This is a genomic window from Serratia sp. EC4 (genome assembly GCF_059652115.1).
This window is the reverse complement of sequence record NZ_JBNIDE010000001.1, coordinates 1,199,270-1,311,884: the sequence shown is the minus strand read 5'-3', so window position 1 is coordinate 1,311,884 and position 112,615 is coordinate 1,199,270. Positions and strand designations below refer to the sequence as shown.

Below are 112,615 nucleotides of genomic sequence, written 5' to 3'. Positions count from 1 at the left end.
TGGAAAGCGCCGTCGATCATGCAGGTGCCGGGGGCGAAAGACATTGCGGTGGAATTCTTCACCCTGTCGAAAAGCTACAACATGGCCGGCTGGCGCATTGGTTTCATGGTCGGCAACCCTGAGCTGGTCAGTGCGCTGGCGCGCATCAAGAGTTATCACGACTACGGCACCTTTACGCCGCTGCAGGTGGCGGCCATCGCCGCGCTGGAGGGCGATCAGCAGTGCGTGCGCGATATCGCCGAGCAGTATCGGCAGCGCCGCAACGTGTTGGTGAAGGGGCTGCACGAGGCGGGCTGGATGGTGGAAAACCCGAAGGCGTCGATGTACGTGTGGGCGAAAATTCCCGAGCCTTATGCCCACCTCGGCTCGCTGGAGTTTGCCAAACGCTTGCTGGCGGAAGCCAAGGTCTGCGTCTCGCCGGGCATCGGCTTCGGCGACTACGGCGATACCCACGTGCGTTTCGCGCTGATCGAGAATCAGGACCGTATCCGCCAGGCGGTGCGCGGCATCAAGGCGATGTTCCGCGCGGACGGGCTGCTGAAGCCGGGCAAAGCCGGCGGCGCCAAATAATCCTGTCAGGCCGGGCGTTCGCCCGGCCTTATTTTTTACCGTCCCAAGGTTTTCTTCATTATTTCCCCATTATGCTCGACTACGCTGAATTTTATTTTTTGGATAGAGTGTATGAGCAACCGCTACGCGCGATCGCAAATCGTTTTACATTGGCTGACGTTGCTGATGGTGATCCTCACCTATTCGGCGATGTTGCTGAAGGATTCGGTGCCGGAGGCGTGGGCGCCGCTGGTCAAAAATCTGCACTTTAACTTTGGGGTATCGGTTTTTGCCCTGATGCTGATTCGGTTGGCCATGCGCGCTTTCCACGCTGCGCCGCCGACCACGCCGCCGCTGGAGGAATGGCAGGAAGTGGGTGCCAAGATCTTCCATTGGCTGCTGTACGTGGTCTTCCTGATGTTGCCGCTGCTGGGCGTGTTAACCCTGGCCTACGGCGGGAAATCGTGGACTTTACTGGGGTGGCCGGTCCCGCAATGGGTGACGCCGGATCCGGTGATGCGCAGGCTGGTCAAAACGGTGCATGAGACGCTGGCAAACGTTGGCTACTTTATCATTGGCGCGCATGCGCTGGCGGCGCTGTATCACCACTACCTGCGCAAGGACGACACCCTGCGCCGCATGATGCCGGGCAAATGATCGCTCGCCGAAACGACAAAGGGACGCTTGCGCGTCCCTTTGGCTGTGTTCCTGGTCTGGCTGCTGTCAGGCAACCATCAACATGAAGGTGCCAACCCAGGCAACCAGCATGAATGACACGCCCATCAAAAAATATTTCACTGAACAACTCCTGTCTGGAGTCCTCGCCAGCAATGATCCCGATTGTTGTGCTGAGTATTTTATGGGCAACCTGCTTGTCGGGCGGATTCTTCCAAGCGAAAGAACAACGTCCTCGAGCGCGGGCTGTCCGGTTGTCGCGCCTCATGCTCCGTGAGGTAAAATCCGAACCGCGACAGGATCGGCGCTAATGTACTCTCAATACTGGTCTGATTTCAATACTGTGTTTTTGATCACAATTTTCGGCTGTTTTTTGAACAGGGCGCGCTGTTTTATAACGCTTTTTATGGGCGGGCGACAGTAACTAGCCCGCCGTGGCGGGCTGTAAAATAGGGGATGAAGCAATGCAGCGGCGGGCGCTCAGGCGACGGCGTTGATGCCGGTCGCCAAAATGACCCAAAAAACGAGACAAGACAGCAGAATAACGGCCCAAATATGACGGCGACTCCACTCCATTTTTAGCCTTCGTTGTTGCGACAAGTGATTAGGTAGCCATCATATCGGCGCAAAACGGGGAAAATTTAGCCCCCTTGGATAATATTTCGCTTACATATCGCTAACTTATTGACAAACTTCGCTTATTGTCACGCGCACTTCGTAGCCCAGCAGATACAACGCCTGCTCCAACGCTTCAATCTTCGAGGCGTAGCCGATATCCAGCAACCGCTCCATTTGCCCGCCGTTGAATCCCAGCTTGCGCGCCAGCGCCGCTTTGCCGGTGTTTTTGCGCAGCATCGCGTTGTGCAGTTCGATCTTCAGCGTCACCAGCGCCGGCAGATGTACCCTCAAGTCATCGGTTTGCAGAGGAGAAGGGGCGGGCAGGGGCAGCCCTTCATCCATCGCGGCGGCGATGGCGGCCAGCAGGCTTTCCTGCGCTTCCAGCTCAATGTCTTCGCGTTTATAGCAGGCAGATTGCCACTCGGGGAAGTCGTGGAAACCGATCTGCCAGGCATCGCTGTCGCTATCGAAGGTGTAATGGGCGGGGTAGTGGCTGTACATGGCAATCCCTGATTGAAACCAGAATGAGGCGCTATTGTGACGGCATGTCCGGGAGATAGCCAGCATGAATGTATACGTGGGGAATTTAAATTGAACTGAATAATTATTAGCAGGCAAATTTAATTTTCGTGTTAACAATAGTCTTATTATTTTTCCAAGAAGGCAGATTATTTAATTGGGTGTTTGGATTAATATTCCTGTTGGCCGGTGATAATGAGAATTAAAATCAAATATCACACTGGTTTTTATATAATTTCACACGAAAGAGTGAAAATAAGAATATTGGTCATAAATAAATCTCATCTTATTGATTTGTATTGTTTTAATTTTTATTATTTCACTTATTGTTAATTGTGAAATTCCAGTTTCAGGCAGATATCACCTGGCTGCGGTATTCATTGTCGGATTTATAAAATACTCTTTTTAGGCAAAGGCGCATTCGATTCTATTTAAGCGTGCGCCAGACAGAAATATTCATTACTCCATGCTTATTACCCGACGGCTCTAGCCGACTTTTCGGGTGCCTGCTCGCATTTCTACTTTGCCAGGACAGCAGCTCACGGATTAAAGGAATACCTCGTGCCTAAAGTTAACTCGCGTTCATTACGTTTTACCGAACGCCACGCTACCAAATATGCGGCGTCATTGCTGTTTATCGGTTTATCCCTGCCGGCCACCGCGCTGGCGGATGAACGCTATGACGCGCTGATCCGTCAGGCCAGATCGGGCGATACTGCGCCGGTACTGGCGTATTTATCGCAGCGGCGCGCCCAGGAGGGGTTGAGCCTGCAGCAGCGAGCCGATTATATCCAGGTGGCCGGGTGGGCCGGCCACGATGAAGAGGTCGTCGCGCTTTGGCGTGCCGGCGGCGCCGCGCTGCAGCGGGATAGCGCCAGTCTGGCGACGGCGGCCCGCGCCTATCGCAACCTGAAGCAGTGGCAACCATCGCTGCGACTGTGGCGTACGGCGTTGCAGCTCGCTCCCGCCGACGGCGGCTTACAGCGTGGCTATGTGATGACGCTGGCTGATGCCGGGCAGGATGCGCAGGCGCAAACGGAGGCGTCCAACGCGGAGAAACTGCTGGAGCCGGCGACGTGGTATCTGACGCGCGCCTATGTGGACCAGGCCGCCGGCCGCAGCTGGGCGGCGCTGGAAAACGCCACTCATGCCCGCGCGCTGGCGCCGTCCGACACCGGTATTCAGGCTTATTACGTGACGCTGCTGGCGGCGAATCGGGTCGCGGATCCGGCGCTGCGTGAAAGCCAGGGGCTGGCATTGCCGCCCGCGCAGCAGCGGCGCTTGCAGGCGGATGAAGCCGCCGAGCTGGTGCGGCTGTCGTTTATCGATGCTCGCGGCGAACAAGAACGTTTCGTCATCGCCGACCGCGCGCTGGCGCGCTATGACCAACTGCTGGCGCAGTGGCGGCCGCTGCCGGAGGCGCAGGACAGCTACCAACAGGCGCGCGTCGATCGCCTGGGCGCGCTGTTGGCGCGTTATCGAATGGCCGAAGTGGTGAGCGAATATCAAACCTTGCAGGCGGAAGGGCGCACGGTGCCGGATTATGCCCAGCGCTGGGCGGCGTCCGCCTACCTCTATCTGCAGCAGCCGGACAAGGCGCAGGCCATTTTCGGCCGCCTGAACGCCGCCGCGCCGCAGGCGGTGACAGCCGAAGACGAAACCGATCTGTTTTACGCGCAGGCGGAGAACGAACGCATCGATCAGGCGGCGTTGCTGGCGCAGCGCGTCAGCCAGCGCTATCCCTACGCGACCCGCCTGTACCAACTGCCGACGCAGGCCTACAACGATGACTGGCTGGTCGGCCAATCGCTGCTGGCGCAGTCGCGGGTTTATCAACGCGATCTGGCCGAGGCCGAACGGCAGTTGACCCATCTGGCGCGAACGGCGCCGGGCAATCAGGGTTTGCGCATCTCCTTGGCCAGCGTTTATTTGGCGCGCGGCTGGCCGCGTCGCGCCGAGGAGGAGTTGAAGCAGGTGGAAGGGCTGGAGCCGCGCAGCCTGCCGTTGGAGATCCAGCAGGGCTATGTCGCGCAGGCGTTGCAGGAGTGGCGCCAACTGGATTTGCTGGCCGACGACGTCATCCAGCGCGCGCCGGAAAGCGTCGCCGCTCAGCAGCTTGAACGTTCGCGCCGCATTCACCATATGTCTGAACTGCGCATCAGCGGCAATCAGGGCATTGATTCCGACGGGCCGGTCAGCGGCAGCCACGATTTCGGCATTCACGCCGCGCTCTATTCACCGCCGATCGACGACAACTGGCGGTTGTTCACCGGCTGGGGATTCAACACCGGCCAATTCGACGAGGGCAAGGGCATCAACCGCGATCTCAGCGCCGGCGCCGAGTGGCGCTCGCGCGATCTGTGGCTGGAGGCCGAGGTGGCCAACCGCAACTACGGCCACGGCAATGAGCTCGGCCTGCGCCTCTCATCCTGGTATGACCTGAATGATCAATGGCGCTTCGGCGGTTCGGTGGCGCGCCTGTCGGCCGAGACGCCGCTGCGCGCGTTGACCAACGGCATCAGCGCCAACGGCGGCAACCTGTGGCTGCGTTGGCAGCAGAACGAAAGCCGCGAGCTGCGCGCCAGCGTGGCGCCTTCGCACTTCTCGGACGGCAACAACCGGCTGGAGTACGGCCTGGAAGGGCGGCAACGGCTGCTCGCCGGCGCCCGCTATCGGCTGGACATGAACCTGACGCTGTCCGGCAGCCGCAACAGCCAGGAGAACGTGCCGTATTACAACCCGAAGCGCGACTTCACGCTGCTGCCGTCGTTAACGCTCGATCACACCCTGTACCGCCATTATCAGACCGAGTGGAGTCAGCAGTTCCAGGCCGGCGCCGGCAGCTATTGGCAGCGGGACTATGCGCGCAAGCCGATCACCCAGCTGGGTTACGGCCAGCGCGTCAGCTGGAACGGAGTGTTGGACGCCGGCGCGATGCTGCAGTTTGATAAGCATCCGTACGACGGCAAACGCGAGCGGAACATCGGCGTGACATTTGATCTGAATTATCGTTTTTAAAGGAATCATCATGCTTATTCGATCTTCACTTCTCGTGTTGGCCGCCTTGCTGACCACCGCCTGCAGTCAGGCTGACGTGCCGCGCTTCACGCCGCCGGCGGAGCGCCCCGTGGGGCCGATGGAACGGCCGTGGCCGGCCAACCGTTACGCGGTGCTGGCGTATCACGACGTAGAAGACGGCGCGGCGGACCAGCGCTACATGTCGGTGCGCACCAGCGCGCTCAACGAACAGTTCGCCTGGCTGAAACAAAACGGCTACCAGCCGGTGTCGGTCGAGCAGATCCTGCAGGCGCAAAACGGCGGCCCGGCGTTGCCGAACAAGGCGGTGCTGCTGACCTTCGACGACGGCTACCGCAGCTTCTACAGCCGGGTATTCCCGCTGCTGAAGGCCTACAACTGGCCGGCGGTGCTGGCGCCGGTCGGCGTTTGGCTGGATGCGCCGGCCGGCAAGCCGGTCGATTTCGGCGGCCTGATGACGCCGCGCGATCGCTTCCTCACCTGGCAGCAGGTGCGGGAAGTGTCGGACTCCGGGCTGGTGGAGATTGGCGCGCATACCTACGCTTCGCATTACGGCGGAATCGCCAACCCGCAGGGCAATACCGAACCGGCGGTCGCCAATCGGCTATACGACGCCAAACAGGGCCGCTACGAAAGCGAGACGGAATACCGCCAACGCATCGAGAAGGACGTGGCGTTGATCACCCGGCGCATCACCGCCGCCACCGGTAAGGCGCCGCGCGTGTGGGTCTGGCCGTACGGTGCGGCCGGGGGCGTGGCGCTGGACATCGCGCGCAAGCACGGTTACCGCATGGCGCTGACGCTGGAGAACGGGCTGGGAGACGTCAACGCGCCTGAGAACGTGCCGCGCATGCTGGTGGCCGGCAACCCGTCGCTGACGAGCTTCGCCCAGCAACTGACGCAGATACAGAACCGACAGATCATGCGGGTGGCGCACGTCGATCTCGACTACCTCTACGATCCCGATCCGCAGCAGCAGGCCAAAAACCTCGACAAGCTGATCCAGCGCATCTACGACCTGCGCATCAATACCGTTTTCCTGCAGGCGTTCGCCGATCCAAAAGGCGACGGCAACGTGCGCGAGCTCTATTTCCCCAACCGCTGGCTGCCGATGAAGGCCGACCTGTTCAACCGAGTCTCCTGGCAGCTCTCTTCGCGCACCGGCGTGGCCGTGTATGCCTGGATGCCGGTGTTGGCGTTCGAGCTGGGGCCTGACGTGCCGCGCGTGCAGCGCCTCGATCCGCAAAGCGGGCAGCTGTCGGTAGACGACAAGCAGTATCGTCGCCTGTCGCCGTTCAGCCCGGTGGCGCGTCAGCGCATCGGTGAGATCTACGAGGATCTGGCGGCCCACGCCACCTTCAAAGGGATCCTGTTCCACGACGATGCCCTGCTGTCGGACTTCGAAGATGCCGGCCCCGACGCCGTTGCGGCCTACCGGCAGGCCGGCTTCGCCGGTTCGGTGGCGGCGATACGCCAGGATCCGCAGGCGATGGCGCGCTGGACGCGCTTCAAGAGCCGGGCGCTGATCGACTTTACCCAGTCGCTGACCGAGCGGGTGCGGGCGATCCGCGGCCCGCAGGTGCAAAACGCGCGCAACATCTATGCGATGCCGGTGCTCGATCCCGCCAGTGAAGCCTGGTTCGGCCAGAATCTGGCGGATTTCCTGCAGGCCTACGACTGGGTGGCGCCGATGGCGATGCCGCTGATGGAAAACGTGCCGCGCGCCGACAGCGGCCGCTGGCTGGATCAACTGGTGGGCAAAGTGGCCGCTTACCCCGGCGCGCTCGATAAAACGGTGTTTGAGTTGCAGGCTGTCGACTGGCGCAAGGAGCGCCGGGTCAGCCTGGATGACGGTCAACTGCTGGCCGAATGGATGCGTCGCCTGCAGCGCAATGGCGCTCAGAGCTTTGGTTATTACCCCGACAACTTCCTCGACGATCGGCCTAAGCTGGATGCCGTTCGCCCGGTGTTGTCCTCAGCCTGGTTCCCACTGCCATGACCGATCGTTTAATTGCCTTATTTATCCTGTGTCTGGTGTTGAGCGTGCCTTTCGGCATCGTCCTGCTGTTTACCGGCGAAATGCTGCTCAACTTCGTGTTCTTCTGGCCGTTGTTCATGTCCGGCATCTGGATCGCCGGCGGCATCTATTTCTGGCTGCATCGCGAGCGGCATTGGCGCTGGAGCCCGGACATGCCCGCGCCGGCGCTGCCGGGCAACCCGTCGATCAGCGTGCTGATCCCCTGTTTCAACGAAGGGTTGAACGCGCGTGAAACCATTTCGGCGGCGATGGCGCAGCGCTATGACAATATCGAAGTGATCGCCATCAACGACGGCTCCAGCGATGACACCGCCGAGGTGTTGGACCAGTTGACGCTGGAGTTCCCCCGGCTGCGAGTGATCCATCTGGCGCAAAATCAGGGCAAGGCGATCGCGCTGCAGGCGGGCGCAGCGGCGGCGCGCAGCGAGTATCTGGTGTGCATCGACGGCGATGCGCTGCTGGATCGCGATGCGGCAGCCTATTTGGTGGCGCCGCTGTTGGCCAATCCGCATGTCGGCGCGGTGACCGGCAACCCGCGCATCCGCACGCGCTCCACGCTGATCGGCCGCATCCAGGTCGGTGAGTTTTCGTCGATCATCGGCCTTATCAAGCGCACGCAGCGCGTTTATGGCCGCCTGTTCACCATTTCCGGCGTGGTCGCGGCGTTTCGTAAGCAAGCGCTCACCGATGTCGGTTACTGGAGTCAGGACATGATCACCGAAGACATCGACATCAGCTGGAAGCTGCAGCTGAAGCACTGGGCTATCTTCTTCGAACCGCGAGCGCTGTGCTGGATCCTGATGCCGGAGACCTTGCGCGGGCTATGGAAGCAGCGCCTGCGCTGGGCGCAGGGCGGCGCCGAGGTGTTTTTAAAGAATTTGCGCAACCTGTGGGCCTGGGAGCACCGGCATATGTGGCTGCTGTTCGCCGAGTATTGCCTCTCCACGCTGTGGGCGTTCACTTACCTGGTCAGCGTGCTGATTTTTCTGGTCGGACTGGCGGTGCCGCTGCCGGAGGGCATCCGCATTCACTCGCTGCTGACGCCGGCGTTTACCGGCCTGGTGCTGGGCGTGGTGTGCTTGCTGCAGTTCACCGTCAGTCTGCTGCTGGAGAAGCGTTATGAGAAGGGCTTCGGCCGCTCGCTGTTCTGGATCATCTGGTATCCGCTGGTGTATTGGCTGCTCAGCTTGCTGACCACGCTGGTGGCGTTTTCCAAAGTGATGTTGAAAGCTCGGCGCGGGCGTGCGCGCTGGATAAGCCCCGACCGGGGCATTGGGAGGATCAAAGAATGACGGACGTCCTGATTTATTCCGAGCGCGGCCTGCTGCCGCGTATGGTTGACAGCCTGCTGACGCTTTTCGCCTGGTGCGGTTTCCTTTATCTGTTCAGTCGCGGCCTGATGTCGGTAATGGATCAGCACGGGGTGGGCTCCGCTCTGTCGCTGCTGGAAGTGATCTCGCTGTATATCATTGTGGCGTTGTTCAATGCCGTCACTCTGATCGCCTGGGCCAAATACAACCAGTATTTCTCCCGTCGCAGGGCGGCCGACCGCTGGCGGAAACAGCAACAGAACACCCACATCGGCTATATCACGCCGGAGTTGACCCGGCAATTGCGGCGTTTGCCGATCGCCGTGGTGTCCCACAACAGCGGCGGCGGCATCAGCCAGGTTAGCGGCAGGCTGACGGCGGCCGAACCGGCAGCGAACAAGGTGGTGCAGCTGCGTTAATCGTCAGCGTTGCCGTCCGGCTTGCGGCGCAGCTCGTCGGGCGGCAACAGCAGGGCGCAGATCATGACGGCCAGACTGAACAGCGGCAGCCAGCGCGCCACCGGACCGGGGGCGTAGTTGTTGAGCACCGAGCAAACGTAGCATGTTACGGCCAACATCCAGCCGGGCAGGCCGATATCGTTGAGCCGAAACGCGGTTTTGGCCATAAACCACGCCACCAGGCCAAAACAAAACAGCGCCCACACCATGATGCACAGCAGATACAGCAGCACCGAGACGAATTCCTCGGTGTCGCCGTGCGCATGGGCGCGAAAATGGTTTTTATCCAGATAGGTCGACAGAAACGACAACAGCACGATGCCAACGGCGAAGATCGCCAGCGAGAAAACAAAGGGTTTGCGCGAGATGCGCCCGCGGTAAAGGTCTTTGGCGAGTTGTCCGAGAGATTCCATCACAGTCCGTTGTCGTAATCATTGACCGCCCGGCGGCGGCCGGATGGCAAGCAGCCGGGCATTTTAACGGGGCAAACGGGGGCGTCAAGGTGATAACTTTTCTCATTTAGTCGCGGTTGAGATTCCACGCGGCCGCACCGGGCGTCCTTTCACCGTGCAAAACGTCACAATTTGGCACGTTTGGCTACCTGGCGCGGTAATTGGCGGCATAATCCTGTTTGTTCGCGTTGAACAATGCATTAACATAACTCCCACTTATCTCTTGCATGGCTATATGGATATCCGATGCGTCACCTGGTTGCGCTTTTACCGCTGATTACCTTGCTTGCTGCCTGTAGCAGCACGCCGAAACCCAGTACCACCGCTACGCCGCAGAGCACCCCGGTAAAGGGCGGCTTTTTGCTGAGCCCGGCGCACAGCGGCGCGCCGCTGGGTGGGGATTTCGCCAATAACCCGAATACCGCGCGCTTTATCGATAAGATGGTGCAGGAACACGGGTTTGACCGGCAGCAGTTGCACGACGTGCTGGCGCAGGCTCGGCGATTGGACTCGGTGCTGCGGCTGATGGACAGGCAGGCGCCGACGCCGTCTACCCAGGGCCCAACCGGGCCGAACGGTTCCTGGCTGCGCTACCGCAACAAGTTCATCACCCCGGATAACGTGCAAAACGGCGTAGTGTTCTGGAATCAATATCAGGATGCGCTGCAGCGCGCCTGGCAGGTATACGGCGTGCCGCCGGAGATCATCGTGGGGATTATCGGCGTGGAGACCCGCTGGGGCCGCGTAATGGGTAAAACCCGCATTATTGACGCGCTGGCGACGCTGGCCTTCAACTACCCGCGCCGCGCCGATTACTTCGCCGGTGAGTTGGAAACCTTCCTGCTGATGTCGCGCACTGAAGGCGACGATCCGCTCGAACTGCGCGGCTCCTTTGCCGGCGCGATGGGCTATGGGCAGTTCATGCCTTCTTCCTTCAAAAGCTACGCGGTCGACTTCAACGGCGATGGGCATATCAACCTGTGGGATCCTGTCGATGCCATCGGCAGCGTGGCCAATTACTTCAAGGCGCACGGCTGGTCCAAAGGCGAGCCGGTCGCCATTCAGGCCAACGGCCAGGCGCCGGGGCTGGAAAACGGCTTCAAGACGCGCTACTCGGTCGCCGCGCTGGCGGAAGCCGGCCTAAGCCCGCAGGGCTCGCTCGGCGATAATCAGGAAGCCAGCCTGCTGCGGCTGGATGTCGGCACCGGCTACCAGTATTGGTACGGCCTGCCGAACTTCTACGTCATCACCCGCTATAACCACAGCACCCATTACGCCATGGCGGTATGGCAACTGGGCGAAGCGGTCGGGCGCTCGGCGCGCGGCGGCTTCTGACGCTGCGTCAATAAACGAAAAAGGCCGCTTGCGCGGCCTTTTTTGCATTCTGAGCAATCAGAAATCGTAGCGCAGACGCACCACGGTCATATCGCCGAGGTTGTCGGTGCTCGATGTCAGCACATGCTCCACGTCAACGCGGAAACCGTAGTCAAACTGCACGGTAACCCCGAGGCCGTTGTCGATGCGCTGGTAGTTGCGGCCGGTGATGTATTCCAGGCGGTCGCCCATGAAGTACGGCATCACCGATTTCACCGCGTACTGGCCAACCGGCACGGTATAACCGGCCAGGTATTCGATACCCCATGCGTCGCCGGCGAAGTAATTATTGATGTCGGCTTTCTTGGTGGTCAGGAAGTCGTTGTAGTAACCGCCGCCGAAGGTGAGGGTCCAGTTGTCCGGTTTCCAGCTGATGGCGGTACCGAAAATGTTCTGGTCATAGCTCTTGCTGCCGCTGGTGGACGGATTGCGCATTTCGGCGCGGGTGTAGTTCCAGGCGGTGCCCCAGGTCAGGTCCTGCGTAATGTGGTAATCCACACCCAGTGAGCCGCCGCCTTTGCGCTTGTAGCGCAGGCCGTTGCCCGGCAGATAGTCGCTGTCGCTGAACAGGTACGAAGCGTAAACGTCCGCATCGCCGAAGCGGTTCTTGTACTTCAGCATTTTGCGTGAGCGGTAAGAGCCGTCGTAGTCGCCGTTGATGCCGTTGCCCGGTGCCTGGGCCAGCATGTCGTAGTCCCAGATATCGGTTTTGGCGCCAACCACATCATAGTAAACGCTGTTCTGCTGACCGAAGGTCATCTGGCCCCAGGTGTTGCTTTTCAGGCCGGTGTACAGCATGCGGCGGCTGGTGTTTCTCGCGCCGTCGGCATAGTGGTGATCCCAGTCGAACAGCGCCGGAATGTTCACGCCCAGCTCGTAGTAGCTGATCCAGCTGATATCGTCGAACAGGTAGTAGTCCGCCGCGAAACGGAAGCGGGTGCCGCCGTCGAAGCCGTTACGCTTGTAAGAGCCCTTGTCACCGTCACCCGTCATGTTGTTGAACTGCGGACGGATACTGCCGCCAACGGTGAAGTTCAGGCGGCTGAGCGGATCGCCAGCCTGCGGATCCTGCTTCAGCAGGGTGATTTCCGCCTGAGCGGCGAACGACGCGCTGCCGATCGCCAGACCCAGCGCCACCGCTTGAGTCAATACGCGCAATTTCATTGCCATGTGTTATCCCTGTTTTATGTATGACCGCCCCCATCAGCGCCGCCATGCCGATGTTTTGCGCAGAACGCTGCGTTTTCACGCATTTTGACGGTTTTTTTGGTGTTTTAGCGGCGGGCGGCATTTGTAACATAAACGGTGACATAAATAATTACTTTTCTTGCTAATTGTTGGCCGGTTTTTGACCATTTCGTGCGGTGAAAAGGGCCGTTTTTCATGCCTTTCAATTCGGATGAATTCATCTAACGCCAAGGTTTATATTTTTCATTTGTCAGTCATCGGCGTCAGCCTGTAATTTTATCCGTGCAAGAGATAATTAATTTCAGCCTGTCACCGCCGTATTAACGTTAGCCTTTTTCTGCGTAATCGGTCAGCAGGAATAAGCGATTGGGAGGTCGCCATGAGAAATCTGTTAATGTTGTTGGTGGGGGTATTTTCATTACCGGCGATGGCGGCGGAATCGCACGTTTGCCATTCTCAAGCCTATGATTATGCGGAGGTTAGTAAGCTCAGGTTATCTGACGACACCCTGTTTACCTGCCGCGGCGTGGGGCGCCTGACGATCCCGGAACTGGCGCGTAAAGGATGGAGGGTGATTCATTTAGCGCAGCAAACTGAATATACCGACTCCGTCGACAGCGATGGCGAAGTTATTAAGCTTTATCAGGAAATCGTGGTGTATAAAGAATAACGCGACGGCAGCCTGTGATTATTTCAACGGCGGCGAGAATCCTATTATGAATGCAAGAATCGGTATTGACGGCAGGGCTGCGGCCGCCATGGTGGTGCTTTGCGCCATCTGGGGAATGCAGCAGGTGGCGATCAAGGCTGCCGAGGCGGATGTGTCGGCGGTACTGCAAATTGCCATTCGCTCGGGTCTCGCCGCGTTGGGGGTATACCTGCTGGCGCGTTGCCGCGGCGAGTGTTTCACCTGGGATCGCGCCACGCTGAGCGCCGGTTTGAGCGTAGGGGCATTGTTCGCACTGGAGTTCTTTTTTGTCTCCGAAGGGTTGCGCTATACCAGCGCCTCGCATATGGCGGTGTTTTTGTACACCGCGCCGCTGTTTTCCGCCCTTGGCCTGCATTTCCTGATCCGTCAGGAGCGCCTGTCGCCGGTGCAGTGGCTGGGCATGCTCATCGCCTTTGGCGGCGTGGTGCTGGCCATATCGGGCATGGCCGAGGGAAGCGGCGGGGCCGATCGGCTGAAAGGCGATTTCTATGGCCTGCTGGCGGGGATCGCCTGGGGCGGTTCTACCCTGGTGATCCGTACCACGCGCCTGGCGGAGTGCCCGGCCAAACAGACGCTGCTGTTCCAGTTGACGGGCGCCTGTGTACTGCTGTCGCTGCTGGCGCTGGCGACGGACAATTTGCACGTCGTCCTGAGCCCCGTGGCCTGGAGCAGCCTGTTGTTCCAAACGGTGATCGTGTCGTTTTTCAGCTACCTGATCTGGTTTTCACTGTTGCGCCGTTATCAGGCTTCCTCGCTGGGCATTCTCACCTTTATGACGCCGGTATTCGGCATCCTGGCGGGGGCCGTCATTCTCGGCGAACCATTGCAAATTGAATTTGTATTGGGTGCCGTGCTGATCGTACTGGGGTTAATCGTAGTGAGTTGTTCATATCTTATTTATGTTGACCGAAGGGTGGCACCAAAAATATAAATTATGGATGTTGATGTACAGAACTACCAAATAAGCTGCGAAAGCCAATTCATTATTCAGCTGCAAATATCCCGCTATGCCTGGGGCGTGCCGCTGATTACGCTCAGCGATAACGGTGATTTTACCGTAATAAGAAGCCGGGGTTGGGCGAGGTTGGCTAATGGGATGCAATTGGAGGTTTATTATTTTGCCAATAATACCCTGCTGGCCTGGGATAAAAACCGCAAATATATCTCTTATTCAAAGGCTGGCCGGCTCTACGCCTGCGCGCTGCATTTTTCTTATTCTCCCAAAATAGAGCGCTAACCCTCCGGCCATCAGACCAGAGGGGAGATTTTCATGATCCACTGCTTAAACGCGAGGATCTTGGGCCACTGCCGTTCGGAAATGGTCGAGATAAAATAGCAGTGCTCGCAGGGCACGGTCATGTCGGTGAACGGAATGATCAGCTCGCCGCTTTTGATCCAGTCCTGCACCAGATTGAGCCGCCCCATGGCGACGCCAAGGTGCCGCGTGGCGGCCAGCACTGCAAGATCGGAACGGTCGAACTCCATGCTTTTACTGTCGGTATCCAGCCCCAGCGCAAAGTGTTGCGACCAGGTTTGCCACTCATCTTCGCCGGAGTTGTAGCGATCGTGCAGCAGCGTGCAGTGGGCCAGGTGTTCCGGCGCATCGTACAGGTTATGTGCGGCGGCATACTGCGGCGTGCAGATCGGCACCATTGATTCCTGCATAAAAGCTTCGTCCAGATGCCGCCCCGAGGGCAGTTTGCCGAAGTACATCGCCAGATCCACGCCGCGGTTGGCCAGGTTGATGATTTCCTGCCCGGTCAGAATATTGAGGTGAATGGTAGGGTGTTGGGCGATAAAGTCGCCGATGCGCGGCAGCAGCAGACATTGCACCAGGGACGGGTGCGAGTAGAGGGTCAAGGTCCCCGTCAACTCGCGATTTTTAATGTCCAGGATTTCCTGATTCAAGGTGTTGAAGGAACTGTCCAGCGCCCATTGCATGCGCTCGCCCTCCGGCGTCAGCGTAATTCGGCGATGAAAGCGTTGGAATAGCAGAAAACCCAATTCCTTTTCGAGCAAATTAATGCGGTGGCTCACGGCGCTGGGGGTGATCGACAATTCTTGCGCCGCCAGCGCAAAAGATAAATGACGGGCGACGCATTCGAAAGTATGCAGCCGGGAAAATTGATAGCTGGTCAGCGGGGTTGCCCGCTGCGAATGTTTTTTACTGGGGAACATGCTATTTCTCCATGCGCATAATACGGCAATATTAACATTTAATGGCGCGGAGGATAAACCCAGATTGATTGATATATTCAGTTTTTACGCTGAGAGATATCGTTATGTTGAAGGGAAATTAACTTGCTTGCATAACAACCGGAAATAACAGGCAGTGGGCGCACTGAGTGAAAGGGTTATGATAATCAGCAATAGGACGAATATAATAAAAAGACGTGCCGTTAAGCAGCGAGTAAAGACGGTGTGCGCAGCCTGAACGATAAAGGCTCATGTTCCCTGCGGGATATAACGTTTTCGCCGCAATAATTTGTCGCATGGCGACACAGAATACGCGTTAATCCCAGCGACAAACGAGCGGAGGCATCAATCGATAATACTGCGCCCCCTCAGGCCGATAGAACTGCGCCCGGTGGTTACCCTCCGGGCGCGACATTCAGGGAAAAGCGGTTTGCTCGCCGGCGCGTATCAACGGCGGCGCAGCAGCAGGCCGGCCAACAAGCCTGCGCCGGCAACGAGTGCCAACGCGGCGAGGGGGTTTTTCTTCATCATACTGCCGGCGCAGCTCAGGGCGTCGCCGTATTTTTCTTGCAGCGCGCCCACTGCCTGGCGCGTGACGCCTTCGGCCTGCCAACGTTCGTTACCGCTGACGTCACCTGCGATTTCCTGCGCTTTGCCCGCCACTTTGTCCATCATGCCATTGGCTTTTTCGCTGTTCATTATGATGTGCTCCTAAGGTTCGATCCGTTTGGCGTTCGCACAGAGCGAAAGCCTGCATTTGCACCGCCATGTTATGCACTTCACTTTTGGCCTATAAGGGGCGTTTGCATCTGTTTGGGTAGTGCATTTGCAGGCTACTTGCCGTTCCTGGAGGCCGCTCCGCCGGTAAACAGCCCGCGCTCTCTGGCCCAGACGATGGCTTCGCTGCGGCTGTGCACGCCGAGTTTGGAATAGACCGTCGCGACATGATTGCGGATGGTGTTGAGCGCCAGATTGAGACGCGCCGCGATTTTCTTGTCCGGCAGCCCCTCGCAAATCAATTCCAGCACATCGCGCTCGCGTGGCGTGAGATCGCTGGCGGTGAATCCAGCCTGGTCGGGCCGGTTGATGCTTTTCACGTTGGCCAGTTTTTCGATCAGGGTTTGGCTGAACCAGGAGGCGTCCTGCATCACTTCTTCGATGGCGCTTACCAGCTCCAGCTCCGAGCGTTTGCGTTCGGTAATGTCCATGAGCACCAGCAGATAACAGGGCGCATTGTGGATGCTGACGGCATCCGCCGAGGCCACACAGTCAATCGACTCGCTCCCCTTCTTGCGCACCCGGATGTCCAGCCCTTCGACGTTGCCGCTTTTTTCCAGGGCGGCAAACAAACGGCGGTTCGCCTCCGGATCGTCAATAAACGGGATCTCTCCGACCGTCTTGCCGATCAAGTCTTCGGCGGCGTACTCGGTGGCGCGGGTGAAGGCTTCGTTGACATCCAGCACGCGCCGTTCGTGCGCGGTACATAACAACGTCGGCACCGGGCTCAGGCGAAATGCCTTGGCGAACCGCTCTTCACTTTCTCGCAGCGCCGATTCCGCCTGGCGTCGGGGTTCGAGATCGGTAAACGTGAACAGCATGCAGTCGTCTTCATTGATATCCAGCGGTTGGCCGGCAACCACCACCAGCTTGCTTCCTCCGCCGGGCAGTTTCAGCTCGGCCTCCATCTGCGGGATGGTGGCGCCTTCCCCCAGGCGCTGCACCGCCAGCTCTTTGTGCTCCGCCTGTTCCAAAACGTCGAGTTCATAAACCGAACGCCCCATGACCTGTTCACGCTGATAACCCGTCATATCAAGGAACCCCTGGTTGACCTTGACGTAGCGCAGGTCGCTGAGCCGACAAATGACCGCCGGCGCCGGGTTGGCGTTGAAGGTTTTTTCAAAACGCTGTTCGGCGCTGGCCCACTCCGTCGCGTCGCTCAGGATCAGCGCCAGTAGCTCCGGCTGCCCCTGCGCATCGGTGATAATCAGGCTCCGCAGGCGGTGCACCCAGAAGCTGTCCGGATCGTCGACCTGCCGAACCTCCACCACCACATCGGTGAAGGTTTCGCCTTTGGCAACCCGGTTCAGCGGGTACTGTTCCAAAACCAGCGGATGATTGTTGCGATAGCGCAGGGCAAAACGCGCCGCGTACTCGCCGGCATCGGCCCCCAGAGCTTTCTGATGACTCACGCCATGCATGGCCAACGCGGCCTCGTTGGCCCATAGCAAGGTTTGATCGGTATCCGTCAGGATCACGCCGTCGGACAAGCCGGAGATGATTTGCTGCAGGTGGCCGCGGTGGGTTTCGCTGGCCAAAACGGATTGGCTCATGTGTTCTCCGCTAGACAGAAGGGGGACGGCCGCTTAAGGGGGCCGCGGGTTACGCTACTCGCTGAGCAGCTTAGTGCATAACGTGCGTATTCGCAGGGTGTGAATGCACTAGGCATTCTGATGCAAATGAACCGGGACGGCCGACAACGCCGCGCGGCAGACTGAATTTGTCTGCGCGGTTATCCGCCGTGCGTGCAATCACTTGTCCAGAAAATATAAGGAACAACGATGACCACTGTCTATGAATCAAATCGCTTAGCGTTTCAGGTGTCATGGGGCTCGATATTGGCCGGGAGTGCCGTGGCGCTGGTGACTTATCTGACCTTCAGCGTGCTGGGCACGGCTATTGGCGCTCAGGCCGTGGATATGATGCAACAGGGCAACCCGCTGAGCGGCTTTGGCACCGGCACCGGGATCTGGCTGCTGGTTTCAACGTTGGCATCGCTGGCCGCAGGCGCGTTCGTCGCCGGCCGCGCCGCACCGAATCGCGGTGGCTTGCATGGTTTGCTGAGCTGGGCGATCACCACTTTGCTGACCACCTGGCTGATGGTTTCATTGGCGAGCGGCGTGGTGGGGCTGGCGGGCAGCGCGGTGGGCAAAGGGTTTTCGCTGGCGGGCAGCGGCCTGGCGGCGGCAGCGCCAAACGTGGGCGAAGGCCTCAAGCAGCAGCTGGATAAAAAGGGCATCAGCCTTGACTGGGGAAGCCTGGAAAATCAGTTGAACGCCACGCTCAAGCAGACCGGCAAACCGGAACTGGATCCGTCTCGGTTAGAACAGAAGGCCGATAGAGCGACCGCCGATGGCAAACAATCGGCCATGGACGCGGCTGCCGATCCGGCGCAGGCCGCCTCTGAGCTTAAGCAGTGGTTCGACCGCGTCAAGCAGTCCGGTGAGCCGACGTTGAGCGCGGCCGACAAGGATGCGTTGGTGAATATCGTTGCGGCGCGCACCGGCAAGAGCCGCGATGAAGCGAGCCAAATCGTCGATAACTACGCTCAGGCTTACCAGCAGGCGGTGCAGAAAGTGGAAAAACTCAAGGCCGAGGCCGAACAGAAAGCGCGTGAAGCGGCCGATGAAGCGGCCAAACAGCTGTCTCGCGCCGCGTGGGGTTCGTTGTTGGTGCTGCTGTTGGGCGCTGCGTTGAGCGCCGGCGTGGGGCGGATTGCCGAATCAACCCGCCGCACTGTCGCGCGGTAAGTTGAGATGAAAAAAAACCTGTCGTGCATCTCGCTGAATTATCGAAAAGTAGCGGGGGCCTCAGCTCCCGTGCTCGTCATCGATTTCTGCAACGAGAACAACGAGCGTTATACCCTGCGCTATAACCTGCCGCCGGATACCCCGGAGCGCACCGAGCGGCGGGTGTCTTTGCTGCTGTACCTGTTGCGCAAGCACAGGTCCGCAGAGATCGACAACCTGGCTGATTAATCAGGCCGTTAATGAAAAGCCCTGCCTCGCGAGCCGGGCTTTTTGTTTGCGGCCGCCGGCCGTTCTGACAACAAGGCGCGGGTGAGTCGGCTCGGTATTTTGCTGGGGGAGAGATGGGCGATTCATGGGCGTAGACAGGGTTCCCAATGGGCGCGGTTTGTAAAATAGGGCATCGAGCAAGGTTTGTTAAGATATCCGTTTTCTCTGCGCAGGAACGATAAAAAAGAAACGCGCTATTGCGACGCGAGATTATTGAGACCGATGTTCAGCCTTGAGCTTATCCCTCCCGTCTTCTTTGACTGCCGGTCATACTTTTATATCTCTTCCGCAGTACGTTTTATCGGCGGGCCAAGCATATAAAATGCGTTTTCATTTGTGATGATGAAATTCCTATTCGTCCATGAAATCTGGCTGTAAAAAACACTTTAAGGTAAAACAATTAGCAAAAAGTGTGATTCTACCTGGTGTGGCAAGTGCATCTTTGATGAGTGCACTTTACGCGAGTTGATTTTGTTTTATGGGTTTCTTGCGGAGAGATTTATATAACATGATCATTTTCAGTTATTTATGCGATAGTTTTTCCTATGCCGAAAAAAATGAATTGACAGGCTGGTTTTTTTTAGGATTAATCTTAATGACTTGGTTTGGTTGGTTAACGATTTTAATAAAAAGGACGCGAATCTTATAAAAGCAAGGAGCACATATGGATTACAGAAAAGATATTCTTTTGCAGGTATTGGAATATATGGAAAAGAATATTGTCGAGGGGCTGTCAGTTGAAAAGGTTTCCATTATCTCAGGTTACTCTAAATGGCATTTGCAACGGCTATTTAAGCATTATTTTGGTATAACGCTAGGGACTTATATAAGGAATAGAAAACTGAGTCGCTCTGCTATTCTGCTCAAACAGCACCAAGGGAACATATTGGATGTCGCCCTGGCATCCGGGTTTGCCTCTCAGCAATGTTACACGCGGGCATTCAAACGTTTCTTTGGCGAAACGCCCAACAGCTTTAGAAACAGCCGGGGGTGGGATTTTTCCACGCAGATCCCCCCGTATGGCAACGATAAGAAACCCTATTTCTACCACACGGTCATGCCGGATGACATTGAGATGTTAAAGCATTACAAATCGCTGATTTTTCATTCTATAAGAAAATTCAGAGATGCCGGCGACATTGCCCAGACCAATGAGAAATGGTTAAGCAAGCAGCGGGGGGCATGTAATGTGGAAAAGAAAAGGAGTAATAAATGGCATTCCAACAGTAAGGGTCAAGAGGTTTTTCATTCCATTTTTAACTTCTATATCCCTATGGGTAAATATATTGTCATTCCCTTTACGGGGGAGTTGTCAGAATATATTGACTTTTTCGATGTAATGTATGACGCTTATCTGCCTGCTATCAATGTCAAAATGCGGGAGAGCTTTTTTATAGAGTTATATAGGCAAGAGGATTTAAATGGGAAGGTTGTCAATGTCGATATACTTATTCCTGTGACATAGTGATGAGGCAAGAAAACATCATGAATAGAGAAAAACCTCTCGACTCGATTAATAAGCGGCGTCAAGCTCGCTTTATGCTATCTTCTATATTGTCTGCACCTGGCCGAACAATCGTTGCCGGCTTAGGCCGGCAGGCCATTCAATTAACTGCGGTGTTAATTTTTCTCATGTTTTCAGGAAATGCGATGGCCAATAATCGGGAACATCAGCAAATAGCGTTAGTCGGTACCTGGACCCATATTCCGGATGCGCCTGCGGTGCAGAAACCGGCAAGACCCAGTGAAGGGCTCTATCGCCTGACGGTTAATGGCGACGGCACGTTAACGCTGCTCGACGTGGTTAAAATGAAAAGCCCATCGTGGATCGTAAAATCTCGCGATGGCCGTTTCGCCTATGCCACCAATGAGGAGAACGCGGGAACGGTGACCGCCTTGGCAATAGACGACGCTGGCAGCGTGCGGGTGCTGAATACGGTGAACAGTGCGGGCCAGCAGCCGACGCACGCCACCCTCAGTCCGGATGGCAAGTTTCTGTTTGTCGCCAACTACTCCGTCGCCAAAGGCGGCGCGGGGATGACGGTATTGCCAATTGGCAGTGACGGCAAACTGGGTGAACGGGTGCAGCATTATCCGTTTATATCAGGTTCTGGCGCCGTGCAGGGGCGCCAGGAAGGGGGCCATGCGCACTCAACCACCTTCAGCCGCGATGGTAAATATCTGTATGCGGCGGATCTCGGCGGGGACAAGCTGCACGCCTATCGCTATCGCTCGGATAGCGCACAGCCGTTGCAGGCGGATGCATCGCGCGATGTCAGCTTTGCGCCAGGCGCCGGCCCAAGGCACATGGTGTTCTCGCCGAAAGGCGAGTATGCCTATGTCATCACCGAAATGGCGGGTGAAATCGAGGCGTTTACCGTCAGCGACCATCGATTGACGCTACAAGGAAAAGTGAAACTGAACGGCGGGCAGGATTCCGCGGAGGCGAAAAGCGGCGGAGCCATTATCCTCAGCCCGAGCGGCAGATATCTTATTGCCACCAATCGCGGTGCCGATAACCATTTGCTGGTATTAAAAATTGGTGGGGATGGGCTGCCAGGGGAGACGACGCGCTATGAGGCCGGCGGCATTGAGCCGCGTGCGCTCGCTTTCGATGCCACCGGCAACCATCTTTATGTCACGAACGTGTTCACCAATACCGTTACGCTGTTCGATTTCGATGATGAGACGGGGGAGTTGAAGGCCAAAGGTGAGGCGGCGACGATTTCTACGCCGACGGATATCAAGTTTTTCAATTAATGCCAATCATAACGCGCGGAGGAAATCGGGTCTGAGGCGTGGAGAAGGGGGATTGCGGGTGCCGATGATGGGGAATGGCTTGATAATAAATAATGGTGTCCCCGACTGGAATCGAACCAGTAACTAGCCCTTAGGAGGGGCTTGTTATATCCGTTTAACTACGGGGACGCTGCGGGCTGGCAACCGAAGCTGCCGGGGCATTATACCTTTTTTTACCCGCAGAATAAGCGCTTAGCGGCGCGTTTGCTCAATACCTCGCCAGTTAGCGCCGAAATTTCCTCGCCTAACCGACGGCGATCACGGTTTTTCCCCGCCGTGGCGCCGTTTTTCCTGTTGCTGACGCGCCGCCCGTTTTTGGGCGCTCAAATCGTTGCGGATCTGCGCATGGCTTATCAACGCAAAGATAAAGGTGCCGCCGATGATGTTGCCCGCCAGCGTCGGCAGGGCGAACGGATAGACGAATTCCTGCCACCCAATCGCGCCGTTGAACACCAGATAGAGGATCTCTACCGAACCGACCACGATATGGGTCAGATCGCAAATCGCCACCAGGTAGGTCATCAACACGATCACCCAGATTTTCGCCGCGCCGGCGGCCGGGAACATCCATACCATGGTGGCGATGATCCAGCCGGCCAGGATGCCGTTGGCGAACATTTCTCCCGGCGTATGGCGCATCACCTCTTCGCCCAGGCTGATGAAGACGCGGCGCGTTTCGGCGTCGAACAGCGGCATATGGGTAAACGCCAGCGCCGCCAGCGCGGTGCCGATCAGGTTGCCGAGCAGCACCACGCCCCACAGGCGCAGCAGGATAAGCAGGTTGCGCGGCGTGGGTTTGTGCATGATGGGCAAGACCGCCGTGACGGTGTTTTCGGTAAACAGCTGCTGGCGCGCCATGATGACAATGATAAAACCGAAGGTGTAGCCGAGGTTTTCGATGAAAAAGCGGCTGGGATCGTCCGGCAAGCGGGCGTGGAAAATGCCTTTCGCCGCCAGTGAGGCGCCCATCGACAGCCCGGCGGCGATCGCCGACCACAGCAGCGCCAGCCCATCGCGCTCCAGCTCTTTTTCGCCTTCCATTCGGATCTGTTCATGCACCGCCGCCGCGCGCGACGGCAGATTCTCTTCCCTGACTTCGATTTCGCGCTTGCCCTGTTCCTGCTCTTCGCTCTCTACCTGCATTGTCTCATCCGGCTCGTGCTCCTGGCGTTGCTGTTCGTTCATGCTGTCGCTCCTGCTCAATAAGGGTGAGGTCACGTCATTAAGCGTAGTTGCCCGGCCTAAATGCGGCGAAATACAGAAAAAGGTAACAAGAGTTAAAATCCGCCGGTTTTTTCCGCGCATTCTTGATCCTGCTCGCCATATTGGCCCCTCGGCGCGCCCGCCGCAGGCTGCGTGTGGGGAAAGGCTTATGCTATGATTCGCTATCCCAAAGAAAAATATGAGTTCCCCGATGCTGGAAGCCAAAAGTCTGAGTTGCGTGCGCGATGAGCGCATCCTGTTTAGCGAGCTAAGCTTTTCAGTTCAGCCGGGCGATATCATTCAGGTAGAGGGGCCGAACGGCGCGGGCAAGACCAGTTTGCTGCGCATCCTCGCCGGTCTGGCGCGGCCGGACGGCGGTGAGGTGTGCTGGCGCGGGCGTGACACGCTGCGCGCTCGCGCGGATTACCAGCAAGATTTGCTGTTTATCGGCCATCAACCGGGCATAAAAGCCGTATTGACACCCTTCGAAAACCTGCAGTTTTATCAGGCGGTGCGCGGCGCGGTCGAGCATCAGGCTATCTGGCGCGCGCTGGAGCAGGTGGGGTTGGTGGGCTACGAAGATCTGCCGGTGGCGCAGCTTTCCGCCGGGCAGCAGCGGCGCGTGGCGTTGGCGCGCCTGTGGCTCAGCGCGGCGCCGCTGTGGATCCTCGATGAGCCGCTAACGGCGATCGATAAACAGGGCGTGGCCGAGTTGATTAGCCTTTTTGAGCAACATGCGCAGCGGGGCGGCATGGTATTGTTGACCACCCATCAGGATTTGGCCGGCGTCAGCCAAACGGTGGGCAAAATTCGTTTGGCGGAACACGACGCGGGGAGTTTGTGATGTTTTTGACCCTGGTGCGTCGCGAACTGAAAATCGCCTGCCGTAAAGGTTCGGAGATCGTCAACCCGCTGTGGTTTTTCCTGATTGTGATCACGCTGTTCCCGTTGGGGATTGGCCCGGAGCCGCAGCTGCTGGCGCGCATTGCGCCGGGCATCGTATGGGTGGCGGCGCTGTTGGCCTCGCTGCTGTCGCTGGAGCGGCTGTTTCGCGACGATTTTCTCGATGGCTCGCTGGAGCAGCTATTGCTGCTGCCGACGCCGCTGCCGATGACGGTGCTGGGCAAAGTGTGTGCTCACTGGGTCGTGACGGGATTGCCGCTGCTGATCCTGTCGCCGCTGGTGGCGCTGCTGTTGTCGCTTGATATGCAAACCTGGCTGGCGGTGGCGGGTACGCTGCTGCTCGGCACGCCGACGCTGAGCCTGATCGGCGCTATCGGCGTGGGGCTGACCGTCGGCCTGCGCAAAGGGGGCGTGCTGCTCAGCCTGCTGGTGCTGCCGCTGTATATCCCGGTGCTGATCTTCGCCACCGGCGCGATCGACGCCGCCGCGATGGGCATGCCGATCGACGGTTACCTGGCGATACTCGGCGCGATGCTGGCGGGCAGCGTGACATTGGCGCCGTTTGCCGCCGCAGCGGCGCTGCGAGTGAGCGTGCACTAGCTAACAAATTGAATGAACAGACGGGGCAAGGCCGGCAAGAGCGTACCCCGCAGAAGATTTTCGCCGTTTCGAAAGCTCGAGGCGGCCGACGCATAAAAATTACCGTGAGCACTGACGACAATGTGGAAATGGTTACATCAACTGGCGCGGCCTGAACGGCTGTATCACGTCTGCGGCCGCTTTATCCCCTGGCTGGGGCTGGCGGCGGCGGCCTGCCTGCTGCTTGGCTGGGCATGGGGCTTTGGCTTCGCGCCGAAGGATTATCAGCAGGGCGACAGCTTCCGCATCATTTATATTCACGTGCCGGCGGCCATGTGGTCGATGGGCATCTATGCCTCGATGGCGGTGGCGGCGTTTATCGGCCTGGTGTGGCAGATGAAAATGTCCGATACCGTGGTGGCGGCGATGGCGCCGATCGGCGCGGTGTTCACCTTTATCGCGCTGGTGACCGGCTCCGCCTGGGGCAAGCCGATGTGGGGCACCTGGTGGGTATGGGATGCGCGGCTGACCTCCGAGCTGGTGCTGCTGTTCCTTTATATGGGCGTCATCGCGCTGTATAACGCTTTCGAAGACCGCCGCCTGGCGGGCCGGGCCGCCGGCATTCTGGTGCTGGTGGGCGTGGTGAACATTCCGATCATCCATTTCTCCGTCGAATGGTGGAACACGCTGCATCAGGGCTCGACCAACATGCAGCAATCCATCGCGCCCAGCATGCGCACCCCGCTGCGCTGGGCGATCCTCGGCTACCTGCTGTTGTTCGTCACGCTGACGCTGATGCGCCTGCGCAATCTGATCCTGTTCCAGGAGCGCCAGCGCCCGTGGGTCGCCGGGCTGGTGAACAAGGAGCGTCAGTCATGAATGCCGCATTCGATTCCTGGCCGGCGTTTTTCGCCATGGGCGGTTATGCCTTCTATGTCTGGCTGGCGGTCGCCGCCACGCTGATTTCGCTGTTGGGGCTGGTGGCGCACACCGTCTGGCAGCGGCGGCAGTTGCTCGCCGAGATCGGCCGCCGTCAGGCGCGCGAGCGGCGCATTCGCCATGCGCAACAATCAAAACAAAAATCCGCCGCACCGCGGGAGAAATCATTGTGAATCCACGTCGTAAAAGCCGCCTTTATCTGGCGATCGTTGTGCTGATCGGCATTGCGCTGACCGCGACCCTGATGCTGTACGCGCTGCGCTCCAACATCGATCTGTTCTATACCCCGGGTGAGATCCTGCAGGGCAAGGGCGAAAATCATGAGAAGCCCGAGGTCGGCCAACGGTTGCGCATCGGCGGCATGGTGATGCCGGGCTCGGTGAAACGCGATCCCAATACGCTGCAGGTCAGCTTCAAGATTTACGACGCGCGCGGCGCGATCGGCGTGACCTACACCGGCATTCTGCCGGACCTGTTCCGCGAAGGGCAGGGCGTGGTGGCGCAGGGCGTGCTGGGCGAGGGCAACGTGGTCAACGCGCGTGAAGTGCTGGCCAAGCACGACGAGAAATATACGCCGCCGGAAGTGGCCGACGCGATGAAAGAGAATCACAAAGGGCCGGCGGAAGCGTATAACGCGCCGCAGGCGGAGGGCGCCAAGTCATGATGCCTGAACTGGGCAGTTTTCTGCTGTGCCTGGCGCTGGCGATCGCGCTGCTGCTGAGCATTTACCCGCAGTGGGGCGCGGCGCGACAGGACAGCCGCATGATGGCGGTGGCCCGCCCGCTGACCTATGGCATGTTCGCGGCGATTGCGCTGGCGTTCCTGTGCCTGGTGCATGCCTTCGTGGTCAATGACTTTACCGTCGCCTACGTGGCCACCAACTCCAATACCCAACTGCCGGTGTATTACCGCATCGCCGCCACCTGGGGGGCGCACGAAGGTTCGCTGCTGCTGTGGGTGCTGCTGCTGAGCTGCTGGTCGCTGGCGGTGGCATTGTGCAGCCGGGCGATGCCGCAGGACGCGGTGGCGCGGGTGCTGTCGGTGATGGGGATGATCACCGCCGGTTTCCTGCTGTTCATCATCATGACCTCCAACCCGTTCACCCGCACGCTGCCGAATTTCCCGATCGACGGCAGCGATCTCAACCCGCTGCTGCAGGATATCGGCCTGATCTTCCACCCGCCGCTGCTGTACATGGGCTATGTCGGCTTCTCGGTCGCCTTCGCGTTCGCCATCGCCTCGCTGATGGCCGGCCGGCTCGACACCGCCTGGGCGCGCTGGTCACGCCCGTGGACTACCGCCGCCTGGGTGTTCCTCACGCTGGGCATCGTGCTCGGATCGGCCTGGGCCTACTATGAGTTGGGCTGGGGCGGTTGGTGGTTCTGGGATCCGGTAGAGAACGCCTCCTTTATGCCGTGGCTGGCCGGCACCGCGCTGATGCATTCGCTGGCGGTGACCGAAAAACGCGGCACGTTCAAAGCCTGGACGGTGCTGCTGGCGATCACCGCCTTCTCGCTGTGCCTGCTGGGCACCTTCCTGGTGCGCTCCGGCGTGCTGGTCTCGGTGCACTCCTTCGCCTCCGATCCGGCGCGCGGCATGTTTATTCTCGCCTATCTGGTGATCGTCATCGGCGGTTCGCTGCTGCTGTACGCGGTCAAGGGCGGCCAGGTGCGCAGCCGGGTGCAGCACGAGACTTTCTCGCGCGAGACCTTCCTGCTGGGCAATAACGTGTTGCTGATCGCCGCCATGCTGGTGGTGCTGTTGGGCACGCTGCTGCCGCTGGTGCACAAACAGTTGGGGCTGGGCAGCATTTCGATCGGCGAGCCGTTCTTCAACACCATGTTCACCTGGCTGATGGCGCCGTTGGCGCTGCTGTTGGGTATCGGGCCGCTGGTGCGCTGGCGCCGCGATGAGCCGCGCAAGCTGTGGCGCCGCCTCGGCGTGGCGCTGCTGGTGACGCTGGTGCTGTCGATTCTGCTGCCGTGGCTGCTGCAGGACAGCATCGCCGGCATGACGGTGGTGGGCCTGATCATGGCGCTGTGGGTGATCATCCTGACGCTGATGGAGCTGCATGAGCGCGCCACCCACCGCCACGGTTTCTGGCGCGGTCTGCGGCAGCTGTCTCGCAGCCATTGGGGCATGGTGCTCGGCCACCTCGGCGTGGCGGTGACGGTGATCGGCATCGCCTTCAGCCAGAACTACAGCGTGGAGCGCGACGTGCGGATGAAGGCCGGCGACAGCGTGGATATCCACAATTATCACTTCGTGTTCCGCGACGTGCACGACATTCGCGGCCCGAACTACAGCGGCGGCGTCGGCATCATCGACGTGACGCGCAACGGCAAGCCGGAGGCGACGCTGCATGCGGAGAAACGCTACTACAGCGTGGCGCGCAGCATGATGACCGAGGCGGCGATCGACGGCGGGTTCAGCCGCGATCTGTACGCGGCGCTGGGCGAGGAGCTGGAAGACGGATCCTGGGCGGTGCGTCTGTATTACAAACCCTTCGTGCGCTGGATCTGGTTCGGCGGCGTCTTTATGGCGATCGGCGGCCTGCTGTGCATTCTCGACCCGCGTTATCGCATGAGCAAAAAGCTCAAGCGCGAAGGCAAGCTGGAGGCGCAATCATGAAGCGTAAGCTGCTGTTTATCCCATTGATACTTTTCCTGCTGTTGGTGGCGGCCCTGATGGTGCAGCTGACGCGCAACGCGGGCGGCGAAGATCCGACCATGCTGGAGTCGGCGCTGATCGGCAAACCGGTGCCGACCTTCAAGCTGGAATCGCTGGATCAGCCCGGCAAAACCTACGATCAGGCGGTGCTGCGCGACGGCAAGCCGATCTTGCTCAACGTCTGGGCCACCTGGTGCCCGACCTGCCGCGCGGAACATCAGTATCTCAATACGCTGGCGGCGCGCGGCGTACGGGTGGTCGGCCTGAACTATAAAGACGATCGCGCCAAGGCGGTGGCCTGGCTGAATTCCCTCGGCAATCCCTATGCGCTCAGCCTGTACGACGGTGACGGCATGCTGGGGTTGGATCTCGGGGTGTACGGCGCGCCTGAGACCTTCCTTATCGACGGCCAGGGGATCATTCGCTATCGCCACGCCGGCGACATGAATGAGCGCGTCTGGCAGCAGGAAGTGCTGCCGTTGTATAAAAAGTACGGGGGTGAGGCATGAGGTTGATTGTTCTGCTGTGCGCCGCGCTGCTGAGCTGGAGCGCCGCCGCGGCGATCGATACCTATCGCTTCAACTCCGTCGAGCAGGAGCAGCAGTATCGCGAGTTGACCGAACAGCTGCGCTGCCCGAAATGCCAGAACAACAGCATTGCCGATTCCAACGCCATTATCGCCGCCGACATGCGCACCAAGGTGTACGAGCTGATGATGCAGGGGCAAAGCAAGCAGCAGATCATCGATTACATGGTGGCGCGTTATGGCAACTTCGTCACCTACGAGCCGCCGGTAACGCCGGCGACGCTGATCTTGTGGATCGGCCCGCTGCTGTTCGTATTGATCGGCGGGGCGGTGGTGATCCTGCGCACCCGTCGCAAGCCCGACGCGGCGGTGGACGATGCATTCTCCGAACGGGAACGGCAGCGCCTGGCGGCGCTGTTGCAAGAGACTGACAGGAAGAAACCCTAATGGCTTTTTGGCTGATTATTTGCGTGTTGCTGGCCGGCGCCGCCGCGTTGCTGGTGGTGCCGGCGATGCGCCACGGCAAGCAGAGCGCCGCCACGCGCGATGCGTTGAACAAGGCGTTTTATCAGGATCGCCTCAGCGAGTTGGAGCAGGATGAGCAGCAGGGCGTGGTAGCCGAGCGTCCGGAACTGGTCAAAGAGCTGCAACAGAACCTGTTGAACGACATCCCGGCCGAGCAGATGGCGCAGGCGAAGCCGATCAACCGCTGGGCGCTGGTGCCGGGCGTGCTGCTATTGCTGGCGGTGACCGTTGGCTTTTATCTGAAAACCGGCGGGCTGGCGCAGGTGCTGGACTGGCGCCTGGTGCAGGCGCAAATGCCGGAATTGCGCGAGCGCGTCGCCAATGAGCGCGCCAAACCGCTGAGCATGGAAGAGATTGCCCGTCTCGGGTTGGGGCTGCGCACCGCGCTGCAGCAGGACGATCGCAATATCAACGACTGGATGATGCTGGGGCGCGTCGGCATGGCGTTGAACAATGCCACTACCGCCACGCAGGCCTTTGCTCATGCTTATCAATTGGATCCGAATAGTCTGGAAGTGCGGCTCGGCTATGCCGAGGTCTTGACGCGATCCAACGATCCGGAGGATAACAAGCAGGCGACGCAGCTGTTGCGGCGCATGATCGCGGAAAACCACAGCGATCCGCGGGTGCTGAGCCTGCTGGCGTTCAATGCCTTCGAACAGGGCGATTTCAAACAGGCGATCGGCGCCTGGCAAGTGATGCTGCAGCTGCTGCCGGCCAACGATCCGCGCGCGGAAGTGATAAAGCGCAGTATTGCACAAGCAAAAGCCCAGGCCGGCGGAGAAACTGTTAAACTGAATGTGACTGTTTCACTGTCACCGCAGGCGGCGAAAGCCATGCCGCCGCAGGGGACGCTGGTTATCTCGGTGACCGACGGCGTCAGCCCGGTGCCGGTCGCGGTAAAACAATTGCCGTTGAGCCGTTTTCCGCTGTCTTTCTCTCTGGACGACAGCAACGCCATGATGCCCGAGCGTCTACTCTCGGCACAGCATCAGGTGCAGGTGCGTGTGCGCCTCTCACAGGACGGATTGGCCACGCCGCAGCCGGGGGACTGGTTCGGCGAAAGCTCGCTGCAGACATTCAGCGGTAAAGAGCAGGTTAGCGTTCAGATAAACAAGCAGGTCCCTGAAAAATAAGACCGAACGTGTTTTTATGGAGAAAAATATGAACTTTCGCCTGACTGGGGTGGCATTCGCAGCGGCATTACTGGTGGGCTGTGCCAGCGCGCCAGACAATGAGCCGCAAGGGCGTTCCGATCCTCTGGAAGGATTTAACCGGACGATGTTCGACTTCAACTACAACGTCCTGGATCCTTATATTCTGCGTCCGGTCGCGGTGGCCTGGCGCGACTACGTGCCGATGCCGGCGCGTAACGGCATCAGCAACTTCACCTCCAACCTGGAAGAGCCGGCCAGCATGGTCAACGCCTTCCTGAAGGGCGATCCTTACCGCGGGATGATCCACTTCAACCGTTTCTTCCTGAACACCCTGCTTGGGATGGGCGGTCTGATCGATGTGGCCGGCATGGCCAACCCGAAACTGGCGCGCGAAGAACCGAACCGCTTCGGCAGCACGCTGGGTCATTACGATGTGGGTTACGGCCCGTACGTGATGTTGCCGGGCTACGGCAGCTTCACGCTGCGTGACGAAGGCGGCGACTTTGCGGATACGCTGTATCCGATGCTGAGCTACCTGACCTTCTGGATGTCGGCGGGCAAATGGGTGGTCGAGGGTATCGAAACCCGTGCTCAACTGCTGGATTCCGACGGCCTGCTGCGCAACTCTTCCGATCCTTATGTCATGGTGCGCGAGGCTTACTTCCAGCGCCACGATTTCATCGCCAACGGCGGCTCGCTCAAGCCGGAAGAGAACCCGAACGCCAAGGCGATTCAGGGCGAACTGGACGAGATCGACTCGCAGTAATCCCGGGCATTATGCCAATGAAAACCCGCCGTCAGGCGGGTTTTTTTATGCCGGCGGCAAGCGGCAGGCAAAGAAAAAGCGCCCCAGGGGGCGCTTTGGCATCCATCTCAGGCGAGATTAGAAGCGGTAGTTGAAGTTGGCGCCGTACAGCCAGGCTTTACCCACCGAGTTGAAGGTGTAAGGGCCTTCGTTGATGGTGACTTTCTGGCCGTGCATGTAGGACACGCCGACATCAACCGAGGCGTCTTTGTTGAACGCATAGGTAGTACCGGCACTCAGCCAGAAACGGTCCTGATCGGGAATGGAGATCGAACGGTTTTGGGCGGGCACCGGGCTGTCATCGAAGGCGATACCGGTCCGGAATGTCCAGTTGTCGTCGTAGAAGTAGGTGGTGCCCAGCGCGATACGGTAGGCATCGCGGAAGCCTTCATGCTTCTCGAACAGCGTCTGACCATTGTTGCCGGTGGCTCTCAACTCCTGGAACTGACTCCAGCTGGTATAGGCCAGGCTGTAGTGAATGGCCCACTGCGGCGCCACTTTGTTGTAACCGGACAGCTCCCACATTTCCGGCAGGTTGAGATCCAGAGAACCCGGGATGGTGCTGCCGCTGGTGCCCCAAGGCAAGCCTAAGCCCAGAGATTGAGTCAGAGGGTTGAATTGTGCTGGCAGGCTGCTCTTGTAATCGCCGTCGAACTTGATTTTGACTTCAGAGCGATAGGTGAAGCCGTAACGGTTGTTTTCATCCACTTCGTACAGGATGCCGGCGTTCCAGCCGTAACCCCATTTATCGCCTTTCAGGTGAGAAATCTGGGTATCGCCAGGGATTTGAGCGATCATTCCGGCTTGCTGAGGCGTTAATCTACCGGTTTGCAGGCCTTGACCTGCAAGCAGTTTCGGCAATTCACCGGCGTAACGTTCCAGTTTGGCTTTGGCGTACACCGCATCGAAGCCCAGACCGAAGCTGAAGTGTTGATTCAGACGGTAGGCGCCGCTCAGGTTGAGGTTAACGGTAGTCAGATCGGTCTTACCGCCGTAAGCGCCGGCGGTATAACCGTCGTTGAATTCGGTCGCCAAACCGAAGTTGCTGGTGACCGAGCCGCCTACGGCGAACTGATCGTTAATCGGGTGAACATAATGCAGGTTCGGCACCCAGGCGACAGGGGCGATATTTTTGGAGTCCAGGCTGGCGCCGGAAGGCGATTTGCCGGTGATGTCAACGTCCGGGTCGATGAAGACTGCGCCGATGGACAGCTCGGGGCGGGTATACATCATCAACAACGCCGGGTTGCGGCTTGCGGAAGCCGCCGTATCCGCCATGGCGCCTTCGCCAGAATACGAACGTCCTAAACCAGCTGATGAGAACTCATTCAGCTGGAATCCTGCGGCAGACACGTTTGAAGAAATAATTGCCACTGCAGCTGCGAGAGCTGATTTAGTCAATAGGTTTTTCTGGCTCATGACCAAAACCTCATTATGTGTTTATTATTTAAACTATTGTTACACGAAGTAACAAGGAGCGCGGGATTGTAGGGTCCGTTATCGTTCAGACAAATCAGACCAGTGGCTGAAGTATAGGTCTGACCTGTGAAATTGTTGCAAGTTTGTTTTTGAAATATTTCCAACCTGATATCAAAAAAGAGATCTGCTTAACAAAAAGCCAGCGGTAAATAACAAAATTCTTACCGTTCCTTAGCAGATGCTCATTTTTATTTGTGATTTCCATCACTTAAAACACCCAGTAAAAGTAAGTGCTAGTGATTGCCGGCGTGGAAGCGTAAAATACCCGCAGAATTTTGTGGCTTTGTGCCGGTGAGTGAAACGGCAATTTGGGCTGATAACAGAGGCCCTTGAGGAGAACCAATCATGTCAGATGCAATTAATAAATGCAGCGCCCAGGAAACTGCCGCGTGTTGCTGCGTGGATGTCGGCACCGTGATGGATAACACCGATTGCACCGCGTCCTACAGCCAGGTGTTCGGTAATCAACAAGATGCGGAGGCGATGCTGGCGGCCCTGAGCGAAAAGGCGCGCGCGGTCGAGTCCGATCCTTGTGACATCAGCAGTAGCATTAAACCGGTTGACGGCGGCGTGCAGTTGGAGGCCGATTTCACCTTCGCCTGCCAGGCGGAAACCCTGATCTTCCAGCTCGGCCTGCGTTAATCCCCGCTTTACCCCCGGCGCCGCCTGCTGCGCGCCGGGGATTTCCTTCTCCGCCTCGTTCCCCATAGAAAGTGCGCCTGCTCGCAGTTTTGATCTCTGCCGGTTTGCCAAATGTAACCGTTTGGTTAACAATGACCTCATCAGGTCAGACCTCTTTCTGCCCATTGCGCTGACGTTATTTTCTTCGGGAGCATTTATGAGTAAGGCACTGCCGTTGGTGACCCGTCATGGTGACCGCATTGCGATTGTGAATGGACTGCGTACCCCCTTTGCCAAACAGGCGACTGCCTATCACGGCATTCCGGCGGTGGATTTAGGGAAAACGGCGGTGAGCGAGCTATTGGCGCGCAGCGGCATCGATCCGCAACTGATCGAACAGCTGGTGTTCGGCCAGGTGGTGCAAATGCCCGAGGCGCCGAACATCGCGCGTGAAATCGTGCTTGGCACCGGCATGAGCGTTCATACCGACGCTTACAGCGTGTCGCGCGCCTGCGCCACCAGCTTCCAGGCGATCGCCAACGTGGCGGAGAGCATCATGGCCGGCAGCATCAGCGTCGGCATCGCCGGCGGGGCGGACTCTTCTTCCGTCTTGCCGATCGGGGTCAGCAAGGCGTTGGCGCGCACGCTGGTGGACGTCAACAAGGCGCGCACGCTGTCGCAGCGTCTCAAACTGTTCAGCCGGCTGAAATTCCGCGATCTGATGCCGGTGCCGCCGGCGGTGGCGGAGTATTCCACCGGTCTGCGCATGGGCGATACCGCTGAGCAGATGGCGAAAAGCCACGGCATCACCCGCGAAGCGCAGGATGCGCTGGCGCACCGTTCCCACGAACTGGCGGCCAGAGCCTGGCGGGAGGGGTGGCTGCGCGACGAGGTGATGACCGCCTACGTGCCGCCTTACCGCGCCCAGCTTTCCGAAGACAACAATATCCGCAAAGACTCCAGCCTGGCTTCTTACGCCAAGCTGAAACCGGCGTTCGATCGCAAGCATGGCAGCGTCACCGCGGCCAACAGCACGCCGCTGACCGACGGCGCGGCGGCGGTATTGATGATGAGCGAATCGCGCGCCAAAGCGCTGGGGCTGCAGCCGCTCGGCTATCTGCGCAGTTTCGCCTTCGCCGCCATCGACGTGTGGGAAGACATGCTGCTGGGGCCTTCTTACGCTACGCCGCTGGCGCTGGATCGCGCCGGCATCGGTCTGGCCGATCTGACGCTCATCGACATGCATGAAGCTTTCGCCGCGCAAACGCTGGCTAACCTGAAGATGTTCGCCAGCGAAGCGTTCGCCCGCGAGAAGCTTGGCCGCAGCCAGGCGATCGGCGAGGTGGACATGGACAAATTCAACGTCTTGGGCGGTTCCATCGCCTATGGCCACCCGTTCGCCGCCACCGGCGCGCGCATGATCACCCAGACGCTGCGCGAGCTGAAACGCCGCGGCGGCGGGTTGGGCCTGACCACCGCCTGCGCCGCCGGCGGGTTAGGCGCCGCGATGATCGTGGAGGTGGAATAATGAGTGCCGAAAACGCATTGCACGAACAGCGGGCCAAACCGTCGGCCTTTCAGCTGACGATTCGCCCCGACAATATCGGCGTGATCACCATCGACGTGCCGGGCGACAAGGTCAATACGCTCAAGGCCGAGTTCGTCGAACAGGTGAATGACGTGCTGATCCGGGCGCAGCAGCATACCGCGCTGGAAGGGCTGGTGATCGTTTCCGGCAAGCCGGACTCGTTTATCGCCGGCGCCGACATCACTATGATCGCTGCCTGCACCAGCGCCAAAGAGGCGGAAACGCTGGCCAAGAAAGGGCAGAGCACGCTGGCGCAGATCGCCGCCTTCCCGGTGCCGGTGGTGGCCGCCATCCACGGCGCCTGCCTTGGCGGCGGCCTGGAGTTGGCGCTGGCCTGCCACGGCCGCGTCTGTTCGCTGGATGACAAAACCGCGCTCGGTCTGCCGGAAGTGCAACTGGGCCTGCTGCCGGGCTCTGGCGGCACTCAGCGCCTGCCGCGCCTGATCGGCGCCGCCAAGGCGCTGGACATGATCCTGACCGGCAAGCACATTCGCGCCCGCCAGGCGCTGCGCATGGGGCTGGTGGACGACGCCGTGCCGCAGTCGATCCTGTTGCAGACCGCCATCGAGCGGGTGAAACAGGGCTGGAAACATCAGCGCGAGCTGCCGTGGCAGGATCGCCTGCTCAACGGCCCGCTGGGCAGAAATCTGCTGTTCAGCATCGTGCGCAAGAAAACGTTGGCGAAAACCCACGGCAACTACCCGGCGGCGGAGCGCATTATTCAGGTGGTGCGCACCGGGCTGGATCACGGCAGCGCCAGCGGCTATGAGGCCGAAGCGCGCGCCTTTGGCGAGCTGGCGATGACGCCGCAGTCGGCGGCGTTGCGCAGCCTGTTCTTCGCCTCCACCGCGCTGAAAAAAGAGCGGGGCGGCAACGCTCAGCCGCATGCCCTGCATCGCGTCGGCATTCTCGGCGGCGGCCTGATGGGCGGCGGTATCGCCTGTGTCACCGCCACGCGCGGCGGTTTGCCAGTTCGCATCAAAGACATCAATGAAACCGGCATCAATCACGCGCTGAAATACAGCTGGGATGTGCTCGGCAAACGGGTACGCAGCAAGCGCATGCGCCCGGCGGAGCGGCAAAAACAGATGATGCTGATCTCCGGCTCTACCGATTACACCGGCTTTGAGCAGGCGGATATCGTGGTCGAGGCGGTGTTTGAGGATCTGGCGCTGAAACAGCAGATGGTGGCCGAGGTCGAAGCGAACTGCGCGCCGCATACCGTGTTCGCCTCCAACACCTCTTCGCTGCCTATCGGCCACATCGCCGAAAAGGCCCAGCGGCCGCAGCAGGTGATTGGTCTGCACTACTTCAGCCCGGTGGATAAAATGCCGCTGGTGGAAGTGATCCCGCACGCCGGCACCAGCGAAGAGACCATCGCCACCACCGTGGCGCTGGCGCACAAGCAGGGCAAGACCGCCATCGTGGTGGGCGACAGCGCCGGTTTTTACGTCAACCGCATCCTGGCGCCGTACATCAACGAAGCGGCGCGCTGCCTGCTGGAAGGCGAGCCGATGGAGTCGCTGGACAAGGCGCTGGTGGACTTCGGTTTCCCGGTCGGCCCGATTACCCTGCTGGATGAAGTGGGCATCGACGTTGGCACCAAAATCATTCCCGTGCTGGTCGAGGCGCTGGGGCCGCGTTTCGCCGCGCCGGCTGCGTTCGATGCGGTGCTGAAGGACGGGCGTAAAGGGCGCAAGAACGGCCGCGGCTTCTATCTCTACCCGAGCGAAGGGCAGCAGCGGCAGCGGCGTAAACGTGCGGATACCTCATTGTATACGTTGCTCGGCGTCACGCCGAAGTCGCACATGCTGCCGGCGACCGTCGCCCAGCGCTGCGTGATGATGATGCTGAACGAAGCGGCGCGCTGCCTGGATGAAGGCGTGATCCGCAGCGCGCGCGACGGCGATATCGGTGCGGTGTTCGGCATCGGCTTCCCGCCGTTCCTCGGCGGCCCGTTCCGCTATATGGACGAGCTCGGCGCCGAAAAAGTGGTGAAAACGTTGGAATACCTGCGCCAGCAGCACGGCGAGCACTTTGCGCCGTGCGAACGCTTGCAGCGCATGGCGCAGCAGGGCGAGCGTTTTTACCCGCAGGGGAGCTGAACGCAGGACGGCCCGATTTGCACTATAGTTGCAACAGGGCCGCGTTGTGATCGCCATCACTCCTTGCAACAGCGTCAGCCGGTGAGGCTGTACAGCAAGGCGCAGGCAGCGGTAAGTTAGCTTGACCGTCATCAATAAATTTCATGGCGGCAAGGTTAAAATTTAACCCGTTGAATTGATTGTTCTGTGAGCAATCGAGGTTTGCCCGGGGAGGGTTGCTGTAAAAAACAGCATTTTCTTTAGGCAAACTTTCAGGCAAAATGCCCGGCCGCCATAAAGAGACGGCGCGTTATCGTTTTAAAGCTTTGGCTTTGGGTTGGAAAACTCGGCGGTACAGCACGCACGGCGTTTCTGTATAGCGTTACTTTGTCAACAACAGCGGTGCAATATGCAAGTTTTGATTATGCGTCACGGAGAGGCGGCGCTCGAGGCAGCCAGCGATGCGGTAAGGCCCCTTACCCTGTGCGGCCGCGACGAGTCCCGTCAGATGGCGGCCTGGTTGAACACCAAGTCTGTGGATATTGAACGCGTGCTGGTCAGCCCCTATCTGCGGGCCGAACAGACGCTGGCGACGGTGCGTGAAGCCTTGACGCTGCCGGAGGGCGAAGAAGTGCTGCCCGAGCTGACGCCGGGCGGCAACGCCGAACAGGTCGGCAGCTATCTGCAGGCGCTGGCGATGCAAGGGGTGAGCTCGGTGCTGATCGTGTCGCACCTGCCGCTGGTGGGGTATCTGGTGGCTGAACTGTGCCCGGGCGAGTGCCCGCCGATGTTCGCGACCTCGGCGATTGCCAACGTCGATCTGCCGGCCGACGGCAGCTACGGCAAGTTTGAATGGCAGGTCAGCCCGTCGCAGGTGATGGCCAAAGTGTGAACCGCGGATGCGGTGCGGAATAAACTCAGGGCGATGTCTGACATCGCCCTGAGTCGTTTTTGCAGGAACTACTCGGCCAGTTCCACCAATAGCAGGATGGCGGCGTTGCCGCCCCATTCCTTCGGCGCCTGGTGGAACGCCAGCACGTCGGGATGCTGCGCCAGCCACAGCGGCGTTTGCTGTTTGAGGATGTGCTTGCCGTGCCCGTGCATCACGCAGGCGCAGTGCACGTGCTCGCGTTTGCAGGCGGCGATCAGCGCCCCCAGCTCCTGCTTGGCCTGCAGCTGGGTCAGGCCGTGCAAATCAAGAAACAGTTCCGGCGAATAATCGCCGCGTCGCAGCTTCTTCAGCTCATACGGGCTGCTGCCGGGGCGCACGTAGCGCGTCGGGCCTTCCTCTTCCAACTGCGGCTGGTATTCATCTGAAAAATAATAGCTGGCATCGACCTGCTCCTGCAGCAATCGCTGCGGCGCAATCTGTTTGACCTTGGGCTTCGGCGGGCGGTGGACGATGGTGTCCTGGCGCAGCTTTTTCGCGCCCGCCACCGACTCTCTGAAGAGCTGTTGTTCGTCTTTGCTCAGAGGGGGCTTGTTCTTCATGCTTCATTCACCGGAAATCGTTTATTTCGCTAGTTTACCTTGTGAATGAGCGCTGTCGACGCAAAACTCGGGCCAGAGTGAAAAGCGCGAGGGGCAAGCGTGATTTGTCGCGGGCTTCATGGCAAACTATGCGGCTAAATCATGAAACACAGCGCCTGCCGGAGGGCAAATTGGACAAAATTTTCGTCGACGAAGCAGTGAACGAACTGCACACCATTCAAGATATGCTGCGCTGGACGGTAAGCCGCTTCAACGCCGCCAATATCTATTATGGTCACGGAACCGATAATCCGTGGGACGAAGCGGTGCAATTGGTGCTGCCAAGCCTGTTCCTGCCGTTGGACATTCCGGAGGACATGCACACCGCCCGTCTGACTTCCAGCGAGCGCCATCGCATCGTTGAGCGCGTGATCCGCCGCGTCAACGAACGCATCCCGGTCGCTTACCTGACCAACAAGGCCTGGTTCTGCGGCATGGAATTCTACGTCGACGAGCGCGTGCTGGTGCCGCGTTCGCCGATCGGCGAGCTGATCAACGATCGTTTCAGCGCGCTGATCCCGCACCCGCCGCGCCATATCCTCGACATGTGCACCGGCAGCGGCTGCATCGCCATCGCCTGCGGCTACGCTTTCCCGGAAGCGGAAGTGGACGCGGTGGACATCTCCAGCGAAGTGCTGGCGGTAACCGAGCGCAATATTCAGGCGCACGGCGTCGAACATCAGGTGATCCCGATCCGTTCCGATCTGTTCCGCGACGTTCCCGCGATCCAGTACGATCTGATCGTCACCAACCCGCCGTACGTCGATGCGGAAGACATGTCGGATCTGCCGCAGGAGTTCCGCTTCGAGCCGGAACTGGGCCTGGCGGCGGGCAGCGACGGCCTGAAGCTGGTGCGCCGCATTCTGGCCTGCGCGCCGGACTACCTGACCGACGACGGCGTGCTGATTTGTGAAGTGGGCAACAGCATGGTACATCTGATGGAACAATATCCGGACATTCCGTTCACCTGGCTGGAGTTCGAAAACGGTGGCGACGGCGTGTTCATGCTGACCAAACAGCAGCTGGTGGATTGCAAGGATCACTTCAGCCTCTATCGCAGCTAAGCCGCATTTCCAAGGCCCGTATGGCGGGCCTCATAACGATAAAAGACTAACGGTAAGGAGCCGTGATGGCAGGAAACAGTATTGGGCAGATTTTCCGCGTCACCACCTTCGGTGAATCTCACGGGGTGGCGCTGGGTTGTATCGTCGACGGCGTGCCGCCAGGCATCCCGCTTACCGAAGCCGATTTGCAACACGATCTGGACCGCCGTCGTCCGGGCACCTCGCGTTACACCACCCAGCGTCGCGAACCGGATCAGGTGCGCATTCTCTCCGGCGTATTCGAAGGCGTGACCACCGGCACCAGCATCGGTCTGATCATTGAAAACACCGATCAGCGCTCGCAAGACTACAGCGCCATCAAAGACGTGTTCCGTCCGGGGCATGCCGACTACACCTACGAACAGAAATACGGTCTGCGCGACTATCGCGGCGGCGGCCGCTCTTCGGCGCGTGAAACCGCCATGCGCGTCGCGGCGGGCGCTATCGCCAAGAAATACCTGCAGCAGAAGTTCGGCGTGCAGGTGCGCGGCTATCTGGCGCAGATCGGCGACGTGACCTGTGAGCTGAAAGACTGGGATCAGGTCGAGCAGAACCCGTTCTTCTGCCCGGATCCGGACAAGCTGGAAGCGCTGGACGAACTGATGCGCGCGCTGAAAAAAGAGGGCGACTCCATCGGCGCCAAGGTCAGCGTGATCGCTGAAAACGTGCCGGTTGGCTTGGGTGAGCCGGTGTTTGACCGCCTCGACGCCGATCTGGCGCATGCGCTGATGAGCATCAACGCGGTGAAAGGCGTGGAGATCGGCGACGGGTTCGCCGTGGTGACCAAACGCGGCAGCGAAAACCGCGATGAAATCACCCCGGAAGGCTTCCAGAGCAACCATGCTGGCGGCATTCTCGGCGGCATCAGCAGCGGCCAACCGGTGATCGCGCATCTGGCGCTGAAACCGACCTCCAGCATCATGGTGCCGGGGCGCACCATCAATCGCCAGGGCGAAGCGGTGGAAATGGTGACCCGCGGTCGCCACGATCCGTGCGTGGGCATCCGCGCCGTGCCGATCGCCGAAGCGATGATGGCGATCGTGTTGATGGATCACCTGCTGCGCCAGCGTGCGCAAAACGGTGATGTGGTTTCCGACGTGCCGCGCTGGTAATCGCCATGAAAAACTGGATGTTGGGCTTGCTGGTCCTGACGGCCTCCGCTTCCGCCATGGCGCTGACGCCGTGGCAGAAAATCGACCATCCGGTGGCCGGCGCGCCGCAGGCGGTGGGCGGTTTCGCCAACGGTTGCGTCATCGGCGCGCAGCCGCTGCCGCTGAACTCACCGAACTACCAGGTGATGCGTACCGACCAGCGCCGCTATTTCGGCCACCCGGATCTGCTGGCGTTCATTCAGCGTCTCAGCAGCCAGGCGAATCAGAAAGCGCTGGGCACGGTGCTGATCGGCGACATGGCGATGCCGGCCGGCGGGCGCTTCAGCAGCGGCCACGCCAGCCACCAGTCGGGGCTCGATGTTGACATCTGGCTGCAGTTGCCGCGCCAACGCTGGAGCGCGCAGCAATTGCTGAAGCCGCAGCCGATCGACCTGGTGTCGGGCGACGGCAAGCAGGTGGTGGCGCGCCAATGGCAACCGCAAATTGAGTCGCTGATTAAGCTGGCGGCACAGGATGCGGAGGTGACGCGCATCTTCGTCAATCCGGCGATCAAGCAGCGCCTGTGCCTGGATGCCGGCGCCGATCGAGCCTGGTTGCACAAGGTGCGGCCGTGGTTCGGCCACCGTGCGCACATGCACGTGCGCCTGCGTTGTCCGGCCGGCAGCCTGGAGTGCCAGGAGCAGGATACGCCGCCGCCGGGCGACGGCTGCGGCGCCGAACTGGCGAGCTGGTTCGTACCGCATCAGCCGAACGCGAAGCCGGGCAAACCCGTGCCGCCGCCGTTACCGCCGACCTGTCAGGCATTGCTGGATCACCATTTCTCAGCGGAATAACACATGGACTGGTTCGTCATTGGCCCCGAGATGCTCGGGGTGTTGTTTGCGGTAGCGCTGCTGGCGGGGTTTATCGACTCCATCGCCGGCGGCGGCGGATTACTGACGGTGCCGGCCTTGCTGGCAGTGGGGGTTCCTCCGGCGCAGGCGCTGGCGACCAATAAGTTGCAGTCGGTCGGCGGCTCCTTCTCCGCCAGTCTGTACTTCATTCGTCGGCGAGCGGTGAATCTCAACGACCAGAAGCTGACGATTTTTCTGACGCTGATCGGCTCGATCGCCGGCGCCATTTTGGTGCAGCATATGCGCGCCGATTTGCTGCGGCAGATGTTGCCGCTGCTGGTGATCGGCATCGGTCTCTATTTCTTGTTGATGCCGCGACTGGGTGAGGAAGATCGTCAACGCCGTCTCGGGGCCTTGCCGTTCGGGCTGGTGGCCGGCGGTTGCGTCGGGTTTTACGACGGCTTTTTCGGCCCCGGCGCCGGGTCATTCTACGCGCTGGCCTACGTGACGCTGTGCGGTTTCAACCTCGCCAAGTCCACGGCGCACGCCAAGGTGCTGAACTTTACCTCCAACGTCGGCGGGCTGGCGCTGTTCATCATCGGCGGCAAGGTGGTGTGGAGCATCGGTCTGGTGATGTTGGTGGGGCAGGTGCTGGGGGCGCGTTTGGGCGCGCACATGGTGCTGACCCGCGGCCAGAAATTGATTCGGCCGATGATCGTGATCGTCTCGCTGGTGATGAGCCTCAAGCTGCTGTACGACAATCACGGCGCGGAAATTCAGCAGTGGTTGACCGCCTTGATGCACGGTTAAAGATGAAAAGGGGGCGCTGCTTACGCGCCCTGTCTTATCGGGTATAATGGCCTCTTTATTTTTGTGGTTATAGAGTTTTTATGTCAGACACGCAGACCCGTCATCGCTATGAACAGCTGATCGAGATCTTCAATCGCTGCTTCAGCGATGACTACAACACTCGCCTGGTGAAGGGCGACGACGAACCCATTTACCTGCCGGCCGACGATGAACTGCCGTATCACCGCATCGTGTTCGCCCACGGTTTCTACGCCAGCGGCCTGCACGAAATCTCGCACTGGTGCATCGCCGGTGAAGCGCGCCGTCAATTGGTGGACTTCGGTTATTGGTATTGCCCGGACGGGCGCGACGCGCAGACCCAGAGCGAATTCGAAGCCGTGGAGATAAAACCGCAGGCGCTGGAATGGATGTTCTGCGTGGCGGCCGGTTTCCCGTTTAACGTCAGCTGCGACAACCTGAATGGCGACTGCGAGCCGGATCGCATTGCGTTCCAACGCAAGGTGCGCGACCGGGTATTGACGCTGCTGGAGCAGGGAATACCCACAAGGCCTGCGCGCTTTATTCAGGCGCTGCAATCGTTCTACAATACGCCACCGTTGGCGGCCGAGCATTTTCCGTACCCGGAAGATCTCAACTGACGCCACAGTCCGTTATTTAATGAGGAAATTTGATGATCGCAGAATTTGAAGCGCGCATTTTGGCGCTGATTGATGACATGGTAGAGCACGCCAGCGATGATGAACTGTTTGCCGGTGGCTACCTGCGCGGTCATCTGACGCTGGCGGTGGCCGAAGCGGAAGAGCAGGGCGAACACACCGCTGAAGCGCTGAAAGCGCGGGTGGAGGAGAGCCTGCACAAGGCGATCGCCGCCGGTGAACTTTCGCCGCCGGATCAGATCCTGGTGCGCGGCATGTGGGAAAACCTCTATCAGGCTGCCACCCCTGCCGCCTGACCGCCATGCCGGGGCGCGATCGCCGCGCCCCTCCGGGTTGATTAAACCGCACGTCCCTTCAGTAATTTCCGCACCCACATCCGATTCGGATTCAACGCCGCCAGCAGGCGCGCATCGCCCGGCAACGGCTCGCCGAACAGCTGCGCCGCCAAAATTTCCGCCGCCAACGGCGCCGAACACAAGCCGCGCGAGCCTAACCCGCCGATAGCGAACAGGCCGGGATAGACCGGCGCATCGGCGACGGTTTCGCCGCGCTGATTTTGCCGCTGCAAATCCTGATACTGCGTCAGCGTGGCCTGATAGTCCGGCAGCGCGCCGACCATCGGCAGATGATCGCGGGTGGCGCTGCGCACGCCGCAGCGCGCCTGGCGTGCGCTGACGTCCACCTGCTGCGGCCAGGCCTGCTCCGGCAGGCAACGCAGCAGGCGCTCGCGGTTTTCCTGTTGCTCCTGCTCGCGGTAGTCGGTGGCGATGTCGCCGCGCTGATAGCTGGCGCCAATGCAGTGCTGGCCGTTGTTGGCATTAATCGGCGTCAGGTAGCCGTCGTAGCACAAGACCTGCTTCAGTTGACCGAGGGCCGGCGAGGTCGGGATATGCGACACCTGCCCGCGTACCGAATACAGCGGCAGGGCTTCCGTCGGCGCCAGCTCGGCCAACCGATGGCCGTTGGCCAGGATCACCGTCGCATGGCGCCGGCAGTCGCCGTTGGCGAAATCGATGCGCCAGCCGTTTTCTTCCTGCGTCAGCATCTTTGCATCGTGCCGGTAGCGGCAGACCAAGCCCTGGCGCTGCGCCAGCGCGATAGCGCCGCGCGTCAGCTCGGCCGGGCACAGCCAGCCGCCTAGCGGGTAGGTGATGCCGCCAAAGCCGGTATCGACGCCGCAGCGTTCGCTGAGCGTCTCGCGGTCGGCCGCCATCGCCAAGGCCTGCGGCCAGTCGGTTTTCAGCATATTGGCGATCTTGGCGCTGCTCTTTTCGTCATAGGCCAACTGGCTGACGCCGCACCACTGGTGATCGAAGGCGACGCCTTGTTGCAACAGGGCGTCGTATTGGCGGCGGGCGAAGGGAAACGCGGCGCTGAAGAAACTCTCCAGCGCGTCGCCGCTGCCGTTCAACAAAGGATAAATCGCGCCCTGGCGGTTGCCGGATGCGCCTTCGGCCGCCTGTTCATCGGCGCAGTACAGCGTGACGGTGGCGCCGCGCCGCAGCAAGGCCAGCGCAGTGAGCGCGCTGGCGACGCCGCCGCCGATCAGGGCGATGTCGGCGGTGTTGTCCGCCGCCGGGCGTCGATACCAGGGCGCTGGGTGTGCGGCGGGCTGCGCATCGGCTGGGAGCTCGCCGGCGAGCATCTCACGCTTTTGGCCGAAGCCTTTGCAGCGGTTGACCTGAAAACCGGCCTGTTGCAAGCCGCGGCGCACGAAGCCGGCGGCGGTAAAGGTGGCGAAGCTGCCTCCCGGCCGGGCGAAACGCGCCATGGCGGCGAACAGTTGATCGGTCCACATGTCGGGATTCTTTGCCGGCGCGAAGCCGTCGAGGAACCAGGCATCCACCTGGTTATTCATGCTGGCGTCAAACTGCGGCAGCAGATCGTTGACGTCGCCGAACCACAGATCGAGCGTAATGCGGCCTTCGTCTAACAGCAGGCGATGGCAACCCGGCAACGGCAGCGGCCATTGGGCGCGCAGTTCGTCGGCGTAAGGCGCCAGCTCCGGCCAGCGCGCATGCGCCGCCGCCAGGTCAGCCTGCTGCAGGGGGAATTTTTCGAAGCTGATAAAGTGCAGGCGCTGCAGCGTTGCGTCCGGCTCGGCCTGGCGAAAGCCGGCGAAGGCCTGCCACAGCGTGAGGAAATTGAGCCCGGTGCCAAACCCGGTTTCCGCCACGACAAACAGCGAGCGCGGGTGGATGGCGAAACGCTGCGGCAGCCGATTGCCGTGCAGGAAGACATAACGGGTTTCTTCCAGCCCATCCTGATTGGAAAAATAGACGTCATCAAACTGTTTCGAAACAGGTGTACCCTGTTCGTTCCAGGTTAGCGTTGCGGTTTGGATGGGGGCGTGGTTCACGGTCAATGGCTCGAAATTCAAGGGATGCCGCGAATTCTAACGGCGCTGGCGCCCCGGCGCAAACTGGACAACAATAAAGCTGAAAAACGCTGATCGGACTTGTTCGGCTTACATCTGTACGCTAAAGTGCGATGCAAAATCCCGTAGGTTAATAGTGGAAGAGGTATTGAATGAAACGTGCAGTGATTACTGGCCTGGGAGTTGTCTCCAGCATTGGTAATAACCAGCAGGAGGTCCTGGCAAGCCTGCAGGAAGGACGTTCTGGGATCACTTTCTCCCAGGAGCTGAAAGATTCCGGCATGCGTAGTCACGTATGGGGGCAAGTTAAGCTCGACACGACCGGCCTGATCGACCGCAAGGCGGTGCGTTTCATGAGCGACGCTTCCATTTATGCCTTCCTGGCGATGCAAGAAGCGATCGCGTCTTCCGGCCTGAAGGAAGAAGAGTATCAAAACAACCCGCGCGTAGGCCTGATCGCCGGTTCCGGCGGCGGTTCTCCGCGCTTCCAGGTGTTCGGCGCCGATGCGATGCGCAGCCCGCGCGGCTTGAAAGCGGTTGGCCCGTACGTGGTCACCAAAGCCATGGCTTCCGGCGTTTCCGCCTGCCTGGCGACGCCATTCAAAATCCACGGCGTGAACTACTCCATCAGCTCCGCTTGCGCGACCTCCGCACACTGCATCGGCAACGCGGTTGAGCAAATCCAGCTGGGCAAACAGGACATCGTGTTCGCCGGCGGCGGCGAAGAGCTGTGCTGGGAAATGGCCTGCGAGTTCGATGCGATGGGCGCGCTGTCCACCAAGTACAACGACACGCCGGAAAAAGCCTCCCGCACCTACGACGCCGATCGTGACGGTTTCGTCATCGCCGGCGGCGGCGGCATGGTGGTGGTTGAAGAACTGGAGCACGCGCTGGCGCGCGGTGCACATATCTACGCAGAAATCGTCGGCTACGGCGCGACTTCCGACGGTGCCGACATGGTTGCGCCTTCGGGCGAAGGCGCAGTGCGCTGCATGAAGATGGCGATGCAGGATCTGGACGCGCCGATCGACTACATCAACGTGCACGGCACCTCCACACCGGTGGGCGACGTGAAAGAACTGGGCGCCATTCGCGAAGTATTCGGCGACAATACCCCGGCTATCTCCTCCACCAAGGCGATGACCGGTCACTCGCTGGGCGCCGCGGGCGTGCAGGAAGCGATCTACAGCCTGTTGATGCTGGAGCACGGCTTTATCGCACCGAGCATCAACATCGAAACGCTGGATGAGCAGGCGGCTGGCATGAACATCGTGACTCAGCCGACTCAGCGCGAGCTGACCACCGTGATGTCCAACAGCTTCGGCTTCGGCGGCACCAACGCCACCCTGGTGATGCGCAAACTGGCGAAATAATCCCGCCTGAGCCTCACCTCGCCATCAAGCCCGCGTTTTCGCGGGCTTTTTATTGCTCAAAGCCCACTTGCCGAGCGCTCGGAGTTTTCCCAAATCACATCCCCTGACACATCATTACCTCGCCATTACACGCGTTGGGCATACAATAGCCTGGTAGCGTGATTATCGCTCGGCGTAGCTTTATAAAGTGATCGAACATTGAGGCAAGAAGTATGAAAAAGTTAATTGCGGTTGGGTTACTGTCGGCCGTGTTGGCCGGATGCGCCACCGATTCTCCCTGCGTGCCGGTCTACGATGACCAGGGGCGTCTGGTGCATACCAACACCTGCATGAAGGGCACCACTCAGGATAACTGGGAAACCGCGGGCGCGATCGCCGGCGGCGCGGCGGCGGTTGCCGGTCTGACCCTCGGCATCATCGCGCTGACCAAGTGATCGGCGCGGAACAGGACTAAGCCCGGCCATGGCGTGCCGGGCTTTTTTTATCTCACTGCACCAAAAACGCTTTGAACTGCGGCGTCATCACGGCGCTGAAACCGTCGTCGGTTTTACTGATCAGGTAGACCGCCAGCCCTTTCTCTTCCGCGAGCTGCAACGCTTTCTCCGTGCCCAGCACCATCAGACCGGTATCCCAGCCGTCGGCCTCAAGCGCGGTCGGGGCGATCACCGTGGCGGAAACCAGCCGGTGGTTGATCGGCCTGCCGGTGGTCGGATCGATGACATGGGAGTAGCGCTGGCCGTTTTGTTCAAAGTAGTTGCGGTAGCTGCCGGCGGTGCTGATGCCGTAACCGTGCAGATCAACCAGCGCCTGCACCGCATTTTCACGATCGGTCGGCTTTTGGATCGCCACCCGCCAGGGTTTGCCCTGGCCGTTGACGCCGCGCGAAGAGACCGCGCCGCCGACCGATACCAGGTAGTTGGTAATGCCGTTGCGGTTCATCAGGCGCACCAACTCATCCGCGCCATAGCCTTCGCCCAGCGTCGAGAGATCGACATACATGTCCGGCAGATCTTTTTGCAGCCACTCCCCGCGGTTGTCGCTGATCAGCTTCAGGTGCTGCAGGCCGGTGCGCTGCTTCGCCGCGTCGATCTGCGCCTGTTCCGGCACCTTGACCGGATGTTTGTCTGGGCCGAATCCCCACAGGTTCACCAGCGGGCCGACGGTGATATCCATGGCGCCGCCGGTATCGCGGCCGATGCGTTGAGCCATCAACACGATGTCCGCCATGCCGCGCGGGATCGGCTGCGGCCCGAGGCTGGCGCTGCGGTTAAACCGAGACAGCACCGAATCGGCGCGGTAGGTAGAGATATCGTCGTTGGCCCGTTCGAGCACCGTGTCGATCTGCCGCTGCAGCTCTTGTTTGCCGATCGCGACGTCACCGCTGACCTTAACGCTGTAGAAGGTGCCCATGGTCTTGCCGTCGATATCGATTTGCGGGCGGGAGGAGGCATCGTCGCAGGCGGCGAGCAGGGCGCATAAGGCGCTCAGCAACGCCCCTTTGGCGAACAGGGAAGCCATAACATGTCCTTTGAAAACGAGAAAGCCGCTACAAATAAAGTAAAGCGCGGCAAATGAAAAGCGGATAAAGGTAAAATAGCATTTTGCTGGCACTGAAGCCGCGTCTGAGCTAACGTCTGCCCATTCTTTTCGGTGAGGTTCACGCAGCCACCATGAGTTCAACCGCCATTTCTCGGCTTATCCACCCCTTTATCAAAGATCGCTTCTTGCATGCATTGCTGCTGGCCGGCGTGGCGATGTTCGCTTTTCATCCGCAACCGCTGACAGCGCTGGGTGGTTTTATCGACGGCCGTACCCTCATCACCCTGTTGGGGCTGATGCTACTGACCAAAGGCGTGGAGGTCAGCGGTTACTTCGATTTTGTCGGCCGCAAGATTATCAACCGCTTGCTCAGCGAACGGCGGCTGGCGCTGTTCCTGGTGTTTTCCGCCGCGCTGCTGTCGTCGTTTCTTACCAACGATGTGGCGCTGTTTATCGTCATTCCGCTCACCATCACGCTGAAAAAGCTGTCGGCGCTGCCGGTTGGCCGCTTGATCATCTTCCAGGCGCTGGCGGTGAACGCCGGTTCGTTGCTGACGCCGATCGGCAACCCGCAAAATATCCTGCTGTGGAGCCGCTCCGGCCTCTCTTTCCTCGGTTTCATCGGCCAGATGGCGCCGTTTGGCGCCGCAATGATGTTGAGCTTGCTGGCGCTGACCTGGTTAAGCTTCCCGGCGCGCGACATTGTGAAAGCGCCGAATACCGAGGGGTATCCCTACCAGCGGCCGCTGTTGCTGAGCTGCGTAGGGCTGTATGCGGTTTTCCTGCTGAGTCTCGATTTCGATCTGCCGTTGTATGGGCTGTTGGCGGTGTTCGCCGGTTTCTTGCTGCTGGCGCGCCGGGTGCTGTTGCAGATCGACTGGAGCCTGATTTTCGTGTTCGCCGCCATGTTCATCGATGTCGGCCTGTTTACCCGTTTGCCGCCGCTTCAGCCGGCGTTCGCCGCCATCGCCGGGCTGAGCGAGGGCGGCGTGTATGCGTTGGGCGTTGGGCTGTCGCAGATCGTCAGCAACGTGCCGGCCACCATACTGTTGCTCAACTATGTGCCTTCCAGCGCTCAGCTGGCCTATGCGGTCAACGCCGGCGGCTTCGGGTTGGCGATCGGATCGCTCGCCAACCTGATTGCGCTGCGCATGGCGGGGGAGCGCATGATCTGGTTGCGCTTCCACTATTATTCGCTGCCGTTGTTGGTATGGGCCGCGTTGCTCGGTTGGGTGATGAGCTAAGCCGGTTGGCCGCTTTGCCGCGCGGCCAGCAGGCAAATGCTGCGGGTCACCTGATAGGATTTCACGAAGGCGCTGACGGGTAAAAACTCGAAGCGCGAGTGGAAGTTATGCGCGCCGGTGAAGTAATTGGGCGTCAGGATGCCGCGGCTGGAGAGCGCCGCGCCGTCGGTGCCGCCGCGCATCGGGATCACCTTCGGCGGGATGCCGTGGGCGGCGAGGGCGCCGAAGATCAGATCGATAGCGCGCCGGTCCTCGCCGATGGCGTTGCTGATGTTGCTGTAGATGTCGCTGACGCTGCAGCTGACGTTGGCGCGCGGATAGTTGGCCGCCACCTGGCGCACCGTCTCCTCAAGGCGGGCCTTGCGCGTCTCGAACGCCGCGCGATCGAAGTCGCGAATCGACACCTTCAGCGTCGCCTGATTGGCGTTGGCGGCCAGATCGGTGAACCAGAAATAACCCTCGCGCCCCTCGGTGTGCTCCGGGGTATCCTGCACGTCGAATCGGTTTATGATGTCGTTGGCGATGCGTATTGGGTTGATTAACACGTTTTTCGCCGACATCGGGTGGGCGGTCACTCCCTCGATGCGGATCTCCGCCGCCGCCGCGTTGAAATTCTCGTATACCACTTCACCCAGTTCGCAGCAGTCGATGGTGTAGGCGAAATCGACGGGGAAGCGCTGCAGATCCAGCGCCTTGGCGCCGCGCAGGCCGATTTCTTCGTCCGGCACGAACGCCACCACGATATCGCCGTGGCGATCGGCCGCGGTCAGGTTGGCCAGCAGCGTCATCACCACGGTGACCGCCGCCTTATTGTCGGCACCCAGCACGCTGGTGCCGTCGCTGAACAGGATCTCTTCGTTCCGGTAGGGCAGGATCTCCGGATGCTCGGCGACCCGCAGCCAGATGTCTTGCTCGGCGTTCAGACATAAATCTTCGCCGGTGAAGCGCAGGCGCTGCGGGCGAATCTCGGGCGAGAGGCCAACGTCCACGGTGTCGATATGCGTGATGAAGCCGATGCGCGGCGCGCCGGGTTGGGTGCCGGGCTTGCGCGCGGTCACGGTGGCGTGCTCGTCGATTTGCACGTCGGCCAGGCCGAGCCGGCTCAGCTCGTCCGCCAACAGTTGCGCCATCTCATGCTGCCCCGGCGTGCTGGGCAGGGTGGCTGCGGCGGCGTTACTCTGGCTGGTCACCGCCAGATAGCGGAAGAAACGTTCGGTAAGCTGTTCGGCAATCGGGCTGGTCATTGGAACTCCTCGCGGTTGGCAATCTACCGGTTTTAAAACGAAATCAGCCGTTTGTCCAACGGTGCAATGCGTAAACCGCCAGAATGCGAAGTATCGCGCAGAAACGAAAAATAGCGGTGCAACTAGGAAATAGTCGCAGGTTTCTGCGGCAAAATCGGTGTTAGCTGTGGGCCGGGATGCGCCCACATAACACTTATCTGTCCCTCAAGGAGAATTCATGCACACCGGTCACGCTCTGCTTATCACCTTACTGTCCCTGGGTATCTCTCACAGCGCCTGGTCGTCTGCCGATACCGGGCACGCCAACAGCAACGCCAACAGCCGCGAGGTGGCCAGCGCGTTGGGCGGCCTGAAGAACAAAACCTACGAACTGGAACAGGCGCCGAAGATCCGCGTCGCCAGCTTCAATATCGCCGCCGGCAAGGTCAGCGACATGACCGCCATCGCCAAGGCGATTCGCGCGATGAACGTCGACGTGGTGGCGCTGCAGGAGGTGGATAAACTCACCGCCCGTAGCGGGCGGGTCGATCAGGCGGCGGAACTGGCGAAGCTGACCGGCATGCAGGCGGTGTTCGGCCGGGCGATCGATTTCGACGGCGGTGAATACGGCCTGGCGTTTCTCTCGAAGTATCCGCTGCACGACGCCGTGATCTATCCGTTGCCGTCCGGCCAGCGCGAGCAGCGCATCGCCTTCAGCGCCAAGGTCGATGTGCCGGAGTTCCCGACGCCGATCACCCTGTTCAACACCCACCTCGATACCAAGGAAGATCCGACGATGCGTCTGGATCAGGTACGGGAGCTGAACGATCGCACCATCGAAGTGCGCGGCATCAAACTGCTGTTCGGCGACATGAACGACGTGCCGGGCAGCGTTACCTGGCTGGAGCTGAGCCGCTATTGGAACGATATCATGCCCAACGGGCAGGACGGCCGCAGCTGGCCGGCGGAAAACGCCGAAATCAAGGTGGATTACATCTTTAGCGGCAATGCGCAGCGTTGGCATCTGGACAGCCTGACGGTGCCGAACGCCAGCGGCGATTGGAACGGCGTGCACTGGCCGGCGGTGAGCGATCACCTGCCGCTGGTGGCGGAGATGCGCCTGACCGAGCAATAAGCTGGCCGGCGTCTCTCCGGGGCAGGGCTAAGCCGCGGCGATCCGCGCCAGCCGCTCGACGGCGCTGCGGATCTCGCCCGGCGTCAGGGCCGAAAAGCCCAGCAGCCATCCGTCGCGCTGGGCCTGAACCGTTTGGTATTGCGCAGTTAACCCGGGCGTAAGGACGCCGAGCCGCCGCGCCTGCCGGCTGAGCGCCGCCTCCTGGCCGGGCGGCAGCCAGACGCTGAGCTGCAGGCCGCCGGCGGCGGGAGCGGGTGTGGCGAAGTGGCCGAGTTTTTCGCGCACTGCCGCCAGCAACACATCGCGCCGGCTATGGTAGAGTTGGCGCATGTAGCGGATATGCGCGGCGAAGTGCCCCTGGCGGATGAATTCGGCGGTGACCGCCTGCATCAGCTGCGCGCTGTGGCCGTCATACACCGTGCGCGCGGTGACGAACGCTTCAACCAGCGTGGGCGGTACGATCAGGTACGCCAACCGCAACGAAGGGAACAGCGATTTGGAGAAGGTGCCGAGGTACAGTACCCGGCCACGGCGATCCAGGCCCTGCATCGCTGGTATCGGCAGGCCGTCGTAATGAAACTCGCTGTCGTAATCGTCCTCAATGATCCAGGCCTGCTGCCTTTCCGCCAGCGTCAGCAATGCCAATCGGCGCGCCAGGCTGAGCGCTGCGCCGGTTGGGTATTGGTGCGAGGGCGTCAGATAAATCAAACGCGGCTCGGGCAAGGAGGGCTCAGCGCGCAGGCCGTCGCCGTCTACCGCCACCGGCGTCAGGGCGGCGCCGGCGCTGATAAAGGCGTTTCTCGCCCCGGCGTAACCCGGTTCTTCCATCCAGACGCTGTCGCCGCTGTCCAGCAGCAACGTGGCGATCAGCTGCAGCGCCTGCTGCGAACTGGTCAGCACGATAACCTGGTTTGCATCGCAGATTACGCCGCGCGTTTGGTTGACGTGGGCGGCAATCGCTTCACGCAGCGGCAAATAGCCCTGCGGGTCGCCGTAGCGCAGCAGGCTTTCCCCCTGTAGCCGCAGGCGCTGCGCGGTCAGCTGCTTCCACAAGGCCAGCGGAAACGCGCGCAGATCCGGCGAGCCGGCGGCAAACGCCTGTGGCTGCTGCGGATCGCGGCAGCCGCCGGTTTGCACGATCTGTTGGCCGCGCTGCGAAAGGCGCGGCAAGCCGGAGCCGGCTGCCGGCGGCGGTGATTTGGCGATGGTAATCGCCACAAAGGTGCCCTGGCCGACGCGGCGCTGCAAATATCCTTCCGCCTCCAACTGGCCGTAGGCTGCTTCGACGGTCACCCTTGAGAGGCTCAGATCCCCAGCCAGCACTCGGCTGGAGGGCAGGCGTTGCCCAATGCTCAATGCGCCGTGGTGGATGGCTTGCCGCAATGCCGCGCACAAACGATCGCGCAGTGTGCCGACGGCCTGGGGCGATTGCTGAAACAGCGTGATCAGCGTGTGCCGCATAATGGGTCTTATCATCTGTGGATAATGGGTATCAATCATAAGACCAAAATGGGGCACTATTGTCATCTGTCTTGATGCACGGGAGTAAGTGATATGTCGAAAGAATCATTGGTGCTGGCTTTTCCGCCGGCGGCGCCGGAAGAGAGTTTGGCCTACCTGGCGGCCAAACTGAGCCGCTATGCGGATGCCTGGGATGTGGCGGAAGATCTGCGCAATGGCGTGGACGGGATAGTGGTGATCGATACCCGCGCGGAGGCGCTGTACGCCGCCGGGCATATTCCCGGCGCTTTCAGCTTGCCGCATCGCCTGATGGATGAAGCCGGCACGGCGCATCTGGATCGTCAAAAGGTGTATGTGACCTACTGCGACGGCATTGGCTGCAACGGATCCACCAAAGGCGCTTACAAGCTGGCGAAACTGGGATTCAGGGTGAAGGAGTTGATCGGCGGGCTGGACTTCTGGCTGCGCGATGGCCATCCATTGGCCATCGGAGAACAGCCGGGATCGCTGCGCGATCGGGCGGCTGCTGAGGACTGCGGCTGCGCCTGAGGCGTTAAAACACCAGCGCCAGCACGACCGCCAACGCCAACAGCAACAGGATCAGCGCCACGGCCGGCTTGCTGAGCGCTTTCTGCAGCGGCAGAGGCAGAGCGGCGATCAGCGGGTTGAGCAGCGGCTGCGGTTCGACAGGGTGGCTGGCGATCGGCTGCGCCTGGCCGGCTTTATCCAGACGGCGGGCAAACAGCTGATGAATGGCGTCGCTCATTTGCGGGTGCGTCAGCGGTGCATTGGCGCCGCAGTTGAAGCGCGCCTGGCAATAGTCGTTCATCTGCTGCAGTTCTTGCTCATCCGCCGGCTGTTTGAGCGCCGCCAGCAGGTTGTTCAGCGTCGGCGCGTTCTGCGGGCTGAGCGCCACCTTCACCTGTAAAAACTGGTTCAGCAGCTGGAAGTGGCGCGCCGGCAGCGGATCGTTGGTTTTCACGCCCGCCAGATCGAACAGCGTTTGCCAGATTTTAGCCGGCGCTTCGCCGGTCGCGGCGCTGAGTTTGGTGATCTGCTGCTGCAGGCTTTGATGCTCTGCGGGCAGCAGCGGGCGATCGCTGGTGGCGGTTTGCTGCGGCTGGGGAATGGTCAGGCCGCCGGTCTGCAACAGATTCAGCACCTGCTGCAATTGCGGTGGGCTCAGCTGGCTCAACACCGTATGGCCGAACTGCTGGCGAATAAAGTCGCTGACCGCCTGGCGGTTATTGCCCTGCGGCAGCAATTCGGCCAGCTGTTGCAGCAGTTGGCGCCCGGCATGGTTTTGTTGCGCCTGAGTCAGGCGCGTTTGCAGCAGCTGTTCCGCCGGTTGAAAATGGCGCGCCAGCAGTTCGCCGCCTTTGTCGGCGCCGAGATCGTGACGCAGAGACGCCCAGATCTCCGCCGATTTGGCCGGGCTGAGCGTCATGATTTTCACGATCAGTTTTTCCAGCGTCGTGCGCTGCGCCGGAGAGAGGGGTTGATCGTCAGTGGCCGCCGTTTTGCCCGGGGAGGGGGGGCGTTCGCCGGCGATTGGGGTGCCCGGCCCACTCAAAGGTTGCATATCACCAGTCCTTCGCTGTGTATCCCCGCAGTGTGCCTGGAGGAGAGAATCGTCATCGTACCCGGCGAAAAGCGCAGGCTTACCGTCTATGATACCTGTAAATCGCCGCCATCAATACCGCCGCTCAGACATTTCTTTACCGACAAAACGTTGCTAAACGCGTCTGCGTCGCTAAGATAACCCCAGATCTGAACATGAGGATGGCATGGTTAAACGGCAGCGGATTGCAAAATGGTTTTTATGCCTGGCTTGCCTGGTGGTGCTGACGTGCATGACCCAGCGCATGGCGGGCCTGCATGCGCTGCAGCAAACGCTGGGGATCCCGGCCGCCACTGCCGTGCAATCCAGCGACGCCGCCGCCGAAGCGCAGCCGACGCCTTGTGAACTGAGCGCCAAATCATTGCTGGCCGCGCCGCCGGTAATGTTCGAAACCGTGCTGTTCGGGCTGGGTCTGCTGCTGGCGCTGTTGGCGCCGACCATTGCCGCGCGTCTGCGCATTCCTCCTCCCCGCGCCATTTCACCGCCCACCCTCAGGGTGCACCTTCGATTATGCGTCTTCCGTGAATGAGTTAATCGCCCGTTTTTCGCGGTGAATTAATCATTTATGGAGAATTAACATGTTGAAAATTATCAGGCTGGCCTGCGCTTGCCTGTTTATGCTGTGGCTGCCTGCCTTGCAGGCGGCGGACAGCGGCTGGCTGCAAAACCCGGCCAACGATCATGCCAAGGTGCGGCTGCGCGCCGACACGTCACAGCCGGGAGAGACCCGTCTGCTGCTGTCGGTCGAGCTGCAAAAAGGCTGGAAAACCTACTGGCGCTCTCCAGGCGAAGGCGGCATCGCGCCGGCTATCGTCTGGCAGGGTAACCCGCCGCCGGCGACCTGGCACTGGCCGACGCCGCAGCGTTTCGAGGTGGCCGGCATTTCCACCCAGGGCTATCACGATCGGGTCACGCTGCCGATCGTGATGTCAGGCCAGGTATCCGGCCCGCTGGCGGGTACGCTGACGCTGTCCACCTGCAGCAACGTCTGCATTCTGACCGACTACCCGTTCAGTCTGGATCTGACCACGCCGAACGATCCGCAGTTTAACCATGACTTCGCGCAGGCAATGGGGCAGGTGCCGATCGCCGCCGGGTTGGCGGAAAGCGTCAAGGCCGGGTATCGCAGCGGCGAGCTGCAGATTTCCGCCGAACGCGCCGCCGGCTGGCAACAGCCTGCGCTGTTCTTCGATACCCTGGCGGATGCCGATCTCGGCAAGCCGCAGGTCGAGACCGACGGCGCTCAGCTGTTGGCGCGAGTGCCGGTCAGCGATGGCTGGGGCGATGCGGCGCCGGATCTGCGCGGCAAAACGCTGACGTTGGTGATCGACGACGGCGGCATGGCGCAGCAGATTACGCTGCCGATTGGCGAGCCGCTGGCCGCGCCCGCCGGTGCGGCGTTCCCGTTATGGCAGGCGGTATTGATGGCGCTGGCGGGCGGGTTGATCCTCAATCTGATGCCGTGCGTCCTGCCGGTGTTGGGCATCAAACTCGGCTCCATCCTGCAGGTGGAGCGGCGCGATCGGCGCAGCGTTCGTCTGCAGTTTCTGGCGTCGTCGCTGGGCATCGTCGCCTCGTTTATGGCGTTGGCCCTGCTGATGACGCTGCTGCGGCTCGGCAACCACGCGCTCGGCTGGGGCATTCAGTTCCAGAATCCGTGGTTTATCGGCTTTATGGTGCTGGTGACGCTGCTGTTCAGCGCCAACCTGTTCGGCCTGTTCCATCTGCGCCTCTCATCCGATCTGAATACCTCGCTGGCGACCCATAACGGGCGCGGTCTGAGCGGCCATTTCTGGCAGGGCGCGTTCGCTACGCTGCTGGCGACGCCGTGCTCGGCGCCGTTTCTCGGCACGGCGGTGGCCTTCGCGCTGGCGGCGTCGCTGCCGGTGCTGTGGGGCATGTTCATCGCGCTCGGCATCGGCATGAGTCTGCCGTGGCTGCTGATAGCCGCCTGGCCGTCGCTGGCGCTGCGATTGCCGCGCCCCGGCCGCTGGATGAATACCGTCAAGCTGGCGATGGGATTGCTGATGCTGGCGTCGTCGCTGTGGTTGCTGAGCCTGCTGAGCAATCATATCGGCGCGCAGGCCACGCTGTGGCTGGGGGCGCTGGCGCTGCTGGCATTACTGCTGGCGGTGTGGCGCCAGCAGGGGGCACGGCTGGCGGCCAAGCTGGCGGCGGGCACGTTGGTGCTGGCGGGCGCGGCCTTGCTGGCCGGCTCGCTGACCGCCGGTCTGTGGCGTCAACCCTTGCAGGATCGGGTGCAGTGGCAACCGCTGAGCGAACAGGCGATCGCCGAGGCGCTGGCGCAGCATAAGCGGGTGTTCGTCGACGTGACCGCCGACTGGTGCGTGACCTGCAAAGCCAACAAATTCAATGTGCTGCTGCGCGATGACATACAGCGGGCATTGAGCGCCGATGATGTGGTCGCGCTGCGCGGCGACTGGAGCCGCCCGTCGGCCGACATCAGCGCCTTCCTGCAAAGGCGCGGCAGCGTCGCCGTGCCTTTCAACCAAGTCTATGGCCCCGGCAGCCCGGACGGCGAGGTGTTATCCCCGCTGTTGACCCGTGACGCTGTGCTGCAAACGCTTTCCCATGCCAAAGGAACCGAACAATGAAAAAACTACTGATTTTACTGATGATCATCGCCGCCCCAGCGTGGGCCGCCGAGCCTTTCACCCCGGCACAAGAGGCGCGTATCAAAGAGATGATCCGCGAAACGCTGGTGTCCAACCCGGACATTCTGGCGCAGGCGGTGGACGCCTGGCAGCAGCAAACCGCCGGCGAGCAAATCAGCCAGGCTATCAAGCAGAACGCCAAAACGCTGTACCAGGATCCGGCCAGCCCGCGCCTGGGCGCCGCCAACGCCAAACTGACGCTGGTGACCTTTACCGACTATAACTGCCCGTACTGCAAGCGTTTTGATCCGATGCTGGAGAAGATCGTCAAGCAATACCCGGACGTGGCGCTGGTGGTGAAGCTGCTGCCGTTCAAGGGCGAAAGTTCGGTCAGCTCGGCGCGCGTGGCGCTCACTGCCTGGCAGCAGCACCCGGAGCAATTCTGGGCCTTACATCAGCGGCTGATGGCGAAAAAGGGCTTCCACGACAATGCCAGCATCGCCGCCGCGCAGGAGAAAACCGGCGTCAAGGCGGTGGAGCCGAGTGAACAGAGCATGACCACGCTGCGCAGCAATATGGCGTTGGCGGAGCAACTGGGCGTACAAGGAACGCCGGCGACGCTGATCGGCGATCGGATGCTGCCGGGGGCGGTGTCGTATGAAGAGCTGGAAACGATGGTGAAGCAGCAGCTGGCGAAGGCCAACAATGGCTAAGCTCAAGCGCTGGGGGCGCGAGTTGCTGCTGCTGGCGCTGATCGCATTGGCGGTGGTCACGGTGATGGATTGGCTGAACGCGCCGCAGGCGCCGCCGGCCTTCGATGCCCAGACGCTGACCTCGCTGGACGGCGAGCGCGTGTCGTTGGCGCAGCTTAGCCATGAGCGGCCGCTGCTGGTTTACTTTTGGGCCAGCTGGTGCGGCGTTTGCCGTTTCACCACGCCGGACGTCGCCCGCTTGCAGGCGGAGGGCGGCAACGTGCTGACCGTCGCGCTGCGCTCGGGCGACGATACCCAGGTGAAACAGTGGCTGGCGCGTAAACGGCTGGCGCTGCCGGTGGTCAACGATCCGGCCGGCGCGCTGTCGGCGCAGTGGCGGATTGGCGTGACGCCGACCTTCGTGGTGATCTCGCAGGGCAAGGTGGTGCAGAGCACCACCGGCTGGACCAGCTACTGGGGGATGAAGCTGCGGCTGTGGTGGGCCGCCGTCTAACCGGCGCTTTTCTCCGCTATCACTTCCTCAATCGCCCGGCACAGCCGGGCGATACCTTCTTCAATCTGCGGCGGCGAGTTGGCGGCGAAGTTTAGCCGCAGGCCGTGTGCGCCCAGCTGTTCCTGCGCATAGAAGCATTCACCGCGGGCAAAGGTGACGCCGTGCCGCCAGGCCGCCGGCATCAGTTCGGCGGTGGTCACCGTCGCGGGCAGCGTCAGCCAGATAAACAAGCCGCCTTGCGGCGTTTCGAAACGGCACCCCGGCGGCAGCCGCCGTTGCAACGCGTCGATCATCACTTCCAGATGCAGGCGATAGACGCGCCCGGCGCGCCGCAGCTGCTTGTCGTAACGGCCGACGGTGACGAACGCGTCCAGCGCCCGCTGGATCAGGCTGGAACTGGTGAAGCTGTCGACGTGCTTCAGCCTGGCGAAACGCTGATAGTGTTCGCTGTCCGCCACCAGATAGCCGATGCGCATGCTGGGCAGCAGCATTTTGGAGAAGGTGCTGACGTAGATCACCGCGCCCGGCTGCGCCAGCGCGCGCAGCGACGGCAGTTGTTTGCCTTGATAACGCAGATCGCCGACGAAGTCGTCTTCCAGGATCACCACGCCGGCCTGTTGGGCGATCGCCAGCAGACGTCGCCGGCGCGTCTCGCTCAGGCAACGGCCGGTCGGGTTGTGGAAGTTGGGGATGGTGTAGATCAGTTTGGGGCGGTGGCGTTCCAACAACTCCGGCAGCAAATCCACCCGCATGCCGTGGCGGTCGCCGGGCACGGTGACGATATTGATGCGGTGCTGGCGCAGCAGGCCCAGCGCTTCGGCATAGGTCGGCTCTTCGACGATCACCGTATCACCCGGCGCCAGCAGGCTTTGCACCACCAGACTGATGGCATGCTGCGAACCGTTGGTGATCAGCACCTGTTCCGCCTGCGTGGGGATGCCCTGGGCGCTGAGGATGCGGCTCAGCGTATCGCGCAGCGGATAGTAGCCGCAGTATTCGCCGTAGCTGAAGGCCTCTTCCGCGTGGCGGCTGAGCACCGACAGCAGCACTTTGCGAAACGCCTCCAGCGGAAATATTTTGGGGCTGCCGACGCCGGCGGCGAAGTTGATCAGCCCCTCCGGCAGCGGGGCGTCGGCGTAGCCGTCCAGACACGAGGTGAGGGTGGTGAAGCTCTCCAGCGGGAAAGGGGCGTCGCTGGTCGGGCGGGCCGGGCGCGTTTGCGCCTGCGGGTGCGCGACATAGGCGCCGCTGCCGCGCCGCTGATGCAAAAAGCCCTTGGCCGCCAGCTCGGCGTAGGCGTTATCCACCGTTAAACGGCTGACCGCCAGCTCGGTCGCCAGCGTGCGCGTCGAGGGCAGCTTGTCGCCATCGACGAACACGCCGGTGAGGATGGCGCGCCGCAGCGCTTCTTCGATCTGTAAATAGAGCGGAACGTCCTGCTCGCGATCTAACGGGATGTGCATGCGAAATTGGCCCGGTTAGGGAGAGATATTTTCACTATACCCCATGTCAGCAGGGCTTCAAGCGCAGAAAAGTGGCCTGCATGACAACGCCGCAAAGTGGCTATAGTGAGAAAAAATGGCCGCGTTACACTCTGTGCCTGAGTATTTATGTCGCCATTTCTCCGAGGATCTCATGTCATTACCGTCAGGCGTTTCCGCCCGGCCGGCGCTGCCCGGCGCGCGCCTCTTTCAGGGCAGCAGCCAGGGGTACGTCATCGCCATTATCAGCGCCATGCTGCTGGCCTTTACCGCCATCATCATCCGCGCGCTGACCGAGTATTACCACCTGCCGACCTTCGTGCTGGCGTTCTGGCGCGCGGCGCTGGTGGCGTTGGTGCTGTTGCCGCTGTTGTTGCTGGTGAAACCGCAGTGGGCGCGTCTGCGCCGTGAGCAGGTGGTGTTCTACGCGCTTTACGGGCTGCTGCTGGCGCTGTTCAACAGCCTGTGGACGCTGTCGGTGGCGCTGAACGGCGCGTCGGTGGCGACCATTCTGACCTACTGTTCGGTGGGCTTTACCGTGTTCCTCGGCTGGGTGATGTACAGCGAACGCCTGACGCTGCGCCAATTGCTGGTGATCGCCATCAGCCTGGGCGGCTGCTTCCTGGTCAGCAACGGCGACAGCATGGGGAACAGCCACTTCGATCTGCTGGGGCTGCTGGTGGGGATGCTGTCGGGCATCGGTTATACCCTGTATACCCTCGGCGGGCGGGTGGCCAGCGAACGCGGCTATCCGGTGTGGAACACCATCCTGTACGTGTTCGGGTTTTCGGCGCTGTATCAGCTGGTGTTCAATGCGGCGCTGACGGCGTTCCCGTTGGCGGCGTTCCACGGCATGGCCGGCGATCTGTGGTTCCTGTCGCACAGCGCGCAGGGCATTCAGTGGAGCGGCTGGCTGTTGCTGCTGGCGTTGGCCGCCGGGCCGACGCTGCTGGGTTTCGGGTTGTATAACATCAGCCTGAAAACGCTGCCGCTGGCGGTAGCCAACCTGATCCTGTCGCTGGAGCTGGTGTTCACCGCGGTGATCGCCTATTTCCTGCTGGGGGAGAACATGAATCAGCTGCAGCTGCTGGGCAGCGCGTTGGTGATGGGCGGGGTGCTGCTGTTGAAAAGCAAGACCGCCGAGGCGTGATCGGTTAGCATTACGCCTCGCAAGAGAGGCGGTAATGATGAATAACCCGAGATTGAAACGAGCGCTTATCGCTTGAATGGCCGTGTTGAGTGAACGACAACACGGCCACAGACACTCCGTTCCGTGGCTTTTATTCCCGTAACAAGAGAATACGCCATGTCCGAAAAACACTGGTCCAAAACCGAGCTGCTGCATCAGACGGTGACCAACCCGAATATAATCGTCAAAGGCACCCACAGCTACTACAGCGACTGCTGGGACAACGGCTTCGAACGCTCGGTGGTGCGCTATCTGCACGGCGACGCGGTCAGCCGGCAATGGCAACCGCTGGGCGAAATAGACCGTTTGCTGATCGGCGATTACGTGTGCATCGCGGCCGAAGCGGTGATCCTGATGGGCGGTAATCACACCCATCGCATCGACTGGCTGAGCCTGTACCCGTTTATGGCAACCATCAAGCAGGCGTACCGCCCCAAAGGCGATACCCGGCTGGGTGACGGTTGCTGGATTGGCATGCGGGCGATGTTGATGCCGGGGGTATCGATAGGCGAAGGGGCGATCGTCGCCGCCGGCAGCGTGGTGGCCGGCGATGTTGAACCTTATGCCATCGTCGGCGGTAACCCGGCGACGTTTATCCGTTGGCGATTCACGCCGGAAATCATCGCGCGGTTGCTTGCGTTGCGCCTCTATGACTTGTCCGAGGCGGACTTTGCGGTGATCCAGCCTCTGCTTGCCGATGACGATATCGGGGCGCTGGAAAAGGGAATTGCGGCCTTGCGCCGTTAAACACCACGGGCGGGGGAGCCCCGCCCGTTTCGCGTTATTCGGCCTTGGCCTCGGCCGCCGGTTGGCGGCGTTTGCGCATCAGGCGCAGCAGCGGCGGCAGCGCCAGTACCGCAACCGCCAGCAGCAGCAGCGTTTGCGCGATGCTGCTGCTCCACAGAATGCCGAACTCGCCGTTGCTGATCGACAGCGCGCGGCGCAGGTTTTGTTCCAGCATCTCACCCAGCACAAAGCCCAGAATCAGCGGCGACATCGGGAAATGCATTTTCCGCAGAATATAGCCGAACACGCCCAACCCGACCATCAACAGCAGGTCGAAGGTGGTGCTGTGCACTGCATAAACCCCCACCGCCGACACCGCGGCGATCGCCGGCACCAGGAACCACAGCGGGATGGTCAGCATGCGGGTGAACAGGCCGACCAGCGGCAGGTTCATGATCAGCAAGATGACGTTAGCGATCAGCAGCGCGGCGATCAGCCCCCAGACGATATCCGGCTGTTCGGTGAACATCGCCGGGCCGGGGGTGATGTTGTACAGCGTCAGCGCGCCCATCATCACCGCCGTTGTGCCGGAGCCCGGCACCCCCAGCGTCAGCATCGGAATGAACGAACCGCAGGCCGAGGCGTTGTTGGCCGCCTCCGGCGCCGCCACGCCGCGGATGTCGCCCTTGCCGAAGGTGTCGCTGTTGCCGCTGATTTTCTTCTCGGTCATGTAGGTCAACGCGCTGGCGATAGTGGCGCCGGCGCCCGGCAGAATGCCGACGAAGAAGCCGATCACCGACGAGCGCAGGGTTGGGCCTGCGCACTGCGCCGCCTCTTTGCGGTTGAACAGCAACCGGCCGGTTTTACGCACCAGCTTTTGCCCGGCGCTAGTGCTTTCCAGCATCAGCAGGATTTCGCTGACCGAGAACAGGCCGATCACCACCACGATAAACTGCACGCCGTCGGAGAGATGCACGCTGTCGAAGGTAAAGCGGTAAACGCCGGTGTTGGCGTCGACGCCCACCGTCGCCAGCCCCAGGCCGATCAGCGCCGCCAGCAGCGATTTCAGCGGGTTTTGGCTCATCATGCTGCCGAGGCAGGCGATGGCGAACACCATCAGGGCGAAATACTCCGCCGGGCCGAAGGCCAGCGACCAGCGGGCCAGCAGCGGCGCGAACAGAATGATGCCGCCGATGGCGATCATCGAGCCGACGAACGAGCTGACCGCCGAGATGGACAGCGCCACGCCGGCGCGCCCCTGCTGCGCCATCGGGTAGCCGTCCAGCGCGGTCATGATCGCCGCCGCGTCGCCCGGCACGTTGAGCAGAATCGACGAGATGCGCCCGCCGTATTCGCAGCCGATATACACCGTCGCCAGCAGGATCAGCGCCGATTCGGCCGGCAGTTTGAGGGCGAACGCCAGCGGCAGCAGGATCGCCACGCCGTTGATCGGCCCCAGCCCCGGCAACAGGCCGACGATGGTGCCGACGAAACAGCCGATCAGGGCGATAATCAGGTTCTGCGGCACCAGCGCCACTTCAAACCCTTGGGTCAAATACATCCAGGTATCCATCATCGCTCCCGTTAGCTCAGCCAGATGCCGAGCGGCAGTGTGACATCGAGAAGTTGGTCAAAGGCGTAGTACAGCGCTGCGCCCATGACGACGCCGGAGATGGCCGCCGCCGGCAGGCTGGCCTGAAACAACAGGCCGATGCTGAACGTCAGCAGCGCGGTCGCCAGCGGAAAGCCCAGCCATTCAAAGCCCCAGGCATACAGCACCAGGGTGATCACCAGCACCAGCAGCCGCTGCAGCACCTTGTGGTGCGGCCATTCCACCGCCTGTGGGCGGCGCAGCAGCAACAGGGCCGCGCACAGCGCCATCAGGCTGAGGATCGCCAGCGGGAACGGGCGCGGCCCCAGCGGTTCATAGCTGTATTCGCTTTGAATGCCCCAGCCGATGAACAGCCCGCCGATACACAGCAGCAGCCAAAAGCCGGCAAAAATACGATCGCTCATGGTTTTCCCCTGCGGTTATTTGGCCAGGCCGAACACTTTCGCCTGCTCACGGTATTGGGCAACCTGATTCTTCACGTAGGCGTCCAGCTCTTTGCCGGTCATATTGAATTCGAACAGGCCGCGCAGATCGCGCTGCTGCTTGAATTCGTCTGTTGCCATCATTTTCTGGAAGGTGTGGATCCACCACTGATACTCTTCATCGCTGACTTTCGGCCCGACGTAGAAGCCGCGAATGATCGGCCACACCAGGCTGTACCCCTGTTCTTTGGCGGTCGGAATGTCGGCCAACTGGCCCGGCAAACGTTGCTCGGCATACACCGCCAGCACGCGGATTTTGTCGCCCTGCAGGTAAGGCACCATCTCGCTCAGGTCACCGGAAACCGCCTGAATATGGTTGCCCAACAGCGCGGTGACCGGCTCGCCGCCGCCTTCGAACGCCACGTAGCGCATCTTGCGCGGATCCACGCCGACTTCGCGCGCCAGCAGCGCGGTTTTCATCCAGTCCTGGCTGCCGATGGAGGCGCCGGCGCCGAACACCACGCTGTTGGGATCTTTTTGGAAGGCGTCCATCAGGTCTTTCAGGGTTTTGTAAGGCGAGTCGGCGCGCACCGCGATCATGCCGTAGTCGGTTCCGACCGCCGCCAGCCATTTCACGTCGTCCACGTTATAGCGGCCGAACTTGCCCTGAGCCAGATTGAGCAGCGAACCGCCGGAGAAGGCCACCACGGTGCCGAACTCCGCCGGGCGCTGCGCGACGATGGCGTTGTAGGCCACCGCGCCGACGCCGCCGGGCATATAGGTGACGCGCATCGGTTTATCGATGGCCTTGGTGTCCTGCAACGACACCTGAATCAGCTTGCAGGTCAGATCGAAGCCGCCGCCGGGCTTGGCCGGCGCAATGCATTCGGTGCGTTTGGGCGCTTCCACGGCAAAGGCCTGAGAGGCCGCCAGCAACAGTGCGGCGGCGGTCAAGGTACGGGTCATTATTTTTTTCATTGTGGCTTGCCCTCGGTATTGTTCTGGTTGTGAATCCCGCTGAGCGCGGTTGCAGGATTGTTAAAACAACAACCTTTCATTTACCTTTCAGTGGCCGGAAAAGTTTCCAGTCTGTGATTAGGGTCTCTTGTCGCTAGCGAATCACGGGTGCGCTACCATAGAAATGCTGGCAGGAACAGGGCGCAAAACCGGCCAAAATCCTGCGTAATATCAGGTTTGCCGTTTTGCTTTCGCGATAAAATCATGATCAGTGAAATGAATAGAGACGCAGTGATATGTTTTCGTTAGGGAAATTGTTTAGCGGCAGGGACAGCGCCAAAGTATGCGCGATTAAACGGTTGCCTGAGGTCTACGCGGAGATGGTCGGTGGAGCCGGGCAGTGCCGTTTGAAGCGACTGCGCGCCGAGGTTGGCGTGTTTGAGCTGCATTTCGTCAACGCCGCCGGTGAAAGATATGCCTGCCAGATGACCGCCTGCGTGACCGGCATCGATCTGGTATTTGCCGTCAACAATCGCTCCGTGCTGGTTTCTGCACCGTTTACCGCCGACAAGCTGCGCTCGGTGCTGGACATTGCCGTGGCCGATAGCCCCATTCCGCTGATCTGACGCCGCCCTGCGATCGCGCTCCATACGCATAATTGTGTGCCAGCTCCCAAAACTGGCGGCGCGGCGCTCTTTTATCCCCTTATTTTCCATGCCATTCTCTGTTATCAGCCTGTTAACGGACGCCGTGTCGGAGCCAGGTTGTTCAGATAAATCAATGGAATGGGAACATGCGACTGTTATTGGTTGAAGATCACCCCGAGCTGTCTCACTGGTTGCAAAAGGCGCTGACCGGCGCCGGGTTTGCCGTCGACGTCGCCCCGGACGGCGTGGCGGCCGATCATCTGTTGCTCAACGAGCGTTATGCGCTGGCGGTGTTGGATGTGGCGCTGCCGCGTTTGAACGGCCTGGATTTGCTGGCGCGCCTGCGCAAGCGCGGGCAGGATCTGCCGGTGTTGCTGCTGACGGCGCGCACCGACGTGGCCGATCGGGTAAAGGGCCTGAATCTGGGGGCGGACGATTACCTCACCAAGCCGTTCGAACTGGACGAGCTGGAAGCGCGTATTCGGGCGCTGCTGCGCCGCAGCGTCGGCGCCCCGCAGCCGGCGTTGCAGTACGGCGCGTTGACCTACCATGACGAAGGCTATTTTCTGCTGGAGAGCAAGCCGCTGGCGCTGACGCCGCGCGAATTGGCGGTGTTGACCGCGCTGATGCATCGGCGCGGCCGCCCGGTGGCCAAACAACAGCTGTTCGAGCAGGTGTTTACGCTGTCCGACGAGGCCAATCCCGAGAGCATCGAGCTTTACGTACACCGCCTGCGGAAAAAGCTGCAGGGCAGCGACGTGGCGATCGTCACGCTGCGCGGTCTGGGCTACAGCCTGGAGCTCTGCAATGCGGTGGTTTAATGCGCCGCGTTCGCTGTTCTATCAACTGCTGCTGTTTTTTGGCCTGCCGCTGCTGGCGTTGGGCGGTATCTCTATCTACACCCACTATTTCAGCGCCATGAGCGCCGCCACATTGGCTTACGATCGCACGCTGCTGGCGTCGGCGCGCACCGTGGCGGAGCGACTGGTGGTGCGCGAAGGCAAGCTGGCGGTCGATGTGCCCTATGTGGTGCTCGACAGCTTCGAGCGCAACATGAACGATCAGCTGTATTACGAGGTGATTTCGCCGCAGGGAAAAAGCATCTCGGGCTATGACGATTTGCCGTCGCTGCCGCCCCATATCCCGCGCTCCACGCTCTACCCGGCGCTGGTGCATTTTTATGATGCGGAATACCTCGGCCGGCCGATCCGCGTGGCGGCGCTGTTTCAACCGGTCAACGAGTCGGGGGTGAGCGGCATGGCGACCATTTTGGTGGCGGAAACCCTGGAATCGCGCCGTTACCTGGCGCGGCAGATGATGATCGCGGCGCTGCTGAGCCAGGGCACGGTGGTGGTGTTGACCCTGATCCTGGCGTTCGCGCTGCTCAAGCGGGTGTTGAAGCCGATGCGTAAACTCTCCGGCATCATGCTGCGGCGCGATCCGGGCGAGCTGACGCCCTTGCCGCGGGTATTGCCGTGGTCGGAGATGCAGCCGCTGCTGGTGGCGTTCAATCGCTATATCGAACGGCTGCGGCTGATGGTGGCGCGTCAGGAACGCTTCAGCGCCGACGCTTCCCACCAGCTGCGCACGCCGCTGGCGGTGTTGAAGACGCAGGTCGGGGTGGCGCTGGCCAGCGATCGGCCGCAGCAGTGGCGCGAAAGCCTGCAGGCGATGAGCGCGACGCTGGACAATACCGTGGCACTGACCGACCGCCTGCTGTATCTCTCACGCCTGAAGGCCAGCGAGCACCAGGCCGAGCGCAAGCTGCAGCCGGTCAACCTGGCGCAGGTGCTGCGCGACGCCTGTTTTTCCCGCTTGCCGCAGGCGCGCAGCAAACAGATTGATCTCGGTTTCGAAGGTGAAGCGGCGTGTCAGGTGGCGGGGGAACCGCTGCTGTTGGCCGAACTGTGCGCCAACCTGTTGGACAATGCGTTGAAATACACGCCGCGTCAGGGCGTGGTCACCGCTCGCCTCACGCAGGAAAAGGAGACGGGGGAAGGCGTGCTGGAGATTGAAGACAGCGGCCCCGGCATCGCCTTACAGGACAAGGCGCTGGCGCTGCAGCCGTTTCACCGGCTGGACAACGTGGGCGATCAGCCGGGCGCCGGCCTGGGGCTGGCGCTGGTGAAGGATATCACCGCGTATCACGGCACCCGCCCGGAGCTGTTGAGCTCCGCCGCGCTGGGCGGCCTGTTGGTGCGGGTGCGTTTCACGTTGCTGCCTTAAGCCTGTTCTTTGCAGGACTCGACGTCAGCCGCGGGGGCTTTGGCTTTACGCGTCAGCGGCGTGCGCAGCCGCTGCGACAGGATAACGCCCAGCAGGGTAATGCCGCCGCCGATCAGGTGGTAACCGTGCAACTGCTCATGCAGGAACAGCACGGCGATAGCGGCGGTAAACACCGGCGCCAGGTTCATGAAGATCGAGGCGGTGTTGGCGCCCAGGCGCATCACGCCCTGGATCCACAGGAACGGGGCGATGATCGAAGCCGGAATGCCGGCGAACAGCACCAGCGGCAGGTTATGGCCGTTCAAGCCGACATCCTGCGCCATCAGGAAATTAGGCAGCAGCAGCAGCACGCCGAACAGGATCTGCACGTACAGCGATTGCCAGTTCGGCAGCGCGATGGCCCAGCGTTTGGTCAACACGCCATACAGCGCGTAAGAGGCGGTGGCGAGCAGCATCATCAATTCCCCCTTGCCGATACCGTGCTGCAGCAGTACGCCGGGCTGGCCGCCGCTGACCAGCCAGATCAAACCGCCGAAGGAGAGAATACTGCCGAGCAGCACGCCGACGGTCGGCGCAATGCGCAGCAGGACGATGCTGATCAGGATGGTCAGCAGCGGGATCAGCGACACGATGATGCCCATAAACAGCGCGCTGACGCTGTGCGCCGCGTAATAGGCCAGGCTTTGATACAGCACCATGCCCAGCAGGCCGAGGATCATCAACTTCCACCAGTTGGCGCGCACCTGCGCCCAATTGCGCAGCACGCCCGGCAGCACGAACGGCGTCAGGGCAACCAGCGCCAACAGCCAGCGGTAGAGCGAAATGGCCGCCGGATCGATGGCGGTGGCGGAGAGTTTGCTGACGACGGCGTTAATCGACCAAATCAGCACGGCCAACAGCGGGAAGAGCATATTCATGATAATTATTCTCAATAACGTCCAACATGCTGGCTAGTCTACGCGTGTCCGGTTTATCATATATAGTGATATCCAGACAAAAATCGGCGTAAACAAGACAAATCACGGGACGAAACCATGCCAGAAATCCGCCATTTCCCCGAGTCGCTGATCCCGGCGCCCAACCCGGTGCAGTTCCGCTGCGAAGAGTTTAACGCGCGCACCGAATTCCAGCCGCACAGCCACACCTGGGGCCAGTTGATGTGGGTCAAGGCCGGGGTGATGGTGCTGCGCATCGGCGGGCAGCGCTTTCTGGCTCCGCCGGAGTTCGTGTTGTGGGCGCCGGCGGGCATCGAACACTCCTGCTACAACCAGCGACTGGCGCAGTGCCGCATGGTGGACATCACGCCGGCGCTGTGCGCCGGTATGCCGGCCGACCCCTGTCTGGTGAGTGTCACGCCCATCTTCCGCGCCATCGCCGAGGATTTCTATGCGCGCAAGCAGTACATTCCGCAGGCGGAGGAGGATTTGCGCCTGTGCCAGGTGCTGATCGATCAACTGCGCCTGTCGCCGCGTCAGCAAACCTATCTGCCGTCGTCGGACGACAAATTTTTGGCGCCGGTGCTGGAAGCGCTGGAGCATTGTCCGGCGGACAACACCTCGCTGGCGACGTGGGCGGCGCGGGTCTACACCACCGAGCGCACGCTGTCGCGCCGCTGCCAGCAGGATCTGGGCATGTCGTTCAGCGAGTGGCGCCAGCGCCTGCGTTTTCTGCATGCCGTGTCGTTGCTCGAGCAGGGCAAAACCGTGCAGGACGTGGCGTTGGACGTCGGCTACAGCTCCGCGTCGGCCTTTATCGTCATGTTCCAGCAGATCGCCGGCACCACCCCTGAACGCTTTCGCCGTGCCTGATTCAGTGGCACACTATTTCGCAGACAAATAGCCGTAAACCGTCGGAGAACGCAGTGAAAATTCTGGTTGATGAAAATATGCCGTACGCGGCCGAGCTGTTCAGCCGCCTGGGCGACGTGCAGGCGGTGCCGGGGCGTCCGATCCCGCGCGAGGCGCTGGCGGATGCCGATGCGCTGATGGTGCGTTCGGTCACCAAGGTCAATGAGGCCTTGTTGGCCGGCAGCCGCATTGGCTTTGTCGGCACCGCCACCGCCGGCACCGATCACGTTGATGACGCCTGGCTGCAACGGCAGGGCATCGGGTTTTCCGCCGCGCCGGGCTGCAACGCCATCGCGGTGGTCGAGTATGTGTTCTCCGCCTTGATGCTGCTGGCCGAACGCGACGGCTTCCAACTGCGGGATAAAACCGTCGGCATCGTCGGCGTGGGCAACGTCGGTTCCCGCCTGGACGCGCGCCTCAAAGCGCTGGGCGTGCGCACGCTGCTGTGCGATCCGCCGCGTGCCGATCGCGGCGACGCCGGGGAGTTTTGGCCGTTGGAGAAGCTGGTGGCCGAGGCCGACGTGCTGACCTTCCATACGCCGCTGAATAAATCCGGCCCATACCATTCGCTGCATCTGGCGGACGCCGAGCTGTTGGCGGCGCTGCCGGACAACCGCATTCTGATCAACGCCTGTCGCGGGCCGGTGGTGGATAACGCCGCCTTGCTGCAGGCGCTGGAAAAGGGCAAAAAGCTGAGCACGGTGCTGGACGTGTGGGAACCGGAGCCGGATCTCGCCTTGCCGCTGCTGGCGCGGGTGGATATCGGCACCGCGCATATCGCCGGATATACGCTGGAAGGCAAGGCGCGCGGCACCACCCAGGTGTTCGAAGCGTTCAGCCGCCATCTGGGGCAGCCGCAGCAGGTGGCGCTGGCCTCGCTGCTGCCGGTGCCGGAGTTCAGCCTGATCCGCCTCAACGGGCCGCTGGATGAAGCGCGGTTAAAACGATTGATGCACTTGGTGTATGATGTGCGCCGCGATGATGCGCCACTGCGCAAAGTCGCCGGGCAACCGGGCGAATTCGATCGCCTGCGCAAGCACTACCAGGAGCGCCGCGAGTGGTCTTCGCTGGCCGTGCAATGCGATGACAGCGCCAGCGCCGAGCTGCTCGGCAAGCTGGGCTTCAGCGTGGCGTAGCGTAAGGTTGTCTTAAGCCAACGCCGCTACAGTGAGCGGTAAAGATTATCGGGCGGTGATTGCACTGCCCGTGTGCTTTTATGAATGAAATACTCTGGAGAAAACCCGATGTCTGACGGCTGGAATATCGCGCTGCTCGGCGCCACTGGCGCGGTAGGTGAAGCGTTGCTGGAATTGTTGCAGGAACGCCAGTTCCCGGTGGGTGAACTCTATCCTCTGGCAAGCGAACGCAGCGCGGGCGCCAATGTGCGCTTCAACGGCAAGTCTCTTCTGGTGCAAAACGCCGAAGAGTTCGACTGGTCGCAGGCGCAGCTGGCCTTCTTCGTCGCCGGCAGCGACGCTTCCGCGCGCTATGCCGAAGAAGCCGGCAACATGGGCTGCCTGGTGATCGACACCAGCGGCCTGTTCGCCATGGAGCCGGATGTGCCGCTGGTGGTGCCGGGCGTGAACCCGCAGGTGCTGGCGGATTACCGTAACCGCAATATCGTGGCGGTGGCCGACAGCATGGTCAGCCAACTGCTGACGGCGATCAAACCGCTGACCGAACAGGCGGGGCTGTCGCGTCTGCACGTCACCACGCTGATGTCGGTATCGTCGCGCGGCAAGGTGGCGGTGGACGACTTGGCCGGCCAGAGCGCGCGCCTGCTGAACGGCATTCCGGCCGAGGAAGGCGTCTTCGGTAAACAGCTGGCGTTCAACCTGCTGCCGCTTGTCGCCGACGAGCAGGGCAGCGTGCGCGAAGAGCGCCTGATCGTCGATCAGGTGCGCAAGGTGCTGCAGGATGAAGGGCTGCCGATTTCGGTGAGCTGCGTTCAGTCGCCGGTGTTTTACGGCCACGCGCAGGTGGTGCACCTGGAAGCGCTGCGCCCGCTGTCCGCCGAAGAGGCGCGCAGCGAGCTCGAAGAGGTCGAAGACATTCAGCTGAGCGAAGAGGACGATTACCCGACCCAGGTCACCGACGCTTCCGGCAGCGATGCGCTCAGCATCGGTTGCCTGCGTAACGATTACGGCATCCCCGAGCTGCTGCAGTTCTGGACGGTAGCGGACAATGTGCGCTTCGGCGGCGCGTTGATGGCTATCGAAACCGCCGAGCGTCTGGTGCAGGAGCAGATGTACTGATGTCTGAGGTGGTCTCGCCCGCTCAGCCGACGCTGAAGGTAGCGCTGGGCATCGAATATGACGGCAGCCGGTACTACGGCTGGCAGCGGCAGCAAGAAGTGGCCAGCGTGCAGGAACGCCTGGAGCAGGCGTTGAGCAAGGTGGCGGATGCGCCGATTACCGTGCTGTGCGCCGGGCGCACCGACGCCGGGGTGCACGCCACCGGGCAGGTGGTGCATTTCGAAACCACTGCGCGCCGCAAGGACGCCGCCTGGACGATGGGGGTGAATACCCATTTGCCGCCGGACATCGCGGTGCGTTGGGTGAGCCCCGTCGCCGACGATTTTCACGCGCGTTTCAGCGCCACCGCGCGCCGCTACCGCTATATCATTTTCAACCATCGCTACCGGCCGGCGGTGCTGCAGCAGGGGGTGACGCATTTTTATCACCCGCTGGACGCCGATCGCATGCACCGGGCGGCGCAGGCGCTGCTGGGCGAGAACGACTTCACGTCGTTCCGCGCGGTGCAATGTCAGTCGCGCACCCCGTGGCGTTGCGTAAAACACGTTAAGGTTACGCGCTACGGCGAATATATTGTGGTAGATATCAAGGCGAATGCCTTTGTGCATCATATGGTTCGCAACATCGTCGGCAGCCTGATGGAGATCGGCTGCGGCAATCAGGGTGAGAACTGGATGGCCGAGTTGCTGGCGCTGAAGGATCGCAATCTGGCGGCGGCGACGGCGCGAGCCGAGGGGCTGTATCTGGTTGCCGTGGATTATCCTGACCACTTTGGTCTACCGCGGCCGCCGATGGGGCCGCTGTTTTTGCCCGACGATTAAACGCCGGCACGCCTGAAAGCGTCGCTCCCTTGTGCTTCTGCCGGGTGATTGAAACGCCCGGCATCAATGAGAGAATTTATGGACATCATCAAGTTTATTATTGATTTTATTCTGCATATTGATGTGCACTTGGCCGAACTGGTCGCACAATACGGCATGTGGGTCTACGCTATTCTGTTCCTGATCCTGTTTTGCGAAACCGGTCTGGTGGTGACGCCGTTCCTGCCGGGGGATTCTTTGCTGTTCGTCGCCGGCGCGCTGGCGGCGTTGCCGACCAACGATCTGAACGTGCACACCATGGTGGCGTTGATGGCCGTGGCGGCGATCATCGGCGATGCGGTGAACTACACTATCGGGCGGTTGTTCGGCGAGAAGCTGTTCAGCAACCCGAATTCGAAAATCTTCCGCCGCAGCTACCTGGACAAGACGCATCAGTTCTATGAGAAGCACGGTGGGAAAACGATTATTCTGGCGCGATTCGTGCCGATCGTGCGTACTTTTGCGCCGTTCGTCGCGGGCATGGGGCATATGTCCTATCGCCACTTCGCCGCCTACAACGTGATTGGCGCACTGGTTTGGGTGCTGCTCTTCACTTATGCTGGCTATCTGTTCGGCGATCTGCCGGTGGTGCAGGAGAACCTGAAGCTGTTGATCGTCGGGATCATCATCGTTTCGATTCTGCCGGGCGTGATTGAAATTTGGCGCCACAAGCGCGCGGCCGCCCGCCAGCAAAAACAGTAAAAACATCGCTTAACCTGTCGGTTCGACCAGTTTTTTGTCCACAGCGTCGGGCCGATATGGTTTAATGAGCGACATTATGGTCTGTTCCTGCGAACAACCCTGAAGCCGATGCCTCAGTCGCCGCGCTTGCCGCGCCGCGAACGGGCATTTTTTCATTGGGGGTGTTTTCGGGGGGATTGTTAAAGCATGAACAGCGGACTGGCGTGTGCCAGGTTCAAACAGAAAGGTCATCGATGAGCTGGATTGAACGAATTCTTAACAAGAGCAATATCACACAAACCCGTAAGGCGAGCATTCCTGAAGGGGTCTGGACTAAATGCGACAGCTGCGGCCAGGTTCTCTACCGCGCCGAGCTGGAGCGGAATCTGGAAGTGTGCCCGAAGTGCGACCACCACATGCGTATGAGCGCGCGCGCGCGTCTGCATACCCTGCTGGACGAAGGCAGCGAAGTGGAGCTGGGCAGCGATCTGGAGCCGAAGGACGTTCTGAAATTCAAGGATTCCAAGCGCTATAAAGATCGTCTGGTCGCCGCACAGAAAGCGACCGGCGAGAAAGACGCGCTGGTGGTGATGAAGGGCACGCTGTACGGCATGCCGATCGTCGCCGCGTCCTTCGAATTCGCCTTCATCGGCGGCTCGATGTCTTCCGTGGTCGGCGCGCGTTTCGTGCGTGCGGTTGAGCAGGCGCTGGAGGACAACTGTCCGCTGGTGTGCTTCTCCGCCAGCGGCGGCGCGCGCATGCAGGAAGCGCTGATGTCACTGATGCAGATGGCGAAAACCAGCGCGGCGTTGGCCAAAATGCAGGAGCGCGGCTTGCCGTATATCTCCGTGCTGACCGACCCGACCATGGGCGGTGTCTCCGCCAGCCTGGCGATGCTGGGCGACATCAATATCGCCGAGCCGAAAGCGCTGATCGGTTTTGCCGGCCCGCGCGTTATCGAGCAAACCGTGCGCGAGAAACTGCCACCAGGCTTCCAGCGCAGCGAGTTCCTGATCGAAAAAGGCGCGATCGACATGATCGTTCGCCGTCCGGAAATGCGCCAAACGTTGGCGAGCATTCTGTCCAAGCTGACCAACCAGCCGCAGCCGCATTTCGATGAGGCCGCGCCGGTCATTGAGCCGGAGCCGCAGGCCGACGCCTGAGGCAAAGACAGATCCCGCCCGGGTTCAGCCGCCACTTTGTGGCTAAGTGACGGCTGATGCCCGCTCCCTGCCGGCCGTAGCCTTTCCGCTGCGGTTTGCAGGCTGGCGGCAGTCACGAAGCGCATCGCCTTTACCGCGGTGAGGGTGGTGCCCTGATGGATTAATGAACCCAAGTTCAGTGATGGGACTCATGCAAAACCACCAAATTCCCCAAGCCACGTCGCCATTGAGCTCGTGGCTTTACTATCTGGAACGTCTGCATAGCCAGGCGATCGAACTCGGCCTTGAGCGCGTACAGCGCGTCGCGGCGCATCTGGATTTACTGACCCCCGCACCCACGGTGTTCACCGTTGCCGGCACCAACGGCAAAGGCACCACCTGTCGCACCCTTGAAGCTATTCTGCTGGCCGCCGGCCTGCGCGTCGGCGTCTACAGTTCACCGCATCTGGTGCGCTATACCGAACGCGTGCGCATTCAGGGCGAAGAGCTGAGCGAAGCGGAGCACAGCCGCTCGTTCGCCGCCATTGAAGCCGGCCGCGGCGAAACGTCGCTGACCTATTTCGAATTCGGCACCCTGTCGGCGCTGCAGCTGTTCAAACAGGCGCGACTCGACGTGGTGATCCTGGAAGTGGGGCTGGGCGGGCGTCTCGACGCCACTAACATCGTCGATCCGAGCGTGGCGGTGATCACCAGCATTGCGCTCGATCACACCGACTGGCTGGGCAACGATCGCGAAAGCATCGGCCGTGAAAAGGCCGGCATTTTCCGCAGCGGCAAACCGGCGGTGGTCGGTGAACCCGATATGCCGGACAGCATTCGTCAGGTTGCCGAAACGCTGGGCGCGCCGCTGTCTCGCCGTGGTGAAGCCTGGCGCTTCAGCGAGCAGGGCGATCGCTGGCAGTGGCAAGGCGGTGACACGCTGCTGACCGATCTGCCGACGCCGAACGTACCGCTGGCCAACGCCGCTACCGCGCTGGCGGCGCTCAACTGCAGCCCGCTGGAAATCGACGAACGCGCGATTTTCACCGGACTGCAGCAGGCGACACTGCCGGGGCGTTTCCAGATCGTGCGGCGGGAGCCGACGCTGATCCTCGATGTGGCGCACAACCCGCATGCCGCCGGCTATCTGGCCGGGCGTCTGGCCAAACTGCCGCGCAACGGCGGCAAGGTGCGCGCGGTGGTGGGCATGCTGTCGGACAAGGATATCGCCGGCACGCTGGCCTGCCTCAGCGAGCAGGTGGATGAATGGTACTGCGCGCCGCTCGACGGGCCGCGCGGCGCCAGCGTCGAACAACTGGCGCAACATCTGACGGAACCGCGCCGCTTTAATGATGTCGAAACTGCCTGGCAGCAGGCTATGCAGGATGCTGATAAACAGGATATTGTGATCGTCTGTGGATCGTTCCACACCGTGGCGCAGGTGATGGCGGCGTTAGACGAGATGCGGGGAGTGTGAGTGGCGAGTAAATTTCAGAACCGACTGGTCGGAACCGTGATTCTGGTGGCGCTGGGGGTGATCATCCTGCCAGGGTTGCTGGACGGCAAAAAGAAGCATTACGAGGATGAATTCGCGGCCATTCCGTTGGTGCCGAAGGCGGGCGACGTCGAAGAGAACGACGTGCTGCCACCGGTGACGCAACCGTTGCCTGCGCAGCCGCCGGAAGGGGCGGGCGCGCTGGTCGAACAGCAGGCGGCCAACGAAGCGGCGGCGCAACAGGCGGTGCGGCAAGGTGCTCAGCAGCCAGCGCAGGTGGCGCCGCCACCGGTCGAGACGCGTCCTCAGCCGGTGCCGCAGCCCAAGCCGAAACCGGTAGAAACCAAACCGGTGGAAGTGAAACCGAAACCGGCTCCGCAACCGAAACCGGTGGAAGTGAAGCCGGTACCGAAGCCGGAGCCGACGCCGAAACCTGAACCGACGCCGCAGCCGAAACCGGCGGAAGAAAAAGCGCCGGCCGGACAAGCCTACGTCGTGCAGCTCGGGGCGTTGAAAAATGCCGCCAAGGCGAACGAGATTGTCGCCTCGCTGCGCCTCTCGGGCTATCGCGCCTTTACCGTGCCGTCAACGCCGGTGCAGGGGCAGATCACCCGCATCTATGTCGGCCCGGACGCTTCCAAGCAGAAGCTGCAGGCGGCGCTGCCGTCGCTGAACTCGATCAGCGGGCTGAGCGGGCAGGTGAAGCCGTACGGCCGTTAAACCCCGCAGGGGCGCAGCACGATGCGCCCCTGAATTAAGGAGTGGTGGAGATAAAGCGAGAAAAACCGCGCCTTTTACAGGCGAAATCACCTATGTAGGCGCGGCGATTGGGAATTTTTTGATCGCCGCTTTTTATTTGTAACGTGGTAGGAAATCCCCTACGCAAACGTTTTCTTTTTCTGTTAGAATTCGCCGCGAATTGGATGCAGGGGCGATTCATCATTGGAATAGTTCATGGTCTGGATTGATTACGTCATTATAGCGGTGATTGGATTTTCGGCTCTGGTGAGCCTGATCCGAGGGTTTGTTCGCGAAGCATTGTCACTTGTGACATGGGGATGTGCGTTTTTTGTTGCCAGCCATTTCTACTCTTACCTTGCGGTCTATTTCACTCGTTTTGAAGATGAACTGGTGCGAAACGGCATCGCGATCGCGATTTTGTTCATCGCGACCTTGATCGTAGGGGCTATTGTTAACTATGTGATTAGCTCACTGGTAGAGAAAACCGGGTTGTCGGGCACCGACCGGGTGTTGGGCATCTGCTTCGGCGCGCTGCGCGGAGTATTGATCGTCGCGGCGATCCTGTTCTTCCTGGATACCTTTACCGGCTTTTCACAGAGTGCCGACTGGAAACAGTCACAGCTCATTCCCCAGTTCAGTTACGTCATCAGGTGGTTCTTTGACTACCTGCAGAGCACGTCGAGTTTCTTGCCGACCCAATTGCCGGGGCGGTAGCGCTGATGAGGAAAAGACAACATGTGCGGTATTGTCGGTATCGCCGGTTTCATGCCGGTAAACCAGTCGATTTATGATGCGCTGACGGTGCTTCAGCACCGTGGCCAGGATGCCGCAGGCATCGTCACCATTGACGCCCACAACGGGTTCCGTTTGCGTAAAGCCAACGGCCTGGTGAAAGATGTGTTTGAGGCGCGCCATATGCAACGCTTGCAGGGCAACATGGGCATTGGCCATGTGCGTTACCCGACGGCCGGCAGCTCGAGCGCCTCTGAGGCCCAGCCTTTCTACGTCAACTCGCCGTTCGGCATTACGCTGGCCCACAACGGCAATCTGACCAACGCCCATGAGCTGCGCCAAAAGCTGTTCGAAAGCGGCCGCCGCCATGTCAACACCACCTCCGACTCGGAAATCCTGCTGAACGTGCTGGCCAGCGAGCTGGATCGCTTCCCGCATTATCCGCTGGAGGCCGACAACATTTTTACCGCGGTCGCCGCCATGCATCAGCAACTGCGCGGCGCTTACGCCTGCGTGGCGATGATCATCGGCCATGGCCTGCTGGCGTTCCGCGATCCGAACGGCATTCGTCCGCTGGTGATCGGCAAGCGCACGCTGGAGGATGGCCGCAGCGAGTACATGGTGGCTTCCGAGAGCGTGGCGCTGGATACCCTGGGCTTTGAGTTCCTGCGCGACGTGGCGCCGGGCGAAGCGGTGTACATCACCACCAAGGGCCAGCTGTTCACCCGCCAGTGCGCAGAGAACCCGAAAACCAACCCGTGCCTGTTCGAATACGTCTATTTCGCGCGCCCGGACTCCTTTATGGACAAGATCTCGGTCTACAGCGCCCGCGTGCGCATGGGCCAGAAGCTGGGTGAGAAGATTGCCCGCGAATGGGAAGATCTGGACATCGACGTGGTGATCCCAATCCCGGAAACCTCCTGCGACATCGCGCTGGAGATCGCGCGCATTCTTGAGAAACCCTACCGCCAGGGCTTTGTGAAGAACCGATACGTCGGCCGCACCTTTATCATGCCGGGCCAGCAGGCGCGTCGTCAGTCGGTGCGCCGCAAGCTGAACGCCAACCGCGCCGAGTTCCGCGACAAGAACGTGCTGCTGGTGGATGACTCCATCGTGCGCGGCACCACGTCGGAACAGATCGTCGAGATGGCGCGCGAAGCGGGCGCCAAGCGTGTGTACCTGGCTTCCGCCGCGCCGGAAGTGCGTTTCCCGAATGTCTACGGCATCGACATGCCGAGCGCCAACGAACTGATCGCCCACGGGCGTGAAGTGGATGAAATCCGCCAGATTATCGGCGCCGACGGGCTGATCTTCCAGGACCTGGACGATCTGATCGAAGCGGTGCGCGAAGAGAACCCGGACATCACCCAGTTCGAATGCTCGGTGTTCAACGGCATCTACGTGACCAAAGACGTCGATCAAAGCTATCTGGAATATCTGGAGTCGCTGCGCAGCGACGACGCCAAGGCGCTGCGAGGGCAAACCGAAGCGGAAAATCTGGAACTGCACAACGAAGGCTAACCGGCCGCGTTGATTACTCGGGGGGCATCGCCGCGTCTGCGGCGGTGCGCCTTGCTCCTGTGAACTTGCTTATCCCTCGCCATTGCGGCAAAGTCTGCCTGATCTTACTTTTTACGGCAGAGGCCATTTTCCATGAAACGACTCATCATCGGCATTTCCGGCGCCAGCGGCGCGATCTACGGCGTGCGCCTGTTACAGGTTTTGCGCGACGTCGCAGAGGTGGAAACCCATCTGGTGATGAGCAACGCTGCACGGCAGACGCTGGCGCTGGAAACGCCGTACAGCCTGCGTGAAGTGCAGGCGTTGGCCGACGTGGTGCACGATGCGCGCGATATCGCCGCCGCCATCTCTTCCGGTTCCTTCAAAACCCTGGGCATGGCGATCCTGCCATGCTCGATCAAAACCCTGTCCGGCATCGTCAACAGCTACAGCGACGGGCTGCTGACCCGCGCCGCCGACGTGGTGCTCAAAGAGCGCCGCCGTTTGGTGCTGTGCGTGCGGGAAACGCCGCTGCATCTGGGACACCTGCGGTTGATGACGCAGGCGGCGGAGATGGGCGCGGCGATCATGCCGCCGGTGCCGGCGTTTTACCACCAGCCGAAAAGCGTGGAAGACATCATCGATCAGACCGTCAATCGGGTGATCGATCAGTTTGATATCGAACTGCCGGCCGATCTGTTCACCCGCTGGCAGGGTGCTGATTAACATTTTCATCCCCAAATTGGCACATTTGTGCAACACCGCACTGAATTAGGGCGGCGCATGCACCATAATGATCCCACTTCATCACGTTCACTGTTTCATGGCGCCGCCTTATCGCGGCTGCCAGTGGCGCGGCCCCGAGCGGCCGATTTAATTTTGCGGTTATCGTCCCAGGAAACAGTATTGTGAAGGCCGGAGCCGTTCCCTCCGCCCGTAGCACCTAATGTGGCACGATTACTGCAAATTGATTTGGTGGGGAAAAGTAATGCCCGTAGTGGCATCAAAAAATCAATTTGAGGGTAATTTATGAAAAAGCGGGTTTTGATTTTGCCGTTAGTTCTGGCTTTGAGCGCCGCCAGCAGCGCCTTTGCCGCCATTCCTTCCACGCTGAAGATTGGCACCGATCCGACTTACGCACCGTTTGAATCCAAAAACGCCAAAGGCGAATTGGTTGGCTTTGACATCGATTTGGCCAAAGAGCTGTGCAAACGCATCAATACCCAATGCACCTTCGTGGAGAGCGACTTCGACGCGCTGATCCCATCCCTCAAGGCGAAGAAAATCGACGCCATCATCTCTTCGCTGTCCATCACCGAAAAACGCCAGCAGGAAATCGCCTTTACCGACAAGCTGTATGCCGCCAACGCGCGTCTGATCGCGCCGAAAGGGTCCAAGCTGTTGCCTACCGTGGACGCCCTGAAAGGCAAGAGTGTGGGCGTGTTGCAGGGCACCACCCAGGAAGCCTACGCCAACGCCATGTGGCAGCCGAAGGGCATCACCGTCGTGCCTTACCAGAACCAGGATCTGGTTTACGCCGATTTGGCTTCCGGCCGTATCGACGCCGCCTTCCAGGATGAAGTGGCGGGCAGCGACGGCTTCCTGAAACAGCCGCCGGGCAAAGACTATGCGTTCGCCGGCGAATCGGTGAAGGATGACAAGTTCTTCGGCGTCGGCACCGGCATGGGGCTGCGCAAGACCGATACCGAGCTGAAAGCGGCGCTGGACAAAGCCTTCGCCGAGATGCGCAAAGACGGCACCTACGACAAATACGCGAAAAAGTACTTCGACTTTGACGTCTACGGCGGGTAATCCGCTTACCGTTCCATGCTGTGACTGCGGGGCCGGCGTGCCGGCCCCGATGGTTCGGATCCTAGACCACAGGGTGAAGTAGATGCTGCAAGGCTATTCCCAACTGATTTTCGAGGGGGCTCTGGTGACGCTGGAGCTGGCCCTCAGTTCCGTGTTGCTGGCGGTGGTGATCGGCCTGATCGGCGCCGGTGGCAAACTGTCTCATAACCCCTTTATCTCCGGCCTGTTCGGCGCCTATACCACGCTGATCCGCGGCGTGCCCGATCTGGTGCTGATGCTGCTGATTTTTTACGGTCTGCAAATCGCGCTGAACAATATCACTACGCTGCTGGGCTTCGCGCAGATCGATATCGATCCGCTCGGCGCCGGCATCATTACCCTCGGCTTTATCTACGGCGCTTATTTTACCGAGACCTTCCGCGGCGCTTATCTGGCGGTGCCGAAAGGGCAGATCGAAGCGGCGACGGCCTATGGCTTCAGCGGCGCGCAGATCTTCCGGCGCATTCTGTTCCCGGCGATGATGCGTTTCGCCCTGCCGGGCATCGGCAACAACTGGCAGGTGATCCTGAAGGCGACGGCGCTGGTGTCGATTCTCGGCCTGAACGATGTGGTCAAAGCCACGCAGCTGGCGGGAAAAGGCACCTATCAGCCGTTCTTCTTCGCCATCGTGGCCGGCGTGGTGTATCTGATCTTCACTACCGTTTCCAACGGCGTGCTGCTGTGGCTTGAACGGCGTTACTCACTGGGCGTCAAGAGGGCCGAACTATGATCGAGATCCTGCAACAGTATTGGCAGTCGCTGCTGTGGAGTGACGGCTACCGCTTCACCGGCGTGGCGATCACGCTGTGGCTGCTGATTGCCTCGGTGGTGATGGGCGGGCTGCTGGCGATCCCGATGGCGGTGGCGCGCGTTTCTTCCCTTCGCTGGGTGCGTTTCCCGGTGTGGCTCTACACCTATGTGTTTCGCGGTACGCCGCTGTACGTGCAACTGCTGGTGTTCTACTCCGGCATGTATAGCCTCGAGATCGTGCGCGGCAGCGAGTTTCTCAATGCGTTTTTCCGCAGCGGGCTCAACTGCACCATCCTGGCGCTGACGCTCAACACCTGCGCTTATACCACCGAGATCTTCGCCGGGGCGATCCGCTCGGTGCCGCACGGTGAAATCGAGGCCGCCAACGCCTACGGTTTCTCGCGTTTCAAGATGTATCGCTGCATCATTTTGCCTTCGGCGCTGCGCACCGCGCTGCCGGCTTACAGCAACGAAGTGATCCTGATGCTGCACTCCACCGCGCTGGCGTTTACCGCCACCGTGCCGGACCTGTTGAAGATCGCGCGCGACATCAACGCCGCGACCTATCAGCCGTTTTACGCCTTCGGCATCGCGGCGGTGCTGTATCTGATCATCTCCTACGTGTTAATCAGCCTGTTCCGCAAAGCTGAGAAACGCTGGATGGCACACGTTAGTCACTGATAAATGACGGGAAGAAAACCATGTCTGAGAATAAATTAGCCGTCACGGAACTGCACAAACGCTATGGCGACCACGAAGTGCTGAAGGGCGTCTCGCTGGCGGCCAACGCCGGGGATGTGATCAGCATCATCGGCTCCTCCGGCTCCGGCAAAAGCACCTTTCTGCGCTGCATCAACTTCCTTGAGAAGCCGAGCGAAGGTTCGATCAGTCTGAACAACGAAGATATTCGCATGGTACGCGACAAGGACGGCCAACTGAAGGTATTCGACAAGAAGCAGCTGCAGCTGTTGCGTACCCGCCTGACCATGGTATTTCAGCACTTTAACCTGTGGAGCCACATGACGGTGCTGGAGAACGTGATGGAAGCGCCGGTGCAGGTGCTGGGGCTGAGCAAGGCCGACGCGCACGAGCGCGCGGTGCGCTACCTGGACAAAGTGGGCATCGACGAGCGGGCGCGCGGCAAATACCCGGTGCACCTGTCGGGCGGCCAGCAGCAGCGCGTCTCTATCGCCCGCGCATTGGCGATGGAGCCGGAGGTGCTGCTGTTTGACGAACCGACGTCGGCACTGGATCCCGAACTGGTGGGCGAGGTGCTGCGCATCATGCAGAAGCTGGCGGAGGAGGGGAAGACCATGGTGGTGGTGACGCACGAAATGGAGTTTGCGCGCCACGTTTCCAACCACGTGATCTTCCTGCACAAAGGGTTGATTGAAGAACAGGGGCCGCCGGCCGAGTTGTTCGGCAACCCCAAAAGCCCGCGCCTGCAGCAGTTCCTGTCCGGTGCGTTGAAGTAACGTCAGATCAGCGGGCTTCGGCCCGCTGATTGATCACGTCATCCAACGCCTGTTCCAACTCCAGATAGCGGAAGTGGAAGCCGGCTTCTTCCAGCCGTTTCGGCACCGCCCGCTGGCCGCCGAGCACCAGCACCGCCGCTTCCCCCATCAACAAGCGCATGACGAACGCCGGCACCCGCAGAAACGCCGGGCGATCGAGCACGTTGGCCAGTTGGGCGGCGAACTGTTCGTTATGCACCGGGTAGGGGGCGACCATGTTGAACGGGCCAGTCAGCGTGGCGTGATCCAGCAGATAAATAATGCCGTTGACCATGTCGTCGAGATGGATCCACGGCAGATATTGGCGGCCGTCGCCGATCGGGCCGCCCAGCCCGAAGCGGAACGGCGGCAGCATTTTGGCCAGCGCGCCGCCTTGTGGCGCCAGCACCACGCCGGTGCGCAGCAGGCAGACGCGGGTGGCGTCGCTCTGCGCCTGCAGCGCCAGCGTTTCCCAGCGTTGGCACAGCTGGTGGGTGAATTCGTCGTGCGGCGGCTCCTCTTCGGTGACCACCGCCTGCCCCTGATCGCCGTAGTAGCCGACGGCGGAACCGGAAATCAGCACGCCGGGCGGCGTGCTGCCGGCCTTGATCAGCTGCGCCAACCGTTCGGTCAGATCCCAGCGGCTGCGGCACAGGCGCTCTTTCTGCTGCGCGCTCCAGCGCTTGTCGGCGATAGGTTCGCCGGCGAGGTTGATCACTGCGTCGAAGTCATCCAGCGACTGCCGGTCGTCCAGCGTTTGCCAATAGCTCGGCCGATCGCCCAGCCTGGCTCGGGCGCGCCGCTCGTCGCGAGTCAGTACCGTAATGTGGTGAGAAAGCGCCAGCAGTCTTGCGGTCAGGCTGCTGCCTATCAATCCCGTTGCGCCGGTGATCAGGATCCGCATGGTCGACCTCCCTGAGTTAGCCCCGGCGGTAGCTCATGGTCATGGAGACCGAATCGGCGTAGCGCAGAGCCAGAAGTTTATCTATCTCCACTTCAGCATAGGTTACCCAGGCGTGTTCTTTTACGATGTCGAGCACATCCTGCGTTAATTTTTCCAGCAACGCGAAACGGTTATCTTCCACATGGCGGATGATCGCTTTGGTGATGGTGCGGTAGTTGAGCGCGTCGGCGATGTCTTCGCTGTTGCGCGCCTTATCCGCCGGGTAGTGGATCACCACGTTGATCAGAACGTCCTGTCGGTTGTTGATTTCCTCTTCCTTGATACCGATGAACGTGCGCAGCCGCAGATTTTTAATGCGAATAACGGCGTCGGGTTGACTGAAAGACATCAGAGATTCTCCATAGGTCTGATTATTAGCGTTCAGAATACACGGAAAGTAAGGAAATGATAACGTGAGGACGATGTGACTCCCCGGCCGACGGGGAGTCGGGGGAGGCGCTTAGGCTTGTTCGGCCAGTTTGTAGGCGCGCTCGGTCGCCGGGCGGTTGCTGATGCGCTCGAACCAGTTGCGCACCGCCGGGTAATCTGCCAGATCGATGCGCTGGCGCGGATGCGACACCACCCACGGGTAGGTGGCGATATCGGCGATGCTGTAGTTGTCGCCGCCCAGGTACGGGTGTTTTTGCAGTTCAGCGTCCAGCACGCCGTACAGCCGCTTGGTCTCCAGATGGTAACGCTCGATGGCGTAAGGCACCGGCTGCGGCGCGTAGTGATTAAAGTGATGATTCTGCCCGAGCATCGGCCCGAACCCGGCCACCTGCCAGAACAGCCACTGCAGGGTGGCGGCGCGTTCGCGCAGGCCCTTGCTCAGCAGCTTGCCGGTCTTCTCCGCCAGATACAGCAGGATTTCCCCGGACTCGAACAGGCTGATTGGCGCGCCGCCGTCCACCGGTTGCTGATCGACGATCGCCGGGATTTTGTTGTTGGGAGAAATGCTCAGAAAGTCCGGTTTGAACTGCTCGCCGGCGCTGATGTTTACGCGATGGATACGGTAGGGCAAGCCGACCTCTTCCAGAAACAAGGTGATCTTGTGACCATTGGGAGTAGGCGCGTAATACAGGTCAATCATGTTGCCTCCTGCGGTAAGGTGATCTGTAATTCATTACACGTTGCTGCGGTCTTCGCCGCGCACAAAGGTATATCAGAGATCCAACAATAGCAGCTAAGGATAGCAGGCTATGTGGGATTCGTCCGATGCTATCTGCGCAGTTGGATCACAATTCTCCACCGGGGCGGGCGGCGGTTTGCCGCACTGCGCCGGCGCGGTAAAATGGCGCTTATTTCCCTCTATAGGACAAGGTTATGAAGCTGATGTTCGCCTCGGATATCCACGGATCGCTGCCGGCTACCGAACGCGTGCTGGAATTGTTCGCACAACACGGCGCCGACTGGCTGATTCTTCTGGGTGATTTGCTGAATCACGGCCCGCGCAACGCGCTGCCCGCCGGGTATCAGCCCGCTCAGGTTGCCGAACGATTGAATCGCTATAGCGACAAGATCATCGCCGTTCGCGGCAATTGCGACAGCGAGGTCGATCAGATGCTGCTGACGTTTCCCATCGAGGCGCCCTGGCAACAGGTTTTACTGCAAAAAAGACGATTGTTTTTGACCCACGGTCACCTTTATCATCCCTCGGCACTGCCGCCGTTATCCCGCGGTGACGTCCTGGCCTACGGCCATACGCATCTGCCGCAGGCGGAGCGGCAGGGTGAGATCTATTGCTTCAATCCAGGCTCGGTCAGCATCCCGAAAGGGGGCTTTCCGGCCAGCTACGGCATGTTGGATCGGGGCACTTTGCGCGTGCTGGCGCTCGACGACGGCAAGGTCGTCGCGGAGGTGGCGTTAACACGCTAAACGCACTAATTTATACACACACAATAAAAATCTTTGAAAAACACTCATTGATTAACCAGCGCGCGGGATGCATCGCGCCAAAATAGAAGGTTTTAGAGGATGGCGGAACAGGGTCAGGCTGCAGATACCGAATGGGTTGATATCGTCGACGAGCAAAACGAGGTGATTGCGCAATCCAGTCGTCAACAGATGCGGGCGGAGCGGCTGCGTCATCGTGCTACCTATATTGTGGTGCATGATGGGATGGGAAAAATTCTGGTGCAGCGTCGCACCGAGATCAAGGACTTCTACCCGGGCTGGCTGGACGCGACGGCGGGTGGCGTAGTGCAAAGCGGTGAAAACGTACTGGATTCGGCGCGCCGCGAGGCGGAAGAAGAGCTGGGCATCGCCGGCGTGCCTTTCGCCGAACACGGTCTGTTCTACTTCGAAGAAGAGCAGTGCCGGGTGTGGGGGGCGCTGTTCAGCTGCGTATCGCACGGCCCGTTCGCGCTGCAGGAAGAAGAAGTGGCTGAAGTGTGCTGGCTGACGCCGGAAGAGATCACCGCGCGCTGCGACGAGTTTACCCCGGATTCGCTGAAGGCGCTGTCGCTGTGGCTGACGCGCAACAACGAACAGGATTACGGTAAGCCGCTCGACAACCACTGAGACGCCAACGCGTGAGAAAGCCGGTCATCGACCGGCTTTTTTTATGCTGTGGATTCAGCAGCTGTCGCGGCGGCACAGCGTGGCGGGCAGGGAGCCCGCCGGTTGCCAGGGTTGCTCGTTCAGCCGCGCCAGCAGCGCCTGGCCGGCCTGAATGCCGATGTCGCGATGCGGAATGGTCATGGTGGTCAGCGGCGGCTGGCACACCCGGCTGAACTCGCTGTTGCCGAACCCCACCACCGCCAGATTGTCCGGCACCTTGATGCGCCGCCGCTGGCATTCATACAGCGCGCCGCCGGCCAGTTCGTCCGAGGCGCACACCAGCGCGTCCAGCTCCGGCCAGGCCAGCAAAAATTCCGGCAGCTGCTGCGCGCCGGTGCTGAAGCTGGCGGGCTGCGCGGCGTTGATCACCCGATGCGGCGACATATGGTTGCGCAGAAGCGCCTTGTGCCAACCCTGCAGGTGTTGCTGGAAAATCCACTGTTCCTGATTGGCGCACAGCAGCCCGATATTCTGATAGCCGCCGGCGATCACCGTTTGCGTCAGCTGATACATGGCCGCCACGTAATCGATGCCGATGCTCATGTCGATCGGATCGGCGCGCACGGCGCCGATCTCCACCACCGGAATGTTGGCGGCGATCAACGCGTTGCGGGCATTTTGCGAATGCTCGACGCTGAGCAGCACCGCCGCCGCCAGGTTGTAAGAGAGCAGGGTCTCCAGCAGTCTCTCCTCGCGTTCCAGGTGGTGCTGCGACTCCGCCAGCATGATGTGATAGCCGGCGGGCTGCAGCACTTTCTGCAGACCGGCGAACATCTCGGCGCAGCCGGATTCGGACAGGCTGGGCACCACCATGGCGATGGTGTAGGAGGAGGCCGACGCCAGCGAACTGGCGGCCAGGTTGGGCAGATACCCCAACTCGCTCACCGCGGCTTCAATCTTCTCGCGCAGTTTGTCTGAAACCTGCTCCGGCGTGCGCAGCGCGCGCGACACCGTCATGGTGCCGACGCCCGCCAGCTGCGCTACGTCAGCCAACGTCACCCTGCCCGTGCTGCGTCGTTTTTTACCGATCGACATGCCAAATCCCGACTGAAATGCGCGCGCGGCGCATAAAAATGGTGAGGGTGGGAAGCCGACGGCGCGGCTTCGACGATCCCCGTATGTGGCACATTCTACCCCGTTACCCGAAAGAGCGAGAAAAAATTGTGGTTAACGCCATGCCGCGGCGCGGCGTTTTGATAGCGCTATCACAGATCTGCATGATAGCGCTTTGGTAGCGCTATCTTTGTGATATCCATCACTGTGTGGCCGGGAGGGGTTGATTAAAGTTTTACCGTCGTCGGTGAATTAATCACCGGCCGCAATCATCGATTCTCGGGAGGATAACGTGCTGAAAGAGTGGCTGACCGCCGATCATATACAGCTGTGCGAACGGGTGGAGGACTGGCGCCAGGCGGTAACGCTGAGCGCGCAGCCGCTGCTGCAAGACGGCGTGATTACGCCGAATTATCTGACGGCCATCTTTCATCAGCAGGAGACGCTCGGCCCTTACTTCGTCCTGGCGCCGGGCATCGCCATGCCACACGCCCGGCCCGAGGAGGGCGCCAACGCGCTGGGGTTATCGCTGTTGAAGATCCATCAGGGGGTGAACTTTCATTCCGCGGATAACGATCCGGTTCAGGTGGTGGTGACGCTTTCCGCGCCCGACGGCAACAGCCACATCGAATTGATTTCGCAACTGGCTGAATTATTTTCAGACAATCAGGCAATGGAGGCGTTATTTCACGCCAAAGATAAACGACAAATCGAGGATATTATCGCCCGCTATTAACGTTTAATCACCAGGAGCACGATTAATGCTAACAACGCCGGGAATATGACCGGCGGCGCTACCCTACACGCTAAATTCAACAGGTGGATATCATGAAAATCATGGCGATTTGCGGTTCCGGTCTCGGCAGCAGTTTTATGGTGGAAATGAATATTAAAAAGGTGCTGAAAAAAATGGGCGTGGAGGCCGAGGTCGAACACTCTGACCTGTCGTCGGCCACCCCCGGCGCAGCCGACGTGTTCGTGATGGCGAAAGACATCGCCGACAGCGCCAGCGTGCCGGCCGAGCAGTTGGTGGTGATCAGCAACATCATCGACATCAATGAGCTGGAAGCCAAGCTGCGCGCTTACTTCGAAGCCCACTCAATCCTCTGAATAAAACGATTGGCGAGGTGGATATGTTTATCCAGGAAACGCTTAAGTTTGTGGTGGATATATTAAAGGTGCCTTCGGTGCTGGTCGGGCTTATTGCGCTGATCGGTTTGCTGGCGCAAAAGAAATCCTTTTCCGACGTGGTGAAAGGCACGGTAAAAACCATTCTCGGCTTTATCGTTTTGGGCGGCGGCGCCACGGTATTGGTCGGGTCGCTCAATCCGTTGGGCGGCATGTTCGAACACGCATTTAATATTCAGGGCATCATTCCGAACAACGAAGCGATCGTCTCTATCGCGCTGGAGAAATACGGCGCTTCCACCGCCTTGATCATGGCGTTCGGCATGGTGGCGAACATCGTGGTGGCGCGCTTCACCCGGCTGAAATACATCTTCCTCACCGGCCACCACACCTTCTACATGGCCTGCATGATCGGCATCATCCTGACGGTGGCGGGCTTCGAGGGCGTGCAACTGGTGTTTACCGGCGCGTTGACCCTGGGGTTGGTGATGGCGTTCTTCCCGGCGATCGCCCAGCGCTATATGCGCCGCATCACTGGCAACGACGATATCGCTTTCGGCCACTTCGGCACCCTGGGCTATGTGCTGTCCGGCTGGATCGGCTCGAAGGTGGGTAAGAACTCGCGCTCGACCGAGGAGATGAACCTGCCGAAAAACCTCAGCTTCCTGCGCGACAGTTCCATTTCGATCTCGATGACCATGATCGTCATCTACCTGATCCTGGCGATCTGCGCCGGGCGGGCCTATGTGGAAAGCGAGCTCAGTGGCGGCCAGAACTACCTGGTGTATTCGATTATCCAGGCCATCACCTTCGCCGCCGGGGTGTTCATCATTCTGCAGGGCGTGCGCTTGATTCTGGCGGAGATCGTGCCGGCGTTCACCGGCTTCTCGGAAAAACTGGTGCCTAACGCGCGGCCGGCGCTGGATTGCCCGGTGGTTTATCCCTATGCCCCCAACGCGGTGCTGATCGGCTTCCTGTTCAGCTTCCTTGGCGGGTTGGCCGGGCTGTTCCTGCTGGGGCAACTGAAGATGGTGCTGATCCTGCCTGGCGTGGTGCCGCATTTCTTCACCGGCGCTACCGCCGGGGTGTTCGGCAACGCGACCGGCGGGCGGCGCGGCGCGATGCTGGGCGCCTTCGCCAACGGACTGCTGATCACCTTCCTGCCGGTGCTGCTGTTGCCGGTGCTGGGGGCGCTTGGTTTTGCCAACACCACCTTCTCTGACGCCGACTTCGGCGTGATCGGCATCCTGCTGGGCAATATGGCGCGCTTTATGTCGAAGGAGATGATCATGCTGGCGATCGTCGCCGTGTTCGCGCTGCTGGTGGCGCATAACTTCTTGAGAAAACGCAAAGGCGCGCCGGCCGCTGACCGCGTCGAGAAATAACGAGGGCAGATTGATGAACGACACAACGAGCGAAACGGAAATTGAAGAGCTGCGCACTCTGGCGCGCGCGATCCGTCTGGAAACGCTGAAAGCGCTGACCGGGCTGGGCTTCGGCCACTACGGCGGCTGCATGTCGGTGGTGGAGACGCTGGCGGTGCTGTACGGCGGCGTGATGCGCATCGATCCGGCGGACCCGGACTGGCCGGAGCGCGATGACTTCGTGCTGTCGAAAGGGCACGCCGGCCCGGCGCTGTACAGCACGCTGGCGATCAAGGGCTACTTCCCGCTGGCGGAACTGAAGACCCTCAATCAGAACGGCACGCGCCTGCCGAGCCACCCGGACCGGCTGCGCACGCGCGGCGTGGACGCCACCACCGGCTCACTGGGGCAGGGCGTGTCGATCGCCGCCGGCATGGCGTTATCCCATCGGCTGGCGGGGCGGCGCAACCGGGTGTTCAGCATCCTCGGCGACGGAGAGCTGAATGAAGGGCAGTGCTGGGAGGCGTTCCAGTTTATCGCCCACCACAACCTGAACAACCTGACGCTGTTTATCGATTACAACAAGCAACAGCTGGACGGCGCGCTGGACGAGGTGATCCAACCGTTCGATCTGGCCGCCAAGTTCCGCGCCTTCGGCTTTGAGGTGCAAACCATCAAGGGCGACGACATCGCGGCGCTGCTGGCGGCGGTAGCGCCGGCGCGCGGCGGCGAACAGCGGCCGCTGGCGATCGTGCTCGACAGCATCAAGGGACAGGGCGTGACCTATCTGGAAAACCTGTCGAACTCACACCACCTGCGCCTGACGCCGGACGTGCAGCTGGAGATCGAAAAAGCCATCGCCGAACTGGAGGCCGCCCATGTTTAACGTAGTGACGCAGTTGGAAAACGACGCCGTCGAAATGCGCAAAGTCTACGCCGGCGCGGTGCGGCGGCAGATTGAGGCGGGCGCGCCGATCATCGCGCTGGAGGCGGATTTGATGAGCTCGATGGCGATGGACGGCGTGCACAAGGATCACCCGCAGCACGTGATCAACTGCGGCATCATGGAGGCCAACGTGATCGGCGTCGCCGCCGGGCTGTCGCTTACCGGCCGGGTGCCGTTCGTGCATACCTTCACCGCCTTCGCCAGCCGCCGCTGTTTCGATCAGCTGTTCATGTCGCTGGATTACCAGCGCAACAACGTCAAGGTGATCGCTTCCGACGCCGGGGTAAGCGCCTGCCACAACGGCGGCACCCACATGTCGTTCGAGGACATGGGCATTGTGCGCGGGCTGGCGCATTCGGTGGTGCTGGAAGTGACCGACGCCACCATGTTCGCCGACGTTCTGCGCCAACTGATGGATCTGCGCGGCTTCTACTGGGTGCGCACCATTCGCAAGCAGGCGACGCGCATCTACCAGGAAGGCTCGCGCTTTACCATCGGCAAGGGCAACCTGCTGCGCGATGGCGACGACGTCACGCTGATCGCCAACGGCATCATGGTGGCGGAGGCGCTGAAGGCGGCGGAGATGCTGGCGCGGCAGGGCGTCAGCGCGGCGGTGATCGATATGTTCACCCTCAAGCCTATCGACCGTGAACTGATCAAAACCTACGCGGCCAAGACCGGACGCATCGTCACCTGTGAGAACCACAGCATTCATAACGGGCTGGGATCGGCGGTGGCGGAGGTGCTGGCGGAGGAGTGCCCGACGCCGATGCGGCGCGTGGGAGTGAAGGAGCGTTACGGCCAGGTGGGCACCCAGGCGTTTTTACAGCAGGAGTATGGCCTGACCGCCGAACATATTCTGGAGGCCGCCGGGCAATTACTGGCGCGTTAGGGAACGCAAAAGAAAAGCGCCGGTCAATGACCGGCGCTTTTTTATCGCTCAACCTGAAGAATATCAGGCCTTGGCGGCAGCGTCAGCCTGGGAAGACTGGATCGCCGTCAGCGCAACGGTGTAGACGATATCGTCAACCAGTGCGCCGCGCGACAGGTCGTTCACCGGCTTGCGCATGCCTTGCAGCATCGGCCCGATGGAGACCAGGTCAGCGGAACGCTGTACCGCTTTGTAGGTGGTGTTGCCGGTGTTCAGATCCGGGAAGATGAACACGGTCGCCTGGCCGGCCACCGGTGAGTTCGGCGCCTTGGACTTGGCAACGTCGGCCATGATGGCGGCGTCGTACTGCAGAGGGCCGTCGATGATCAGGTCCGGGCGTTTTTCCTGCGCCAGACGGGTCGCTTCGCGCACTTTCTCGACGTCGCTGCCTGCACCGGAGTTGCCGGTGGAGTAGGAGATCATCGCCACGCGCGGCTCGATGCCGAAGGCCGCGGCGGAATCCGCAGACTGGATGGCGATTTCAGACAACTGCTCGGCGGTCGGATCCGGGTTGATCGCGCAGTCGCCGTAGACCAGTACCTGGTCAGGCAACAGCATGAAGAACACGGAGGACACCAGCGAGCTGCCCGGCGCGGTTTTGATCAGCTGCAACGGCGGACGGATAGTGTTGGCGGTGGTGTGAACCGCGCCGGACACCAGTCCGTCGACTTCGCCTTGTTCCAGCATCAGGGTGCCGAGCACCACGTTGTCTTCCAGCTGCTCGCGCGCGACCACTTCGGTCATGCCCTTGCTCTTGCGCAGCTCAACCAGACGCGGCACGTAGTTTTCACGCACGGCGACCGGATCGACGATTTCGATGCCTTTGCCCAGCTCAACGCCTTGCGCCGCCGCGACGCGCTGGATCTCGTCAGGGTTGCCGAGCAGCACGCATTCCGCGATGCCGCGTTCGGCACAGATGGCCGCCGCTTTCACGGTGCGCGGCTCGTCGCCTTCCGGCAGCACGATGCGCTTGCCGGCTTTACGCGCCAGCTCGGTCAGCTCGTAACGGAACGCCGGTGGAGACAGGCGACGTGAACGTTCGGAGGTGGCGGTCAGCGAATCGATCCACTCGGTGCTGATGTGGCTGGCCACGTAGTTCTGCACTTTCTCGATGCGCTGGTGGTCGTCCGCAGGCACTTCGAGGTTGAAGCTCTGCAGGCTCAGCGAGGTCTGCCAGGTGTTGGTGTCGACCATGAACACCGGCAGGCCGGTCTGGAAGGCGCGTTCGCACAGCTTCTTGATCGGCTCGTCGATGGCGTAGCCGCCGGTTAGCAGGATGGCGCCGATTTCCACGCCGTTCATCGCCGCCAGGCAGGCGGAGACCAGCACGTCAGGACGGTCTGCGGAGGTCACCAGCAGGGAGCCTGGGCGGAAGTGTTCCAGCATGTGCGGGATGCTGCGCGCACAGAAGGTCACGGACTTCACGCGGCGGGTCATGATGTCGCCTTCGTTGACCACGCGGGCCTTCAGGTGGCGAGCCATGTCGATGGCGCGGGTGGCGATCAGATCGAAGCTCCACGGCACACAGCCCAGAACCGGCAGCGGGCTGTTGGCGAACAGCTGCGCAGGATCGACGTGGGCGATGCTGGCTTTGGTGGAGTCGTCGAAGATTTCGGACAGGTCAGGACGGGTGCGGCCCTGATCGTCGACCGGCGCGTTCAGCTTGTTGATGATCACGCCGGTGATGTTTTTGTTCTTGCTGCCGCCGAAGCTGGTGCGCGCCAGTTCGATGCGCTCTTTCAGCTGCGCCGGGGAGTCGTTGCCCAGCGCCAGCACGAAGACGATCTCGGCGTTCAGGGTTTTGGCGATCTCGTAGTTCAGCGCGTTGGCGAACTGGTGTTTGCGGGTCGGCACCAGGCCTTCGATCAGCACCACTTCCGCGTCTTTGGTGTTCTCGTGGTAGCGCGCCACGATCTCTTCCATCAGCACGTCTTGCTGGTTGGAGCTCAGCAGGCCTTCAACGTAATCCATGCGCAGCGGTTCGGCCGCCGGGATAGTGGAGTTGCTGCGGATGATGGTGGTGGTCTGGTCGAGCGCGTTGTCGCCGGTGCGCGGTTGAGCGATAGGCTTGAACACGCTCAGACGAACGCCTTTTTGCTCCATGGAGCGGATGACACCCAGGCTGACGCTGGTCAAGCCGACGCTGGTGCCGGTGGGGATCAACATAATAGTACGTGACACAGAATAGTCCTCTTCACGATTAACATGAGGCTAAAACAACACCGTCAGCCTGGGCTGACGGTGTTTTGAGAGCATTACGCGGTCAGGCGGGATGCGTCCTGCGCGATGACCAACTCTTCGTTGGTCGGGATCACCAGCGCCAGGCGGCTGCCGTCTTTGGTGATGGCGCCGGATTTGCCGAAGCGAGCGGCCATGTTGCGGTCGTGGTCGATTTCGAAGCCCAGCAGGCCCAGTTTGTTCAGGGTCAGCTCGCGCACCATGCCGGCGTTCTCGCCGATGCCGCCGGTGAAGATCACCGCGTCCAGACGGCCTTCCATCAGCGCGCTGTAGGCGCCGACGTATTTGGCCAGACGGTGGCAGAACACGTCCATGGCGCGTTTGGCGTCGGCTTTGCTGTCGTAGTTGTCTTCAACGTAACGGCAGTCGCTGGTGACTTCGGTCAGGCCCAGCAGGCCGGATTCTTTGGTCAGCATCTTGTTGATCTGGTCAACGCTCATGCCCAGAGAATCGTGCAGGTGGAAGATGATAGCCGGATCGATGTCACCGCTGCGGGTGCCCATGACCAGGCCTTCCAGAGGGGTCAGACCCATGGAGGTGTCAACGCACTGGCCGTTGCGCACTGCGGTGACGGAACCGCCGTTGCCCAGGTGGCAAGTGATCACGTTCACTTCTTCCACCGGCTTGTTCAGCATCTTCGCGGCTTCCTGAGTCACGTAGAAATGGCTGGTGCCGTGTGCGCCGTAGCGGCGAACGCCGTGGTCGCGGTACAGGCTGTACGGCAGGGCGTACAGGTAAGATTCTTCCGGCATGGTTTGGTGGAACGCGGTGTCGAACACGGCAACGTTCTTGTCAGCCAGGTGAGGGAAGGATTTCAGCGCTTCCGCGATGCCGATCAGGTGAGCTGGGTTGTGCAGTGGTGCAAACGGCACGGAATCTTTGATACCCTGCAGAACTTCGTCGTTGATCACGGCGGAGGCGGTGAACTTCTCGCCGCCGTGCACGATGCGGTGGCCGATAGCGGTCAGCTGCGCGGAAAGCTCTGGTTTTTGTGCCAGAATAGTATTAACAATGAAGTTCAGCGCTTCGCTGTGTGCAGCGCCGGCCCCCAGGGCAGCTTCGTGTTTGGCGCCGTCCATTTTCCACTTGATGCGAGCTTCAGGCAGGTGGAAACACTCGGCCAAACCGGAGAGGAATTCGTCGCCGTTAACGGCATCGATGATGGCGAATTTCAGAGAAGAACTGCCGCAGTTAAGAACCAGTACTAGCTTACTCGACATGGAAGTACCTACTTAAATAGTCGTGTTGTTAAAAGAAAATCGAACACACGTGGTGAATTAATCGTCAATCAGACAACAAGCGTAGCGCATAGTGCCGATGACATTTATGATTAACATCATGTGAAGTGCACAAATCACAGGATGATGGAAAAACCGATGATTTCTCTGCGGTTTAAATAATCTTGATTTTTATAGGGCTAAAAGTTGACAAAATTTACGTCATCTTCTACCGGCCACAAGGCCGGCTTAGGATACCGATAGCCCGGTGCAAACACAAAATAAATTTAAAGCTTCAAATTTTTTAGTATGGTCTCTGGCAGCACGCTTTTAGTTTCTTTACGTGACGTTGAGGTACGCAATGACGAGCAAACCGTCCGGTTCCGTAAGCTGGTTTCAGGTCTTCCAGCGCGGGCAGCATTATATGAAAACCTGGCCGTCAGACAAACGTCTGGCACCGGTCTTTCCGGAGAACCGCGTTGCGCGTGCCACCCGTTTCGCTATCCGTTTCATGCCGCCGTTGGCGATTTTCACGCTGACCTGGCAGATCGCGCTCGGCGGCCAATTGGGCCCGGCGATCGCCACCGCGCTGTTCGCCTGCAGCCTGCCGATGCAGGGCTTGTGGTGGCTGGGGCGCCGTTCTGTCACGCCGCTGCCGCCGACGCTGCTGCAATGGTTCCATGAGGTGCGCAACAAGCTGACGGAAGCCGGACAGGCGGTGGCGCCGCTCGAAGGCACGCCGACCTATCAAACGTTGGCTGATTTGCTCAAGCGCGCCTTCAAGCAGCTGGACAAAACCTTCCTCGACGATCTGTAAATGAAAAAAGGCCGCGTTGTGCGGCCTTTTTCGTCTAAGCGCCAATAACCCCGGTTTAAATCAAAGAACGGTCGAGTTGTGATTTCCTGCGTTCTTGCGCTGTGCGATGCTCCCGCCATCACACAGAAATGAGGAAATCCTGATGGAAATGACCAACGCCCAGCGGCTGATCCTGTCGAATCAGTACAAGATGATGACCTTGCTCGATCCGGACAACGGCGATCGTTATCGCCGGTTGCAAACCATCGTCGAACGCGGCTTCGGTTTGCAAATGCGCGAGCTGGATCGCGACTTCGGCGAACTGAGCGAAGAGGTGTGCCGCACCATCATCAACGTGATGGAAATGCATCATGCGCTGCAGGTTTCCTGGGGCAACCTGAAAGAGAAGCAGGATCTGGACGAGCGCCGCCTGGCGTTCCTCGGCTTCGACGCCGCGACCGAGGCGCGCTACCTGAGTTACGTGCGTTTTCTGGTCAGCACCGAGGGGCGCTATACTCACTTTGATTCCGGCAGCCACGGTTTTAACGCCCAGACCAAAATGTGGGAAAAATACCAGCGTATGCTGGCGATCTGGTTGGCCTGTCCGCGCCAGTATCACTTGAGCGCCGTTGAGATAGCGCAAATCATCAATGCTTGATTAAGAAGAGGTTTTCTGTGGAGTGTAAGGGTTTTCTGTTCGATCTTGATGGCACCCTGGTGGATTCGCTGCCGGCGGTAGAGCGCGCCTGGACGCACTGGGCCGAGCGCCGCGGCGTCGACCCGCAAGCGGTGCTGGACTTCATTCACGGTAAACAGGCCATTACTTCTCTGCGCCACTTTATGCCGGGCGAAAGCGAAGCGGAAATTCAGCGCGAATTCCAATTGCTGGAGCAGGTGGAAGCGCAGGATACCGATGGCGTTCGCGCGCTGCCGGGCGCGATTGCGTTGCTGGAGCGCCTGAACGCGCTCGGCATCCCTTGGGCGATCGTCACCTCCGGTTCGGTGCCGGTGGCCGGCGCTCGCCGCCAGGCCGGCGGTTTGCCGCAGCCGGCGGTGTTCATCACCGCCGAGCAGGTTAAACATGGCAAGCCGCAGCCCGACGCCTATCTGCTGGGCGCCGAGCGCCTGGGGTTGGCGCCGCACGAGTGCGTAGTGGTCGAAGACGCGCCGGCCGGCATTCTCTCCGGCCTGGCGGCGGGTTGCCAGGTGATTGCGGTCAACGCCCCGGCCGATGCGCCGAAGCTCGAGCAGGTCGACCTGCGGCTGGATTCGCTGGCGCAGATCGCCGTCGATAAAACGGCGCAGGGCGCGATCGTTCGCCGGCGGGTTTAAGCGGCATTATCTTCACCCTAATTGATTAGACCCCGCTTCGGCGGGGTTTTTTTATGCTATTTTTTAGACCCTTGGACATTTGCCGGATGAGGCCGTTTTGAACAGCGAATTACTGTGGGTGCTGAGTTTACTGCTGATTGCCATCGTGCTGTTTACCACCAACAAGCTGCGGATGGACGTGGTGGCGCTGTTGGTGATCATCGCTTTCGTGCTGAGCGGCACGCTCAGCTTGCAGGAGGCGACGGTCGGTTTCAGCGATCCCAATGTGATTTTGATCGCCGCGCTGTTCGTGATCGGCGAAGGGCTGGTGCGCACCGGCGTGGCTTATCAGGTGGGCGACTGGCTGGTGAAAGTGGCCGGCAGCAGCGAAACCAAAATGTTGATGCTGCTGATGGTGACGGTCGCCGGATTGGGGGCATTTATGAGCTCGACCGGCGTGGTGGCGATCTTTATCCCGGTGGTGCTCAGCGTGACGGCGAGAATGAAGATCGCGCCGGGGCGGCTGATGATGCCGCTCAGCTTCGCCGGGCTGATCAGCGGCATGATGACGCTGGTGGCCACGCCGCCCAACATGGTGGTCAACAGCGAACTGGTGCGTGAAGGCATCCATGGTTTCGGTTTCTTCAGCGTGACGCCCATTGGCCTGGCGGTGCTGGCGCTGGGCGTCGGTTACATGCTGATCGCCCGGCGTTGGCTGGGCAGCGGCGACACGGGCAAAGCCGGCGACGACTGGCAGCGCCGCACCTTCCGTGACCTGATTCGCGATTACAAGCTTACCGGCCGCGCGCGGCGGTTGGCTGTCCGCAGCGCTTCGCCGCTGATCGGGCGTTCGCTGGACGAGCTGCACCTGCGCGCGCGCTATGGCGCCAACGTGGTGGGCATCGAGCGCTGGAAACGCTTCCGGCGGGTGATGGTCAGCGCCTCCGGCAGCACCGAGCTGCGCGAGGGCGACGTCCTCTTGATCGACATGTCGGACAGCCAGGTCGATCTGCGCGAATTCTGCGGCGAGCAGCGGCTGGAGCCGATGGTGCTGCGCGGCGATTACTTCTCGGAACAGTCGCGCAACGTCGGCATGGCCGAAGTGTCGCTGATCCCGGACTCGGCGCTGCTGGGCAAAAGCCTGCGCGAAGCGGCGTTCCGCAGTCGCTACGATCTGAACGTGGTGGGCATCCGCCGCCACGGCGAGACGCTGGGCGGCAAGTTGGTGGACGAGCCGCTGGAACTGGGCGACATCTTGCTGGTGATCGGCGATTGGAAGGCGATTCGTCAGCTGCAGGCCAAAACCCACGACTTTATCGTGCTCAATCTGCCGGCCGAGGTGGACGAAGTGGCGCCGGCCATCACGCAGGCGCCGCATGCGCTGTTTTGCCTGGCGCTGATGGTGGCGATGATGCTGACCGACGAAATCCCCAACCCGATCGCGGCGCTGATAGCCTGTTTGCTGATGGGCAAGTTCCGCTGCATCGATATGGAGAGCGCCTATAAATCGATCCATTGGCCGAGCATTATTTTGATCGTTGGCATGATGCCGTTCGCGCAGGCGCTGCAAAAGACCGGCGGGGTGGATCTGATCGTCAGCGGGCTGATGGACGTCGCCGGCGGCGCGGGGCCGCGCGTGATGCTGCTGTGCCTGTTCGTCTTGTGCGCCACCATCGGCCTGTTTATTTCCAATACCGCGACGGCGGTGCTGATGGCGCCGATCGCCATCGCCGCCGCGCGCGAAATGGGGGTATCGCCATACCCGTTCGCGATGATTATCGCCGTCGCCGCGTCCGCCGCCTTTATGACGCCGGTTTCTTCACCGGTCAATACGCTGGTTCTCGGGCCGGGCAATTACAAGTTCGGCGATTTCGTACGGCTCGGCGTGCCGTTCACCCTGTTGGTGATGGCGGTCAGCGTGATTGTGGTGCCGTGGCTCTACGGTTTTTAACGGCGCAGCGAGGCTGCGCCGGCGGGGTTACAGCGAGCTGTCGAGGCTGATTTCGTCCAATGACAGACTGAAACTGGGAATGAACACTTCCATGAAGTAGTCCATTTCCGGGCTGCGGCGCTGTTCCAGGGTTTTATCCAGCCGCGCCTTGGCCAGGGTAAATTCGTTGTTGCCGGCAGACAGCTCCTCCAGGCATTTCAGGTAGGCGCATAATGCGTCCGCCTGCTTTACCACCTGCTTTTCATCTTCGCTGTAATAGTGCTCATCGAGAATGGTGCGGAAATCGTTGCGCAGTTCCGCGGGGATCATGTCCAGCAGCTTTTGCTGGGCGATCTTTTCGATCTTCTTGTACTCGTGGGCGATCTGCGGATTGTAGTACTTGATCGGCGTCGGCATGTCGCCGGTGATCACTTCGCTGGCGTCGTGATACATCGCCAGCAGCGCAACCCGGTCGGCGTTGAGATTGCCGTTGAACTTGCGGTTCTTGATCACCGCCAACGCGTGGGCGACAAAAGCCACCTGCAGACTGTGTTCGGAGACGTTCTCGGTGCGCACGTTGCGCATCAGTGGCCAGCGGTTGATCAGTTTCAGGCGGGACAGATGGGCGAAGAAATGGCTCTGGCTCATGGTGCTCTCTTTAACGGCAAGTGAGGCCCCCATTGTGAAGCAGTGACGGCGAATTTTGCAACCGGGCAATGAGAGAAGGGCGCAGCAAGGCGCTGCGCCCCAGGCGATTACTGATGGTAGCCTTCAAGGAAGCGGCCCAGCTTGCCGACCGCCATTTCCAGCTCGTCTACGCGCGGCAGGGTGACGATGCGCACATGATCCGGGTAGGGCCAGTTGAATGCGGTCCCCTGCACCAGCAGCACTTTTTCCTGCAGCAGCAGATCCAGCACCAGTTTCTGGTCGTCATGGATATTGAAGCGTTTGGCATCGATGCGCGGGAACATGTACAGCGCGCCCTGCGGCTTCACGCATGAGACGCCCGGAATGTCATTGAGCAGTTCCCAGGTGCGGTTGCGCTGTTCGTACAGACGGCCGCCGGGCTGAATGAATTCGCTGATGCTTTGATAACCGCCCAGCGCGGTCTGAATGGCGTGCTGCATCGGCACGTTGGCGCACAGGCGCATCGAAGCCAGCATCTCCAGCCCTTCGATATAGCCTTTGGCGTGCTTCTTCGGCCCGTTGAGCACCATCCAGCCCTGGCGGAAGCCCGCCACGCGGTAGGTTTTCGACAGGCCGTTGAAGGTCACGGTCAGCAGATCCGGCGCCAGCGCAGCGATCGAATGATGCTCCGCTTCGTCATACAGGATCTTGTCGTAGATCTCGTCGGCGAAGATGATCAGGTTGTGTTGGCGGGCGATCTCGACGATCTGTTCCAGCAGCGCTTTGCTGTACACCGCGCCGGTTGGGTTGTTCGGGTTGATGATCACGATGCCGCGGGTGCGCGGGGTGATCTTGCTGATGATGTCGTCCAGATCCGGGAACCAGCCGGCCTGCTCATCGCACAGGTAGTGCACGGCTTTGCCGCCGGACAGCGAGACCGCGGCGGTCCACAACGGATAGTCCGGCGCCGGCACCAGCATTTCGTCGCCGCTGTTGAGCAGCGCCTGCATGGATTGAACGATCAGCTCCGAGACGCCGTTGCCAATGTAGATATCCTCAACGGTCACGTCACGCATGTTGCGCGCCTGATAGTGCTGCATGATCGCTTTACGCGCCGAGAAGAGGCCCTTGGAGTCGGAGTAGCCTTGCGCCGTGGGCAGATTGCGGATCACGTCGACCAGGATTTCGTCCGGGGCGTCGAAACCGAACGGGGCAGGGTTGCCGATGTTCAGTTTCAGGACTTTGTTGCCTTCTTCTTCAAGACGTTTAGCTTCTTTAAGCACCGGGCCGCGAATGTCATAGCAGACGTTGTCCAGTTTGCTGGATTTCTCAATGGGGGACATAAAAAGTTGAGCCTTTTGCTGGGATAGGGGCGCTCCTACCGTGGGACGCCGCAACCCGCCCAATGTACTCCTGGCGTAGTTGCTTTTGAAGGGTTTTGCACGCCTTTGGTGCAAATGCATGTCGTAACGGGGGATTTTAGTTATGATAAGCAAAGGTAAAGTTATTTTGTAGTTCATAATTTCATGAACTATAATTTTACTAGGGTTTTGTTCTGTAAAATTACGTGTCGATAAACGAGACGTGTCGGCGATCGCGGCCGGCAGCAGTGAACTGATAAGCCGAAAGTGAGAATAGGCTTCAATAAACTGTAAAGGAACGATAATACCGGAGTTGTCTGATAGCGGGTTGCCGGTTAGCGCACCACACTAAAAAAATGGCATATTTACATTAGCTTTACTTTATATTTCAGCTTAAGCATTGTTTATGTGGTTATAGGATTATTATTTAAAGTAAAAATCTTACTGATTGAATTTATTAAATTCATTGAGTGATAACACGACGTTGGTGCCGTTAATTATTTATTTTTCTTACTCTGTAATGCAGCCTGAACGCCGGTTGATAAGGATTCTCAGTAGCACGAATGGAGTGGAAATTAGGCAGTATCAATGAGTAAAATCTCAGGTTCGGTGGGGGTTTTCCCTTTCCACCGGTATTCAGTCTCCCGCGTTCTATAAGCACCATCGATAGATCGCATTTTAAAAAGCGATAGAGGTAACGAATCATAAGTAATTTTTTTGCCCTCCACTTATGAGTGGGGTACTGTCATAACAGGCTCCGTCCTTTTCAACGGCGTCTGAGAAACACACCAGGGTAGTAGTTCGTAAATTAGAATTTAAAAAAGTGAAGAATACACTATGACAACTGCAAATCGTCCGATACTTAATCTCGACCTCGATCTGCTAAGAACCTTTGTTGCGGTTGCTGATTTGAATACCTTCGCGGCGGCGGCTGTTGCCGTTTGCCGTACGCAATCAGCCGTCAGCCAACAAATGCAGCGATTAGAGCAACTGGTCGGCAAAGAACTGTTTGCCCGCCATGGGCGCAACAAACTCCTGACTGAGCATGGTATTCAGCTTCTCGGTTATGCCAGGAAGATCCTGCGCTTTAACGACGAAGCCTGTACCTCGCTGATGTACAACAATATTAAAGGTGTTCTGACCATCGGCGCTTCCGACGACACCGCCGATACCATTCTGCCTTTCCTGTTGAACCGCGTGACCGCCATCTATCCGAAGCTGGCCATTGACGTGCGCGTAAAGCGCAGCACGACGATGGTCGATCTGCTGGAAGAGGGGGAGATCGATCTGGCGGTGACCACGGCCGATCCGGCCGGGCACCCGCACATCGTGCTGCGTACGTCGCCGACGCTGTGGTACTGCGCTGCCGATTATCACTATCAGGCCGGCGAACCTATCCCGCTGGTGGTGATGGATGAACCAAGCCCGTTCCGCGCGCTGGCGATCAAACAGTTGGACGAAGCCGGTATCCCGTGGCGTATCGCCTACGTCGCCTCCACGCTGTCCGCGGTGCGGGCGGCCTGTAAGGCCGGCCTGGGCGTGACCGCGCGGCCGATCGAGATGATGAGCCCCGATCTGCGGGTGCTGGGCGCGGTGGAAGGTTTGCCGCCGCTGCCGGATACCCAGTATGCGCTGTGCAAAAACGCGCAGTGCAGCAACGAACTGGCCATGGCCATCTTCAGCGCGATGCAGGGCGGCGATGACGGCTATGGCTTCAACGGCGCGGAAGCCGGTCTCCAGGGCGATCAGGATGATGCCAGCCTGGTGGACGAAGAAGAATAACGCCGCGGCGTGATATCTGATGAAAAACCTCTGCTTCGGCGGAGGTTTTTTTTGGCCGTTTTTTGATGATTTCTACTGTTATAGAGGTTTAAGTGTGATTTTGTTATGAGTTGTCTGTTTTATTAACTTTTAAGCGTTGCTGAAAAGAGAGTTTGACCGGATTTAAGATGCTGGGTTTGTTTTTTGCACAATAAGATTGAATGAGTTAAAGGCATGGTAATAGCAGGGTTATTTTGTTAGCTTATGGCGGTCGTTTTTGCGGCTTAATTTGAGGAAAATTGTTAAAGGGCCACACTTTTTTTGAGGATTTATGCTGAAAACGTGTCCTGGATCAAAAAAATACCCCTAGGTAGTGAGTGGAAGAACAGGGAATTCCTGAGACAATGGTATAGTAAAACTGAAATGTGCATGTTGGTTTATATCTATCTGTTTCTACACAAAAATTAACTGACACGATTTAGCCTGTCCCTGGCGCATCAAATGTTAATCAAATGATACGTATGTAAACTAGTGTGTAGATACTTTTGTCAAAGTTGACAAAAGGTTATAGAAAGGAGTAAAAAGCCCACAGAAAAACGCTGCCTAACTCGCTGTAAAAGCAGTTTGTTTGTGTGGTTATTTATCCTTCCCTTAAATCGATGTGGCGCACTAACTGCCGGTGACAAGAGCAGTGCGATCGACGCCACTTTTGATGAGTAAGCATAGAGTATGTCAACAACCACTGAAGTTATCGCTCATCACTGGGCGCTCGCCGTATTTCTCGTCGTGGCTATCGGGCTTTGCGGCTTAATGCTGCTGGGTGCGTTCTTCTTGGGCGGGAGAGCCCGGGCGCGCGCCAAACACACCCCGTTTGAATCAGGTATCGACTCGGTCGGCACGGCGCGCATGCGCTTGTCCGCCAAGTTCTACCTGGTGGCCATGTTCTTCGTTATTTTCGACGTTGAAGCCTTATACCTGTATGCCTGGTCGGTCTCGATTCGCGAGAGCGGCTGGGTGGGCTTTATCGAAGCCGCCATTTTCATTTTGGTGCTATTGGCCGGTCTGGTTTATCTGGTGCGCATCGGCGCGTTGGATTGGACTCCGGCGCGTTCCCAACGCCGCAGCAAACCGAGCACGATCACTAACACCAACAGTCATCCGCAGTAACAGCGAGGCATTAAGATGGACTATACGCTCACCCGCATAGACCCGAACGGTGAGAACGACCGTTATCCCCTGCAAAAACAGGAGATCGTCGCCGATCCCCTGGAACAACAGGTTCACCGCACGGTTTACATGGGTAAACTCGAACATGCGCTGCATGACATGGTGAACTGGGGGCGTAAAAACTCTATTTGGCCGTATAACTTCGGCCTTTCGTGCTGTTACGTGGAGATGGTGACGTCGTTTACCGCCGTTCACGACGTGGCGCGTTTCGGTGCGGAAGTGTTGCGCGCCTCCCCGCGTCAGGCTGACCTGATGGTGGTAGCCGGGACCTGCTTCACCAAAATGGCCCCGGTCATCCAGCGCCTGTACGAGCAGATGCTGGAGCCTAAGTGGGTGATCTCGATGGGCGCTTGCGCCAACTCCGGCGGCATGTACGACATCTATTCCGTGGTGCAGGGCGTGGACAAGTTCCTGCCGGTCGACGTGTACATTCCCGGCTGCCCACCGCGTCCGGAAGCCTACATGCAAGCGCTGATGCTGCTGCAGGAATCCATTGGCAAAGAACGTCGCCCGCTGTCGTGGGTTGTCGGCGATCAGGGCGTTTACCGCGCCAATATGCAGTCTGAAAGAGAGCGTAAACACGGCGAGCGCATCGCGGTGACCAACCTCCGGACGCCTGACGAGATTTAAGACGTTCATTTAACGTCCATCTTAGTGCGCTATTGGTTAACACAGCGAAAAGTGAAACTTGCGGCGAATAACCCTTTAGTGTGGTGAAAAAAAATTATGACAGATTTGACGACGCACGACGCCTTGCCTGCCTGGCAGACCCGAGATCACCTTGACGACCCGGTGATCGGCGAACTGCGCAACCGTTTTGGGCCGGAAGCCTTTACTGTTCAGGCCACTCGTACCGGCATGCCCGTGGTATGGGTTAAACCTGACCAGTTACTGGAAGTAATGACGTTCCTGAGAAAACAGCCGAAGCCGTATGTCATGCTGTTCGATCTGCATGGCGTGGATGAACGCCTTCGCACCCACCGCGACGGCCTGCCCGCTGCGGATTTCTCCGTTTTCTACCATCTGATCTCCATCGAGCGCAACCGCGACATCATGCTGAAGGTGGCGCTGTCTGAAAAAGACCTGCACGTGCCGACGGCGACCAAGGTGTTCCCGAACGCCAACTGGTACGAGCGCGAAACCTGGGAAATGTTCGGCATCACCTTCGACGGCCATCCGCACCTGTCGCGCATCATGATGCCGCAGACCTGGGAAGGGCACCCGCTGCGCAAGGACTACCCGGCGCGCGCCACTGAATTCGATCCTTTCGTGCTGACCAAGCAGAAAGAAGATCTGGAAATGGAAGCGCTGACCTTCAAGCCGGAAGACTGGGGCATGAAGCGCGGCACCGAGAACGAAGACTTCATGTTCCTCAACCTCGGCCCGAACCACCCGTCCGCGCACGGTGCGTTCCGCATCATTCTGCAGCTGGACGGCGAAGAGATCGTCGACTGCGTGCCGGATATCGGCTATCACCACCGCGGCGCCGAGAAGATGGGCGAGCGTCAATCCTGGCACAGCTACATCCCGTACACCGACCGCATCGAGTACCTCGGCGGCTGCGTGAACGAAATGCCTTACGTGTTGGCGGTCGAGAAGCTGGCCGGCATCAAGGTGCCCGAGCGCGTCGACACCATCCGCGTGATGCTGTCCGAGCTGTTCCGCATCAACAGCCACCTGCTGTACATCTCCACCTTCATTCAGGACGTCGGCGCGATGACCCCGGTGTTCTTCGCCTTTACCGATCGTCAGAAAATCTACGATCTGGTGGAAGCGATCACCGGTTTCCGTATGCACCCGGCCTGGTTCCGCATCGGCGGCGTCGCGCACGATCTGCCGCGCGGCTGGGATCGCCTGCTGCGTGAATTCCTCGACTGGATGCCGAAGCGTCTGGACTCCTACGTGAAAGCGGCGCTGAAGAACAGCATCCTGAAAGGCCGCTCCATCGGCGTCGCGTCTTACAACGCCAAAGAAGCGCTGGAGTGGGGCGTGACCGGCGCCGGCCTGCGCGCGACCGGCGTGGAGTTCGACGTGCGTAAATGGCGTCCGTACTCCGGCTACGAGAACTTCGACTTCGAAGTGCCGGTCGGCGACGGCACCAGCGACTGCTACACCCGCGTGATGCTGAAGGTGGAAGAACTGCGCCAGAGCCTGCGCATCCTCGAACAGTGCCTGAACAACATGCCGGAAGGCCCGTTCAAGGCCGATCACCCGCTGACTACGCCGCCGCCGAAAGAGCGCACGCTGCAGCACATTGAAACGCTGATCACCCACTTCCTGCAGGTTTCCTGGGGCCCGGTGATGCCAGCCAACGAATCATTCCAGATGATTGAAGCCACCAAAGGGATCAACAGCTACTACCTGACCAGCGACGGCAGCACCATGAGCTATCGCACCCGGGTACGTACGCCGAGCTTTGCGCACCTGCAGCAGATCCCATCGGTCATCCGAGGCAGCCTGGTTTCCGACCTGATCGTCTATCTGGGTAGTATCGATTTTGTAATGTCAGATGTGGACCGCTAACTATGCATGATCAAAAAGACAATCACGCAGTCAACGATGCGCTCGAGCCCATCAATGCAGCCGCTCCTCAGAGCGGCGTTGATGCATTTGTACTGAGCGCGGAAGAACGTGATGCGATCGAGCACGAAAAGCACCATTACGAGGATCCGCGCGCCGCGTCCATCGAAGCACTGAAAATTGTGCAGAAGCAGCGCGGTTGGGTTCCGGACGGTGCGATTTACGCCATCGCGGAAGTGCTGGGCATCCCCGCCAGCGACGTAGAAGGCGTGGCCACGTTCTACAGCCAGATTTTCCGTCAGCCAGTAGGACGTCACGTGATCCGTTATTGTGACAGCGTTGTTTGTCACATCACCGGTTACCAGGGCATTCAGGCCGCTATCGAGAAGAAGCTGAACATCAAGCCTGGTCAAACTACCTTTGATGGCCGCTTCACGCTGTTGCCGACCTGCTGTCTGGGCAACTGCGATAAAGGGCCGACCATGATGATTGACGAGGACACTCACAGTCAGCTGAAGCCTGAAGATATCGAGACGCTACTGGAGCAGTATCAATGACCAAGCACATTGTACGCACTCCCGAAACGCATCCGCTGACCTGGCGTCTGCGCGATGACAAGCAGCCGCTGTGGCTGGACGAATACCGCAGCAAAAACGGCTATGCCGGCGCAGAGAAGGCCCTCAAAGGCCTGGCCCCGGACGAGATCGTCGGCTTGGTGAAAGATTCCGGGCTGAAGGGCCGCGGCGGCGCGGGCTTCTCCACCGGTTTGAAGTGGAGCCTGATGCCGAAGGACGAATCCATGAACATCCGTTACCTGCTGTGTAACGCCGATGAGATGGAGCCGGGCACTTACAAAGACCGCCTGCTGATGGAGCAGCTGCCGCATCTGCTGGTGGAAGGCATGCTGATCTCCGCGTTCGCGCTGAAAGCCTACCGCGGGTACATCTTCCTGCGCGGCGAGTACATCGAAGCGGCGGCGCACCTGCGTCGCGCTATCGCGGAAGCCACCGAAGCCGGCTATCTGGGCAAGAACATTCTCGGCACCGGATTTGATTTCGAGCTGATCGTGCACACCGGCGCCGGCCGTTACATTTGCGGCGAAGAAACCGCGCTGATCAACTCGCTGGAAGGCCGCCGCGCCAACCCGCGCTCCAAGCCGCCATTCCCGGCCAGCGCCGGCGTCTGGGGCAAGCCAACCTGCGTCAACAACGTCGAAACGCTGTGCAACGTGCCGGCCATTTTGGCGAACGGCGTGGAGTGGTACACCGGCATCTCCGGCAGTGAAGACAAAGGCACCAAGCTGATGGGCTTCTCCGGCCGGGTGAAAAATCCTGGCGTCTGGGAACTGCCGTTCGGCACCACCGCGCGCGAAATCCTGGAAGACTACGCCGGCGGCATGCGCGACGGTCTGCGTTTCAAAGCCTGGCAGCCGGGCGGCGCGGGCACCGACTTCCTGACCGCCGATCACCTCGATCTGCCGATGGAATACGGCGCGATCGGCAAAGCCGGCAGCCGTCTCGGCACCGCGTTGGCGATGGCGGTTGACCACGAGATCGGCATGGTGCCGCTGGTGCGCAACCTGGAAGAGTTCTTCGCCCGCGAGTCCTGCGGCTGGTGTACGCCTTGCCGCGATGGCCTGCCGTGGAGCGTGAAGATCCTGCGCGCGTTGGAAAACGGTGAAGGGCAGCCGGGGGATATCGAAACCCTCGAACAGCTGTGCCGTTCCCTCGGCCCGGGCAAAACCTTCTGCGCCCACGCGCCAGGTGCCGTAGAGCCACTGCAAAGCGCGATTAAATATTTCCGTGAAGAGTTCGAGGCGGGTATCGCCGTGCAGCACTTCGGCAACGCCCATGCGATTGGCGGCATTCAGCCGAACAATCTGCTGAAGCAACGCTGGTAAGCCGACTCGCCCGAACACGGCCAGAATTTTTGATTAACGCCTGCCGCAAGGCAGGCCACTTGGAAGCATGCTGACTATGGCTACGATTCATGTAGACGGCAAAGAGTATGAGGTAGACGGGGCGGACAACCTGCTGCAGGCTTGTCTCTCCCTCGGCCTTGATATTCCTTACTTTTGCTGGCATCCGGCGCTGGGAAGCGTCGGCGCTTGCCGCCAATGTGCGGTAAAGCAATACCAAAACGCGGAAGATACGCGCGGCCGTTTGGTGATGTCCTGTATGACCCCGGCATCCGATGGCACCTTCATCTCCATCGATGACGGCGAAGCGAAGCAGTTCCGTGAAAGCGTGGTCGAGTGGTTGATGACCAACCACCCGCACGATTGCCCGGTCTGTGAGGAAGGCGGTAACTGTCACCTGCAGGATATGACGGTAATGACCGGCCACAGCTTCCGCCGCTACCGCTTCACCAAGCGCACCCACAACAACCAGGAGCTGGGGCCGTTTATCTCGCACGAGATGAACCGCTGCATCGCCTGCTATCGCTGCGTGCGTTACTACAAAGACTATGCGGATGGCACCGACTTCGGCGTGTACGGCGCGCACGACAACGTCTACTTTGGTCGCCCGGAAAGCGGCACGCTGGAAAGCGAGTTCTCCGGCAACCTGGTGGAAGTGTGCCCGACCGGCGTCTTCACCGACAAAACGCACTCCGAACGCTACAACCGTAAATGGGACATGCAGTTCGCGCCGAGCATTTGCCAGCAGTGCAGCATCGGCTGTAATACCAGCCCGGGCGAGCGCTATGGCGAGCTGCGCCGTATCGAAAACCGTTACAACGGCAGCGTGAACCACTACTTCCTGTGCGACCGCGGCCGTTTCGGTTACGGCTACGTCAACCAGAAAGATCGTCCGCGTCAACCGCAGCAGCTGCGCGGCGATGACTGGATCACCCTGAACGCCGAGCAGGCGATGCAGGGCGCGGCGGACATCCTGCGCCAGGCGAAGAAAACCATCGGCATCGGCTCCCCGCGCGCCAGCCTGGAAAGCAACTTCGCACTGCGCGAGCTGGTCGGCGCCGAGAACTACTACACCGGTATCGCTCAGGCTGAGCAATCACGCCTGGCGCTGATGCTGAACGTGCTGAAAAACGGCGGCGTTCATACGCCGGCGCTGCGCGAGATCGAGGATTACGACGCGGTGCTGGTGCTGGGCGAAGACTTGACGCAAACCGGCGCGCGCATCGCGCTGTCCGTGCGTCAGGCCGTCAAGGGGAAAGCCCGCGCGATGGCGGCGGCGCAGCGCGTTGCCGACTGGCAGATCGCGGCGGTGCAGAACATCGGCCAGCACGCCAAGTACCCGCTGTTCACCACCAACGTCGACAACACCCGCTTGGACGACATCGCCGCCTGGAACTACCGCGCGCCGGTTGACGAGCAGGCGCGCTTCGGCTTCGCCATCGCTCACGCGCTGGACAGCGCAGCGCCGGCGGTGAACGGTCTGGCTGAAGGCCTGAACAAGAAAGTCGATATCATCGTGCAGGCGCTGACCGGCGCACGCAAACCGCTGATCATTACCGGCAGCAACGCCGGCAGCGAAGCCATCATCGAAGCGGCGGCCAACATCGCCAAAGCGTTGAAGGGCCGCGGTGCCGACGTCGGCATCACCTTCGTGGCGGGCGCAGCCAACAGCATGGGCCTGGCGATGATCGGCGGCGGTTCGCTCGATCAGGCGCTGGAACAGCTGGCGAGCGGCGCAGCCGACACCGCCATCGTGATGGAAAACGATCTCTATCGTCATGCGCCGGCGGCGCAGGTGGACGCGGCGTTGGCCAAGGTCAACAACCTGATCGTCGCCGACCACCAGCGCACCGCGATCATGGACAAAGCCAACCTGATCCTCTCCTCGGCCAGCTTCGCCGAGAGCGACGGTACGCTGATCAACCAGGAAGGCCGCGCGCAGCGCTTCTTCCAGGTGTACGATCCGGCTTACTACGACGACGCCAAGAAGAATCAGTTCACCGTGATGCTGGAAAGCTGGCGCTGGATGCACTCGCTGCACTCCACCTACACCAGCCGCCACGTGGACTGGACCCAGCTCGATGACGTGATCGCCGCTTGCGTCGCCGCGTTGCCGCAGCTGCAGGGCATCGTCGACGCCGCGCCGGACGCGACGTTCCGCATTCGCGGTCAGAAGCTGGCGCGTTCGCCGCACCGCTCCAGCGGCCGTACCGCCATGCGCGCCAACATCAGCGTGCACGAGCCGCGTCAGCCGCAGGATAAAGACACCATGTTCGCCTTCTCGATGGAAGGGAACAACAGCCCGCTGGCCGATCGTCAGCAGATCCCGTTCGCCTGGGCGCCAGGCTGGAACTCACCGCAGGCATGGAACAAGTTCCAGGCCGAAGTGGGCGGCAAACTGCGTCACGGCGATCCGGGCGTGCGCCTGATCGAAGCGGGGGAGGGCAGCCTCGGTTACTTCGATCGCGTGCCTGCCGCCTTCAATCCGAACGACGGCTGGCGTGTCGCGCCTTACTACCACCTGTTCGGCAGCGATGAAATGTCGCAGCGCTCTCACGTGATCCAGCAGCGTATGCCGGAGGCCTACGTGATGGTCAACCCGGCCGATGCGGCGACGCTTGGCGTCAACGCGGGCAGCCTGGTGGAGTTCAACTGCGCGGGCCAGACCCTGCGTCTGCCGGTGCGTCTGAGTGAAACCCTGACCCAGGGCCAGGTTGGTTTGCCGCTCGGCTTGCCAGGGATCCCGCCGATCTTGGTGGGTGCTAAGGTAGACAATCTGCGGGAGGCGGCACGATGAGCTGGTTTACCCCTGAGGTGATCGACATCTTGATCGCCATTCTTAAAGCGGTCGTGATCCTGTTGGTGGTCGTGGCGTGCGGGGCATTCATGAGCTTCGGCGAACGCCGTCTGCTCGGCCTGTTCCAGAACCGCTACGGACCGAACCGCGTAGGCTGGGGCGGCTCGCTGCAGCTGGTCGCCGACATGATCAAAATGTTCTTCAAGGAAGACTGGGTGCCGAGATTCTCCGACCGGGTGATCTTCACCCTGGCGCCGATGATCGCCTTTACTTCCCTGTTGCTGGCATTTGCCATCGTGCCGGTCAGCCCGACCTGGGCGGTGTCCGATCTCAACATCGGTATTCTGTTCTTCCTGATGATGGCCGGCCTGGCGGTGTACGCCGTGCTGTTCGCCGGATGGTCGAGCAACAACAAATACTCGCTGTTGGGCGCGATGCGTGCCTCCGCGCAAACCCTGAGCTACGAAGTGTTCATCGGCCTGTCGCTGATGGGCGTGGTGATGCAGGCGGATTCATTCAACATGCAGGCCATCGTTGAATCTCAGGCGCACGTCTGGAACGTCATTCCGCAGTTCTTCGGCTTCGTGACCTTCGCGATCGCCGGCGTGGCGGTGTGTCACCGTCACCCGTTTGACCAGCCGGAAGCCGAGCAGGAACTGGCTGACGGTTACCACATCGAATATTCCGGCATGAAGTTCGGTCTGTTCTTCGTGGGGGAATACATCGGTATCGTCACCGTGTCCGCCCTG

General features: G+C 60.3%; 110 protein-coding genes and 1 tRNA gene (2 of these 111 cut by a window edge). 82 read left to right on the top strand and 29 right to left on the bottom strand.

The window, feature by feature from the left end; all coding sequences use genetic code 11:
• Together alaC and ACP39K_RS06155 are read left to right on the top strand one after the other, a co-directional pair.
• Positions 1–570, top strand: partial view of an alanine transaminase gene (gene alaC / locus ACP39K_RS06160; protein ID WP_033639724.1) — the end only. The gene continues 660 nt to the left of window position 1, outside the view; only the last 570 of its 1,230 coding nucleotides appear in the window; its start codon lies off the left edge, out of view; the stop codon is at positions 568–570.
• A 111-nt stretch (positions 571–681) separates the two neighbouring features.
• A complete protein-coding gene (locus ACP39K_RS06155; RefSeq protein WP_049191575.1) occupies positions 682–1,206 on the top strand; it encodes a cytochrome b in 525 nt (174 codons plus the stop codon).
• Between the two features lie 66 nt (positions 1,207–1,272).
• Here the strand turns inward: ACP39K_RS06155 and ypdK are convergent, their stop codons facing one another.
• Together ypdK and ACP39K_RS06145 are read right to left on the bottom strand one after the other, a co-directional pair.
• Positions 1,273–1,347, bottom strand: a complete 75-nt coding sequence (gene ypdK, locus ACP39K_RS06150; RefSeq protein ID WP_099782600.1) for a membrane protein YpdK — start codon at positions 1,345–1,347, stop codon at positions 1,273–1,275.
• A gap of 558 nt (positions 1,348–1,905) precedes the next feature.
• Positions 1,906–2,343: a type II toxin-antitoxin system HicB family antitoxin gene (locus ACP39K_RS06145; protein WP_048796672.1), complete on the bottom strand. Its 438-nt coding sequence runs from the start codon at positions 2,341–2,343 to the stop codon at positions 1,906–1,908.
• Between the two features lie 579 nt (positions 2,344–2,922).
• Between ACP39K_RS06145 and pgaA the strand changes: the two genes are divergently transcribed.
• From pgaA to pgaD, 4 genes are read left to right on the top strand one after another with little or no spacing between them, the layout of a single operon-like run.
• Entirely contained in the window at positions 2,923–5,379 is a 2,457-nt protein-coding gene (gene pgaA / locus ACP39K_RS06140) for a poly-beta-1,6 N-acetyl-D-glucosamine export porin PgaA (protein ID WP_497008361.1), read from the top strand.
• Between the two features lie 10 nt (positions 5,380–5,389).
• A complete protein-coding gene (gene pgaB / locus ACP39K_RS06135) occupies positions 5,390–7,396 on the top strand; it encodes a poly-beta-1,6-N-acetyl-D-glucosamine N-deacetylase PgaB (RefSeq protein WP_049191576.1) in 2,007 nt (668 codons plus the stop codon).
• Positions 7,393–8,727 (top strand): poly-beta-1,6-N-acetyl-D-glucosamine synthase, encoded by a 1,335-nt coding sequence (gene pgaC, locus ACP39K_RS06130; protein ID WP_016926823.1) that lies wholly within the window; start codon positions 7,393–7,395, stop codon positions 8,725–8,727. Before pgaB ends, pgaC begins: the two co-directional genes overlap by 4 nt.
• The gene (gene pgaD, locus ACP39K_RS06125; protein ID WP_016926824.1) at positions 8,724–9,164 is read left to right on the top strand and encodes a poly-beta-1,6-N-acetyl-D-glucosamine biosynthesis protein PgaD; all 441 of its coding nucleotides are present in this window, start codon (positions 8,724–8,726) and stop codon (positions 9,162–9,164) included. Before pgaC ends, pgaD begins: the two co-directional genes overlap by 4 nt.
• On the opposite strand, the gene ACP39K_RS06120 is transcribed toward pgaD, so the two are convergent.
• On the bottom strand, positions 9,161–9,616 hold the full coding sequence (locus ACP39K_RS06120) for a DUF805 domain-containing protein (RefSeq protein WP_412088300.1): 456 nt from the start codon (positions 9,614–9,616) through the stop codon (positions 9,161–9,163). The genes pgaD and ACP39K_RS06120 overlap by 4 nt on opposite strands.
• Before the next feature lie 285 nt (positions 9,617–9,901).
• On the opposite strand from ACP39K_RS06120, the gene mltB reads away from it, so the two are divergent.
• On the top strand, positions 9,902–10,990 hold the full coding sequence (gene mltB / locus ACP39K_RS06115; protein WP_048796671.1) for a lytic murein transglycosylase B: 1,089 nt from the start codon (positions 9,902–9,904) through the stop codon (positions 10,988–10,990).
• A 57-nt stretch (positions 10,991–11,047) separates the two neighbouring features.
• Here the strand turns inward: mltB and ACP39K_RS06110 are convergent, their stop codons facing one another.
• The gene (locus ACP39K_RS06110; RefSeq protein WP_028127761.1) at positions 11,048–12,199 is read right to left on the bottom strand and encodes a porin; all 1,152 of its coding nucleotides are present in this window, start codon (positions 12,197–12,199) and stop codon (positions 11,048–11,050) included.
• 397 nt (positions 12,200–12,596) lie between these two features.
• On the opposite strand from ACP39K_RS06110, the gene ACP39K_RS06105 reads away from it, so the two are divergent.
• The 3 genes from ACP39K_RS06105 to ACP39K_RS06095 are packed head-to-tail and all read left to right on the top strand — an operon-like array spanning position 12,597 to position 14,163.
• The gene (locus ACP39K_RS06105; protein WP_048796669.1) at positions 12,597–12,887 is read left to right on the top strand and encodes a hypothetical protein; all 291 of its coding nucleotides are present in this window, start codon (positions 12,597–12,599) and stop codon (positions 12,885–12,887) included.
• A 46-nt stretch (positions 12,888–12,933) separates the two neighbouring features.
• Complete coding sequence (locus ACP39K_RS06100; RefSeq protein ID WP_033639733.1) at positions 12,934–13,857, top strand: DMT family transporter; 924 nt, start codon at positions 12,934–12,936, stop codon at positions 13,855–13,857.
• A gap of 3 nt (positions 13,858–13,860) precedes the next feature.
• Complete coding sequence (locus ACP39K_RS06095) at positions 13,861–14,163, top strand: hypothetical protein (RefSeq protein ID WP_033639734.1); 303 nt, start codon at positions 13,861–13,863, stop codon at positions 14,161–14,163.
• 11 nt (positions 14,164–14,174) lie between these two features.
• Here the strand turns inward: ACP39K_RS06095 and dsdC are convergent, their stop codons facing one another.
• From dsdC to ACP39K_RS06080, 3 genes are all read right to left on the bottom strand, one after another.
• Positions 14,175–15,104 (bottom strand): DNA-binding transcriptional regulator DsdC, encoded by a 930-nt coding sequence (dsdC, locus tag ACP39K_RS06090; protein ID WP_060444473.1) that lies wholly within the window; start codon positions 15,102–15,104, stop codon positions 14,175–14,177.
• A 465-nt stretch (positions 15,105–15,569) separates the two neighbouring features.
• Entirely contained in the window at positions 15,570–15,821 is a 252-nt protein-coding gene (locus ACP39K_RS06085) for a CsbD family protein (protein ID WP_025303738.1), read from the bottom strand.
• Between the two features lie 134 nt (positions 15,822–15,955).
• Positions 15,956–17,452 (bottom strand): helix-turn-helix transcriptional regulator, encoded by a 1,497-nt coding sequence (locus ACP39K_RS06080; protein WP_273835091.1) that lies wholly within the window; start codon positions 17,450–17,452, stop codon positions 15,956–15,958.
• A 228-nt stretch (positions 17,453–17,680) separates the two neighbouring features.
• Between ACP39K_RS06080 and ACP39K_RS06075 the strand changes: the two genes are divergently transcribed.
• From ACP39K_RS06075 to ACP39K_RS06060, 4 genes are all read left to right on the top strand, one after another.
• Entirely contained in the window at positions 17,681–18,649 is a 969-nt protein-coding gene (locus ACP39K_RS06075) for a hypothetical protein (RefSeq protein ID WP_497008360.1), read from the top strand.
• A 6-nt stretch (positions 18,650–18,655) separates the two neighbouring features.
• Positions 18,656–18,877: a hypothetical protein gene (locus ACP39K_RS06070; protein ID WP_004936288.1), complete on the top strand. Its 222-nt coding sequence runs from the start codon at positions 18,656–18,658 to the stop codon at positions 18,875–18,877.
• Positions 18,878–19,580: 703 nt separating this feature from the next.
• Entirely contained in the window at positions 19,581–20,381 is an 801-nt protein-coding gene (locus ACP39K_RS06065; protein ID WP_016926835.1) for a helix-turn-helix domain-containing protein, read from the top strand.
• A gap of 20 nt (positions 20,382–20,401) precedes the next feature.
• The gene (locus ACP39K_RS06060) at positions 20,402–21,676 is read left to right on the top strand and encodes a lactonase family protein (protein ID WP_249339729.1); all 1,275 of its coding nucleotides are present in this window, start codon (positions 20,402–20,404) and stop codon (positions 21,674–21,676) included.
• 93 nt (positions 21,677–21,769) lie between these two features.
• On the opposite strand, the gene ACP39K_RS06055 is transcribed toward ACP39K_RS06060, so the two are convergent.
• Positions 21,770–21,844: transfer RNA gene (locus ACP39K_RS06055), tRNA-Arg, on the bottom strand.
• A 129-nt stretch (positions 21,845–21,973) separates the two neighbouring features.
• A complete protein-coding gene (locus tag ACP39K_RS06050) occupies positions 21,974–22,900 on the bottom strand; it encodes a formate/nitrite transporter family protein (RefSeq protein ID WP_342145821.1) in 927 nt (308 codons plus the stop codon).
• Between the two features lie 229 nt (positions 22,901–23,129).
• Here ACP39K_RS06050 and ccmA point away from each other — a divergent pair, with 229 nt between their 5' ends.
• The 10 genes from ccmA to mlaA all read left to right on the top strand — a co-directional run bounded on the left by ccmA (position 23,130) and on the right by mlaA (position 30,983).
• A complete protein-coding gene (ccmA, locus tag ACP39K_RS06045; protein WP_048795088.1) occupies positions 23,130–23,762 on the top strand; it encodes a cytochrome c biogenesis heme-transporting ATPase CcmA in 633 nt (210 codons plus the stop codon).
• Entirely contained in the window at positions 23,762–24,421 is a 660-nt protein-coding gene (gene ccmB / locus ACP39K_RS06040) for a heme exporter protein CcmB (protein WP_016926839.1), read from the top strand. The genes ccmA and ccmB overlap by 1 nt, the downstream gene beginning before the upstream one ends.
• 120 nt (positions 24,422–24,541) lie before the next feature.
• A complete protein-coding gene (locus ACP39K_RS06035; protein WP_004936270.1) occupies positions 24,542–25,279 on the top strand; it encodes a heme ABC transporter permease in 738 nt (245 codons plus the stop codon).
• Positions 25,276–25,512: a heme exporter protein CcmD gene (ccmD, locus tag ACP39K_RS06030; protein WP_016926840.1), complete on the top strand. Its 237-nt coding sequence runs from the start codon at positions 25,276–25,278 to the stop codon at positions 25,510–25,512. The genes ACP39K_RS06035 and ccmD overlap by 4 nt, the downstream gene beginning before the upstream one ends.
• Positions 25,509–26,003 carry a cytochrome c maturation protein CcmE gene (gene ccmE, locus ACP39K_RS06025; protein WP_004936264.1) on the top strand — a complete coding sequence of 165 codons (495 nt, stop codon included), beginning with the start codon at positions 25,509–25,511 and terminating at the stop codon, positions 26,001–26,003. The genes ccmD and ccmE overlap by 4 nt, the downstream gene beginning before the upstream one ends.
• Complete coding sequence (locus ACP39K_RS06020) at positions 26,000–27,970, top strand: heme lyase CcmF/NrfE family subunit (RefSeq protein WP_016926841.1); 1,971 nt, start codon at positions 26,000–26,002, stop codon at positions 27,968–27,970. The genes ccmE and ACP39K_RS06020 overlap by 4 nt, the downstream gene beginning before the upstream one ends.
• Positions 27,967–28,518: a DsbE family thiol:disulfide interchange protein gene (locus ACP39K_RS06015; protein WP_016926842.1), complete on the top strand. Its 552-nt coding sequence runs from the start codon at positions 27,967–27,969 to the stop codon at positions 28,516–28,518. The genes ACP39K_RS06020 and ACP39K_RS06015 overlap by 4 nt, the downstream gene beginning before the upstream one ends.
• Positions 28,515–28,982, top strand: a complete 468-nt coding sequence (locus ACP39K_RS06010) for a cytochrome c-type biogenesis protein (protein ID WP_015378622.1) — start codon at positions 28,515–28,517, stop codon at positions 28,980–28,982. Before ACP39K_RS06015 ends, ACP39K_RS06010 begins: the two co-directional genes overlap by 4 nt.
• Positions 28,982–30,196 (top strand): c-type cytochrome biogenesis protein CcmI, encoded by a 1,215-nt coding sequence (gene ccmI, locus ACP39K_RS06005; RefSeq protein WP_033639745.1) that lies wholly within the window; start codon positions 28,982–28,984, stop codon positions 30,194–30,196. The genes ACP39K_RS06010 and ccmI overlap by 1 nt, the downstream gene beginning before the upstream one ends.
• A 28-nt stretch (positions 30,197–30,224) precedes the next feature.
• Positions 30,225–30,983, top strand: coding sequence for a phospholipid-binding lipoprotein MlaA (gene mlaA / locus ACP39K_RS06000; protein ID WP_033639746.1), 759 nt, complete (start codon positions 30,225–30,227; stop codon positions 30,981–30,983).
• Between the two features lie 117 nt (positions 30,984–31,100).
• Here mlaA and fadL read toward each other — a convergent pair whose 3' ends face one another.
• Positions 31,101–32,441 carry a long-chain fatty acid transporter FadL gene (fadL, locus tag ACP39K_RS05995; RefSeq protein ID WP_033639747.1) on the bottom strand — a complete coding sequence of 447 codons (1,341 nt, stop codon included), beginning with the start codon at positions 32,439–32,441 and terminating at the stop codon, positions 31,101–31,103.
• Positions 32,442–32,846: 405 nt separating this feature from the next.
• Here fadL and ACP39K_RS05990 point away from each other — a divergent pair, with 405 nt between their 5' ends.
• The 4 genes from ACP39K_RS05990 to sixA all read left to right on the top strand — a co-directional run bounded on the left by ACP39K_RS05990 (position 32,847) and on the right by sixA (position 37,686).
• Positions 32,847–33,143 (top strand): YfcZ/YiiS family protein, encoded by a 297-nt coding sequence (locus ACP39K_RS05990; RefSeq protein ID WP_072270911.1) that lies wholly within the window; start codon positions 32,847–32,849, stop codon positions 33,141–33,143.
• A 196-nt stretch (positions 33,144–33,339) separates the two neighbouring features.
• The gene (gene fadI, locus ACP39K_RS05985; RefSeq protein WP_033639749.1) at positions 33,340–34,650 is read left to right on the top strand and encodes an acetyl-CoA C-acyltransferase FadI; all 1,311 of its coding nucleotides are present in this window, start codon (positions 33,340–33,342) and stop codon (positions 34,648–34,650) included.
• Positions 34,650–36,815 (top strand): fatty acid oxidation complex subunit alpha FadJ, encoded by a 2,166-nt coding sequence (gene fadJ, locus ACP39K_RS05980; RefSeq protein ID WP_033639750.1) that lies wholly within the window; start codon positions 34,650–34,652, stop codon positions 36,813–36,815. Before fadI ends, fadJ begins: the two co-directional genes overlap by 1 nt.
• Positions 36,816–37,203: 388 nt before the next feature.
• Entirely contained in the window at positions 37,204–37,686 is a 483-nt protein-coding gene (sixA, locus tag ACP39K_RS05975) for a phosphohistidine phosphatase SixA (RefSeq protein WP_004936230.1), read from the top strand.
• Positions 37,687–37,754: 68 nt separating this feature from the next.
• Here the strand turns inward: sixA and smrB are convergent, their stop codons facing one another.
• Entirely contained in the window at positions 37,755–38,285 is a 531-nt protein-coding gene (smrB, locus tag ACP39K_RS05970; protein WP_004936226.1) for an endonuclease SmrB, read from the bottom strand.
• Positions 38,286–38,455: 170 nt separating this feature from the next.
• Here smrB and prmB point away from each other — a divergent pair, with 170 nt between their 5' ends.
• The 6 genes from prmB (at position 38,456) to ACP39K_RS05940 (ending at position 43,134) form a co-directional block, all read left to right on the top strand.
• Entirely contained in the window at positions 38,456–39,388 is a 933-nt protein-coding gene (gene prmB, locus ACP39K_RS05965) for a 50S ribosomal protein L3 N(5)-glutamine methyltransferase (protein WP_025160157.1), read from the top strand.
• 65 nt (positions 39,389–39,453) lie between these two features.
• Positions 39,454–40,539 carry a chorismate synthase gene (aroC, locus tag ACP39K_RS05960; RefSeq protein ID WP_004936219.1) on the top strand — a complete coding sequence of 362 codons (1,086 nt, stop codon included), beginning with the start codon at positions 39,454–39,456 and terminating at the stop codon, positions 40,537–40,539.
• A 5-nt stretch (positions 40,540–40,544) separates the two neighbouring features.
• Positions 40,545–41,372, top strand: a complete 828-nt coding sequence (mepA, locus tag ACP39K_RS05955; RefSeq protein ID WP_115116697.1) for a penicillin-insensitive murein endopeptidase — start codon at positions 40,545–40,547, stop codon at positions 41,370–41,372.
• A 3-nt stretch (positions 41,373–41,375) separates the two neighbouring features.
• Positions 41,376–42,182: a sulfite exporter TauE/SafE family protein gene (locus ACP39K_RS05950; protein ID WP_016926853.1), complete on the top strand. Its 807-nt coding sequence runs from the start codon at positions 41,376–41,378 to the stop codon at positions 42,180–42,182.
• An 80-nt stretch (positions 42,183–42,262) separates the two neighbouring features.
• Positions 42,263–42,820, top strand: a complete 558-nt coding sequence (locus tag ACP39K_RS05945; protein WP_016926854.1) for an elongation factor P hydroxylase — start codon at positions 42,263–42,265, stop codon at positions 42,818–42,820.
• A gap of 32 nt (positions 42,821–42,852) precedes the next feature.
• Positions 42,853–43,134 carry a YfcL family protein gene (locus ACP39K_RS05940; protein ID WP_016926855.1) on the top strand — a complete coding sequence of 94 codons (282 nt, stop codon included), beginning with the start codon at positions 42,853–42,855 and terminating at the stop codon, positions 43,132–43,134.
• 41 nt (positions 43,135–43,175) lie between these two features.
• Here ACP39K_RS05940 and mnmC read toward each other — a convergent pair whose 3' ends face one another.
• On the bottom strand, positions 43,176–45,197 hold the full coding sequence (mnmC, locus tag ACP39K_RS05935) for a bifunctional tRNA (5-methylaminomethyl-2-thiouridine)(34)-methyltransferase MnmC2/FAD-dependent 5-carboxymethylaminomethyl-2-thiouridine(34) oxidoreductase MnmC1 (protein ID WP_497008359.1): 2,022 nt from the start codon (positions 45,195–45,197) through the stop codon (positions 43,176–43,178).
• 170 nt (positions 45,198–45,367) lie between these two features.
• On the opposite strand from mnmC, the gene fabB reads away from it, so the two are divergent.
• Complete coding sequence (fabB, locus tag ACP39K_RS05930; RefSeq protein WP_016926857.1) at positions 45,368–46,588, top strand: beta-ketoacyl-ACP synthase I; 1,221 nt, start codon at positions 45,368–45,370, stop codon at positions 46,586–46,588.
• 212 nt (positions 46,589–46,800) lie between these two features.
• Positions 46,801–47,022 carry a putative periplasmic lipoprotein gene (locus tag ACP39K_RS05925; protein ID WP_004936201.1) on the top strand — a complete coding sequence of 74 codons (222 nt, stop codon included), beginning with the start codon at positions 46,801–46,803 and terminating at the stop codon, positions 47,020–47,022.
• Positions 47,023–47,074: 52 nt separating this feature from the next.
• Here ACP39K_RS05925 and apbE read toward each other — a convergent pair whose 3' ends face one another.
• Positions 47,075–48,106 carry an FAD:protein FMN transferase ApbE gene (apbE, locus tag ACP39K_RS05920; protein ID WP_147827604.1) on the bottom strand — a complete coding sequence of 344 codons (1,032 nt, stop codon included), beginning with the start codon at positions 48,104–48,106 and terminating at the stop codon, positions 47,075–47,077.
• Positions 48,107–48,258: 152 nt separating this feature from the next.
• On the opposite strand from apbE, the gene ACP39K_RS05915 reads away from it, so the two are divergent.
• Positions 48,259–49,371 (top strand): SLC13 family permease, encoded by a 1,113-nt coding sequence (locus ACP39K_RS05915; RefSeq protein ID WP_016926859.1) that lies wholly within the window; start codon positions 48,259–48,261, stop codon positions 49,369–49,371.
• Here ACP39K_RS05915 and pepT read toward each other — a convergent pair.
• Positions 49,368–50,615 carry a peptidase T gene (gene pepT, locus ACP39K_RS05910; protein WP_048796382.1) on the bottom strand — a complete coding sequence of 416 codons (1,248 nt, stop codon included), beginning with the start codon at positions 50,613–50,615 and terminating at the stop codon, positions 49,368–49,370. The genes ACP39K_RS05915 and pepT overlap by 4 nt on opposite strands.
• A gap of 217 nt (positions 50,616–50,832) precedes the next feature.
• On the opposite strand from pepT, the gene ACP39K_RS05905 reads away from it, so the two are divergent.
• Complete coding sequence (locus ACP39K_RS05905) at positions 50,833–51,729, top strand: endonuclease/exonuclease/phosphatase family protein (RefSeq protein ID WP_016926861.1); 897 nt, start codon at positions 50,833–50,835, stop codon at positions 51,727–51,729.
• Between the two features lie 27 nt (positions 51,730–51,756).
• Here ACP39K_RS05905 and pdxR (ACP39K_RS05900) read toward each other — a convergent pair whose 3' ends face one another.
• A complete protein-coding gene (gene pdxR / locus ACP39K_RS05900; RefSeq protein ID WP_072270912.1) occupies positions 51,757–53,190 on the bottom strand; it encodes a MocR-like pyridoxine biosynthesis transcription factor PdxR in 1,434 nt (477 codons plus the stop codon).
• A gap of 93 nt (positions 53,191–53,283) precedes the next feature.
• Between pdxR (ACP39K_RS05900) and ACP39K_RS05895 the strand changes: the two genes are divergently transcribed.
• Positions 53,284–53,739, top strand: coding sequence for a rhodanese-like domain-containing protein (locus ACP39K_RS05895; protein ID WP_049300077.1), 456 nt, complete (start codon positions 53,284–53,286; stop codon positions 53,737–53,739).
• Positions 53,740–53,743: 4 nt separating this feature from the next.
• Here ACP39K_RS05895 and flk read toward each other — a convergent pair whose 3' ends face one another.
• The gene (flk, locus tag ACP39K_RS05890; RefSeq protein ID WP_049300076.1) at positions 53,744–54,772 is read right to left on the bottom strand and encodes a flagella biosynthesis regulator Flk; all 1,029 of its coding nucleotides are present in this window, start codon (positions 54,770–54,772) and stop codon (positions 53,744–53,746) included.
• Positions 54,773–54,977: 205 nt separating this feature from the next.
• Between flk and ACP39K_RS05885 the strand changes: the two genes are divergently transcribed.
• Genes ACP39K_RS05885 through ACP39K_RS05870 form a run of 4 tightly spaced genes read left to right on the top strand, consistent with a single transcriptional unit; the run spans position 54,978 to position 58,632 of the window.
• Positions 54,978–55,340 carry a hypothetical protein gene (locus ACP39K_RS05885; RefSeq protein WP_033639760.1) on the top strand — a complete coding sequence of 121 codons (363 nt, stop codon included), beginning with the start codon at positions 54,978–54,980 and terminating at the stop codon, positions 55,338–55,340.
• A 49-nt stretch (positions 55,341–55,389) separates the two neighbouring features.
• A complete protein-coding gene (locus ACP39K_RS05880; protein ID WP_147827606.1) occupies positions 55,390–57,426 on the top strand; it encodes a protein-disulfide reductase DsbD family protein in 2,037 nt (678 codons plus the stop codon).
• Positions 57,423–58,139 (top strand): DsbA family protein, encoded by a 717-nt coding sequence (locus tag ACP39K_RS05875; RefSeq protein WP_197818259.1) that lies wholly within the window; start codon positions 57,423–57,425, stop codon positions 58,137–58,139. Before ACP39K_RS05880 ends, ACP39K_RS05875 begins: the two co-directional genes overlap by 4 nt.
• Positions 58,132–58,632 (top strand): protein disulfide oxidoreductase, encoded by a 501-nt coding sequence (locus ACP39K_RS05870; protein ID WP_016926868.1) that lies wholly within the window; start codon positions 58,132–58,134, stop codon positions 58,630–58,632. The genes ACP39K_RS05875 and ACP39K_RS05870 overlap by 8 nt, the downstream gene beginning before the upstream one ends.
• Here ACP39K_RS05870 and pdxR (ACP39K_RS05865) read toward each other — a convergent pair.
• A complete protein-coding gene (gene pdxR / locus ACP39K_RS05865; protein WP_497008358.1) occupies positions 58,629–60,095 on the bottom strand; it encodes a MocR-like pyridoxine biosynthesis transcription factor PdxR in 1,467 nt (488 codons plus the stop codon). The genes ACP39K_RS05870 and pdxR (ACP39K_RS05865) overlap by 4 nt on opposite strands.
• Before the next feature lie 172 nt (positions 60,096–60,267).
• Here pdxR (ACP39K_RS05865) and ACP39K_RS05860 point away from each other — a divergent pair, with 172 nt between their 5' ends.
• Positions 60,268–61,263, top strand: coding sequence for a DMT family transporter (locus ACP39K_RS05860; protein WP_448175235.1), 996 nt, complete (start codon positions 60,268–60,270; stop codon positions 61,261–61,263).
• Positions 61,264–61,419: 156 nt separating this feature from the next.
• The gene (locus tag ACP39K_RS05855) at positions 61,420–62,049 is read left to right on the top strand and encodes a CatB-related O-acetyltransferase (RefSeq protein ID WP_016926871.1); all 630 of its coding nucleotides are present in this window, start codon (positions 61,420–61,422) and stop codon (positions 62,047–62,049) included.
• Between the two features lie 34 nt (positions 62,050–62,083).
• Here ACP39K_RS05855 and ACP39K_RS05850 read toward each other — a convergent pair whose 3' ends face one another.
• The 3 genes from ACP39K_RS05850 to ACP39K_RS05840 are packed head-to-tail and all read right to left on the bottom strand — an operon-like array spanning position 62,084 to position 65,040.
• Entirely contained in the window at positions 62,084–63,601 is a 1,518-nt protein-coding gene (locus ACP39K_RS05850) for a tripartite tricarboxylate transporter permease (protein WP_033639766.1), read from the bottom strand.
• A gap of 11 nt (positions 63,602–63,612) precedes the next feature.
• A complete protein-coding gene (locus tag ACP39K_RS05845; RefSeq protein ID WP_016926873.1) occupies positions 63,613–64,044 on the bottom strand; it encodes a tripartite tricarboxylate transporter TctB family protein in 432 nt (143 codons plus the stop codon).
• Between the two features lie 15 nt (positions 64,045–64,059).
• Complete coding sequence (locus ACP39K_RS05840) at positions 64,060–65,040, bottom strand: Bug family tripartite tricarboxylate transporter substrate binding protein (RefSeq protein ID WP_497008357.1); 981 nt, start codon at positions 65,038–65,040, stop codon at positions 64,060–64,062.
• A gap of 275 nt (positions 65,041–65,315) precedes the next feature.
• Here ACP39K_RS05840 and ACP39K_RS05835 point away from each other — a divergent pair, with 275 nt between their 5' ends.
• The 3 genes from ACP39K_RS05835 (at position 65,316) to ACP39K_RS05825 (ending at position 67,892) form a co-directional block, all read left to right on the top strand.
• The gene (locus tag ACP39K_RS05835) at positions 65,316–65,645 is read left to right on the top strand and encodes a hypothetical protein (RefSeq protein ID WP_115116704.1); all 330 of its coding nucleotides are present in this window, start codon (positions 65,316–65,318) and stop codon (positions 65,643–65,645) included.
• Positions 65,646–65,812: 167 nt separating this feature from the next.
• The gene (gene tctD, locus ACP39K_RS05830; protein WP_016926876.1) at positions 65,813–66,487 is read left to right on the top strand and encodes a transcriptional regulator TctD; all 675 of its coding nucleotides are present in this window, start codon (positions 65,813–65,815) and stop codon (positions 66,485–66,487) included.
• A complete protein-coding gene (locus tag ACP39K_RS05825; protein WP_033639768.1) occupies positions 66,474–67,892 on the top strand; it encodes a sensor histidine kinase in 1,419 nt (472 codons plus the stop codon). Before tctD ends, ACP39K_RS05825 begins: the two co-directional genes overlap by 14 nt.
• Here the strand turns inward: ACP39K_RS05825 and ACP39K_RS05820 are convergent.
• Positions 67,889–68,809, bottom strand: a complete 921-nt coding sequence (locus ACP39K_RS05820; RefSeq protein WP_048796389.1) for a DMT family transporter — start codon at positions 68,807–68,809, stop codon at positions 67,889–67,891. The two genes, ACP39K_RS05825 and ACP39K_RS05820, sit on opposite strands and share 4 nt — an antisense overlap.
• 117 nt (positions 68,810–68,926) lie before the next feature.
• Between ACP39K_RS05820 and ACP39K_RS05815 the strand changes: the two genes are divergently transcribed.
• The 15 genes from ACP39K_RS05815 (at position 68,927) to hisP (ending at position 83,221) form a co-directional block, all read left to right on the top strand.
• Positions 68,927–69,700, top strand: coding sequence for an AraC family transcriptional regulator (locus ACP39K_RS05815; protein ID WP_015378596.1), 774 nt, complete (start codon positions 68,927–68,929; stop codon positions 69,698–69,700).
• A gap of 53 nt (positions 69,701–69,753) precedes the next feature.
• Positions 69,754–70,875 (top strand): 4-phosphoerythronate dehydrogenase PdxB, encoded by a 1,122-nt coding sequence (gene pdxB / locus ACP39K_RS05810; RefSeq protein WP_060444492.1) that lies wholly within the window; start codon positions 69,754–69,756, stop codon positions 70,873–70,875.
• Between the two features lie 108 nt (positions 70,876–70,983).
• Complete coding sequence (locus tag ACP39K_RS05805; protein WP_004936134.1) at positions 70,984–71,994, top strand: aspartate-semialdehyde dehydrogenase; 1,011 nt, start codon at positions 70,984–70,986, stop codon at positions 71,992–71,994.
• Positions 71,994–72,815, top strand: a complete 822-nt coding sequence (gene truA, locus ACP39K_RS05800; protein WP_004936132.1) for a tRNA pseudouridine(38-40) synthase TruA — start codon at positions 71,994–71,996, stop codon at positions 72,813–72,815. Before ACP39K_RS05805 ends, truA begins: the two co-directional genes overlap by 1 nt.
• Positions 72,816–72,893: 78 nt before the next feature.
• Entirely contained in the window at positions 72,894–73,556 is a 663-nt protein-coding gene (locus ACP39K_RS05795; protein WP_004936130.1) for a DedA family protein, read from the top strand.
• Positions 73,557–73,789: 233 nt separating this feature from the next.
• Positions 73,790–74,698 (top strand): acetyl-CoA carboxylase, carboxyltransferase subunit beta, encoded by a 909-nt coding sequence (gene accD, locus ACP39K_RS05790; RefSeq protein ID WP_028127750.1) that lies wholly within the window; start codon positions 73,790–73,792, stop codon positions 74,696–74,698.
• Positions 74,699–74,888: 190 nt separating this feature from the next.
• Complete coding sequence (gene folC / locus ACP39K_RS05785) at positions 74,889–76,154, top strand: bifunctional tetrahydrofolate synthase/dihydrofolate synthase (RefSeq protein ID WP_497008356.1); 1,266 nt, start codon at positions 74,889–74,891, stop codon at positions 76,152–76,154.
• On the top strand, positions 76,155–76,892 hold the full coding sequence (gene dedD, locus ACP39K_RS05780; RefSeq protein WP_015378591.1) for a cell division protein DedD: 738 nt from the start codon (positions 76,155–76,157) through the stop codon (positions 76,890–76,892). It begins immediately after the preceding gene.
• A gap of 234 nt (positions 76,893–77,126) precedes the next feature.
• Positions 77,127–77,627: a colicin V production protein gene (cvpA, locus tag ACP39K_RS05775; RefSeq protein WP_004936119.1), complete on the top strand. Its 501-nt coding sequence runs from the start codon at positions 77,127–77,129 to the stop codon at positions 77,625–77,627.
• A 21-nt stretch (positions 77,628–77,648) separates the two neighbouring features.
• The gene (gene purF / locus ACP39K_RS05770) at positions 77,649–79,166 is read left to right on the top strand and encodes an amidophosphoribosyltransferase (RefSeq protein WP_004936117.1); all 1,518 of its coding nucleotides are present in this window, start codon (positions 77,649–77,651) and stop codon (positions 79,164–79,166) included.
• A gap of 132 nt (positions 79,167–79,298) precedes the next feature.
• A complete protein-coding gene (locus ACP39K_RS05765) occupies positions 79,299–79,871 on the top strand; it encodes a UbiX family flavin prenyltransferase (RefSeq protein WP_016926883.1) in 573 nt (190 codons plus the stop codon).
• A 303-nt stretch (positions 79,872–80,174) separates the two neighbouring features.
• Complete coding sequence (gene hisJ, locus ACP39K_RS05760) at positions 80,175–80,957, top strand: histidine ABC transporter substrate-binding protein HisJ (RefSeq protein WP_004936109.1); 783 nt, start codon at positions 80,175–80,177, stop codon at positions 80,955–80,957.
• 82 nt (positions 80,958–81,039) lie between these two features.
• On the top strand, positions 81,040–81,726 hold the full coding sequence (locus tag ACP39K_RS05755) for a histidine ABC transporter permease HisQ (protein ID WP_016926884.1): 687 nt from the start codon (positions 81,040–81,042) through the stop codon (positions 81,724–81,726).
• On the top strand, positions 81,723–82,427 hold the full coding sequence (locus ACP39K_RS05750) for an ABC transporter permease (RefSeq protein ID WP_004936100.1): 705 nt from the start codon (positions 81,723–81,725) through the stop codon (positions 82,425–82,427). Before ACP39K_RS05755 ends, ACP39K_RS05750 begins: the two co-directional genes overlap by 4 nt.
• Before the next feature lie 20 nt (positions 82,428–82,447).
• Positions 82,448–83,221 (top strand): histidine ABC transporter ATP-binding protein HisP, encoded by a 774-nt coding sequence (hisP, locus tag ACP39K_RS05745; protein ID WP_004936098.1) that lies wholly within the window; start codon positions 82,448–82,450, stop codon positions 83,219–83,221.
• 7 nt (positions 83,222–83,228) lie between these two features.
• On the opposite strand, the gene ACP39K_RS05740 is transcribed toward hisP, so the two are convergent.
• From ACP39K_RS05740 to yfcG, 3 genes are all read right to left on the bottom strand, one after another.
• Positions 83,229–84,143: a TIGR01777 family oxidoreductase gene (locus ACP39K_RS05740; RefSeq protein WP_016926885.1), complete on the bottom strand. Its 915-nt coding sequence runs from the start codon at positions 84,141–84,143 to the stop codon at positions 83,229–83,231.
• Positions 84,144–84,159: 16 nt separating this feature from the next.
• Positions 84,160–84,531 carry a dihydroneopterin triphosphate 2'-epimerase gene (gene folX, locus ACP39K_RS05735; RefSeq protein ID WP_004936094.1) on the bottom strand — a complete coding sequence of 124 codons (372 nt, stop codon included), beginning with the start codon at positions 84,529–84,531 and terminating at the stop codon, positions 84,160–84,162.
• A 111-nt stretch (positions 84,532–84,642) separates the two neighbouring features.
• Entirely contained in the window at positions 84,643–85,272 is a 630-nt protein-coding gene (yfcG, locus tag ACP39K_RS05730; RefSeq protein ID WP_004936091.1) for a GSH-dependent disulfide bond oxidoreductase, read from the bottom strand.
• 233 nt (positions 85,273–85,505) lie between these two features.
• Between yfcG and yfcE the strand changes: the two genes are divergently transcribed.
• The gene (gene yfcE, locus ACP39K_RS05725; RefSeq protein ID WP_016926887.1) at positions 85,506–86,057 is read left to right on the top strand and encodes a phosphodiesterase; all 552 of its coding nucleotides are present in this window, start codon (positions 85,506–85,508) and stop codon (positions 86,055–86,057) included.
• Between the two features lie 99 nt (positions 86,058–86,156).
• Positions 86,157–86,702, top strand: a complete 546-nt coding sequence (gene yfcD / locus ACP39K_RS05720; protein WP_004936086.1) for an NUDIX hydrolase YfcD — start codon at positions 86,157–86,159, stop codon at positions 86,700–86,702.
• Between the two features lie 54 nt (positions 86,703–86,756).
• On the opposite strand, the gene ACP39K_RS05715 is transcribed toward yfcD, so the two are convergent.
• Positions 86,757–87,776, bottom strand: coding sequence for a LacI family DNA-binding transcriptional regulator (locus tag ACP39K_RS05715; protein WP_016926888.1), 1,020 nt, complete (start codon positions 87,774–87,776; stop codon positions 86,757–86,759).
• A gap of 310 nt (positions 87,777–88,086) precedes the next feature.
• On the opposite strand from ACP39K_RS05715, the gene ACP39K_RS05710 reads away from it, so the two are divergent.
• The 5 genes from ACP39K_RS05710 to ACP39K_RS05690 all read left to right on the top strand — a co-directional run bounded on the left by ACP39K_RS05710 (position 88,087) and on the right by ACP39K_RS05690 (position 92,124).
• The gene (locus ACP39K_RS05710) at positions 88,087–88,530 is read left to right on the top strand and encodes a PTS sugar transporter subunit IIA (RefSeq protein WP_033639775.1); all 444 of its coding nucleotides are present in this window, start codon (positions 88,087–88,089) and stop codon (positions 88,528–88,530) included.
• 92 nt (positions 88,531–88,622) lie between these two features.
• Positions 88,623–88,904 (top strand): PTS sugar transporter subunit IIB, encoded by a 282-nt coding sequence (locus tag ACP39K_RS05705; RefSeq protein ID WP_015378585.1) that lies wholly within the window; start codon positions 88,623–88,625, stop codon positions 88,902–88,904.
• 23 nt (positions 88,905–88,927) lie between these two features.
• Positions 88,928–90,307: a PTS ascorbate transporter subunit IIC gene (locus ACP39K_RS05700; RefSeq protein WP_016926891.1), complete on the top strand. Its 1,380-nt coding sequence runs from the start codon at positions 88,928–88,930 to the stop codon at positions 90,305–90,307.
• A 13-nt stretch (positions 90,308–90,320) separates the two neighbouring features.
• Positions 90,321–91,172 carry a transketolase gene (locus ACP39K_RS05695; RefSeq protein WP_033639778.1) on the top strand — a complete coding sequence of 284 codons (852 nt, stop codon included), beginning with the start codon at positions 90,321–90,323 and terminating at the stop codon, positions 91,170–91,172.
• Positions 91,165–92,124 (top strand): transketolase family protein, encoded by a 960-nt coding sequence (locus ACP39K_RS05690; protein ID WP_089184851.1) that lies wholly within the window; start codon positions 91,165–91,167, stop codon positions 92,122–92,124. Before ACP39K_RS05695 ends, ACP39K_RS05690 begins: the two co-directional genes overlap by 8 nt.
• A 63-nt stretch (positions 92,125–92,187) precedes the next feature.
• Here ACP39K_RS05690 and pta read toward each other — a convergent pair whose 3' ends face one another.
• Both pta and ackA read right to left on the bottom strand, forming a co-directional pair.
• The gene (gene pta, locus ACP39K_RS05685) at positions 92,188–94,344 is read right to left on the bottom strand and encodes a phosphate acetyltransferase (RefSeq protein WP_028127748.1); all 2,157 of its coding nucleotides are present in this window, start codon (positions 94,342–94,344) and stop codon (positions 92,188–92,190) included.
• 74 nt (positions 94,345–94,418) lie between these two features.
• Positions 94,419–95,621: an acetate kinase gene (gene ackA, locus ACP39K_RS05680; RefSeq protein ID WP_004936063.1), complete on the bottom strand. Its 1,203-nt coding sequence runs from the start codon at positions 95,619–95,621 to the stop codon at positions 94,419–94,421.
• Between the two features lie 358 nt (positions 95,622–95,979).
• Here ackA and yfbV point away from each other — a divergent pair, with 358 nt between their 5' ends.
• The 4 genes from yfbV to ACP39K_RS05660 all read left to right on the top strand — a co-directional run bounded on the left by yfbV (position 95,980) and on the right by ACP39K_RS05660 (position 99,676).
• The gene (yfbV, locus tag ACP39K_RS05675) at positions 95,980–96,435 is read left to right on the top strand and encodes a terminus macrodomain insulation protein YfbV (RefSeq protein ID WP_004936061.1); all 456 of its coding nucleotides are present in this window, start codon (positions 95,980–95,982) and stop codon (positions 96,433–96,435) included.
• A gap of 142 nt (positions 96,436–96,577) precedes the next feature.
• Positions 96,578–97,072 (top strand): YfbU family protein, encoded by a 495-nt coding sequence (locus ACP39K_RS05670; protein ID WP_016926898.1) that lies wholly within the window; start codon positions 96,578–96,580, stop codon positions 97,070–97,072.
• A 17-nt stretch (positions 97,073–97,089) separates the two neighbouring features.
• Positions 97,090–97,746, top strand: coding sequence for a sugar phosphatase (locus tag ACP39K_RS05665; RefSeq protein WP_033639780.1), 657 nt, complete (start codon positions 97,090–97,092; stop codon positions 97,744–97,746).
• A 79-nt stretch (positions 97,747–97,825) separates the two neighbouring features.
• Positions 97,826–99,676, top strand: coding sequence for an SLC13 family permease (locus tag ACP39K_RS05660; RefSeq protein WP_072009655.1), 1,851 nt, complete (start codon positions 97,826–97,828; stop codon positions 99,674–99,676).
• 27 nt (positions 99,677–99,703) lie between these two features.
• Here the strand turns inward: ACP39K_RS05660 and yfbR are convergent, their stop codons facing one another.
• Both yfbR and ACP39K_RS05650 read right to left on the bottom strand, forming a co-directional pair.
• A complete protein-coding gene (gene yfbR, locus ACP39K_RS05655; RefSeq protein WP_015378582.1) occupies positions 99,704–100,303 on the bottom strand; it encodes a 5'-deoxynucleotidase in 600 nt (199 codons plus the stop codon).
• A gap of 107 nt (positions 100,304–100,410) precedes the next feature.
• Entirely contained in the window at positions 100,411–101,625 is a 1,215-nt protein-coding gene (locus ACP39K_RS05650; RefSeq protein ID WP_004936047.1) for a pyridoxal phosphate-dependent aminotransferase, read from the bottom strand.
• 855 nt (positions 101,626–102,480) lie between these two features.
• Between ACP39K_RS05650 and lrhA the strand changes: the two genes are divergently transcribed.
• The 8 genes from lrhA to nuoH all read left to right on the top strand — a co-directional run.
• Positions 102,481–103,425: a transcriptional regulator LrhA gene (gene lrhA / locus ACP39K_RS05645; protein ID WP_028127747.1), complete on the top strand. Its 945-nt coding sequence runs from the start codon at positions 102,481–102,483 to the stop codon at positions 103,423–103,425.
• Between the two features lie 708 nt (positions 103,426–104,133).
• Entirely contained in the window at positions 104,134–104,571 is a 438-nt protein-coding gene (nuoA, locus tag ACP39K_RS05640; protein ID WP_004936040.1) for an NADH-quinone oxidoreductase subunit NuoA, read from the top strand.
• A 15-nt stretch (positions 104,572–104,586) separates the two neighbouring features.
• The gene (locus ACP39K_RS05635; RefSeq protein WP_004936039.1) at positions 104,587–105,261 is read left to right on the top strand and encodes a NuoB/complex I 20 kDa subunit family protein; all 675 of its coding nucleotides are present in this window, start codon (positions 104,587–104,589) and stop codon (positions 105,259–105,261) included.
• Positions 105,262–105,357: 96 nt separating this feature from the next.
• On the top strand, positions 105,358–107,154 hold the full coding sequence (gene nuoC, locus ACP39K_RS05630) for an NADH-quinone oxidoreductase subunit C/D (protein ID WP_004936036.1): 1,797 nt from the start codon (positions 105,358–105,360) through the stop codon (positions 107,152–107,154).
• 2 nt (positions 107,155–107,156) lie between these two features.
• Entirely contained in the window at positions 107,157–107,708 is a 552-nt protein-coding gene (nuoE, locus tag ACP39K_RS05625) for an NADH-quinone oxidoreductase subunit NuoE (RefSeq protein ID WP_004936034.1), read from the top strand.
• The gene (gene nuoF, locus ACP39K_RS05620; protein ID WP_015378579.1) at positions 107,705–109,051 is read left to right on the top strand and encodes an NADH-quinone oxidoreductase subunit NuoF; all 1,347 of its coding nucleotides are present in this window, start codon (positions 107,705–107,707) and stop codon (positions 109,049–109,051) included. Before nuoE ends, nuoF begins: the two co-directional genes overlap by 4 nt.
• 76 nt (positions 109,052–109,127) lie before the next feature.
• Positions 109,128–111,866, top strand: a complete 2,739-nt coding sequence (gene nuoG / locus ACP39K_RS05615) for an NADH-quinone oxidoreductase subunit NuoG (protein WP_497008355.1) — start codon at positions 109,128–109,130, stop codon at positions 111,864–111,866.
• On the top strand, positions 111,863–112,615 hold the 5' portion of the coding sequence (nuoH, locus tag ACP39K_RS05610; RefSeq protein ID WP_004936022.1) for an NADH-quinone oxidoreductase subunit NuoH. The gene runs 225 nt beyond the window's last position; only the first 753 of its 978 coding nucleotides appear in the window; it begins with the start codon at positions 111,863–111,865; the stop codon falls past the right edge of the window. The genes nuoG and nuoH overlap by 4 nt, the downstream gene beginning before the upstream one ends.

Coding starts and splice junctions, on each gene's coding strand:
- ACP39K_RS06155 (WP_049191575.1), top strand. CDS start 682: ATGAGCAACCGCTACGCGCGATCGCAAATCGTTTTACATTGGCTGACG.
- ACP39K_RS06145 (WP_048796672.1), bottom strand. CDS start 2,343: ATGTACAGCCACTACCCCGCCCATTACACCTTCGATAGCGACAGCGAT.
- pgaB (WP_049191576.1), top strand. CDS start 5,390: ATGCTTATTCGATCTTCACTTCTCGTGTTGGCCGCCTTGCTGACCACC.
- pgaC (WP_016926823.1), top strand. CDS start 7,393: ATGACCGATCGTTTAATTGCCTTATTTATCCTGTGTCTGGTGTTGAGC.
- pgaD (WP_016926824.1), top strand. CDS start 8,724: ATGACGGACGTCCTGATTTATTCCGAGCGCGGCCTGCTGCCGCGTATG.
- ACP39K_RS06120 (WP_412088300.1), bottom strand. CDS start 9,616: ATGGAATCTCTCGGACAACTCGCCAAAGACCTTTACCGCGGGCGCATC.
- mltB (WP_048796671.1), top strand. CDS start 9,902: ATGCGTCACCTGGTTGCGCTTTTACCGCTGATTACCTTGCTTGCTGCC.
- ACP39K_RS06110 (WP_028127761.1), bottom strand. CDS start 12,199: ATGGCAATGAAATTGCGCGTATTGACTCAAGCGGTGGCGCTGGGTCTG.
- ACP39K_RS06105 (WP_048796669.1), top strand. CDS start 12,597: ATGAGAAATCTGTTAATGTTGTTGGTGGGGGTATTTTCATTACCGGCG.
- ACP39K_RS06100 (WP_033639733.1), top strand. CDS start 12,934: ATGAATGCAAGAATCGGTATTGACGGCAGGGCTGCGGCCGCCATGGTG.
- ACP39K_RS06095 (WP_033639734.1), top strand. CDS start 13,861: ATGGATGTTGATGTACAGAACTACCAAATAAGCTGCGAAAGCCAATTC.
- dsdC (WP_060444473.1), bottom strand. CDS start 15,104: ATGTTCCCCAGTAAAAAACATTCGCAGCGGGCAACCCCGCTGACCAGC.
- ACP39K_RS06085 (WP_025303738.1), bottom strand. CDS start 15,821: ATGAACAGCGAAAAAGCCAATGGCATGATGGACAAAGTGGCGGGCAAA.
- ACP39K_RS06080 (WP_273835091.1), bottom strand. CDS start 17,452: ATGAGCCAATCCGTTTTGGCCAGCGAAACCCACCGCGGCCACCTGCAG.
- ACP39K_RS06075 (WP_497008360.1), top strand. CDS start 17,681: ATGACCACTGTCTATGAATCAAATCGCTTAGCGTTTCAGGTGTCATGG.
- ACP39K_RS06070 (WP_004936288.1), top strand. CDS start 18,656: ATGAAAAAAAACCTGTCGTGCATCTCGCTGAATTATCGAAAAGTAGCG.
- ACP39K_RS06065 (WP_016926835.1), top strand. CDS start 19,581: ATGGATTACAGAAAAGATATTCTTTTGCAGGTATTGGAATATATGGAA.
- ACP39K_RS06060 (WP_249339729.1), top strand. CDS start 20,402: ATGAATAGAGAAAAACCTCTCGACTCGATTAATAAGCGGCGTCAAGCT.
- ACP39K_RS06050 (WP_342145821.1), bottom strand. CDS start 22,900: ATGAACGAACAGCAACGCCAGGAGCACGAGCCGGATGAGACAATGCAG.
- ccmA (WP_048795088.1), top strand. CDS start 23,130: ATGCTGGAAGCCAAAAGTCTGAGTTGCGTGCGCGATGAGCGCATCCTG.
- ccmB (WP_016926839.1), top strand. CDS start 23,762: ATGTTTTTGACCCTGGTGCGTCGCGAACTGAAAATCGCCTGCCGTAAA.
- ACP39K_RS06035 (WP_004936270.1), top strand. CDS start 24,542: ATGTGGAAATGGTTACATCAACTGGCGCGGCCTGAACGGCTGTATCAC.
- ccmD (WP_016926840.1), top strand. CDS start 25,276: ATGAATGCCGCATTCGATTCCTGGCCGGCGTTTTTCGCCATGGGCGGT.
- ACP39K_RS06020 (WP_016926841.1), top strand. CDS start 26,000: ATGATGCCTGAACTGGGCAGTTTTCTGCTGTGCCTGGCGCTGGCGATC.
- ACP39K_RS06015 (WP_016926842.1), top strand. CDS start 27,967: ATGAAGCGTAAGCTGCTGTTTATCCCATTGATACTTTTCCTGCTGTTG.
- ACP39K_RS06010 (WP_015378622.1), top strand. CDS start 28,515: ATGAGGTTGATTGTTCTGCTGTGCGCCGCGCTGCTGAGCTGGAGCGCC.
- ccmI (WP_033639745.1), top strand. CDS start 28,982: ATGGCTTTTTGGCTGATTATTTGCGTGTTGCTGGCCGGCGCCGCCGCG.
- mlaA (WP_033639746.1), top strand. CDS start 30,225: ATGAACTTTCGCCTGACTGGGGTGGCATTCGCAGCGGCATTACTGGTG.
- fadL (WP_033639747.1), bottom strand. CDS start 32,441: ATGAGCCAGAAAAACCTATTGACTAAATCAGCTCTCGCAGCTGCAGTG.
- ACP39K_RS05990 (WP_072270911.1), top strand. CDS start 32,847: ATGTCAGATGCAATTAATAAATGCAGCGCCCAGGAAACTGCCGCGTGT.
- fadI (WP_033639749.1), top strand. CDS start 33,340: ATGAGTAAGGCACTGCCGTTGGTGACCCGTCATGGTGACCGCATTGCG.
- fadJ (WP_033639750.1), top strand. CDS start 34,650: ATGAGTGCCGAAAACGCATTGCACGAACAGCGGGCCAAACCGTCGGCC.
- sixA (WP_004936230.1), top strand. CDS start 37,204: ATGCAAGTTTTGATTATGCGTCACGGAGAGGCGGCGCTCGAGGCAGCC.
- smrB (WP_004936226.1), bottom strand. CDS start 38,285: ATGAAGAACAAGCCCCCTCTGAGCAAAGACGAACAACAGCTCTTCAGA.
- aroC (WP_004936219.1), top strand. CDS start 39,454: ATGGCAGGAAACAGTATTGGGCAGATTTTCCGCGTCACCACCTTCGGT.
- mepA (WP_115116697.1), top strand. CDS start 40,545: ATGAAAAACTGGATGTTGGGCTTGCTGGTCCTGACGGCCTCCGCTTCC.
- ACP39K_RS05950 (WP_016926853.1), top strand. CDS start 41,376: ATGGACTGGTTCGTCATTGGCCCCGAGATGCTCGGGGTGTTGTTTGCG.
- ACP39K_RS05945 (WP_016926854.1), top strand. CDS start 42,263: ATGTCAGACACGCAGACCCGTCATCGCTATGAACAGCTGATCGAGATC.
- ACP39K_RS05940 (WP_016926855.1), top strand. CDS start 42,853: ATGATCGCAGAATTTGAAGCGCGCATTTTGGCGCTGATTGATGACATG.
- fabB (WP_016926857.1), top strand. CDS start 45,368: ATGAAACGTGCAGTGATTACTGGCCTGGGAGTTGTCTCCAGCATTGGT.
- ACP39K_RS05925 (WP_004936201.1), top strand. CDS start 46,801: ATGAAAAAGTTAATTGCGGTTGGGTTACTGTCGGCCGTGTTGGCCGGA.
- apbE (WP_147827604.1), bottom strand. CDS start 48,106: ATGGCTTCCCTGTTCGCCAAAGGGGCGTTGCTGAGCGCCTTATGCGCC.
- ACP39K_RS05915 (WP_016926859.1), top strand. CDS start 48,259: ATGAGTTCAACCGCCATTTCTCGGCTTATCCACCCCTTTATCAAAGAT.
- pepT (WP_048796382.1), bottom strand. CDS start 50,615: ATGACCAGCCCGATTGCCGAACAGCTTACCGAACGTTTCTTCCGCTAT.
- ACP39K_RS05905 (WP_016926861.1), top strand. CDS start 50,833: ATGCACACCGGTCACGCTCTGCTTATCACCTTACTGTCCCTGGGTATC.
- pdxR (WP_072270912.1), bottom strand. CDS start 53,190: ATGCGGCACACGCTGATCACGCTGTTTCAGCAATCGCCCCAGGCCGTC.
- ACP39K_RS05895 (WP_049300077.1), top strand. CDS start 53,284: ATGTCGAAAGAATCATTGGTGCTGGCTTTTCCGCCGGCGGCGCCGGAA.
- flk (WP_049300076.1), bottom strand. CDS start 54,772: ATGCAACCTTTGAGTGGGCCGGGCACCCCAATCGCCGGCGAACGCCCC.
- ACP39K_RS05885 (WP_033639760.1), top strand. CDS start 54,978: ATGGTTAAACGGCAGCGGATTGCAAAATGGTTTTTATGCCTGGCTTGC.
- ACP39K_RS05880 (WP_147827606.1), top strand. CDS start 55,390: ATGTTGAAAATTATCAGGCTGGCCTGCGCTTGCCTGTTTATGCTGTGG.
- ACP39K_RS05875 (WP_197818259.1), top strand. CDS start 57,423: ATGAAAAAACTACTGATTTTACTGATGATCATCGCCGCCCCAGCGTGG.
- ACP39K_RS05870 (WP_016926868.1), top strand. CDS start 58,132: ATGGCTAAGCTCAAGCGCTGGGGGCGCGAGTTGCTGCTGCTGGCGCTG.
- pdxR (WP_497008358.1), bottom strand. CDS start 60,095: ATGCACATCCCGTTAGATCGCGAGCAGGACGTTCCGCTCTATTTACAG.
- ACP39K_RS05860 (WP_448175235.1), top strand. CDS start 60,268: ATGTCATTACCGTCAGGCGTTTCCGCCCGGCCGGCGCTGCCCGGCGCG.
- ACP39K_RS05855 (WP_016926871.1), top strand. CDS start 61,420: ATGTCCGAAAAACACTGGTCCAAAACCGAGCTGCTGCATCAGACGGTG.
- ACP39K_RS05850 (WP_033639766.1), bottom strand. CDS start 63,601: ATGGATACCTGGATGTATTTGACCCAAGGGTTTGAAGTGGCGCTGGTG.
- ACP39K_RS05845 (WP_016926873.1), bottom strand. CDS start 64,044: ATGAGCGATCGTATTTTTGCCGGCTTTTGGCTGCTGCTGTGTATCGGC.
- ACP39K_RS05840 (WP_497008357.1), bottom strand. CDS start 65,040: ATGAAAAAAATAATGACCCGTACCTTGACCGCCGCCGCACTGTTGCTG.
- ACP39K_RS05835 (WP_115116704.1), top strand. CDS start 65,316: ATGTTTTCGTTAGGGAAATTGTTTAGCGGCAGGGACAGCGCCAAAGTA.
- tctD (WP_016926876.1), top strand. CDS start 65,813: ATGCGACTGTTATTGGTTGAAGATCACCCCGAGCTGTCTCACTGGTTG.
- ACP39K_RS05825 (WP_033639768.1), top strand. CDS start 66,474: ATGCGGTGGTTTAATGCGCCGCGTTCGCTGTTCTATCAACTGCTGCTG.
- ACP39K_RS05820 (WP_048796389.1), bottom strand. CDS start 68,809: ATGAATATGCTCTTCCCGCTGTTGGCCGTGCTGATTTGGTCGATTAAC.
- ACP39K_RS05815 (WP_015378596.1), top strand. CDS start 68,927: ATGCCAGAAATCCGCCATTTCCCCGAGTCGCTGATCCCGGCGCCCAAC.
- ACP39K_RS05805 (WP_004936134.1), top strand. CDS start 70,984: ATGTCTGACGGCTGGAATATCGCGCTGCTCGGCGCCACTGGCGCGGTA.
- truA (WP_004936132.1), top strand. CDS start 71,994: ATGTCTGAGGTGGTCTCGCCCGCTCAGCCGACGCTGAAGGTAGCGCTG.
- ACP39K_RS05795 (WP_004936130.1), top strand. CDS start 72,894: ATGGACATCATCAAGTTTATTATTGATTTTATTCTGCATATTGATGTG.
- accD (WP_028127750.1), top strand. CDS start 73,790: ATGAGCTGGATTGAACGAATTCTTAACAAGAGCAATATCACACAAACC.
- folC (WP_497008356.1), top strand. CDS start 74,889: ATGCAAAACCACCAAATTCCCCAAGCCACGTCGCCATTGAGCTCGTGG.
- cvpA (WP_004936119.1), top strand. CDS start 77,127: ATGGTCTGGATTGATTACGTCATTATAGCGGTGATTGGATTTTCGGCT.
- purF (WP_004936117.1), top strand. CDS start 77,649: ATGTGCGGTATTGTCGGTATCGCCGGTTTCATGCCGGTAAACCAGTCG.
- ACP39K_RS05765 (WP_016926883.1), top strand. CDS start 79,299: ATGAAACGACTCATCATCGGCATTTCCGGCGCCAGCGGCGCGATCTAC.
- hisJ (WP_004936109.1), top strand. CDS start 80,175: ATGAAAAAGCGGGTTTTGATTTTGCCGTTAGTTCTGGCTTTGAGCGCC.
- ACP39K_RS05755 (WP_016926884.1), top strand. CDS start 81,040: ATGCTGCAAGGCTATTCCCAACTGATTTTCGAGGGGGCTCTGGTGACG.
- ACP39K_RS05750 (WP_004936100.1), top strand. CDS start 81,723: ATGATCGAGATCCTGCAACAGTATTGGCAGTCGCTGCTGTGGAGTGAC.
- hisP (WP_004936098.1), top strand. CDS start 82,448: ATGTCTGAGAATAAATTAGCCGTCACGGAACTGCACAAACGCTATGGC.
- ACP39K_RS05740 (WP_016926885.1), bottom strand. CDS start 84,143: ATGCGGATCCTGATCACCGGCGCAACGGGATTGATAGGCAGCAGCCTG.
- folX (WP_004936094.1), bottom strand. CDS start 84,531: ATGTCTTTCAGTCAACCCGACGCCGTTATTCGCATTAAAAATCTGCGG.
- yfcG (WP_004936091.1), bottom strand. CDS start 85,272: ATGATTGACCTGTATTACGCGCCTACTCCCAATGGTCACAAGATCACC.
- yfcE (WP_016926887.1), top strand. CDS start 85,506: ATGAAGCTGATGTTCGCCTCGGATATCCACGGATCGCTGCCGGCTACC.
- yfcD (WP_004936086.1), top strand. CDS start 86,157: ATGGCGGAACAGGGTCAGGCTGCAGATACCGAATGGGTTGATATCGTC.
- ACP39K_RS05715 (WP_016926888.1), bottom strand. CDS start 87,776: ATGTCGATCGGTAAAAAACGACGCAGCACGGGCAGGGTGACGTTGGCT.
- ACP39K_RS05705 (WP_015378585.1), top strand. CDS start 88,623: ATGAAAATCATGGCGATTTGCGGTTCCGGTCTCGGCAGCAGTTTTATG.
- ACP39K_RS05700 (WP_016926891.1), top strand. CDS start 88,928: ATGTTTATCCAGGAAACGCTTAAGTTTGTGGTGGATATATTAAAGGTG.
- ACP39K_RS05695 (WP_033639778.1), top strand. CDS start 90,321: ATGAACGACACAACGAGCGAAACGGAAATTGAAGAGCTGCGCACTCTG.
- ACP39K_RS05690 (WP_089184851.1), top strand. CDS start 91,165: ATGTTTAACGTAGTGACGCAGTTGGAAAACGACGCCGTCGAAATGCGC.
- ackA (WP_004936063.1), bottom strand. CDS start 95,621: ATGTCGAGTAAGCTAGTACTGGTTCTTAACTGCGGCAGTTCTTCTCTG.
- yfbV (WP_004936061.1), top strand. CDS start 95,980: ATGACGAGCAAACCGTCCGGTTCCGTAAGCTGGTTTCAGGTCTTCCAG.
- ACP39K_RS05670 (WP_016926898.1), top strand. CDS start 96,578: ATGGAAATGACCAACGCCCAGCGGCTGATCCTGTCGAATCAGTACAAG.
- yfbR (WP_015378582.1), bottom strand. CDS start 100,303: ATGAGCCAGAGCCATTTCTTCGCCCATCTGTCCCGCCTGAAACTGATC.
- ACP39K_RS05650 (WP_004936047.1), bottom strand. CDS start 101,625: ATGTCCCCCATTGAGAAATCCAGCAAACTGGACAACGTCTGCTATGAC.
- lrhA (WP_028127747.1), top strand. CDS start 102,481: ATGACAACTGCAAATCGTCCGATACTTAATCTCGACCTCGATCTGCTA.
- nuoA (WP_004936040.1), top strand. CDS start 104,134: ATGTCAACAACCACTGAAGTTATCGCTCATCACTGGGCGCTCGCCGTA.
- ACP39K_RS05635 (WP_004936039.1), top strand. CDS start 104,587: ATGGACTATACGCTCACCCGCATAGACCCGAACGGTGAGAACGACCGT.
- nuoC (WP_004936036.1), top strand. CDS start 105,358: ATGACAGATTTGACGACGCACGACGCCTTGCCTGCCTGGCAGACCCGA.
- nuoE (WP_004936034.1), top strand. CDS start 107,157: ATGCATGATCAAAAAGACAATCACGCAGTCAACGATGCGCTCGAGCCC.
- nuoF (WP_015378579.1), top strand. CDS start 107,705: ATGACCAAGCACATTGTACGCACTCCCGAAACGCATCCGCTGACCTGG.
- nuoG (WP_497008355.1), top strand. CDS start 109,128: ATGGCTACGATTCATGTAGACGGCAAAGAGTATGAGGTAGACGGGGCG.